The organism is Paenibacillus sp. FSL H3-0302, assembly GCF_037982245.1.
GTDB lineage: Bacteria > Bacillota > Bacilli > Paenibacillales > Paenibacillaceae > Paenibacillus_AQ > Paenibacillus_AQ odorifer.
In genome coordinates, this window is the sequence record NZ_CP150284.1 from 4,094,669 (window position 1) to 4,210,011 (window position 115,343).

A 115,343-nucleotide genomic window follows, 5' to 3' on the forward strand; every position below is an offset into this window, starting at 1 on the left:
ATCCAACAACACCCCAAAAATTCCGAATTTATAGCCAGATGACTTCCATAGATTCAAAGCCCCCGGATTACCGTCGCCAATGTCTTTCAAGTTCTTTTTACGCGCAAGACCAAGCCAATAGGAAAACATAAGAGATCCCGACAAAAATAAACCCGCGACCCACAATATGATCATTAGTCCCTAGGGCCTCCCACCTGGATCTGCCTTCCTTTCCAGCTTACATGCCTCAGAAAAACGACCTGATATATCGAATAAAGCATAATCAAGATAAAGAATAGAGTTGCCACCACGTGAAATACAGGAATAACGATGCCAAATACACCTACATATTTTATAAAATAAAAGAGCTGGAACATATAAAGGAGATAACCGATCAATAAAGGCATAAACCATGAAGTATTCGCAAAAATAAACACAGTTTCTGAGATGATGAGTCCGATCACCCAAAGCGCGATTGGAATAATTGTCCGCGGGCTTAACGTTGAGGTGCTTAAGACAGCCCCTTTACTGAAGCCTTCAATCTCACTTTTTATCCCCTTCGGATACATACGAAAAGATACTAAGCCATAACCGATAAAATTTCTAATGGGAACACCTGCAGCGATAAACTTCTCTCCTAAAGACAAATCATCCAGCACTTCAGATCTAATACTTTGATGGCCATTAACTTTTTCATAATCCTGCCTTAAAGCTAAAATACACGAACCGTATAATCCTTTTTTAGCGTTATTCTTTTCAAAAACAGAGGTGAATGTGAAGATCCCCAGCATATTCATGATTAAGGCAAGTTTCTCAAACAGCTTTTCTGTATGATGAAAAGGAACTACCGAAATGACACCTTTCGATAGCTCCCTTGCTTTTAATAATGAGGCCAGAGCGTTAGGCTTTAACCGGATATCTGCATCCAGAAAAGCAAAAATATCGCCCGAGGCTTGTAAATACCCATTCCAGACTGCCCAGCTCTTGCCCGTCCATCCCTCAGGGAGACTGCTGTTGGCAATAACCTTAACTCCATAGCTTTCGGCAATTTTCTTGGTCCGATCCTCCGAGAAATCATCCACAACAATAATTTCATAGGGGGCAATGGTTTGGAGCTGGAGTGAGTCGAGCAGAAAACGCAAATTGTATTCTTCATTTCTTGCGGGGATGATGATGGACAATTTCTCCGGTCCTTGAAAATGTTCGGGATGGGCGGCCAATATATTCTTTCTAAACAATATAAAACCGGAGAGACATCCAACACCTATAATAATTAACAACCACATTTACAGCTCCCCCCTCCTATAGCTATATATATGAAGGGTTAGTCCGTAATATATTCAATTCAAATTTAACCGACATTTACTTTTGCTGAGTATTGATTAAGCTTTTCTGTACACAAGAGCATAACGATAGCGAAAAAAACGATCATCGCAGGAAAAATACCCAGCGTGAATTTCGAAGCTAATAAGCCGATAAAAGGCGGCATCAGCGTGGTGCCGGTATAAGCTGTTGCCATCTGAAAGCCCATAATCGACTGAGCATGTTTCTTCCCGAATCGTACAGGGGTTTCATGAAGCATACACGGAAAAATGGGGGCTAACCCTAAACCTATAATCATAAATCCTACAAGTGAAACTATAGTTGGAAGCGGCAATACTAACAGCACCGTACCGATTAAAGCAATGAGCTGGCCATATCGAATTAGCTGTTTATTACTCATTTTAAAAGTAATGAAACCCGTCACCATTCTACCAAAGGTAATCCCTAGATAAAAAAATGATACCCATGTCGCTGCAGTTGATGCAGGAATGTCTTTAATGTTTACAAGAAAGCTGCTCCCCCATAAGCCCATACTCGTTTCGATGGCAGAATAAAATAAAAAGGTTAACATTGCTAGCTTTACCCCTCTTAATTTCCATGGTTTTGTGTTCTCTGCGGCATGCTCTAGCTCCGGATGGTTGAACTCAGGATCACTTTCAGCATTCGGGTGGTTATTGCTCCCAGCCACTCTATCCCATAAGGGCAGTGTAACGAATAGAATAATGACTAAGCTCAATTGTATGTAAGCAACCGTAAGATAACCTTGCCGCCATAGACCTTCTCCAGAGATAAAAGAGCCCATAATAATAGGACCCAGCGTGGCGCCCACTCCCCAGAAACAGTGTAACCAACTCATATGATGGGCTTTATAATGCGTAGCCACATAACTATTTAATCCGGCATCTACAGATCCTGCACCTAAACCAAGTGGAATTGCAGCAATAATTAACCAGACTAACGAAGGTGACCCTGCAAAACCAAGCAACGCTACAGCAGTCATGATACAGCTAATAAGAGTCACTTTCCCTGTACCAAAACGTTTAAGGATAACACCACTCATTAAACTGGACACAATTGTCCCTACTGCAATAACCATCGAAAGAATTCCAGCAGTACCTAATGAAGCATTTAAGTCCATTCTCATCACTGGCCATGCGGAGCCAAGCAATGAATCCGGCAAGCCTAAACTAATAAATGCTAAATAAATAATAATAAGAAAAAAAGTTGCCATAGTTATCTCCTTAATTGTTCTCATCTATTTGTTGTGAAACTAATAAGCCTAATCCAAGACTTTGTAATCCATTCAGATAATCACTTTTCAAGTTACTTACCGCTAACGCTGGAAGATGCTCCTTCGGAACGTATGTTGCACTCCGTTCATAGATTTGATTAAGCATGGCTGGAGCTAATTCATCCTCACAAAAAATAATATAATGCGGATTCAAAATAGAAGTCATAGTAGCCACTAATCGACTAATGGCATCCACACTATGAATCGATTGCATACTTTGTCCAACAGGATCACCAGTTAATGCCTCTATGAAATTTTTATGATCATACTGTGGCAAAAATTGAACTTCTCCTGAAAAAAACGTCTTTCCTCGCACGATTTCACCATTAACCGCGATCCCAGCCCCCGGACCATTTTTCCCTAAATACAGATACATTAGAGATATATTCTCTTTCAAATTTCGTTGCGTCATATAGCCGATTACAGCGGCATTCATATCATTTTCCACGATTGTCGGAATAGATAGTTGATCTTCTATGTGTCTTTTCAAATCTAAATTCTGATATTTCTCATAACCCGGAATCAGAAAAATCTGCCCATGATTCACCGCACCTGGAACTCCAATAGCCACAGAATGGATTTTAGGATTGGCCTTTTTTTCATCTTCAATAAGCATGACCAGTTTACTAACATCTTCCTCAAGAATACTGGGCAAACTCCCTTCTTTGATTACCTCGCCAATGCAATTATAGATGGTATAATTGGTTTCATTTTTTTCCAAAAAAACAGCCATCCCTAACCGATAATTCGGATTATAGGTGTATCTTATTGCCCTTCTTCCCCCACTTGACTCATCCAGACCGCTGACCGTTATTTCCCCTGCCTCTTCCATCTGCATTAGAAATTTACTTATCGTTGGGAAACTGTATTGCAATTTATGGCTTAACTCTGCCTTCGTTGCTTTTCCTAGTTCTAATAATGCTGTTCGAATACTTCGGATAATTTCAGATTTCATTTGCTGTGAAGGAAGTCGTTTCTCACTCGCCATGGCTCTCCCACCCTCTCACCTATAGTCATACTTACTTATTAAACGCGTTTAATAAGTAAGTATGACTATAGCAGCAATTAAACCTAACGACAAGTTAATTCTTGAATCAAGCTCCTTCAGTAGGTGCAAGAATGAAATAAGGAGGCGTATAGCCCCCCTTATTTCGTAGCATTTATCATCGTCAAAATCAAAGGCTTTGCAGAATTCGCTCCCACCTTCCAGGATGACTATCGTCTAAGTACACCGGCTGAAATCCTAATTTCAAATAAATACGGATGGCGGGCAATCTGAAATCATCGGTTTCTAAAGAGGCTGCCGCTCCACCTGATTCTCTTATTTTGTGCAAAACAGCAAGACTTACAGCATAACCGAGGCCTTTACCAGAATATTCCGGAAGCACTCCAACCATATGCAAGTACCAGCTCTTAGGGTCTCCACTGCCTAATTCCCAGGCCGTAGCTGTCGCTACAGGCTGATCCCCGCGGCAAATGAACAACAAACGATCCGAATACAAGGGTACATGATCACTGATTTTATCTACGAATTTAACTTCCCTTGTAAAAGAATGGCGGATAAGCTCTTCCCAGTTCCGTTCATCATCCGGCTCGAAATGACGAATTAGATACCCGGTAGGACAGAGAAAAGCAGGCAAGTCGGACAGTATATCTTTTTTCATTACAAGTTTGGAAAGGGTCTGATTCACCGTCAAATTTTCACCTTCGATCTAAAATCAGGAAAAGCTATAACTTTCCCACCCATCTCTACAGATTCCATAGATAATGTAAACACAGAACTCCAAGTAACGGCATCATATACGTCCACCGAAGGGGTTCGATCCTCCTGAATGGCAGAAATAAATTCTTCAAGCACCATAAAATCGCCTCCGCCATGTTTCGTCCCAGCGGCATATTCGCCCCATTTCATCCATGTCGGGTGATCATAGAGTGGTTGATAGCTGCTTAAAGGTTCCCACAATTCCTCTCCATCCTCTATATTTTTGGGCGAAAGATTCCTGAACCAGATCAAATCTTCTTCTTGCTGATGGCGGCCCGTAATATACGCCCCTTCAGTTCCTTGCAGTAAATAATGAGTTTTATTATGAGGTCGTACAGAGCTCCAATCTACACGCAGCTCAATCAGTACGCCCTTTTCCGTTTGGATGACCGCAACCGCGCTATCCCCTTGCCGCCAGAATCCCTCCCGTGCTGCTGGGTGATCTTTTCCATAATGCTCTCCAAAATAATATTGTAAGGATCTTGATTTAGAAACAAAAGTCGAGATACTTTTTAATCGATCTCCCTCAGGCTTATTGAGATTAATCCATTGGGCAACTGGACCTATAGAATGCGTCGGATAATTGATCCCGTTATACTGCTGATGTAACTGCCCCCGCCAAGTCAGAGATCCATCCGGATGATGAGTCAAATGACGCAAATCATGAATATATCCCCCTTCCAGATAAGTAATTTCACCGAACATGCCTTGATCCGCCATATGTTTAATCGTCAGATTGGAGCGCGAGAAGCAGTAATTTTCAGACATCATATATTTAAGTCCAGTTTGTTCAACCGTTTCGATAAGCTCCCAAGCTTCCTCTAAAGATTGGATCGAAATCACTTCGCTTAGGACATGCTTACCCGCTTTTAAAGCATCCATAGATTGTCTGGCATGCAAATGCATGGGGCTTAAGATAAACACTGCATCTATCGCCGAATCTTTTAACATTTCATGATAATCCCGATAGGTTCGGATGTCCGGAAATTTCTCTTTCCATTGATTAAGAACCCACTCATTCAAGTCACAAGTGGCGGTCAGATGTATCCGATCCGATAGAGAGTATAGTGCATTCATAAAACTGGCCCCGCGATTCCCGCCTACGATGGCTAATCTTACTGGCTGGCGATTCATTGCTGGTCCACCTGCTTTCTGTCCCTTTGAAGTCGATTGATGATTAGTTCCTGATCTCTCGCCTCCCCTTCAGCCTGCGGATATTTTTCATAATCAAAAATGCTGAGGGTAAATAATGAAGACCATTTACTTAATTGCTCGCTCGCCAGACTCACCATCTCTAACCGAATCTCATCTTCAAGCACAGTGAGAATTCGAGCAGCAGGAATATCCAGAATGGAGGCCGTTTGAATGAAATGCCAGTTTTCTTGTCTAACGATAGAATGCACATGATTATGCCCGTTGAAATAGAAACCCACACCTTGCCATTGCTTCAATATCGGCCAAATATCCAAGCTGGGATCCAGTGACATCATTGGCTCAGTTGATCTAGCCGTCGTATTATACAAGGGATGATGGCCAAAGACGAATAGTGGCTTATCTGTAGTCCGCTTCATTTGTGCTTCGAGCCAGGCTAACTGTTCATCATCAAGCGTTCCGCTCCAATCGTCACGATTTTCCCTTGCGGTATCCAGCAATATAATGATCGCATGGGTCTCTTCAATCACACTGTATCGCTGCTGCCGGGTGACGGAAAGGATTTCTTGCTTAGGATAAGTGTACGTATCATGATTGCCAAGAACATGTAGAAAACGCCTGGAATGCTTGCTGTCCTTAATCTTACCCATGATATAATTAAATTCGCTAAATTCTCCTGCATGCACCATATCTCCCACAGAAATATGATAATCGGCTGGGATGGACAAAAATAGATTCATAAATTGCTCGTAAAAAGCATCTCGTGCCTCTTTAATCAAAACCTTGTTGTTTAACAATTCGTCCGGATAATGTAAGTCTCCGATAATCGCCAGCCTCATAAATGCCTCCTCCTAACCTTTAATGCCAGAGCTCATAAAACTACCTATCACTTGCCGTTGGAACAATAAAAATCCAATCATTAAGGGTGCCGAGACAATCAGCGTAGCCGCGCAGACATCAGACCACTGTGCGCCTGATTCCGTGGCTTTTGCGAACATCGCCAATCCTACAGTTAACAAGCGATTTTCCTCTGAATTGGTTACAATTAACGGCCACAAGAAATCATTCCAATGAAAGCTGACCGACACGATGGCAAAGGACACATAAATCGGGCGTGACAGTGGAACATAGATTCTGGAAAGAATACGCAGCCGTGAGGCGCCTTCCACCCGGGCAGCTTCATCGAGCTCATAGGGTAATTGCTTAAAGGATTGTCTTAAGAGAAACACTCCAAAGGAGGAGGCAAAGTAAGGCAGCATAATCCCCAGCTTGGTATCCAGCAGACCCATTTCGTTCAACACCTGATAGTTGGAAAAGATAAGAACATCCGGCGGCACCATAATTTGCACCAAAAATAACAGGAACAGCAGCTCTTTTCCAAAGAAACGTACTCGTGCGAACGCATAAGCAGCCATTGTCATCGTAACGAGTTGCACAGCTAGCACAACACCGCACACCAGCAATGTATTCATTAAAAATCGTCCAAAAGGCGCTCCATTCCAGACATGAATCAAATTCTCGAACGTAAAGCCCCAAGACCAGCCCGAATCGATAGCGACGTCTTTAGGTAAAAAAGCCGTTCTGACCACCCATAGGAAGGGAATGATCCAGACCGCGGCAAAAGTAAATCCAACCACATGCCACAGTATCTGCTGGATTCGGCGCTTCGTTTTTTCTAAGTTCAACATGCGCTCCTCTTCTAAAGCTTTACGTGTATTCTGCCTTAATACTAAGTGCAGCTTTAATGGATTATCCTCCACGGATTCCACCTCCTATTCATAATGAATTTTCCGATCCCAGCCAAAAAACTGCAAAGAGGAAATCAGGAGCAGCAACACGATCATGACCACCGTCATCGATGCGGCCATTCCTTGATCGTAGAAATTAAAAGTGGACTCGTAGATATAATAAAGCAGCAGGTTGCTTGCATTGTTCGGGCCGCCTTTTGTCATAATCCAGAGATGGTCAACCAGCTTAAAGGAATTCGTTATCGCCACAACAGCCACGAACAATGTTGTTGGCATCGTGAGTGGAATTGTGATTCTACGAATGGAAGTGAACGTACTGACTCCGCTTACTGCAGCCGCTTCATATAAATCCTTAGGAATCTGCTGCATTCCTGCTAAATAAAAAATCATAAAATATCCGGCTTCTTTCCAAATCATCATGATGACTAATGCGCCCATCACCGTATCAGGTGTTCCCAGCAAATTCACAGGCTGATCTGCGATCCAAGAAGCCAGTCTGGCTAAAAGCCCAAAATGAGGGGTATACAGAAACAACCAAATGTTCGCCACCGCGATCATTGGGATCATATTCGGATAGAAAAAGGAAAGACGTGCCAGTCCCCGCCCTTTTATCGCTTTGTCGGCAAACAGTGCCATCAAGAAAGCCAAAACTATTGAGGTTGGTACTGTGCCAAGAGCGAACCATATATTGTTACTGAACACCTTCAAAAAAACATGGTCATGCAATAGATTAGCGTAATTCTCAAATCCTACGAACAAAGGCTCAGGAGTTGCTAAGTTTTTCTCATAAAAGCTGAGCCAAAGCGATTTAAACATAGGGTAATAAGTAAACAAGCAAAGAAAGAGCAGCGAAGGCAACACAAGTCCCCAGCCGAATCCGTTTCGTCTAAGCCTCTCACTCCATCCGGCATTCATACCATTCAATCCTTCCCTGTTAAAGGTTTCTAAGATTATTGAATAATGGAATGACGCCAGAACATGCTACCAAGGCTGTCCTGGCGTACCCCATACCTTAATAATTACTTATTGAAGGGAGCTAGTGCCTGATCTGCTTCTGCTTGCGCTTTTTTGAGCGCACCTGCGGCATCAATCTCTCCTGCCAATGCCGCTTGAATCTGATTCGTTATTGCCGTCGATACTTTACCATGATTATGAGTGGATAATTCCCGGAACGCATATTCCAGCTGGTTTCTTGCAACCAATGCTTGCGGGAAATCCGCCGTATATTTCTTCATTGCATCTGTATCATATGCGGATTTTCTTACGCCAACATAACCGGATGAGCTGCTGAAGAGGGCCGCCTGTTCCGAAGCCGTCATGTATTTGGCGAATTCCCAAGCTGCAGCTTGTTTTTCAGGAGAGCTGTCCTTGAAAATATACAGATTGCCGCCACCAGTGGGTGATCCAAATTGTTTTTGTGCAGGTGGGAACGCTACACCGAATTCGAATTTCGCATTATTTTTTACATTGGTTAAATTGCCACTTGTGTGCATCATCATGGCTGCTTTACCTTGAATGAAATCCGTTGGAACCGTAGCCCAATCAATAACACCTTCCGGCATCGCCTTATATTTATGGGACAAATCCAACCAGAATTGCAATGCCTCCACATTCTCCGGTGTATCAAACATCGCTTTTTTGCCATCGGAAGACATTATGTTTTGCTTCGGATCGGAAGTATTTTGCCGAGCAAGCATTTGAAACATCCAATATGAATCATCATTGCCCGGAATTTCCAGCCCAACGTGACCGTCTTTGTTCAGCTTCTCAGCATAAGTTACAAGCTCATCCCATGTAGTGGGTGGCTTCTCTGGATCAAGTCCTGCGGCTTTGAACATTTCTTTGTTGTAATACATAACAATCGTGCTTCGCTGAAAGGGCAGGCTGTACGTTTTACCTTCAGATTGAGTATCTTCCACAAAGGCGGGATAAAAGTCTTCCATTTGAATGTCCTTGTCCTTCGCAATATAATCATCCAGCGGAACAATCGCATTCATATCGAGCATACTGTACAGCTCTGTTGACATCATGACCGCTACATCCGGTGGCTGTTTGGCTTGTACACCCGCTTGGATTTTTACGGTATTATCTCCGTAATTGCCTGTGTACACGGGATTAACCTTAATTTCCGGGTGCTGTTCCATGAATGTATTAGCCATCCCATCGATTACTTTAGTAAGAGGACCCCCCACATTAACCGGATAATAAAAGGTAATCTCCACCGGCTTAGTAGCTGGAGTCTCTGTGGATTCAGGAGTTGCTGCGATTGCTGTAGGCTGAGCGTTATTAGCTTTCGCTTTGGCCTCAACTGTACTGTTATTGGCTTGACCGCAGCCCGCTACTGCCAACATCGAAATGGATAATAACGTTAGAATGGTTTTGGATTGCTTTAGCATTTCTGTTAGCCCCTTTTTTCGCTTGGATTTGAATTAGAATGCATAATGGCGAAAGTTCACACTAATACGATTTGAGCCTACATCAAGAATATGAAGCTGGGCACCATCAGCGGTGGGCAATACAGCAATTCCCTGAGCTTCAGTACCACTAGGCAGATTGCGATCAAAGGCCACAGATACGTTTCCAGTCTCCGGATCAATCTGGTAAACCGTTTGGGTTGCGTTATCCGTAGAGGCATATAGAACACCGTTGTACACTTCGGCACCTTGAATTCGATCAATGCTTTGGGAAAGTGGAACGGTTGTGATTACATGCATATCGTCGAGGCTAAGTACATTCAAGACGCTTGCATTACTCCACTGAGCTGTATAAACCTGACCGCGAGCGGCATCCACCGCTACCCATGGTACACCGCCAATATGCAAATTCAGCGGCAAAGCATACGATGTGCCTGTATATTTCAAAGTGTTCACATCATAAAGGGCGATGTAAGGATGCTGATAGTTTTTGCCGTCTTCAATAGGAGCGTATATTTTACCGTTATAGTAGGAAATATCACCAATATGGTCTCCACCTTGGGAGGCAATCTCCAGTGGAATAGCCAATTCATTCCGTGCTTTTACGGATTTTCCATCAAGTCCAGTCCGTAAGAGCCCATACGAGGAATTAAAGATCCATGAATTCCCGTCTGTAGCCACCCCTTGTCCTCTTTCAAGAGCATCTAGTACCCAAAAGGTTTGCTTGGATACTTCATGCCATCCAGCAGTGATCATTGAAGCTGAAGTTGACTCTGCGCTGGACTCTACCTCGGTGTTTACTAGGTTATCCGGTCCGACAGGTGTGGCAGATGCTACTAAAGATAAAGAACTGGTCGTAAGTACCCCCGCGCAAATCAGACTGAATAATCTTTTTAATCTCATGTTTTCTCTCCTCCTAATAAGGTTGTAGTTCGGCATTTGTACGCCTTACTTCAACCTTATTATAGGAGCTGGCTGCAGCTCTCTAATTGAACAAAACACTTCATTTCTTGAATAAAACTCTCATTTACAAGAATAAAATTAATAAACCATATGATTAGGCTTGGAGGCGCTTTGATTCGCATACAGCTTTGGGGTTAGGCCGGTTTCTCGTTTGAACAATCTAGTAAAATGTCCTTGATCAGCGAAACCCACCTGAGACGCAATTTCCTTCAACCCAATTTTCCCGGAACGAATAAGAAATTTAGAACGTTCGATTCGCAGCCGGATTAAATAGTTATGGGGGGTATACCCTGTCTGTTGTTTAAAAATCCGAATAAAATGTGATTGGCTCATATTAGCCATGGTTGCGAGATCAGTCAGTTGAATCTCATCTTCCAGCCGCTCACGCATAAATTGAATGACCTGAAATATCTCTTGGTTGGCGGGCGTTTTACTGTTTGAGTGCTGGGGGATCACAGAAGAATAGTGTTGTAACAAATGAATAATTAACATATTTGATAAAGAGTCGCTGTATATTTTCCCTTTGGCACCGCCATTCTGCAATTCCTCCAGCATCCAAAGCCCTAATTGCAGCAGCTTGGAATCCTTGACATGAAATTTGCGGTCCAATTGGATATGTCCTTCCTTCAGATAACCTGATTCACGAGCAATCTCTTCGATGACCGCTGGTGTAATTTCAATTTTCAAAAAATAGAGCGAGGTTCTGCCCCAAGGACAAAGAAGGCTCTCATTACAAGGGGTAATATGAATGGTGTAATAGTTTTCGTAGTAGGCTGTGCAGTGAATCCCAATTAAATATTTTGACTCCGAGGATGGGGTGAAAGCTTGCTGCGGGCTATACCATTGTGAAACCTGAAGCTTATCCCAACCATAAGTATCGCTTGCAAGAACAGGCTGGGTAGTGGTAAAGGACGATTCTTCCATTTCTCTCATATTTCATCCCCCTTTTCCCCTCAATATAACAAGCCTATATACGCTCCGCGTCAATGAGCTGTAAAAGCTATATTAATTTCCACTCAGCTTCGAAAGGTGTATACTTCGAAACAGCTAAAAAGAGGGGTAGCCCCCTCTTAGTATTTTTGCATATTCCGTTTCTACTTATTGAAACTATCTACTCTTATTTCTCATCCAACCACAAAATCGCTGTAACGCCACGCGGATAATATTTACTGCCCGTGATCTCACCGGAAATAATCTGATCGCTCCAGCTCCAGATGGAAAGCTCCGGATGGGTGAGCCAAGCTACGTGAGCACGATCCGCTGCCGCTCCCCGTTCCTCCCATTCCAGTCCCAGAATGCTGCGGGCGATGAATTGGGAGAGATAGATTTTACTGAGCCAGCTATTATTGCTGGTTGAAGAGATTTTCCAGCCTCCGTCTTCGAATAAGCATACTCCCGGCTGTAACACCGCATGCAGATGCTTGTCGAGTGCGCCAATATAGGCGGCGAACCGTCCATTACGATCAAGAGCTTCTTTGCAGCCTGTAAAGTAAGGGAAGACAAGGCCTTCGATAGCCGGAATGATCTTGGAGTCATTGCCTTCTCCAATGACAGCCGGAATATACCCGTCTGCTGTAACACTTGCCACCATTGTTGCGGCGCATTTTTCAGCCTGATCCCCTGCTGTTTTGGACTGTTCCGCACGCCCATGCTCTGCAAATATTTTCTCCATAGCCAAGTAAGCAGCCCAGCATTTTCCTGCCAGATAAATATTGTTACGAGCCTGACCTAAAGACACATCCAGACTGTCATACGTAGTAATTTCGGCTCCGCCCATCGTACGTGAGCTATCAAGCCCCATGACACCATTTCTTTGTTCAGGATCTGGATGATCGCGATTTACCATGCTATCCAGGCATTTCTCCATAATACTCAGATTACGTTCCATCCAGCCCCGGTCGCCTGTATGCTCTACATAAGTTGCTGCACTCAGCACCCAGTTAACCAATTGTTCATGTGTCATATGTGAGAAACAACCATCAATGCCATAGACCTCATAAGCAGAATATCCCGGACGTGAAACTACGTTGGCTACACCCATATCATGTGTGAAGCTAATTCCACCTGGATACTCTGTATCCTCACCCGGGAAACGCACCGTATCTTCGTAGCTGAATCTTTCCACGAACATATCTAGTTCATTACGTACAGTCCAAGGATTCAAACGCAGTTCATAAAATAACTGATCGACGGTAAGATCAAAGGTATTCATCATCCGGTATTCGCCTTCGTTGACGATCCAAAATGGCTTATTCTTGTAGTCCAGCAATTGCGTGGAGCCATAATAACTACGAATCGCATGCGCTAACATAAAGGTTTGATCTGCGGATAGGTCATCATGAGTAAATCTATCGTTAGCTTGCTCCGCTTCTTGCTTAAGGATATCAAATCTAGCTAATGCATATTCAGCCACTGCCTCTATATTGTTGAAATAATGATTGTAGTAATAAGAAGCATCAATTCCTGAGGTGACATAACCTGAACGGTGAAAACAAATAGCAAAGCGGTAAGTTTCTTTTACTCCGGCTGGAACATCCATGATCAAAGCGCCGACTCGTCCCAGTCCAAAGGTCCAATTCTCCTGCAGCTCCTCCGTTAGAATATCCTCCATCGTGAAATGCAGTGCGGACTTTGCAGTTCCTTTTTCCGCAGCAATCGCAATAAATCTTCCTTGGCCAACGCCTGTAATCTCCGATGATACATCATCCAGTCTTCTCATTCCGCTATACACATCTGTTCCCTGAAAACCAAAGAATGCACGGCGCGAGGTGGCGGATGAGGAGTTGTCCACTTCGAGTTCAACCAGCACTGCAGGCAGCAGCACATCCTTCATTTCTTCTATAGAGGCAGTTTCTGGATCCGGTACAGAACGAACGGGGGACAGAATCCGGAAGGTCAAATCACCCGCACTCCAGCTGTCTGTGGCTACATGAAAATCTCTGGAAATCTCATTCTCTTGAAAAGGGAACAGAATATTCTCCTTATCAGGATTAGGATCCGGATTCTCAATATCATAACGTTTGCTTTCGTCCTCACCCCCGATTTCATGAAATGGCAGTGTATCATATCCCTTCCCGTCAGCACGTTCTAATCCTATGAATATATTTTGTCTAGGTGGTTTTCCAATCTCCAGATCGAAACCTCCACTAGCTCCTTTGAATCCTAAAGTGAAACTCGCAAATGCACCAATCGGTGAATGATGGGCATTAAAAAATTGATTATGCGCCATAAATAATAACACTCCTTCCAGCATGGTCCCGGATACCTCCGGGCTATATCTCCATGTTATCGATCTTTCCGGAAGTACAACAGGGTTAAAGCCTTCTTTTATTTGGGCAAATCAAACATCGATAAAAACCTATGTTATAATGAAGCCAAACTTTACAGTAAAAGAGGATTGAAATGATCTCGAATGATCCCGCTTTTCATAATTCTATTGATGGCCAGATGTCTCCAGACATCCAAGCGGCTTTCCATATCTTCGCCGCGCATTGGAGAAAAGTAAATCCGGATTGGCAATATCCCTTACACACTCATCCTATGTTTGAGATTAACGTTGTACTGCAGGGTGAGCAACATATGACGGTCGGCAATAAATCTTTTATCCAGCAAAGCGGTGATATTTTGTTCATTCGTCCCGGTGTAGAACATAGCAGCCTCGGTTCGAATGCTAGTCGTGACATGACTTATTACTGCCTACATTTTGATATTGATGATCTGATTTTACGGCGAGCTTTGCTAACAGCAGACGCTGTTAGTCTAAGTGGGAATACCCCGGAGCTGCGAGCCATTCGTTCCGCTCTAGATGTCATCATAAATTCTTCCATCCTGTCAGAGTCAAAGGACACACACAGAAATCGCCTGATTACATTGCATGCTTCGCTGCAACTTCTAACCGCGCTCAGCGGCTGGGTACTTTCGGAGATGCCCCTCCTGGCAGATACAGAAGCTACGGAAAATACCGTCGCCTTAGCTAACGCCATCGAAGGATTGCTGCAAGGATCTGTCTCCTCCGCTGCAAGCACAGGCGAAAGAGGCGGCGGTATTGAGCACATTGCGGCAAAACTCGGATACAGTACAACTCACTGCAATCGTGTTTTCCACCAAATTTATGGCATGTCGCCAAGACAATATTTATCCCGCTTGATCATTCGTCACGCCAAACTGCTGCTAATGGATAATAGTCTATCTGTCGAATCGGTTGCCCACCGGCTAGGATACCGGGATGTGTCCCATTTCAGCAAGCAATTCAAACGCTGGACAGGTCTCCCGCCAATGGGCTACCGCCGTTTAACCGCGAATCCAAATACGCTTTAGTGATTGTTTCCCATACAAAAAAAAGGGATGTACCCCGCAGCCCACTAAGTGGTCACAGGATATATCCCTTTTTATGAATTAACCCTTCGTTGCACCAGACGCAATCCCCTTAACAAAATACTTCTGCAAGGCGATAAACACAATCAGCACAGGCACAACCGACATTGCTGTTCCTGCAAAAATCATATCCCAACGTGAGGAGAATTCTCCGATATAACGGTAAATTTCCACGACCATAGTTTTAGCCTGTCCTGAAGGCAATACCAGCATCGGCATCAGGAAATCATTCCAGATTCCAAGTCCGTTTAAGACCACCATACTGGCTGTGACGGGTCCTAGCAGCGGGAAAACAATTTTCCAAAATATCGCATAACGAGAACATCCGTCGATCTCTGCCGCTTCTTCAATCTCTCTAGGAATGCCTTTGACAAAGCTTGTATACAGCAGACATCCAAAGCCCACCGCACCGGCTACATAAATTAGAATTGGACCGGCAAGGCTGCCGTATAACCCCAGCATTCTAAGCTCTTTAAACAGAGGAATCATATACGCCTGAAAAGGGATCATCATTCCTGCTAAAAAGTAAACGAACATGAACCGGGTCCATCTGGCATTTCTGCGTTCAATTGCGTAGCCCGCCATCGGAATAATCAAGACCTGTGCCGCAATAGAAAATGCTGTCAAAATCAGACTATTCAGAATAGCCCTTGGAAACTCTGTTTCAGTTAACAGATATTTAAAGCTGTCCAGATAAAGGGTTTTCGGAAAAGCAATGGCATCCTTCATAATCTCTGCATTACTCTTGAAGGCTGACATCAAATTAAAGAAAATAGGAAAGAAAAAGATAATAGCCACTAATAATGTAACAATGAAAAGTGCGATTTGCCCAACTCTTTTGCGTGTTTGCATCGTCATCTTAGAGCTGCACCTCCCGCTTCTGGAGAACCTTCACTTGGAAGACTGTAATGATAAGTATGATTAAGAACAAGACCATCGCCAGCGCAGTACCAAAACCTTGTCTTAATTCACCAAACCCAACCTTATAAATAATATAAGTTAATGTCTCCGTCTCAAAGCCCGGACCACCATCAGTCATGACGGCAATCTGATCAAAAATCTTCAAGGCGCTGATCATCGATAATACCATACATACAGTCATTGACCCCGCAAGCAGCGGAAAGGTAATATGCCGGAACTGTTGCCAGCCCCCTGCTCCATCAATACTGGCCGCCTCATTCAATTCCTGCGGAATACCTTGCAATCCAGCGAGATAAATGATCATATAATACCCCGCGCCTTTCCAAACGGTAGACAAAATAATCGACAGCATCGCATATTTAGGATTGCCCAACCAATCCACAATCCAGGTTCCAAGCCCAACAGACTCCAGAATCTGATTAAATACACCAAAGTTGTAATTCAGGATCATCGCCCAGACGAAACCCATTACGATCCCACTAAGCAACGTAGGGAAATAAAATACACTTCTGAATAAATTCCGGAACCAGCGTACCTTATCGACCATCATAGCCATTGCAATTGCTGCAATATTCTCTAGAACAACAAGTGAAATAGTCATGATCATCGTATTTTTCAGTGCGTTATGCACCCTTGGACTATTCCAAATTTCCACAAAGTTAGCGAAGCCGATATACCTTACGTTGTCGCTAATGCCATCCCATGAGGTGAAGCTTAAATAGACACTGCCTACCGTAGGGACGATAACGAACAAGGTGTACAAAATAAATGATGGTAATATGAACAGCAGAGCGTAGGACTGCCATTTTTTCTTTTTCTTTTTGTGCTGCACAGTGCCTATCAATGACTTGTCAGCATTTACTGCGGATGTAGCCATGGCTACTCTCCCTCCCTTAAAGACCGCGCTTGTTAAAAAGAGAACCTCTGCAGCAGCAGAGGTTGCTCGATCAGGCGCTGCTCTTACATCTGATTAGCTTTCACTTGGTTGTCATACTCTGTATCCGCATCTTTCATGTACTTCGCTACATCTCCATCTTTTACCACGAGATCCTGCAACAGCTTGTAGTACCAGTTACGGAATTGTGGAGGGATTAGATTGTCTCCCCACCAGTTATTGATCGCCAACGATTTCACTACATTCGGGTCAGCAATAAGATCCAAAGCCACCTGCATTTGTTCACTTGTGTCATAGGTTACTTTCTCTTTTGTTGAAGGAATCGCATTTATCGTTGCTAAATAGTTCGAATACTGTTCTGGGGCGAAGAAGAAACGGATAAAGTCTTTGATGGCTTCTGTTTTGTCTGCATCCTTAGCGGCTTCAGCCGATAAAGACCAGCCTGCAGGTGACGGAAGACCTATGACATTGATTTTCCCTTCACGGTCAGGAAGAGCATAGAAGCCAAATTCAAAGTTCGGGTCTGCTTCAGCGATTTGTGTAAACATCCACGTACCGGAGTACAATTGTGCTGCTTTGCCAGAAACAAGAATCGAAGCGGTCTGATTGTCGCCCGTGCTGAGCCAACCTTTATCGACATAATTCTTGAACAATTCTTTGAAGTCCGTTATGCCTTGAACTACATTAGCATCAGTGAAGCTGACCGTTTTAGCGGTACGTTTGGAGTTCCAATCTGCATCTTTCGAGTAGACCTCATCAATCAGGAATTTGTTAACCCAGAAACCCATATGGAAAATATCTTTTCCGCCTACTACAATCGGAGTAATGCCCGATGTTTTCAATTTTTCTTGGATGGCGATGAATTCGTCATAGGTTTTTGGAAGCTCGGTGATCCCTGCATCCGCATAGGCTTTTTTGCTGTAGATAATCCCTTGGGGAGCGTTCACTTGCAGCGGTGCGTTCCACACCTTACCATCCACTTGTGGAGGGGCTTCGAATAAATCTAGCAGATCGGAAGGCAGCTCTACAATCTTACCCGCATCGGCAAAAACTTCTGTATCCCGCATTTCCACCAGGTCCGGGAATTCACCCACAGCATCCTTGGTTTTCAGCCAGTCAAGATAGGCAGCGGATGAAGTTTCGCTCAAATCTTTAATAGTGACATTTGGATTAGCTGCAGTAAACTTTTTGACCGTATCTGAGATAGCTTTTTTGGTGGCCGGATCTCCGGAGGCGTAACCTATCGTAAAGCTAACCTCTTTTTTGTTCTCTTGCGGTGTATTTGAAGGCGTCTCGGATGCTGGCGTATTAGTTGCCTTACTTCCTGCATTATTATTATTTCCACCGCAAGCAGTCAAAACTGTTGTTGTGGCAAGTAACAATACGGATAGTTTCATCATTGTTTTTTTGTACATATCATAATAGCCTCCCCTTTTAGTGAACCGTGGAAACTGAAGCAAGATGTGCGCATCATCTCTCGAAAGCGTTTCCGTTGCTAATAGAATAGCATTCCTTATAAATAGTTAGAATGAACTTTTTTAAGCGGGATATGCGGTGAATTTAAGAATAAGTAAAAAAAGAACGAAAGACCGCAGTCTTCCGTTCATCGTCTATCCTTTACGCATTCTCCGAATCCGAGATTTTATACGGATCCTCTACAATCGGAAGCAACAATAGAATTGATGTCCCAATATGCTCCCGGCTGCTGATAGATACCCCGTATTCTGCTCCGTACACTGTACGAATTCGTTCATGTACATTTTTAAGTCCAACATTTTTGCTAGGCGAACTAGGCTCTTCCAAGGTTTCAGCCAACTGCTGTACCTTTTCCTTGCTCATACCGATTCCATCATCATAGATCGTAACCAACAGCATTTCATCTTTCTTTTCGATCGTCAATCCAACTGTCCCTCTGCCTTGACTGCGTAAGCCATGCTGGATAGCATTTTCAACTATCGGCTGAAGTGACAATTTCAGAATGTACCAGTTCAGATCCACTTCGGGTGAGAGATCGACTACAAGCTCAAATTTATTCTCATACCGCACAGAGATAATATAGAAATAATCCCGTAGATGCTCCAGCTCCTGTCGTATGCTTACCCTGTCCTCTCCATAGTCGATTACATATTTCAACTGGTTAGAGAGCGATAAAATCATATCTGCGACCTCATCATTATCTTTATCCACCGCATTCATTCGAATGACTTCCAGGGTGTTGTATAAATAATGCGGACGAATCTGACTCTTCAGAGCATTTAACTCCGTCTGCTTCTGCTTGATCTGGGCAACGTAAGCTTCATCGATATAGGCTTGTAAACGCTCGACCATTCGGTTAAAACCATGGCTAAGTCTACCCATTTCATCATTGCTGTTCACGACCATCTGGGTATCCAAATTACCGGATTCTACGATAGCCATTTGCTTAATTAAGTTCCGAATCGGAGCAGCCAGCCGCCTAGAGAACCAGACGCCCATGATGATCATTGCAATCGCACAAATAAACATCGCTATAAACACCGTCGTACGGGCTGAAAAAAGCTGATCGAATAAATTTGCTCGATGAATTCTGGCAGTCACCGTGCCTTTAAGAAAAGGAATCTCTTCACTGAGAACGATCATCTCCTCGTCCTTTTTAGCCCGAAAAGCCTCTCCATTCGCTGACCTTGTCTCATTCGTGAAATATACATTTCCGTCGCCATCCAGCAGGAATAATTCATCCTGTCCCCCCAGATTTAATTCTCTGAAGAACTGATTAAATAACGAAACATCCACATCCATAAACAAGGTCCCTACTATCTTGGGATCTTTGGTGACACGCCCGGAAATATCAATTAAAGTACGGCCGATGGTGAACACACTGCGCTTTGAACCTGTATAATATTCTTCGGAATGGGTAGGGAAAATAGCCACTTGTGAAGGATTTGGAGCCATTTTAGTTAACCACTCTTGATAAGGCAGCAAATCAAAATTGACCCCTCTGTTTTCTTTTTCCTGATAGTAGAGCTTATCGTCTGACTCCCTATGAAAATAAACACTGGTGATGTAGGAATCACTGTAGAGAACTGTTTTTAGAAAGGTTTCAATAGGAATCGTATTGATCTGCTCCAGCTCATTTACATTATAGGTTTGATTCTGCGAATAACTCTCGATAAAACCTTCATATCGTCCCGTATACATCAGCTTAGAGACCTCATTGTACTGATTAAAGGCTGAATTCAGGTTATAGCTCATATATAGCACCATTTGCTGCAAATTGCTTGTTGTGTAACGCTCGACATATCCGGAAAACGTCTGCACAGAAATGTAGCTAAGTGCAAAAAGCGGAATTAGGCCGACTAATAAAAAGGAAGCGGAGAATTTAACAAATATACTTTTGGATCTTCGGCCCCAGATAAACATGAATGAAGGCATCCCCTTTGCTATCCATCTGACTATTGGCTTTTGAAGGATTGCTTATATTCTTGTGGCAGCTTGCCATATTTCTTCTTAAACATATCGCTAAAATGCCGGGCATTGTTGTAGCCTACACTATCAGCAATCTCATAAACCATCATATCGCTTTGCAGCAATAAACGAAGGGCATGATTCATCCTCACCTCAGTGACATAATTCTTAAAGTTCTGTCCGGTATGTTTTTTGAAAAAGCTGCTGAAATAATAGGAATTCATAAACATCATCCCTGCCATAGATTCCAGTGTAATATTTTCTGGATAATGCTCCTCAATATAAGCCTTCACCTGGGATAGCTGTTTCAGTTCCTTACTGCCCATGCGACTGCCAATTTGCCCGGACATTTTGCTCAAAAGCACACGGAAATCTTCCTCCACCTCTTGGAAGGTAGAATAATTAGCCAATCGTTCAAGAATCGGATTTGTGTCCTGAAGTGATGGACCTGCCTCCACACCGAATTGAATAAGCTCCTGTTCAAGCTGCAAGAATGTATTGTATACGGTAGAAACGGCTTGGTTTCTATTCCCGCCTGCCGTCTGCCGGATCGTCTGAAATAATCGCAGGCACTCTTGCTCAATTTGTTCTTTGTGTTGTAATTTCATGGCAATCCCAAGGGCGGACTGGATTTCATGCAGCGGAGCTTGAATCAATGTTTCACTCTCATACCTGCTCTCTTTAACAGGAATCACACGATTAGGCCCTGTAAAATATTTATAATTTAGCGCTTTCAAAGCTTGGCGATAAGATTCATCAGCATCATCCATACCGTCAACAGGATTGCCTACCCCAAGAGTCACCTTTAATTTCAGAAAACTTGTAATTTTGTCATGGAGGTCTAAGGCAATTCTCGCTGGTTCCTCAGCATATTCATGCTGGAGCAGGATACAAAAACGTTCCCCTTTACGGAACATATAGCTATTATCGCTTTGCTCCACGGTTTCTTTAATAATGTTAGACAGTGCAAAATCAATTAGCTTACGTTCGCGTTCTTCCCATCTGGAAGGCTGCCCCGACGACTCGTCCGTCTCTACCAAACAAATACTGACGTAGCGACTTAGCGCAATAATCCCCATATCAAGCAAGGTGTCTGCTGTTCCCTTATTGCCGTCCGTCAGCTTGTCGAGCAATTCTTCGATCGTTAATCTGCGGTTTCTCTGTTCATAATGGTTCAGCTTCTCTTTGTTGCGCTCACCTTCTGTTTCTTGACGAATAAGGGAAACGGCTTTGCTCACAACCTGTTCCAGCTGATTTTTGTTCACGGGCTTCACCAAATAATCCAGCGCACCATATTGCAGTGCTTGACGGGCATACGTAAACTCCTGATAAGCGCTTATAAAAATAACCTTCACCGCTCTGCCAGCTTCATGAATTTCGCGGATGATATCAATCCCTGTATATCCTGGCATGCTTATATCACTAATAATCAGATCAGGATCACAATCCTCGATCTGTTGTTTCAGCTCAATTCCATCACTGGCCTCTCCAACAATGGTGAGTCCAAGCTTCTCCCATGAAATCAGTTTTTTTAGGCCTCGCAAAATCACCGGTTCATCATCTGCGAGCAGTACCCGAATACTCTTCATTATGCAGTCCTCCTACCTTAGAGAAATCATCCCACAGCTGTCCAATCATCTTAATCTTATGATAACAGACAAACAATCTTTGGTGCAGCTTCAAGCGGATGAACTTTCTTAAGAAGAAACCGCAGTTTCTTAAGAATATTATATCTACGCTTGTTACTACTCACCTGTTATTTTTATCTAAAGTTCAATGAAACAAACTATCCTCAACTTTAATATTGTTGAAATAGAAACAAAAAATCAATATAATTTGTTAATGTAAGAGCGCTGGGAGGACAGGCCATGAACAAAGAAGATCAGGTCATGATGGGTTTCAGGGACGTATATAACAAGATGGTTTGGCTTAATAAGGATAAGATGGAAGACAGTCTTAAGGGTTATAAACCTTCTGAAGTACATTGCATCGAATACATTGAAAAAAATGCAGATTCCAACGTCACAAAACTTGCAGAGTCCTTTTATATGACTCGCGGTGCCATAAGTAAATTAACTAAGAAGCTCATCCAAAAGGGCCTCATCGAAAGCTACCAAAAATCGGATAACAAAAAAGAAATCTATTTTAAGCTTACTGAGCAAGGGAAAGTAATTTATAAAATCCATGAGGACCTGCACAAAGAGTTCCAAGAGCGGGATAAAGCCGTATTTGAGCAGGTAACTGAGGAGCAATTTGACAGTATGCTTAGCTTCGTAGAAAAGTATAGTAGGCATTTGGATGCAGAAATAAAGAAACAGGGTATAGATTTTAATCCGAATAAATTCGAATAATGAAAATGAAACTCCATGCAGCCGGGCTCTTATGAGAAAGGCTGCATTTTTATGGTCATTATTTTGTTGACACGGAAACAAAACCGTGATAAAAATGGTGATGTACCAGATTTGTTTCCAAGGAATCAAAAAATCAATTTTTGAGGAGAGAATTTAATGTTCAAATTCAGATCACATAATGAACAGAACACAGAGCAAACCGTAGATAAACACGCTCTAATCTTCGGTTTGATCTCTGTGTTTCTGTGCGGAATAGGCTTCAGTATCATCATGCCCGTTGTCCCATTTTTAGTGCAGCCTTATATAAGCAATCCGGGAGAACAGGCTATAGTTGTCACGCTGCTGACGTCTGTTTATGCAGTCTGCGTATTTTTTGCAGCCCCTGCACTTGGAGCTTTGAGTGACAAATACGGGCGTCGTCCATTACTTTTGGTATGCCTTTTGGGTTCCGCGATTGGATACTTAGTTTTTGGGATAGGAGGAGCGTTATGGGTACTTTTTGTTGGACGTATAATAGAAGGTATAACCGGCGGAAGCATAGGTACTATCTTCGCCTATTTTGCTGACATCATTCCTCCAGAACAGAGAACCAAATACTTTGGCTGGGTGAGTGCGGTTGTAGGAGTAGGCACCGTCATTGGTCCAACGCTAGGCGGTTTACTTGCCAAGTTTGGTTATTCTGTACCTATGTATTTCGGAGTAATAATAACCTTATTAAATGTTGTTTACGGATTCTTTTTTATGCCTGAGAGCCTTGACAAGAACAATAGACTAAAAGAAATTACCTCGGTAAGACTGAATCCATTTACACAGCTTGCAAGCATATTGTCCATAAAAAACTTAAAAAGGCTACTGGTCTCAGCATTCTTACTCTGGATACCCAACGGATCTTTACAGGCTGTTTTTTCACAATTCACAATGGATACTTTCAGCTGGAAGCCTGCACTAATCGGACTGATGTTTTCAATTATGGGCTTCCAAGACATCATTTCACAGGGTTTCATCATGCCTAAGCTTTTGCTGAAATTTAAGGATAAACAGATCGCAATTCTTGGAATGGTTTCGGAGATTATAGGCTACAGTCTTATTGCACTATCTGCTTTGTTCTCATACTATCCGCTTTTTATCGCTGGAATGTTTATATTTGGTTTTGGGGATTCGATCTTTGGGCCTTCATTCAATGGGATGCTTTCCAAGTCTGTCGATTCTAGTGAACAAGGGAGGATTCAAGGCGGTAGCCAATCTATTCAGGCTTTAGCAAGAATGATTGGGCCTGTCATTGGAGGTCAAATATATGTATCACTTGGCCATGCTGCACCCGCTTTTATGGGGATGATCCTGATAGCTGCGGCAATATCCGTTTTGTATAAGGAACGCATGTAAATATGTAATCTTGCAATCTCATGTTACAATACAACCTGAACTTATATTTTTAGAAGGCGGTTGATACTGTTGATTTACATCATCAAATTTGTATACAGCTTTGTGCTTCCTCCCGGCCTGTTTATCGTGCTTCTGCTAGGTTTAGTCATTTGGTTATGGAAAAAAAACCGCCGGCCAGCACTAGTTCTACTCGGGGTTACACTATTAATGTATTTCTCCATGACACCCTTAGTCAGCGATGCGCTGATCGGCAGTCTAGAACGGAAATATCCGCAGCCGGAAACTTTGCAAGGAGATGTCATCGTCGTACTCGGCGGGGGCGCCAGCTCTGGCACACCGGATATAGACGGCGAGGGCAATTTATACGGATCAGCGGCAAATCGCCTGCTTACTGCTGTTCGCCTCCATCGGCAGACAGGTCTGCCAATCTTATTTTCTGGCGGACAAGTATTCTCCGACAGTGGTAATGAAGCGGATATCGCGCAAAGACAACTACTGGGTCTGGGCATACCCGAAGAGGACATCCTGATCGAAAATCAATCCCTCAACACGGAGCAAAACGCTGTAAATACCGCAGCCATCCTGCAACAAACCGGACTTATAAAACCTATACTAGTTACTTCAGGTTTTCATATGTCCCGAGCGATGTTGCACTTTAAGAATGCAGGGCTAACAGCGCAAGCCTATCCTACGGATTATATCGCCAGCGCTGATATTGCACTGCAGCCCGCCAAGTTCAGTCCCTCCCCAGGAGCGATCTCCACAACAGGGTTAGCATTGAAAGAATATTTAGGCCAGCTTGCTGCTCGGCTATTTGATTAGTTCTGTAAATTTCGCATGTACAACCTCAGCGAGTAACTGTGGGGCTACATCCATTTGCTGGCCAATCTTCCCAGCGCTGACAGCCATTGTTTCCAGCCCTTCTGCGCTGCTCTCAATGAACGTGGGGTACAGCTTTTTCATTCCAACAGGTGAACAACCACCGCGGATATAACCTGTCCATTTCTGCAGATCCTTCACTGGCAGCATCTCAATTTTTTTCTCTCCGGCGGCTTTGGCCGCCTTTTTGAGATCCAGCTCTTCGGCAACAGGGATAACAAATACATAAAGATTTGCACCGCTATGAGCGACCAACGTTTTAAAAACCGTCTCTGCCGCCTTTCCAATCTTCTCAGCCACAGCCGTGCCATGGATTAGTCCATCTTCATTGTCATAGGCGAACACTTCATAGCCGATTTTTTTGGCATCCAGCATTCGCATCGCGTTGGTTTTGGTTACTTGCATTGTTGACCTCCCTTTCTATATCCTCTATTCCTTACCTTTATGATCAAAGAGGCCCCAAAGCTATGATAGCTTTCAGGACCTCCTGTTGCTGCCGTGCCCATTAATCTCTGGGATAATTAACCTGCATGATATCCATAAAAGGAACTTTTATGATTTCTTCATGGTTACTGAGGTGTACTTTCCCGGTTCGCGAATCCATTTCCACGATCATGCCGCGTACCTCTTCTTCTTTTCCCCATACGGTCAATAAAATCTCAGAACCTTCTTGCTTAGCTTCAACTAACTGATTACCTAACTCCTCAAGCACAAATTCATCTCTTGTGGGCCGCTTGGCCACCTTTGCTTTTGCCACACTAATCCTCCAATAAGCTATTACGGATATTAAGTATATTAAATACTAAGTATGAATGCTCTCATTTATTATACCATGTTTCAGATTAAGGCTCGAACCCCTTCTGGCTCAAGAATAGCTCCTCTTCGGAAAAAACTTGCTGAAGTCCTTCATACACTCTGCGATATGCTGCAGGATCATACCAATCTTCCAGTTGCAGCTCTTCATATAGGGAATAAATCCCTAATCTCCGTGTGCGTTTGCCGCCGCTGCCGTCGCCCATAAAATAGTCATCCACACAGACTCTATCCACCAAAGCCCTTAAGGTTGCTGGAAAAGTTGGACTGCTTGGCAGTACTGGCGCTATAGTAGCTTGAATGGGGATGCCAGCTTCACGTAAAAGCTGTAACGTCTTCAGTCTTGCAGCAATGGGAGGAGCGCTTGGTGTGAATTTTTGGCGAATATCTTCACGGTCTGTTTCTACAGTTATACTTACACGAACCTTATCCTCTAAACGTAATAATAAATCTATATCTCTGCGAACCAGCGGACTACGCGTCTGCACGAATAGGAAATCGGGCGGATCTTGAACCATAACCTCCAATAAAGATCTCGTCACCTCTTCCTTGTGCTCTACCGGTTGATAGGGATCTGTGCTTGACGACATAAAAATAGAGACGGGACCTTTGGCCTTCGCTTTGTGCAGTTCTTTTTGTAATATTGCAGCCGCTTCTTGTTTAACATCTACCCACGTCCCCCACTCCTCTTTGCGGAACAGCGAGACAGGCATCTGACGTACATAACAATAGGAACAGCCATAAGTGCAGCCCGTATATGGATTTAAGGAATGACTGTAGCCTGACAGATAACCTGTTCCTTTATTCAGCAAGGTTTTTGGGGAGGTGTAATTGGACTCTATTTTCATATATCTGCTGTATACTCTCCTCTCTCCAACTGAAGTAGCTTGGTCTTCATATCCAAACCACCCCGGTATCCTGTTAATGTCCCATTCTTACCAATAACCCGGTGGCAGGGCACCGTAATCAGAATCGGATTCGCGCCAATGGCAGTCCCTACCGCGCGCACCGCAGCTGGTCTTTGAATATGTGTGGCAATATCCGAATAGGACCAGGTTTGTCCATATGGAATTTCACATAACGCCTTCCACACCGCAAGCTGAAATGGAGTTCCCTGATAATCAAAAGGAATGCCGAAGCTCTGCCGGTTCCCTTGCAAATATTCACTAAGCTCCCTCACATAAGGCGCCATCTTCTCATCGTTCTGCACCAGTTCACTCCCCGGAAAACGACGTCTAACCCATTCGCTTAATTCCTCAAAGGGGTGCTGCTGCGAACCCACATAACTTAACCCCTTCTCAGTGGCTGCAATATAAAAACTCCAATCCTTATCGGTTAATAATGTCCAGTATAGAATAGCATTTTTTTTATTCTCCATGATTCGGTCCCTCCAAAATAAAATCAGAAGCCAACGTTACTTTCTGTTTGTTAAGCTGACGAAACTGTGTGGGTGTATACCCCGTTTTTTTCTTATATAAAGTAATAAAATATGATGTATTGGGCAGACCCACACGCAATGCAATCTCAGCAACTGCCTGCTCTGTAGTAAGCAAATACTCAGATGCCTTAGCGATTCTCTTTTGCTGTATATAATCCACGGGAGTGATTCCTGTTACTTTCTTAAAGGTTCGATGTAAATGATAAGGACTGCCATGACATACCTCAGCTAACGTTTCAAGGGTGAGGGGGGCCATATAATTATGATCAATGTACTCCGTCATCACAGCTACCCATTCCTTATCAGGAAGACGCTCACCTGTCGGTTTACATCTTTTGCAAGGACGAAATCCGGCTGCCAGCGCTTGTTCAGCATTCTGAAAAACACACGCATTCTCCCGATTGGGTGCTTTGGATTTGCAGGAGGGTCGACAAAAAATTCCTGTAGTCTTCACCGCATAAAAAAATATGTCGTTATAAGCAACATCGTTTTGCAAAATAGCCTGCCATTGCTCCTCAGTCATTTGTTCCTCATCTTCAATCCTGTTCATCGCCTTCACCTCTAATGCAATTATACCCCTGAGCAGGCTCATCTGTACTCAATTTGGAATGGAAAAGCAAGATAGTGAAATCCAAAAGGGTGAGATTGCTCGTAATTACACTTTGTTTAGCGAATACGCACTACCTTTGTCAACCGTGCAGGGAGCCGCTGCTGGACAACGAATAGTACTCATAACATGACTACGTGAACTGGAGGAATCGAAATGGATATTCTAAAAACAAAAGATGCCGCAGAGCTGCTGTCAGTTAGTCTAACCACAATTAAACGTTGGGCTGCCATGTTCCCTGATTTTTTTCCAAAAGACCGATTTGGCCATTATGTTTTCTCGGAGCAGCAAATCGACCTGCTCAATCATATTAAAGACCGTATTAATCACGGAGAGGCCTTGGAATGTATACAACTCACACTCACGAATGAGCAGCAAATTTCCACATCACAACAGGAAAATCCACTACAGCACACAGATGCTGAGCCTATGAAGGATATCTTGTCTCGCATCAACAATGTTGAACGTGCACTCGATCAAAAAGCCGATGAAGTAGTATTGATCCAACTGCTCCAGCAGCGTGAGGAGCTTGAGGACCTACGAATAATGATCAAGCAAATCGCGGCATCCATAGAACCGTTGCAAGTGTCTAACGGCAAACCGCTCACCTCTTATGAAAATTCCCAGTCCACTGCCACTACCAGACTAACGGCTCCGCCAAGAAAACGCGGCCTGTTACGTTCTTTATTTTTCTTTTAAGCCTGAAATGTAAAAAAAGAACCTACTTCAGACAATCGCGAAGTAGATTCATATAAATTAAAAACATATTTAAGCTCTCCCCCTGTCACCCTAAACGGTGGCGGGGGTTTTCTTTTTCCAAGCAAAAAGCTCACTCCTCCGGAACATCCTACTCTTTATGCAATAAAGCTGCTCCTGCAATTCCCGGGTGTGTCATTTCGTATGGATCCAGAATCAGATTAAGCTCTTCTTCGGTTAGCACATTATATTTAATGCACAATTCCCGTACAGATTCCCCAGTCAAAATCGCCTCTCTAGCGATCCGCGATACCACTTCATACCCCAGATGCGGGTTCACAGCCGTAATGATTCCGACACTCCGCTCCACGTCCCGCTCAAGCTTTTCCTTATTGGCTTCAATCCCAGCCAGACAGAAGTCTGTGAAGACTTGGAAGGAATTGTTCATGATGCTGATGGACTGAATGAGATTGAACACAAGCACTGGCTCCATAACATTCAACTCCAGTTGACCCGCTTGGGAAGCCAGACAGATCGTATGATCGTTCCCTATGACTTGAAAAGCCACCTGATTAATGACCTCTGCCATAACCGGATTAACTTTGCCCGGCATAATTGAAGATCCAGGCTGGCGTGCAGGCAATGAAATCTCATTAAACCCAGTCCGCGGACCGGAGGCCATCAACCGCAGATCATTAGCGATCTTGGACATGTTCATCATGCACACTTTTAGAGCAGCAGACACTTCTGTATAGGCATCCGTATTTTGGGTGGCATCGACGAGATGATCTGCCGTTACGAGCGGCAATTCACTGATCTCAGCTAAGTGCTCTACCACCAATTCAATATAACGAGGATCAGCATTTAATCCTGTACCCACTGCTGTTGCTCCCATATTGACTTCATACAAATGATGGCGTGTATGCTCAATACGTTTGATATCTCTTTCAAGCACTCTGCGATAAGCCTCGAATTCTTGACCCAGACGAATCGGCACTGCATCTTGAAGATGTGTCCGCCCCATTTTTATCACAGGATCGAATTCATCCGCTTTTACCGCAAACACATCATGCATTCTGTGCATCGTTACAAGTAGCTGCTCCAGCAGTGAAAGTGTGGCAATATGAATTGCCGTCGGAAACGCATCATTTGTAGACTGCGCCATATTTACATGTGAATTGGGACTTAAGTGACGATAGTCTCCCTTTTCATGGCCAAGCAGTTCTAAGGCACGGTTAGCAATAACCTCATTCGCATTCATATTTAACGAGGTACCCGCACCACCCTGAATAGGATCTACAATAAATTGCTCATGCCACTGACCCTCGATGATTTCTTCTGCTGCTTTCACTACAACTTCTCCAAGCCCTCGATAGAGACGGCCAACTTCCATATTTGCAAGCGCAGCGGCTTTTTTTACAATCCCCATCGCTTTGATTAACTCTTTGTGAACCCGATAGCCCGTAATAGGAAAGTTCTCGACTGCGCGTAGTGTCTGAATCCCATAATAAGCGTTCTTATCTACCTGTTTACTGCCTAGAAAGTCATTTTCTACACGAAATTCAGTTTCAATCACTGTTATATCCCTCGCATTCATTATGATTAGGTTTATTAGAAAATAAGTAAGCGCAATCATTTCTATCTCACTTAGATATTAACCTTTATTGTGACAAATGTCTCTCAGAAAAATAGGGTTTAATGTAATTAATTACTATTTAGTAACCTAACACCGCTATTCTAAAGGGAAATGTGCTTAGGAAGGATTGAATTACCAAATCGTTAGGTCTAGTTTATCCAGATAAATCGTCGCTCACCCCAATTATAAGTATTTTGGACAAAATCACGTTTACGGATACTTAGGTATCTATTGCGGGCTGTGCAATGGGGCATCACATCCTTTCATGTAGCTCCTTATTAAAGAAGCCGGCCAAAAAGGCCGACTCGGATTACTATTTATCACAGTAATTGTGTTTTTTATACTGAATAATGATCTAATGAGATCTGAATTCCATTAAGCTGAGCTTGCGGTAATTCTAACTCCCTACTAATACTCAAAACTAAGCTTTCACCATCCATGTTGGTATAATTCGCTGCTAATACCTCTCCCACTTCGAAATTCCTTTCTTTATGAGCCATAGCTGCGGCAAAAGCCTCTAAACCAATAATACCACATTCGGCAGCTTTCTTAATGCCCAATGCTTCAACGATCACACCGCCCGGCATCCCTGCGACGGATACCTCTATGAATCTGGACCGTTCCTGCAGCTGATAAGGGTGAGATAAATAAATAACAAAATACGTCTCACCAACTTGCCCGTACAATGTATACGGCTCTTGTTTCCATTCCCCTTGGGGAAGTACACCGATGATCGTATTCTTCTCACCCTGGGGGATTGGGAATAAAGAAATGATGACATTCTTGTGATAGAGAACCTCCATATAACGGCTTTGATGGCGGGGATCTCCCTCATTGTAGCCTTGTCCCGGATGGAAGAAATACAGCTGATTTGCGCTTCCCTCTCCACTCACAGGTAACGAAAAAGCCCAGCGAAGCTGCTCATTATCGAATTCCTCAACCCGCTCCCACATCCCGCCTGCTGCAAACTCCTCTGTAATATAAGCATAGGAATGAAGCAAAGGCTGCGGCTGTGGATCCGTTGGGACAACCTTCTGAGTAATCTTCCCTACTTCCATTGGTATCTGGCGATTCATAGCTGCGGCTAATATTTCATCGGATGCTTGATAGAATAATAAACCGGCATACTCAGTGCGCGGCATCCTCTCAGGCAGCTGGAAATCTCCAAACTGAACATAATCATGAAGTACATTAGCATCGCCGGGAACATCATGCGGCCAGCCTCTAGAATGCGCACCAACCCAAGCGCCACGCAGATAGAATTCAGCTCGTACATTCCATAAATGGTCAAGCATTTCTTTAAGGCTCGTAGTAAGCTCCGTATCCTCAGGCGGGACAAGTTCCAACGCGCAGGTGAATGCCTGCACCCAATGCCAAAACCACGGTAGACTGCCGTATTCCGGCATCCCTTTAGTACGAATATAAGCCAGCGTATCCTTCAGACTCTGCCGGCCATCCTCAAGCAATATTTCATCCGCAAACAGGGTGCCAAAAATCAGCTTAGCAGCTGTATATTTAGCTTCATGATGCCCAAAAGTAACCACCGGCTTACGGTAGAAATCACTGCGATAAATATGTCCAAACGCTGTATTCAGAACTATGCGAAGTTGAGCATTTAATGCTCCTCCGTATCTTTTGCAAAAATACGCCAGCAGGTTGCCCATAAGCTCCACTGGTAACTCATGCGGTGACGCATCTCGCGGAACCGGATTCAAACCGAGCGGCCAATGACCATATAACTCCGTGCCGGGCTGCCGGTTCTGAAGCATTAAGATCTCCAGCAGCACATCCTGTGCTTTCTGTTTCGCTTGCTCACGATCAAAAGGCAGCTCAAAAGAATCATCAACAGCCGCTGCAAAAAGATACGAAGCATAATAAAAGTTATTTCGCACATCATCATGGAACCAGAGTCCACTTTCCAATAAAGGGCGTTGCTCTGCTTCCAGTGCTATATTAAAAATAATTTCTTGCTGACGTTCCTTATAAGTACTCTGGATATTTTTCAACCCCGGCATTACTTTTCAACCTCCATCATTTCAGTTTTATATCATCTTCCGGCATTCATGAAAATCGAGCATAATAGCTCTATTGTGCACACTTTCCGTTCATTTTGCAATTGGAAAAACCAATAAATAAACATAAATAAACGAAATAAAAAAGATTAGTACTTGTAAAATGAACATAAATGGACTAAAGTGTACCTATACGAACGATAATATGTACACAAAGGAGATTGAACATTCAATGGAAAGACGTTTCGCATCCCATCCTAATGAAGTAAAACAATTTGACACTGAGCGCCTCCGTAAGGAATTCCACATTCCCGTTATTTTTGCTCCTGATGAGCTAAAGCTTGTCCTAACCCATGAAGATCGTATGATCGTTGGTGGAGCTAATCCTGTAAAAGAAGAGGTTACGCTAACTACTGACCTTAAAGAACTTGGGGTTACTTATTTCTTGGAACGCCGTGAACTGGGCATCATCAATGTCGGTGGTAAAGGCTCCGTGGTTGTAGATGGCACAGAATATGAAGTGGATTTCAAAGAATGTCTTTATGTAGGTCAAGGCTCTAAAGATGTAGTCTTCAAAAGTGCAGACGCTTCCAAGCCTGCTAAATTCTATTTGAATTCTGCTCCTGCCCATCAGTCCTACCCTACTACCAAAACCACACTGGCCGATTCTGAATCCGGTGCGATGGGTGGTCTGGAGAACTCTAACGAACGGACAATCCACCGCTTCATTCACACAAATGGTGTGCAAAGTGCCCAACTGGTTATGGGTATGACCCAACTGAAACCAGGCAGCATGTGGAACACAATGCCAGCACATACCCATCCACGCCGGATGGAAGCCTATTTCTATTTTGATCTTCCGGACGATTCCGTTGTGTTCCACCTGATGGGAGAACCAGACGAAACCCGCCATATCGTAATGCATAACGAACAAGCCGTTATTTCTCCAAGCTGGTCCATCCACAGTGGTGTCGGCACTCATAACTATACTTTTATCTGGAGTATGGCTGGCGATAATAAAAGATATGATGATATGGACCCCGTATCCATGAAAGAATTACAATAGAGATAAATCAACTACGGAAAGATGAGGCAGGCGGATGAACCCGATACGACGACACGAGATGATTATGGAAGTTATGCTGAACCAAAAAGATGTAACGGTGAATGAACTGAGCGATAAGCTTCAGGTTACTGGAAAAACAATACGCGAGGATTTAAGCAGGCTGGAGGAACAAGGGCTGATCGTACGTGTACATGGCGGAGCTGTGCTGGCACAAAGCGACCAGTTTGGTATTTTGCCCTCCAAGGACCCGCTGGATAAATACTCTGACGAGAAGACGGAGATTGCCTTGCGTGCGCTTGCTCATATTGAACCGGACGATATTATCGCTCTTGACGGCGGTAGCACTACGCTTGAAATTGCTCGGCGTCTGGACAATATGCCACTAACGGTAGTCACCAATGATGTATACATCATCAGCGAACTGGTTCCCAAAGATAACATCCGTCTGGTCGTTCCCGGTGGTTATCGTGTCCGTAATATGTTGGCTGGTCCTGAAGCCGTCTCCTATGTACAAAAGCTTAATATTCAAAAAGCATTCCTTTCATCGACTGCTATTCATATAGAGCATGGGCTCTCCATTTATACCGGAGATTTAATTGAGTTCAAGCAAGCCCTTGTATCTACAGCCCGTAAGGTATTCGCGGTTGTAGATCATCATAAATTCGGCCATACTGCACTGCGTACCTTTGCTTCCCTACAAGAAGTTGACGTGATTCTGACGGACAAAGGGCTCTCCCCCGAAACGGCAGATCAGTTCCGCAGTGCAGGCGTTACCATTGAATGCGGGTAAACCCGGAATAACAATCCATTTACAATAAAGGGGCGTAATTTATATGTCATCATTATTCAGCTTGGCAGGTAAAACAGCTATTGTAACAGGCGCAGCTCAAGGTCTTGGACAAGGAATCGCGCTTGCATTTGCAGAAGCCGGTGCAGACGTTGCATCTGTCTCCCTTAATTCGAGTGAAGAAACTGTAAATGCAGCAAAAGCTTTTGGAGTAAAAGCAGTTAGTATCGAATCTGACTTAAGTGATCACAGCAAGCTGCAAAGCACTTTTGACCAAGCGCTAGAGCTGACCGGACATGTTGACATTCTCGTAAACTGCGCAGGAATGATCCGCCGTGCACCGGCAAAAGATCATAGTGAAAAAGACTGGTTTGATGTCATCAATTTGAACCTGAACACAGTTTTCCTTCTGTCGCAAATCGCAGGCCGCCACTTCCTGGAAAGAGGATCCGGCAAAATCATTAACATCGCCTCCATGCTCTCCTATCAAGGCGGAATCAATGTCCCTGGTTACACTGCGAGTAAACACGGGGTTGCGGGTCTTACTAAAGCTTTTGCCAATGAATGGGCAGGCTCCGGTCTGAACATCAATGCAATTGCACCAGGCTATATGGCTACTGAAAATACCGCTCCAATCCGTGCCGACCAAAGTCGTTCGGACTCTATCTTAGACCGTATCCCTGCAGCACGTTGGGGAACGCCTGATGACGTTAAAGGCCCTGCTGTATTCTTGGCTTCCGCAGCATCTGACTACTTGAACGGTCACGTTCTTAATGTGGATGGCGGATGGATGGCTAGATAATCCATACAAAAATGGGTGTCCCATAGGGGCACCCATTTTTTGTGTGGATATGAAGCACTATCAGACTCAACTGAACAATCTGCACACGCAGCAGCTAAAGAACTCAACTGAACAATCTGCACATGCAGCACCTAAAGGACTCAGCTGACCGATCTGCACACGCAGCAGCTAAAGGACTCAGCTGACCTTATACACCGTTTTATCCGCTATTTGGATAGCTATCGGACCTCATAGCCGCTATTGGTGCAAAAAACACCAATTATAAGCTCTTTCATGAGCAATAGCGACGCTGGAGTCCGAAAACCTGCTCAAAAGACGATAAATTCGCAAATAGGGGCATCTGGGTCCGAAAATCTCAGTATCAGTGGTTGTGGATCGTTCTGCATCATTTAAATAAGCTTGCAATGGAATTCACATCAAAATCACTAGTCATTCTAAAGTTTCCCGAACTGTATTTGTCCTTCTTATCAAGATCTGTCACATACAGGAAGTTAGTATCCGTAAGATTCATGCCAAACCTCAAGCTGTTATTTACAATAATACTTATCCAGTAGGTCTCCGTAGATTTGTCCAAAGCACTACATCTTCTCAATTTTACATCTGAAAAAGCATACATGATCTTTTCAATTTCCTTCGGATCTTCAATCACTACCTTTTCATCCACTAAAGATTTCTCAATCTCGATTGAGGTGATTTCAGTTTCATCGATTTGATCCAACACTAAATTCTCAAATGAATTATAACTATGGTAGAGATTAATAATTACAGGGATTTCGATTAATAAAAAAATAAGTACGAGAAATACATAACGTTTCTTCATATTCATAATTATGAACACCCTATTTCTACAAACTCCTCTGGATGAGTGCGAATATATTCGCCGATAATTCTATGCGTATTTGGTGTCAGGTTCTTATATCGTTCGAATAACTCACTAATTACTTCTAACAGCTGAGGGTCTCGATCCAAATCCGTGATGGCCGCATCCGCCCACTCTTTACCCAGTCGATGATTTCTTTCCTCGAGAAATGTCTTTGTTTCCTGAAGCAAAAGAATCATGGGTGAATCGTCAAAAAATCGTATGCCTCCTATCACCCCTGTCCAATACCCTGGCAGGTCTTGCATGTAGGAAATCCAAGCATAATATTCCCCTTCGGAATTACAGCTGTGACCATATAGCACTCTGAACATGCATAAGGCTTGTTGCCCCTCTGTGAGCTTCGAGATCACTTCTGATTTGGTCGATGGCGATTTTCCGCGAATCAGCTGAAAGGTAGGCTCCATACAGGCCCATCCTAACCTTTCATCACTTAAAGTGTCCAAGTCTTCCCGCTTCATGGCTACTAAATTCATTTAACTCCTCCTTTGATTAACATCCAAAAATATACATATATTTCTTAACGATGTCAATAAAAATCACTTGGGGACATTAAGCAATTCGATCGTTTTTATGATAGGCTTTAAGCAGTAGATATTTTCACAAAGGAGCTTTTTTATGCATAATGAGATACTTACTATATTTGATGAAGCGGGTCACCGAATCGGTACAGCTCCACGGGCAGAAGTACATCGGTTAGGACATTGGCACGAGACCTTCCACTGCTGGTTTATAAGCAAAACCCAAGAAATCCCCTATATTTATTTACAGCTTCGTAGTGAGCAGAAACAAGATTATGCAGGATTGCTGGACATCACGGCCGCTGGACATTTGCTGACACACGAAACGGTAGAGGACGGGATTCGCGAGGTTCAAGAAGAACTCGGTTTGGAGCTAGCTTTTGATGAACTGATTCCCTTAGATACAATTCCTTACTGTATGATCAAAGAAAATCTTATCGATAAAGAACGAGCGCATGTTTTTGTTTATAACAATCCTTATCCTCTGGACGATTTTAAGCTGCAAGAAGAAGAGGTCGCAGGAATAGTTATCACAAAGTTTGCCGACTTCCGAAGCTTTTGGCAAGGAGAAATACATAGTCTACAAATCAATGGTTTCAAAGTGGATTCAAACGGACAAAAAATCAACATTCAACAAAGTGTGGATCGGACTCATTTTGTGCCTCATGAAGCAGCCTATTTCACTCGGATCATTGAGGGCATCGAAGCAATAATTCTAACATCACCCATCGTCACGGAGGACATATGATCATTAATCCTCAAACATTTACAGTGAATGGAATCCAATACAGCATTAGATCTGCGGCCTCTCATGATGCTAAAGTGTTATCTGAATTAAGGGTGCGGATCGATGGAGAAACCGAGAATTTAGATCGGGAACCAGGCGAAGCCTTTATTGACGAAAAAGGGTTTGAACAGCTTATTCAAGCCGATTCTGAGAAAAATAATAACCTTTTTCTAGTCGCAGTAGTTGATAATCAAATCGTTGCGTTCTCCAGATGCGAAGGTTATCCCTTAAAAAGATTTGCTCATAAAGTAGAATTTGGAGTATGTGTGCTGCAGGATTATTGGGGATATGGTATTGGAAAAAATCTTCTTGCCGAATCGATTGCCTGGGCTGACACTAATGGTATTCAAAAGATCACCCTAAATGTGCTGGAAACGAACACCAACGCTATTAAGCTATATCAAAAGCTTGGCTTTGAAATTGAAGGGATTTTAAAGAAAGATAAACTTCTATCGGACGGCAAATTGTATAACACCATTATGATGGGAAGAGTTAAGAACTGATTCTATTCAAAAAAAAGGCAGAACCTGAAACTCAGGTCCTGCCTTTTTATTATACTAATGCTTTACGCTTCAACATCGCAAGTCCATTCACCGCTAGATTCAATAGGGCCGGAGCTGAAAGACCTGTTTCCAAGTCTGTGTATTCCGCTCCATCCAGCTCTACCGTTTGCGGACTGCCGCTGAAATTTTGCACAAAAACATAATCACTTTCGCCATCTGTGCGAAGTTGTGCAGTCACACCTGCTGGAAGCTCACTATCCATCGCACGGGTAATTCCTGCCTTAGATGTGATCGCTGCGTATAGCTCAACATAGAACGAAGTGTCTTTCACACGGGTAGCAAGATGGTACGCATTTCCTTCACCAAAACGATTGACTGTAAGCGCTGGACGGCCCGCATAGAAATCGTTGCGATAATGCCCCAAAGCCTCTGCACCTTCCAAATGAATCAGCTCGGCTATCTCATGCGCATCGTAGTCACCGCTTAGCTTAAGTTTATTACCTACCTCCATTACTAACCCGTTCAGATCACGGCTGTGCAGCCCTTCTGTCTCCTCTGCCCAAATCCCCAGTGTTCTGCGCAGTGGACCAGGGAATCCTCCCAGATGACATAAATCCGTTTCGTTAACTACTCCTGACCAATAGGTTGCGAGGAAAGTGCCGCCTTGCTCCACATATTTCTCAATGCGCTTTCCATTCTCTTCACTAATCAGATATAACATAGGGGCAACAACCAGCTTGTAGGCAGACAGATCATCTCCAGAGCCTATAATATCAACTGGAATGCCCAGCTCCCAAAGTGCACGATAATGCTGTAGCACCGTCTCCTCATAACGTAATCCGGAATTACGGATGCCTTGCGCATCCTTTATCGCCCAGCGGTTGTCCCAATCGAAAATAATCGCCGTCTGCGCCGGAGTGGACGTACCCACTACTTCCGTCATTCCCGCCAGCGTCTTTCCTACTTCCGCTACATCTTGGAATACTCGAGTCTCGGAGTGGCCACTGTGGTCTACAACTGCGCCGTGGAACTTCTCACTTGATCCGCGGCTTTTGCGCCATTGGAAATACTGCACAGAATCCGAACCATGCGCTACCGCTTGCAAGGAAGACAGCTTGTGCATTCCGGGACGTTTCAGCTTACTGACCGATTGCCAGTTCGTAAGGGATGGCGTGCTTTCCATCAGCAGGAACGGTTTCTTTTTAAAAGAGCGCATTAAGTCGTAGTGCATCGCCGTCCATGCTGCCAATCTAGTATCGTCACCGTCTTCGGTATAATGCCAGTCTGGATAAGCGTCCCATGAGACCACATCCAGGATTTTGGCCAGCTCGCGGTAATCAATGCCATCGATCATATGCATATTCGTCGTGATTGGCAGCTCTGGATTATAAGGACGAACGGTATTGATCTCGTGCTGGCAGAAATCAATCGTCCGTTCACTAATAAAACGCCGCCAGTCAAGATTCAAGCCGTGTACTTGTGTCTCACCATGTGGAGCTGGGGATTCAATCTGTGACCATGAAGTGTAGGTATGGCTCCAAAAAGTAGCCCACCAAGCATGATTCACCTCATCCAAACTGTTATTATATTTCACTTTCAGCCATTCTCTAAAAGCATCCTGGCAGAGCTCGCAGTGACACTCCCCACCGAACTCATTCGAAATATGCCAACCGATAATGGCTGGATGCTGGCTGTACCGTTCCGCTAACTTTGCATTCAGAATTGCAGTTTTCTGCCGGTACACTGGTGAGGTAAAGCAATGGTTATGACGGAAGCCATGCAAATTGTGAACACGGTTACGCTCCACTCTTAAGACTTCTGGATATTTTTGCGACATCCATGCTGGGCGGGCACCACTTGGCGTTGCCAAGATAGCGTAAATCCCATTCTCTGCAAAAGAATCAAGTACACCATCCAACCATTCGAAAGTGAACACACCCTCTTCAGGTTCAAGAGATACCCACGAAAAAATGCCTACGGACATGACATTGCAGCCCGCCAGCTTCATTAATCGGATATCCTCACGCAATACTTCCGGATATTTCAGCCATTGTTCAGGATTATAATCAGCACCGTGCAGCATGACACCAGCTTTTCTGCTTATCGGGGAATGTTTTTTATTCATTGTGTACGATCATCCTCTCAATTCTGCCCATTTATAGAATGGGACTATTCTCTGATGATAGGCTAGAAGCGTAAGCTATCTTATTCAGGAATCATCATTTATACTATTTATAATATAAGAAAATTCATTTCAATCAGTAGGAATATAGTCTCGAAGTGATAGCACAAAATGAAGATGAGGTGATAAACCTGCTACCTTTTTCTCTGATTGAATTACCGCGCGACTCTGGAACGTTGCCCTTATCCCCCTACTCTGTAGGTCGCCATATCCAATTCCATCATGTGCGCCCAGCAGGATTTCCTGTGTATCAAATCTTTTTAATCCGGACCGGAACCGGGTTATTTCGTGATCTGGAAAGTGGCACAGAAATCATACTGGAACCGGGGATGGCTTTTGCCTTCCCGCCCGATCGAGGCCATGAATATTATCCTACCTCTCATGAACCGTGGCATGTTGGCTTTATCGGCTTTCAAGGCAGTCAAGCTCATGGATTGCTGGAAGCGCTTGAACTGCTCCCTTCTGTTCCTTATCGAACGGATCGTTTTGAACAATGCTGGGAAGAAATCGGCCAAATCTGGCATACGGTGAATTCTCCTGCCCCCAATCGGCAGGACGAGATGTGGATGCAAGAGTTGTCTATCACACTCTATAGACTGCTCTTGATGCTGCGCCCTGCCAAGAGTTCAGAAGTCTCCGGTAATCGTCTAGCCTTCGAGTCGGTCCGAAATGAAGCCCTAACTACAGCCGTCGGGCTGATCAACGAACATTACACAGAACCGCTTCTGATCTCCAATCTTGCAGCAGCAGTCGGGTACTCTGTGCAGCATTTCCAGCGTTTATTTGTGCAGGAATATGGGGTCACTCCGCATAAGTATTTGCAGAATCTGCGGCTGGAGCGGGCGCTGCAATTAATGACGGAGGATGTGGAGATTCCCGTTCAAGATATAGCGCTTCAGCTGGGCATGGAGACTAATTATTTTATACGTGTCTTCCGAAAAAACTACGGCTGTACACCCGGAGTAATGAAAATACGTTTGCTACAAGACGAGCAAATGAAGTAACGCTTCCAAGCCTAAAGAAGATATTGTAAAATTAAGCAGATGATAGCTTGTAAATTGGGGGCACCTTAATGAAAACATTATCTGATATTAACTTTAGAGATCCCTATATCCTATCTGTGCCTGAACTTGAACAATACTATTTATTTGGCACAGATGGCCTAACAGCTTGGAGTGGCGCACCTCACGGCTTCGATGTATATATCAGCTCAGATCTTCAGGAATGGTCCGGGCCCATTGCTGCTTTTCGTCCAGATACTGATTTTTGGGCTGATCATCATTTCTGGGCACCAGAGGTTCACCGCTACAACGGAAAATATTATATGTTCGCTTCTTTTAAAGGACATAGCGTTCCACGGGGGACACAAATATTAAGCGCGGAAACACCTGAGGGTCCTTATCTCCCTATCAGTAATCATCCGATTACCCCTGCTTCTTGGGAGTGCCTTGACGGAACGTTATATGTAGATAAAGAAGACAAACCTTGGATGATCTTTTGCCGTGAATGGATTGAAGTGACGGATGGAGAAATGTATGCCGTTCGGCTGAAGGAGGATTTAAGTGCTACTATTGGCGAACCTATGCTGCTTTTCCAGGCTTCACAAGCTCCTTGGACGGTAGGCGGCAAAGAAGGGCAATACGTAACTGACGGTCCTTTTATGCATCAGACTAGCAGTGGTGAGCTGCTTATGTTGTGGTCTAGCAGTGGAGCTAGTGGTTATGCCATGGGTTTAGCCCGATCCGTCAGCGGTGACATTAGCGGACCTTGGCAACATGATCCTGAGCCTCTTTATGCCAAAGATGGCGGACATGGAATGTTGTTTCGTGATTTGACGGGCAGACTTATGCTGGCCATTCATGCCCCAAATCTCAACCCACAAGAACGACCGCTGCTTATTGAGGTCCAGGAAAGCTCCAGAACGATTTCGATAAAATCATTGTAATGTAGAACGGAGTAGAACCCTTGGAACAAAAGATTAAGTCCTTATTTAATGACCAGATTGTAAGTGCTGCCTGCACGAAATACGGTATCCCCATAGATGAGCTAAGCTTCATTGGCGGATTTCAAAATTTCGTTTATGAATATCAACTTAGCAATCATCAATATATTCTAAGATTTACTCATAGCTCGCTGCGCAGTATAGAATTGTTAACGGCTGAACTTGAATGGATTCTATACCTGGCAGATCATGGCGTTTCCGTATCAAGACCCGTAGGTTCTCTTCTGGGTAATCTAGTTGAGCAAATAGAGATTGGTGATTCATGCTTTATGGTATCTTCCTTTGAAAAAGCACAAGGGAAACGAATAGGTTACCCAGACTGCCTGAAGGATCTAGACCTCTATGAGCAGTGTGGCATGATCACTGGACAAATGCACAGATTAGCAAAATCTTATAAACCACAGTCCAAAAGACATGCGTGGCATCAGAACTACTACCTGCAGAATGTAACCAGGTTTATTCCTCCATCCCAAAGTGGTGTTTTGGAAAGCTGTAAGGCGCTTATGGATCAGCTAAAACATCTCGACGCTGATATAAATACCTATGGTCTCATCCATGGGGATATCAATGTAGGCAACTTTTTGGTCGACAATGGCAAGCTGACCTTGTTTGATTTTGATGAAGCTCAGTACAGCTGGTTTGTAGAAGATATCGCCATTCAACTGTATTATCTAGTCTACGTTTACGGGGATGATAGTATGGAGGACAGGCAGCTTCAATGTCAGCGTTTTATGGAGCATTTTCTAAAAGGCTACGTTAAAGAGAACAGGATTTCAGAAAATGAGCTGAAGCTAATTCCTCTTTTTCTTCGATTAAGAGAGATTATTGTTTATACAGGGATGTACCGGAGTTTTGATATGTCTAACCTAGATGATTGGACCAAAGATTATTTAACGCAGAGTAAGGCGAGAATCGAGAATAGCGTATCCATCATTGAATCTTATTTCTGAACAAACATCCAAAGCGTTTCATATGAATTGTCTCTCTTACAAAACCCACAGCTATCACTGTGGGTTTTGTGTTCTTTAAACAAGTCCATTTTTGCTTTTAAGAGGTTGATATGCCGTTACTCTATCCTAACTTGGACATATCGTATTATGAGACTTTTCCCAAAAATGCATATGAGGGGTTGGTTAAATGAGTGCTGTACCTCACAACAACGCGAAGCAACAAGGTGTTTCCATTATTACCTGTACCAATCGCCATAATTATTTAAACAACCTACTCCAAAATTTCAGCAGACAAAGATATGCAAATAAAGAACTTATCATTATTATCAATAATAATAAAATTCCACTATCCCCCTACCAAACCTTAGCTAAAAAATACAAAAATATTAAGATATATCGTAAACCTGAACAGCAATCTCTCGGTTCATGCTTAAACTATGCCGTAACAAAATGCAAATATCATACCATCGCCAAATTTGATGACGACGATTATTATGCCCCTCATTATTTGACGGAAAGTATTCTGACCTTAAAAAGAACTAACGCTGATATCCTTGGAAAACGGGCTCACTATATGTATTTACTAGGTTCAAAGTCTTTGATTCTTCGTTTCGCAAATGATGAACACCGAATGGTTACCCATCTCCCTGGCGCTACGCTCGTCTTCAAACGAAAAGTATTCGATCATGTGAAATTTCCTAATAAAAACGTAGGTGAGGATGATCTCTTTTGCAGCAGAAGCAAAAAGAAAGGTTATAAGGTTTATTCTGCAAGTAAAAATAACTTCGTTGCCATACGTAGAAAAAACTCTTCAAAACATACATGGATCATCAGTGATAGTACACTAATAGCTAACCATAAGATCATCCGGAATATTAAAAACTATAGGAATTTTGTTGGACGCCGTCCAAAGATTTCGTTATGAAATTAACTGCTGAATCTACTTCATCTGCCGTGTCTATTCTAACTTGTACAAAACGAATGGATTGTATTAAAACAATATTTGATAACTATCAACGACAGAATTTCAAATCTAAAGAGCTTATCGTGATCATTAATAATGATAGCTTGAAAATAGAAGACTATATACATGCTGCAAAAAAACATAAAAATGTACGGATCTATAAACTACCTGAATATCGTTCACTGGGGTTTTGTCTGAATTTTGGTGTGCACTTAGCGAATTATAGCTGTATCGCTAAATTTGATGACGACGATTATTACTCTGCCAACTATTTAACGGATAGTATGAACACCCTCCATAAAACTAAAGCTGATATCGTTGGAAAACGAGCTCACTATATGTATTTAACTGATAAGAAGCTACTTTTGCTTCGTTATCTTCATATGGAAAATAAACAGGTAACCAATGTTCAGGGTGCGACCCTACTCGTAAAACGAAATGTCTTCCAGCAGATTTCCTTTCCAGATTGGAATAAAGGTGAATGCGTTAAGTTTTGTGCGGATTGTGCTGCACAGGGCTTTAAGATCTATGCAGGAAATAAGTATAATTTCGCTGCGATTCGTAGAAAAAACTCCAAAGATCACACTTGGGTCGTTAGCGACAAGAAACTTCTAGCTCAAAATGTTAAAGTTCTAAACGTGAAAAACTTCAAAAAATACGTAACGCGAGGCTGATTTAATCAATCTAATCCTACCAGCTATGCCTTAGTAACCCAATAAAAAGACTGGACAGCAATATAGCTAAGCGGCTATTCGCATCCAGTCTTTCATATTTTTAAAAAGTATAATCGTAAAATTTCTCTGCATTCCTTAAGCTGGACCATACATCAGAACTTTCTCCGCCTATATACCAATAAGCTACTCCAGCTAGTTTTTTAGTAACCGCTAAGTTGTATTTAGTTATTAATGAACGCCCATCCTCAATCCAGATCGTATGTTTTATAGCTTGTTTCGAGTAGCCCGCGACATATTGTCCCAGCGAAGGATTCCACACGGGTCTCGATGCATAGCTGCTGATAATCTGATTTTGCTCCGGAAGCGTAATATATTGAGAGGATAAAACCGTCCCCTTCTGGTTCAATGTCCAATCCCGATTATATAAGGGCAATGCCAATATAACTTTTTGACTAGGTGCAACTTTTAGGATTGTATTCACAGCCCTTTGATCATAAGAAAGCGAGGCATTGGACCCCGGAACTTGACTCCCGTCATAATGCTCATCATAACCCATCATCACCATATAATTCACTTGCTTGCCTAGGGCAGCATAGTCAAAAGCTTCTGTCCAATCCGTTCCAAGATCAGGAGATACATCCATCGACAGGATAACATCGAGCGAATGCATTTTCTCGGCTAATAAAGTAATAAACGAAGTCAAATACACACGATCTTCGGCCGCTACATTTTCAAAATCTATATTTAGTCCATCTAATCCATATTTACTCACTAAAGCAGCTAACTGATTAACTGCCGTATTCCTTGCGGTTGTACTCAACAGCATCTGATGCGTCGCTTCTTGATCCGATCGATTGCCAACCATCGCCCAGACTTGCTTTTTATTCTTTTTTGCCCAAGTTACCAGCGAGGCGTCTGTCGAATCCGTTACTGCCCCTGTTTTCCCAACATAATACCAACGTGGTGATAATGTGTTGACGTTCGATTGCAGAACATGATTCTCAAATTGTGCCGTCGTGAGACCATACTGCCAGCCTATAACAATACGTTTGTCCGGATTACTTTCCAGCTCTGCCGCCCAGCTTGTATGTTGCAGCACCCGATCCATCAGCACTGCCGTCTCTTGCCTTGTTATCGGGTCCGTGGGCCGAAAATTTCCGCTATTATCGCCTTTCATTAATCCGCGATCATTAACCTTAGCTACAGCAGCACTTGCCCAGCTAGCAATTTGTTGCCGATCCTTAAAATTAGTTTGTGCGGCAGTTGCAGTGTTTGTTTGCTTTAGAGCTTTGGCTATCCACACAGCCGCTTCCTGCCGAGTGACTGCTTTTGCGGGTGCAAAAGTAGTTGCCGAAGTGCCGTTCGCCAGTTCAAGCTGAACCGCAGCCTGAATCCAGCCGTAATACCAAGCGCTTTTGGCTACGTCGGTATAAGGAGATACCGGACTCAACGCTGGATCAAGCTTCAACAGTCGATCAAGTACTGTTATAAATTCAGCTCTAGTAATCGATTGAGTAGGTGAAAATTTAGTATTCGAGGTGCCAGTTAATATATTCCGGTTATATAAATCTATGATTTCTTTTTTTGCATAACTAGTGTTTATATCCTCAAAAGGAACCCCGTTATCGGCCGATATATGCTGAATAAATACTCCGGCGGCTAGCACGACAGCGAGGGTTATTATAGTTAATCTAGCAAATATATTTTTCACGGGTTAAGAGATTCCCCCTTGGTTATCAATCTTTGAATTATACCAAGGATACAATCAATAAACATCGCTAAAATATTGGTAGAGTACGATAGGATCAGCTCTTCGGATTACGCAAAAAGAGACTAAGAACCACACCACACAGCGCCAAGACCAATGAAACTAGGAACGTGTCGTGGAATCCTGCAACCATAGCCGCTGAGGGTAGTTTCTGATTCCCTTGACCCATATGTGTAGCTATATTGGAAGTCAATAAGCCCGACATTATAGCGACAGCAAAGGAACCCACAATTTGTTGCGCAGAGGCAGTAAGTGGGGTAACACGGCTGATCAGATCCTTCGGAGCGGCCTTAAGCACATGTGTACCGAGCTGCATAGTAGTTAATCCTTGGCCAAGTCCCATAATGGCAAAATAACTGATCATAACGTATACACTTGTATCATTTTGTAAACGTGACAAGAGAAAGAGTCCGGTGGACAGCAGCACAAGTCCAGAGAACACAACGGGCCGAGCTCCAAACTTATCAAATAACTTTCCTCCAATAATCATGCCAGCAAAGGATATTAATGCTTGGGGAATAACTAAAAGCCCCGATTCAAAGGAAGAAAAACCTCTGACCTGCTGCAAAAAAATTGGAATTAACAGAATCGAACCAAATAAGGCGAACTGATTAATCCAGGTCAAAATCATACCTTTACTAAATTCTAGAGATCGAAAAGAGCGAAGTTCCAATAACGGTTCTTTTTGGCGCAATTCCACGAAAATAAACAAGGCTAAAGCAATGAAGCTGAACGCAAGAGATATAATCGTTATACGATCCCCCCAGCCATCTACTCCCCCTCTATGCACCCCAAATACCAAGCTGGAGAAGGCGAGCGGTGATAAAATCACACCCCAAATATCCAATTTAGCTTTATTCCCCTTCTCTATTACCGGAAGAAATTTCACTCCAACAATCATTGCAATAATGCCAATGGGAACATTAATCAGAAAAATCCAATGCCAGCTGGCATATTCCAACAGCCATCCTGACAGTACAGGGCCAAGAACAGGCGCAATTAACATCGGTAGTCCAAGCAATCCCATGATTGAACCTCTTTTATCGGGAGGTGCGATTTTGAATGACATAGCCATACCAATTGGAGCAATCATCCCTCCGCCTAATCCCTGCAAAATACGAAAGATTATCAGCTCTGTTGTGGATTGTGCCATAGAGCATAATAAAGAACCTATGGTAAACAATACGATCGAAGCTAAAAAAACACGTTTGGCAGTAAACTTATCCGAGAACCAACCGGCCAATGGGATAATTACGGATAAAGCCAGCGTATAACCCGTAATGGCCCACTGTATTGTTTTTAGGCTGGCATCAAAGGTTTTTTCAAGCTGCGGGATCGCTACATTCATAATTGTACTGTCGAGCATAACCAGCAGCATTCCTGTTATAAGTGCCAGTATTACGGGAAGTATTGCTTTTATAGAAAATTCTTTGGTGACTGGTTGGGATTGTTCCACTTGAAGATTACTCATGGGTCTATACACATCCTTTTTAATTATTACTAATAAAATTGCTAACTGCTGCCTCCTTTTTTTTAAAAATCGCACCTTTAAACTAACAGTGTAAGATTAATATAGCACCCGTTTATTCACTTGTAAATATAAATATCTAACAGTGTAAGATAAAGCAGTAATCTAACGATGGTAGACCAGCCATTCATCTTCGCTTATGATAAAGAAAGACAGTAACAGGAGGTCGTTTCGATGAGAATCAAAAATCTGCAAATCACTGAACAAGATATAATAAAAGCTTCTTGGGTGCTGTTGGATGATATCGGCATAGAGGCATTTAGTATGCGTAAATTAGCAGAACTACTAAAAATACAAGCCGCCTCTCTGTATTGGCATTTTAAGAGTAAACAGAGCATTTTCCAGACGCTTGCTAATGAGGTCGCCAAAGAAGCCCTCGAAACTGCGAATCTCGAAGGTACTTGGCAAGAACAGTTATTTAATTTTGTGGACCGAATTCGTGGGGTTTTACATAAGTATCCTTGCTCGGCTCAGCTGATGATGAGAACCTTGCCTTCTGAACCAAATTATCTATCTTTACTGAATACTTTGCTTCAGATCGTGGATCATCTTCCTTTAAACGATAGTGATAAATTCTCCTTGATAGCATGCGTGTTAAACTATGTAATCTCATTCGAATTGGACAAATATGAGCAGGATCGAATAGACTTAGCCATGAAAAATGAACCTAATGGAGATGCTAGAGTGGTTTTTAAACAATCGCTTGAGCACTTATCCGGGGATGGACCTAATGTTATAAAACGAATGTACGAAAACAATATTTTTAATGAAATTGGCTCCGATAAGATGTTCTATACAGGTCTAAAAATAATGGTGGGCGGAATTGAACAGTTAGCTAATGAGCGACAAGAACAACAAGAACAACAAGTGCGACGGTAGAACTTAGGGATTTTTCACGAAAATAAATCTTGCACATAAAAAGGGCATCCCAGCAGCCAATTTCGGCTTTTGGAATGCCCTTTTTTTAAAGAGCCCGAAATAAAAATTCTCCTGTGGACTGGATGTATCTATACATCACTCCACACGCCACTAATATCACCACACCAATCCCTAACATAACGAGATTACCATTTAGATCAGATAAAAGAAAACTCAAACCAAATGGAATCAGCAAGCTGATAAATCCTATAATCATCGCTACAAGGACCGAAGCACTTTGTTTAATTACAGAGACTTCATTGGTCCACTCCAGTTTAGGAAGCTTCAAGTTTACGATCACACCTACCATTGCGGTAAGACAAGCGTATAGGACGGGGATTATTAGCAATAACAAGCTCTCCATCCAGCCAGTGCCCAGAGAAATCATAAGAAGCACACTACTAACAATCACAATCGGCACAGTAATGGTGAGATTCACTGCGATTTTACTTAATAATATAGTTTTTGTCGGAACGGGAGCGCTTTTTAAAATCCAAATATGGTTACCTTCAAGCGAAATCGAACTCGAGGTCGTACAGCTTAATGCTACAAAGAAGGAAACAAATAGTGGCGCCAATCTGCTTAGATAATTAGAGAGTTCTGGTATCTCAATAATCTTTCCTAATTGCTCTGAGCTAACAAACAGTAAGGTGATCGCCATGACAAGTAGCATTACCATACCAATACTTGTATTTAGCACATATATAGAAGAACTGAAATAGCGGCGCAGCTCTTTTTTATACAATGTGTAAAGCGGTGAAGAGACTGCAAGTGACCTCATTTGATACTTATTCTTTGAGTAAGAAGTCGTAAGACCTGTGTGTATTGCTTTATATTTACTGCCAAGAATAAGGGTAAACAGCATAAAAGAAAGTAATGAAATTCCTATAAATAATAGTAATGGAGCTACCTGATACGAGCAGACAGCATCTACATACATGACCGTCAAAGGATATAAGTTAAAGATTTGATCGGCAATTTGTGTGCTCATATCCGCAATTAACTGCGGGTCATTCCCATTCATTTGGCCTGAACCCAAAATAATAACAATGATTACGGCAAAAGTCAGAATGAGACTTATTAAACGACTTCCTTTAAACCGTGAGGAAATCCAACTAATCAATGCCCCAATAATCGTTGCAGCAATGATCGGCACTAATGGGATAAATAGCAGCGTTATCATGAAAAATAAATAATACACTACTGCCGGATTTACCTTTATAGCATAAACTACACCTGCTGGCACCATCACCATCAATGAGAACAGTATATTCAGCACGTAGAGCTGAACTACACGGCTTGCTACGATATGGCTCGTTTTGATAGGCAGCGACATTACGAGATCGTAATCTTTGGAGCCAAATAATACCCCACTCGCCTTATAGATCGTTGTAAAAAATCCAATCAAGCAAGTAACAGCCATCATAATCGCAAGCAGCAGCTCTGGCCGGCCTATCTGTTCAAGGGTCTCTGCTATCATGAAGCTATATCCAAACGAAACCACTGCCATCATGACTATCCCTATTAAGATACCGATGCTCAGCAAAAGCATTTTTCGTCTTTCTTTCATATCTCGTGTATGCAAAGCTTTATTTAACCCAAAGGATGAGATCAGCTGAATTTTCGTCAATCTCCAGATATTAATCATGTTTTATCAACTCCAAAAACACATCTTCAAGGCTGCTGTCACCCTTCACCTCTTCTATTTTCCCATGAGTGATCAATTCACCCGCTTTGATAATGGCGATCTTATTGCAGAGCTTCTCGGCCACGTCCAGTACATGCGTCGAAAAAAAGATTGCACTGCCCTGGCTGCAAATATCCGCCATAATTCTCTTGAGCGTGTGTGCCGCTTTTGGATCAAGTCCTACAAAGGGTTCATCCAGAACTAGCAGCTTCGGTTTATGAATAAGCGCAGAGATAATCGCGAGTTTCTGTTTCATACCATGAGAATACGCGGAGATCAAATCCCCCAGATTAGAGGTAATCTCAAATTCATCGCTATATTTCTTTATCAGTAACTCCCGATCCGCTTTCGATACGCTAAAAAGATCACCAATAAAATTCAAGTACTGAATGCCCGTCAGATGATCGTATAAATCCGGATTATCTGGAATATACGCAGTAATCGCTTTGCAGGCTAAGGGATCTTTTTTAATGGAGTACCCACCAATCTCGATATCCCCCTCCTCAAAATCTAAAACTCCGACCACTGCTCGGATAGTCGTTGTTTTCCCTGCACCGTTATGACCGATAAAGCCGTAGATATCACCTTTTTCGACCACCAAATTCAGATCATTTACCGCCTTCTTGCCACCCTTATAGCTTTTGGTAAAATGTTTGATTGTCAACATCTTGCCACTCCCCTTCCAATCTCATAACACTCTCAATATGCCATATTTACTGTAGCTTCGTCGTCTTCAATATACGTTTCTTATAATACGTTTAGCCCGTCCAGATAGTTCATTCGTTTGCAAATATTTTATTTTGAGATTTTCACCTCTAACGGGTGGGATAAAATTACGATTAAGTGCAACACGGTCCGTAAGGGCAAACAAACTACTTTGGGGACGTTGAGATAACTACTTGGGTGACAATGAGATAGCTAACTTTGGAACGCTAAGCGAACTACTTTCTAATCATTCTACTCCAGATCAGAAGCAATCTACCTTTGGTGGTGGCTGCCATTGCTACGTATCGGACCGAGGCGCCCTTATTTCGCAAAATCATGCCTTTTTCCACTCCGTTCGGACTCAGATGCAGCTATTGTGCCATATCCGCTCCTTTTTCCTGCAATTTCAGCTAGATAAGTGCTATGCAGTCCGTTACTTTGGGAAAAGGCACCAAAAACACCATTTAGCTGCAATACGGTCCGCAAGGGTAAACAAATTACTTTGGTAATGATGAGATAGCTACTTAGGAACACTAAGCAGACTGACGATGAGCTAACTAAATTGGAACGCTAAGCAAACTACTTTCTAATCATTCTACTCCGGATCAGAAGCAATCTACCTTTGGTGGTGGCTGCCATTGCTACGTATCGGACCGAGGCGCCCTTATTTCGTAAAATCACGCACTTTTCCACTCCGTTCGGACTCAGATGCAGCTATTGTGCCATATCCGCTCCTTTTTGCTGCAAATTCAGCCGAATAAGTGCTATGCAGTCCGTTACTTTGAAAAAAGGCGTCAAAAACACCATTTAGCTGCAATACGGTCCGCAAGGCTAAACAAACTACTTTGGAACGGTAAACAAATTACTTTAGTGACGATGAGCTAACTACTTTGGAACGCTAAGCGAACTACTTTCTAATCATTCTACTCCGGATCAGAAGTAATCTACCTTTGGTGGTGGCTGCCATTGCTACGTATCGGACCGAGGCAAAATCACGCACTTTTCCACTCCGTTCGGACTCAGATGCAGCTATTGTGCCATATCCACTCCTTTTTCCTGCAAATTCAGCCGAATAAGTGCTATGCAGTCCGTTACTTTGAAAAAAGGCGTCAAAAACACCATTTAGCTGCAATACGGTCCGTAACGGTAAACAAATCACTTTGGAATGATAAGCAAATTACTTTGGTGACGATGAGCCAACTACTTTGGAACACTGAGCAAACTACTTTCTAAGCATTCTACTCCGGATCAGAAGCAATCTACCTTTGGTAGTGGCTGCCATTGCTACGTATCGGACCGAGGCGCCCTTATTTCGCAAATTCATGCCTTTTTACACATCGTTCGGACTCAGATGCAGCTATTGTGCCATATCTGCTCCTTTTTGCTGCAAAATCAGGCGAATAAGTGCTATGCAGTCCGTTACTTTGAAAAAAGGCACCAAAAACACCATTTAGCTGCAATACGGTCCGTAAGGGGAAACAAACTATTTTGGAACGGTAAGCAAATTACTTTGGTGACGATGTGATAGCTACTTTGGAACGTTAAGCAAACTACTTTGGGGACGGTGAGCTAACTACATTGGAACACTGAGCAAACGACTTTGGGGACGGTGAGCTAACTACATTGGAACACTGAGCAAACGACTTTGGTGACGGCGGGCGGCTACACCCAAACCAAACAAAACTAACTCAACCAAAAAAAGCATTCACCCCCAATTTAGGGATTGAATGCTCTTTTTCTTAATGCAAAGTCTAAGCTGATGCGAACTGACTGTTATATAATCTGGCGTAATATCCACCGCTGGCTAGGAGTTGGTCATGCGTGCCACTTTCGACAATGTCTCCGTCCTTCATGAAAAGAATGAGATCCGATTCTCGAATCGTTGACAAACGGTGAGCAATTACAAAGCTGGTCCGACCAGCGATCATTTTTAGAAAAGCCTTCTGAATCCGTACCTCAGTCAGCGTATCAATACTGCTGGTGGCTTCATCCAAAATGAGCATAGGCGGATCTACGAGCATCACTCGTGCTATGGTAAGCAGCTGCTTTTGTCCTTGCGACAAATTATCTCCTGAGCCACTGATCTTTGTATCATATCCCTCAGGCAGGCGTTTAATGAAGCTATGAGCATTTGCAGCTTTAGCAGCAGCGATGACCTCTTCTTCGGTAGCCTCAGGTTTGCCGTAGGCAATGTTTTCTCTAATTGTGCCGCCAAACAGCCAGGTGTCCTGCAACACCATCCCGAAATTACGCCGCAGACTGTCACGGGTAATCGTCTTGATATCCACGCCGTCAATCTTGATGGAACCCTTATCCACATCATAAAAACGCATAAGCAGATTAACCAGTGTGGTCTTCCCCGCTCCCGTCTGCCCTACAATTGCAACCCGGGTACCTGGTTTCACTTCCAGACTGAAATCATTAATCAGAGGACGTTCAGGATTATAAGCAAAGGATACTTTTTCAAAGGTAATCGTCCCTTGGCTTGTATTCATAATTTTGGCGTCTGTTGCATCCGCTGGTTCAGGCGAGAGGTCTAGAATGGCGAAGATCCGCTGCGCTGATGCCGTTGCCGATTGAAGCTGCGTAATCACACCTGTAATTTCATTAAACGGCTTAGCGAACAAGTTGGAGAAGATCAAAAAGCTGGACAAATCCCCTACCGTCACAAGCCCGCGAATCACCATAACACTACCGATCATCGCGATAACAGAGAAGGTAATATTATTTACTAACCGTGTTGTCGGATTGGACAAGGAACCGTAAAATTGTGATTTCACACCAGTCTGGTACAAAGTCTCGTTTCGTTCTTCAAACTGAGTCAGTGCACGGTCTTCATAATGATAAGCTGTGACCACTTTTTGTCCGCCAATCATTTCCTCCACGTATCCGTTGAGACCGCCCAGAATTTTAGCCTGCTCCTTAAACATCTTCTGGGAGCGCATCGTAATGAATCTTGCCACAAAAAATGTAACGGGTGCTGACAGAAGAACAACTAGGGTCATTAAAGGACTAATGTACAACATAAGTACAATTGCCCCCACGATAGTGATGATCCCCGTGAGCAGTGTTGAGAAGCCTTGCAGCAGTCCATCAGAGACCGCATCCATGTCATTAACAAACCGGCTGATGCTGTCCCCTTGCGGGTGGTTATCGTGAAATTTTAACGGCAAAACATTTAATTTATCAAAAAGCTCCCGCCGTAAGTCATATACAGTCCGATAGGCAATTCGATTAGTCAGGTAGGTAAGAAGCCATCCGAAAAAGCTGCCGACAATATACACCCCTGCCAGAATCAAAAGCAGTCTAAGTACGGCGTCAAAATCAACCTCTCCCGGCCCGATCATAAAATCGATGGCGCTGCCGATGAGCAGCGGGCCAATTAGACTGGCAATCACACTGAGTATTGCGCAGATTACTGCACCTATAGCTATTTTTTTATAATGCCCTGTGTATACAATAAGTCTTTTCCAAATGTTATTTTTGTTCATTGGCCCGACTCCTCACTTGATAGCTGGGACAGGCAGATTTCTTTATACTCTTCACAACCACGCATCAGCTCCTCATGGGTTCCGACACCGGCGATCCGCCCTTCCTCAAATACCATTATTTTATCCGCTTGCCTTACAGTGCTTACCCTCTGCGAGACAAGGAGTACGGTCATTTCCTGGCTGCTCTCTTTGAGAGCCTTTCGAAGTGCCGCATCTGTGGAGAAATCCAGCGCACTGGAGGAGTCATCCAAAATAAGAATCGATGGCTTTCCTACTACTGCACGAGCTATGGTTAAGCGCTGCTTTTGTCCACCGGATAAATTTAATCCCCCACGAGATACTTGCGTATTCAACCCTTCGGGTAATTTACGTATAAACTCCTCCGCTTGAGCAATAGAGGCTGCCTGCATGATTTCTTCCTCAGTTGCATCTTCCTTGCCCCAACGTATATTCTCAGCGATCGTTCCTGTAAACAGCACAGCTTTCTGCGGTACAATCCCGATCTTCTCACGAAGCTGATGCAGCTTATAATCTCGGACATTCACACCATCCACTTTTACTTCACCTTGCACCGCATCATAAAAACGAGGGATCAAATTCACAAAAGTAGACTTACCTGAACCCGTACTGCCAATCAGGCCCACGGTCTCTCCGCGATTAATTACTAGAGATATATCCTCTAATGCCGATTCACCTGTCGTATTATACCCAAAGGATACGTGATCGAATTGTATAGCAGGGGCAGCATGGTCAGGTTCAGCAATCACAGCATTTCCTTCCTCAGACACGGAGACCTTAACACCCAGCACTTCATTTACACGATTAGCTGAGGATGAGGCTTTGGTAAAAATAATGACCAAGTTGGAGACCACTATCAGCGCCAGCAAGATTTGAGTGATGTAATTGATGAAGGCAATGATCTCCCCTTGAGACAATCGGCCCCCATCGATATGAATTCCGCCTACCCACAAAATAGCAATGATCGCCGCATTTACTACAAGTGTAGTCATCGGCCCAAGCAAAGCAGATATCCGTGAAACCCGGATCGCTGTAGTAGTCAAATCATCGGATGAAGCATCAAAACGTTCTTTTTCTGTACGTCTTTTGGCAAAAGCACGAATCACTCGAATCCCCGATAAATTCTCACTCAGTACGAGCGCAAGGGCATCCAGCTTCTGCTGGTATTTTCGGTACAAAGGAGCACTACGGGTGATAATAAAATATAAAATAATGCCAAAAATCGGTGTTGCCGCAATTAGAATCAGCGATAATCTAAAATCCAAAATCATGGACATTAGGATAGCCCCGATACAGATAAACGGTGCACGAATAACTAGACGAATTAGCATAGCCACAGCAATTTGCAGCTGGTTTACGTCATTGGTAATCCGATTAATCAGTGTAGGTGTACCTAAGGTATCCAGCTCAGCATACGACAAAGAGGTGATATGTCTAAACATCTTATTGCGTAGTGTCGTACCGAATCCCTGTGAAGCCCGGGCTGCATAGTATTGGCATACCATGGAGCAGCCGAAGCCAAGCAGTGACATCAGCACCATTAGACCACCCATGCGGTAAACATAGGCGCTGTCATGATTGCCAACCCCGTTGTTGATGATCAATGCGACAATGGTAGGCAAAATCAGCTCCAGAATCGCTTCCATCAGTTTGAAGATCGGTCCAATGATCGCTTCTTTTTTGTACGGCTTTAAATATAATGCAATTTTGAACAAATTCATCCACACCCAACATAAGAAGTATTTAACCACTTGAAATATGTATAAGAACAGTTATGATTATGGCATATCTACTCACATATTAATAATATTGGATTCGTATCGCTCCCATACGATTAGCATATCTCAAGTTCGGAGGATTTTTATATGGATATTAGACAACTTAAATATTTTATGGCGATAGCTGAGGAAGGACAGATTACATCTGCAGCCAAAAAACTGCAAATGGCCCAGCCTCCGCTGAGCCAGCAGCTAAAGCTCCTAGAGGAAGAACTCGGTGTAAAGCTAGTGGAACGAGGTCCACGCAGCGTGCAGCTCACTGAAGCTGGAGCCATATTGCGGGACCGTGCCCAACAAATCCTGGAGCTGGCAGATTCCACTGCCCGTGAGCTCACTGATTTTGTCAAAGGTTTAAAAGGAACCCTAGCCATTGGTACAGTTTCCTCCTCTGGAGCTACGTTGCTTCAAGATCGGCTATGTGAGTTCCACAAAACGTATAAAGGTGTGAAGTTTGAGATTCATGAAGGAAATACCTTTAGAATCATTGACCTCCTGAATAAAGGTATTGTCGAAGTCGGGATTGTTAGGACACCCTTTAATGGTACAAATTTAGAATGTCTTTACACACAAGCTGAACCTATGATTGCCGTAATGACACCTGAGTATGACTGGAAAACGGATGAAACCTTTATTGAGATCGGTGAGCTAAAGGATAAGCCGCTTATTATCTACCGCCGTTTTGAGCAGCTTATCCGGGAAACATGTCTTGAGAACGGCTTTGATCCGCTGATTTTCTGTATGAATGATGATGCTAGAACAACACTGCTCTGGGCAAACGCTGGTCTTGGCATTGGAATCATCCCCAAATCCGCTTTCGAATTAACGAGTAACCGTAATTTGGTCTATAAAGAAATCAGTAGTGAATCACTACGCACGCGGGTCGCCGCCGTCTGGATTAAGGATAAATACTTATCATCATTGGCTTCCAAGTTTATTGAAAGCTTCAGGAATGGATAAATACCAGCTCTATTTATTCACTTGCTGTTGATCTAGCCTATCCTCTTCTTCTTTAATACGGCTAATATCAATTCGTTCAAACAATAATTGTAAATCAGTAACCTGTTGGTAAGGGGGCACCGAGCAAGGCTGCCAATTCGGTAGTTCTAACGACAGGAACCCCCTGATCTTGTCACAAGAGAACGGTAGAAACGGATGCAACAAATTCGCTAAGTTCGCAATAATCTGCACACATGTGTATATTGCAGAATCACAAGAAACCTGATCCTCTTTTATCTGTATCCATGGTTTTTGCAGATCGAAATACTGGTTTGCCTTGCGCACATAAGAAAAAATAAACTCCAGCGCATCTTTTAGATTCCCAGCCTCAATAAGCCGTCCTGATTCCAGATACAAGAGGTCAATATTGTCCTTCCACCCCTTATCTAATTGCCCATTTGGCACTTTCCCTTCATAAAACTTATCTATAAAAGCCAATGAACGGTTCACAAAGTTACCAAATGCTCCAAGCAGCTCTCCATTATGGCTATAAATAAACTCTCTCCAGGAAAAATCCGTGTCCCGCTTCTCAGGTCCATTGGCAATTAAGAAATAACGAATAGAATCTGGCTGATACCGCTCTAAAATATCAGGTACCCAGACCGCCCAATTTCGGCTAGTGGAGAATTTCTGCCCTTCAAGGGTTAAATATTCGCTAGATATAATCCTGTCCGGTAAATGCAGACCTCCTGCTCCTAATAACACAGCCGGCCATATTAAAGTGTGAAATGGAATATTGTCTTTACCATGCACATAATAAGCGGTAATCGCCCCTTTTTCCTCTAACCAAAAATCCTCCCAGTTTCCTCCGGACTGTGCAGCCCACTGCTTACTGGCTGATAAATAACCACTTACCGCCTCAATCCAAACATAAATTTTTTTATCTTCAAATCCAGCCACAGGAACATCTACACCCCAAGACAAGTCTCTTGTTACCGCGCGGTCCTGCAGCTCTTCTTGTAAATAACGTTTGGTCAGTTTTATAGCGTTTTCTCTCCAAAATTGTGCTTCCTCTACATATTCCGTTAATTCAGACTGAAAATTAGATAAGCTAAGATAATAATGTTCTGTCGGCCTTTCTGTTGGTGTATTCCCACATAATTTGCAGACTCTGTCTAACAAATCGGCAGGATCTAGAATCGTAGAACAATAATCACATTGATCCCCTCGCGCCCGCTCACCACATACCGGACAAGTCCCTTCCACATATCTGTCTGGCAAAAAGCGCTGATCCACCTCGCAGTAACATTGAGCAATGGTTTTTTTATATAAATGACCATTCTCTAGCAGCTTTGTAAACAACGCTTGCACAACCTTATGATGCTGCTGTTGATCCGTTCGAGTATATAGATCATAACTAAATCCCAGCTGTTCAAAACACTTCAGAAACTCTTCATGATATCTGCTTGCAAAAGCTCCCGGCGTAATCCCTTCATTCGCAGCCTGAACTGCTACGGGTGTGCCATGGCAATCACTGCCTGATACATATAATACGTTATCCCCTTTGGAGCGAAAATATCGTGCCAGCACATCCCCAGGCAACACACTTGATAATCTCCCCAGATGTAAAGATCCATTCGCATACGGCCAAGCGCCACCTATAAACACATTACTCATTAACCTTCTCCTCCTTTTTTTAGACAACAAAAAACTCCCATCCACAAAGGACGAGAGTTCTACTCACGTGTTACCACCTAATTTTATAAATGCCTCATGACATTTACCTCTTCAGGTACGACGTTAATTAACGTTTATACCCTAGCACTGTAACGGATGCAGGTTCCGGCGCAGCCTACAACCCATAAGGTTTCGATGCGCAGCTCTGAGACCATATTCCCAAGGGTTTTCTTTACTCCTTTTCAGCGACCGGAGCTCTCTGTTGAAAGAATTGCCGTGGTACTCTTTCTCTTCTTTGCTTTTACATATTCAAGTTAGAGAAAATAATACTCAATTTGTTGTTTATTGTCAATGTGAAACATCAAGCTCTCTGTAACTTTTCCAGTTAATCTCCGTCTTTTATATAAATACGTTACAAGGAGGTCCCTCAGTGAAAAAAGTAAATTTGCTTACACTCTCTGTTCTTTTACTAGCAGGAGTATGGGGTTGTTCCGATAATAAAGTTAATTCTGTTCCCAAAAGTGAACCCTATACTTCCAAAGAAGCCATCAGTAGAGGGGATATTGTTTCTTTTGAAAAAGTGTACAACCTCGATAAATTCGAGAAATTTATAACTAATCTCTCCAGCAAAAAAGCAGACAATATACGCGTTACAAGTTACACAGATGAAGGCGATCCCATATTTAAGGATTTAAAATTTGACGGTAACGTGATTAATTACAGCTATGATACTTCTAATGATGCATTTGGTGGAAGCAACACAGGAGTCAGAACCGATACCTGCTCCGAAGTGACGAGTAAAAAAAGCACACAAGGTGAAATTATCTATTCGATCAGCGGTTGCACAAATAATGACTCTGAAATTGATTACTACCTTTTTCGCACAACAAAATGAAATACTGAAATAAAAAAGACCACCCAATCATAATACAATTGGATGGTCTCTGTACTTCATATTATTTCATGATTTTGCAAATATCATTGGTGAACTGAACAGGATCACTAACCTGTAGACCTTCGATCAACAGGGCTTGGTTGTACAGCAGGTTCGTGTATAAACCGAGCTTTTCTTTGTCGTTCTCTGCTGCCGCCTTCAAGGACTGGAACACTTCGTGATGGATGTTGATTTCGAGTACCTTATCCGCTTGCACCTCTTGGCCATTCGGCATCGATTTCAGGATTTTTTCCATCTCGATTGTCAGTTCACCTTCAGCAGAGAGACATACCGGATGAGTCTTTAAACGTTTGGAAGCTTTGACATTTTTCACTTTGCCGGACAGGATGTCCTTCATCGCTTCAAAAAGCTCCTTGTTTTCGTTCTCTTCCGCTTCCGTTGGCTTGTCCGCTTCGTCGGCTTCGATCCCCAGATCTCCGCTGGATACGGATTTAAATTCTTTTTCCTTATAAGACTGAATCATCTTGATCGCAAATTCATCAATATCATCAGTGAAGTAGAGAATTTCATACCCTTTATCCGATACAAGCTCGGTTTGCGGGAGCTTCTCGATTCTGTCGATCGACTCTCCGGAAGCATAGTAGATATATTTCTGATCTTCTGGCATTCTTGAGACGTATTCGTCCAGCGTAACCAGCTTCTTCTCCTTAGAGGAGTAGAACATCAACAAATCTTGAAGGGTGTCTTTGTGCATCCCATAATCGTTATAGACACCAAACTTAAGCTGTCTGCCAAAAGCATTATAGAACTGCTCATATTTCTCTCTTTCATCCTTCAGCAGGCTTTGCAGTTGGCTTTTCACTTTATTCTTAATGTTCTTAGCGATCAGAGTCAGCTGACGGTCATGCTGGAGCATCTCTCTGGAAATGTTCAAGGAAAGATCCTCTGAGTCCACCATACCTTTTACAAAGCTGAAGTAATCAGGCAGCAGATCCGCACATTTGTTCATGATCAGCACACCGTTGGAATAGAGCTCAAGACCTTTTTCATATTCCTTTGTGTAATAGTCAAACGGCGTATTTTCTGGAATGAACAGGATTGCATTGTACACTACAGCACCATCAGCACTGATATGAATATGTTTAAGCGGCTTATCGAAGCCGTAACGTTTCTCTGCATAGAAGTTATCATAGTCTTCTGTAGTCAGCTCGCTTTTGTTCTTGCGCCAGATAGGCACCATGCTGTTTACGGTTTGTTCTTGAATAACTTCTTCGAACTCGTTCTCCGTGCCTTCTTTTGGCTTTTGCTCCTTCACGTCCATTTTAATTGGGAAACGAATGAAGTCGGAGTATTTTTTAATGATGGATTTCAGGCGGTATTCTTCCAAATATTCATCATATTGATCTTCTTCCGTATTCTCTTTAATCTTCAAAATCACATCAGTGCCGACAGAATCCTTCTCGACAGTCTCGATGGTATAGCCGTCAGCGCCCTTAGACTCCCATTTAAAGGCCTCGTCACTGCCTAATGCCTTACTGATCACTATAACGTCATCAGCCACCATAAACGCAGCGTAGAAGCCCACCCCAAACTGTCCGATGATGTTGTGGCCATCTTTAGCTTCGTTCTCTTTCTTAAAAGCAAGAGATCCACTCTTCGCGATTGTACCTAAGTTATTCTCCAGCTCCTCTTGTGTCATCCCGATACCTGTATCGGAAATCGTCAAGGTTCTGTTCGCCTTATCGGCGGTCACTTTAATATAATAATCCTCTTTATTGAAGACCAGGCCTTCATCAGCTAATGCTTTGTAATAGATCTTATCAATCGCATCACTTGCATTGGAAATCAGCTCACGCAGGAATATTTCCCGTTGTGTATAAATGGAGTTAATCATCATTTCCAGCAATCTTTTCGATTCGGCTTTAAACTCTTTTTTGGCCATGAATAAATAAATCTCCTTTCAAAATAACCTTCTTATCCAGCACATCGTGATTAGCACTCTTCTTAGATGAGTGCTAATTCTTCTTTTTATATAACATAAACTCATTTTCAATGTCAATATTTACAGCGACTTTCATTAAATAAAGCTGTATTTTGCATACAAATTTAGGATTTGATCGATAAATAACATTCAACTTGCACATAGGATGATTCTATGTTTTAAATAGATTAGATACAATAAATTACAAATAAAGGTCTAGCATCTTCTCTGGAGGGATTCAAATGCATGAACAAGTACAGTCCATTGTAAATTCTTCAGCAACAAGTCCCATTAAGAATTTGATTGGCAGTGTATTTATCCCCGTACACGATATTGAAAAAGCCCGTAACTGGTATTGCCAAGTCCTAGGACTCCAAGAAGCAGATCATTCGATTATAAACGGTCATTTATGTCCGTTAACTATGCAAGGAAGCACTGGGATCATTCTGGACACCATGCCCATGTGGGGAGGTTTAGAGCCTGAAGGGGCTCCTCCAATTACAACACCTGCTCTTATGCTTATAACCGATGATCTGCAAGCCTCTTTCAACTATATAAAGGAGCTCGGTGTAGATATAGTAACCGAAATTCAAGATCAAAAATGGTTTGTAGTAAAAGACCCTGATGGGAATAAACTAATGATTTGCAAACAGCATTTGGATTAAAAATTGCAGTGGTTGTGATTTCCACTTCTTAGGATGCATCAGAAGCTGCAGATCAAAGTGAATTTCGGGATGAACAAAGGACAGCTCAGCCAAGCTTCCCCGTTCAATTTCTTCCTCTGCCACGATTTTGGGTAACAAAGCAATTCCAAGACCATTCATTACACAACGTTTAATGGCCTCCAGATTCGAAAGCTCAAAACCTATGCGGAATATGATCCCGTGCTCTTTTAACAAATTCTCGAACAAGCTCCGGTAAATACAGCTTTCCTCCGAGACTATTAGCTCACAGTTATTCAGATCCTGTAGGGTTACCGTATCCATCTGGGCAAGCGGATGATGAATGGGAGCTATCAAAACAAGCGGCTCATCTCTGACGATCGTACGCTCAAGGATGGAATCCGCAGTGGTGCGATCCAACATTAAGCCTAGATCTACTTCGCCATCTTTTATTTTGGCAAGAAGATTAGCTTCCTGCATCGTTTGCAGATGAATATCCAGCTTCGGAAATTTAGTCCTTAGCTGCTGCAGGTAAGGAGGTAAATAAAAGGCCGCTAAAGAATCTATCGTCCCAATAGTTAGCGTACCTCCGATTTGCTGGGCGATGGTTTCTTTTGAACGATCATATAAATCCAAAATCTCCACGAACAGCTTCAATAACTCTTCTCCTGGCGGGGTAAGCCGCAGCTGACGGCCATGCCTCTCTATTAGAGGTACTCCATATTCCTTTTCTATCTTCTGTATCTGCATCGTCACACTTGATTGTGCATATCCCAATTCTTCAGCAGCTCGCGTAAAGCTCTGACGTTTAGCCACCTCGCGGAAGGTTCGTAAATAGGTTAAATCCATTACCTCACCCTAACATCAATATTTTTGATGATCCATATCATTTATTATAGCTAACGACGATGCTACTTTCCATGGTAAAGTGTATGTAGAGGAATTAAAATATTTTGGAGGCCGATAATTTATGCTTACAGAACAACAGATTTATGGAGTTTATGTCCCCGTGGTCACCCCGTTCAATGCTGCTGGTGAAGTTGATTTGGATTCGTATCAGCGTTATGTAAAGAACATTATTAACAACAGCATACAAGGTCTGGTCGTTAATGGAACCACCGGAGAATCGCCCACTGTAACCGTAAATGAAATGCAGCTTCTAGTAAACACTTCCCGTGAGCTTCTACAATCCACATCAATCCCCTTAGTAGTTGGTACAGGTACCAATGATACAGCCTCTACGGTTGCACGCACGGAAATTGCTGCAAACCTTGGTGCTGATTGTGCACTAGTAGTCGTACCTTATTATAGTCGTCCTTCACAAGAGGGTATCATTGCCCATTTCCGCAAAGCAGCAGAAGTAGGCATACCAATCATGGCTTATGATATTCCAAGTCGTACAGGTACGGCCATGACGGTAGATACTGCACGTACAATCCTAGAAATGAATAATGTTGTCGGTTTAAAAGACTGCTCAGGCAGTACAAAAATGGTTACAGAGTTAGTCCGTACAGGTGCTAAACCTGTGCTTGGCGGCGATGATTCCCTCTTTTATGAAATGCTTAGCTGCGGAGCAGCTGGGGGGATGCTCGCTACTGCCAACGTTTTCCCGGCAGAATGCCTTCGTATCTTTGAAGCCTTTACATCTGGTCAAGTGGACTTTGCTAAAGAAAGCTTTGAACAACTACTGCCGATCATCCGCCTATTATTCAAGGAATCGAATCCCGCTCCAATTAAATGGATGCTTAGCCAAAACGGCCTACTGTCCTCGGATACGCTTCGCCTCCCTATGACTTCCATCAGCGCAGGACTTCAGCAAGAACTGAGCCCCTATGTTCAGGAGAATACAATTGAAGCAACCGCATAAATGAAATAACAACAGCCGTTGTACAGTGAGGAACTGTTTAGCGGCTGTTTTTTGTTGTAAATTATCAGGAAATAAAACATAAAAAACCATCAGATTTACTCTGACGGTTTTTTTATTTTGCTATAGAAACGATACGCATTCAAACTAACTTATCTGCTGCTCGTTTTTTGTCTTCCTTTTGTGAACCACTCGGACTTTGGCTTCAATGGAGGGTTAGACTTAGGTTTTGCTTTAGCTGGTTTAGATGCCGCTGATTTTGTTGCTGCCGGTTTTGTTGCCGCAGGTTTAGCAGTTGCTGGTTTGGAATTCGACGGTCTGGAAGACGATGGTCTCGAAGCTGCTGCTTTCGAACCTGACGGTTTCGCCGAACGATCTGTCTTCATTTGCGTTTTACGAGACATCGGATACGGATGGTCCTTAACTTCTGGAATCGATTTTCCAATCAATTTTTCAATATCTTTAAGGAAAGGAAGCTCTTCAGCTTCGCAAAAAGAAATTGCCGTTCCGCTCAATCCCGCTCTGCCTGTACGACCGATCCGGTGCACATAGGTTTCCGGAATGTTCGGTAAGTTGAAGTTGATTACGTGAGACAGCTCATCAATATCAATTCCCCGGGCAGCTATATCCGTAGCTACGAGAACACGAGTCGCACCGCTTTTAAAATTTCGCAAAGCGTTCTGGCGATCATTTTGAGATTTATTGCCGTGTATGGCTTGAGCAGCAATGTTCACTTTAGCCAGATCGCGGGTAACACGGTCTGCACCACGTTTGGTACGAGTAAACACCAATGCTGAGACGATGGATTTATCCTGTAACAGCAGGTTCAATTGGTTTTGCTTATTTCCGTTCTCTAATAAATAGATCGATTGATTGATTCTATCCGCAGTAGATGACACGGGTGTGATTTCTACCTTCACTGGATTCACAAGCAATGTTTTGATCAATTTAGAAATCTCAGTTGGCATCGTTGCCGAGAAAAACAGAGTTTGCTTCTTCGTAGGCATTTTGGCGATGATTCGTTTCACATCATGAATAAAGCCCATATCCAGCATCCGGTCAGCTTCATCCAGAACTAAAATTTGTACATATTGCAGATCTACACGTTTCTGATTGATCAGGTCGATAAGTCTACCAGGGGTAGCAATAAGAATATCGGCACCTTGATTCAGTGCGCGCTCTTGCACTTTCTGTGACACACCGCCAACAATGGCAGCAGAGCGGATATCTGTATATTGGCTATACGCTTTTATGTTATCAGCAATTTGAATCGCTAGTTCTCTTGTCGGTGTTAAAATCAACGAGCGAATGCGTCGCACATTATTGGATTTGTTTGGGCTCGATTGTTCGCTTAGCAATTGAATAATAGGCACGGAAAATGCAGCTGTTTTTCCTGTTCCCGTTTGCGCGCATCCAAGTAAATCTCTACCCGCTAATACAGCTGGAATCGACTGCTCCTGTATTGGTGTAGGTGATGTATAGTTTTCTTTGCTTAAAGCCTTCAAAATTGCAGGCACAATATTCAGTTCATTAAATGTCATTGGGTCTCCTTAATTTCTAATACATATATTCTTAACAATAAATCCTTTTGTCACGTCATAAACCATAATTATAACACAATAAGTTACATAATAATAGATTTTCTTTATCATCACACCAATTTTCATTAAAAATCCATTTCAGGATACTATCCGTTCTGCTCTTACAGAAATCCTGCGGCGTATCTTTTGTTGATCCTGCTGAGACTGCTGATCCTGCTGATCCTGTTGAGACTGCTGAGACTGCTGAGCCTGTTGAGACTGTTGAGACTGTTGAGACTGTTGAGACTGCTGAGTCTGCTGAGCCATCGGACTCAGACGCCCTTATTTTGAAAATTCGTGGATTTTGGACATGCTATCGGACTCAGATGCAGTTATTCACACCTTCGAAGCCCAATTCAGTACAAATATAAGGCAATAAGAGCTATGCAGTCCGAAACCTTGGCAAAATAGATCAAGATGCTGAAATAGCTGCAATACAGTCCGATAAGTACAAGCCGTCGGGTAAACCACGCAATCCTTACAGCACGTAGATCAGACACGCAATCCTTACAGCACGCAGATCAGACACACAATCCTTACAGCACGCCGATCAGACACACAATCCTTACAGCACGCCGAGCAGACACGCAATCCTTATAGCACGCCGATCAGACACGCATTCCTTAAAGCACACAGATCAGCCACACAATCCTTACAGCACGCCGATCAGACACACAATCCTTACAGCACGCCGAGCAGACACGCAATCCTTACAGCACGCAGATCAGACACGCAATCCTTACAGCATGCAGATCAGACACGCAATCCTTACAGCACGCAGATCAGACACGCAAAAAAAGCGGAGGATTTCTCCCCCGCTTCTTATCTTTGCTATAACTATGATGACTATTCTACGATTTCAGCAGTATCGCCGTTGTTGGCACCTGCAGCGTTAGCTTCGTCAGTGTCAATATGCATATCCAGTTTAAAGCTGTCTGATACGCGTGCAATTACGTTCTCCAATACGAGACCACGGTCGCCTCCGAGGCGAACTTTAAGCAATTGCTTATCAGCAATGCCCCAAGCTTCAGCTTCAGAAGTATGGAAGTGAATGTGACGAGCGGCGATGATAACGCCTTGTTCCAATTCTACTTCGCCAGCAGGTCCTTTAAGCGTAATGCCAGGTGTTCCATCAATATTTCCAGATTCGCGAACTGGAGCTTTCACGCCAAGTGCGAAGGAGTCAGTACGGGAAATTTCTAATTGGGAAGCCGGACGAGCAGGTCCCAAAATTCTTACTTTGTCAAATTTACCTTTGCTGCCGATAACTGCTACTTGCTCATTTGCTGCAAACTGTCCTGGTTGAGAGAGGGGTTTGAACTCCGTTAGTTGATATCCTGGGCCAAACAAAGCCTCCACATGCTCTTGCGTAAGGTGAATATGTCTAGCCGACACACCTACGGGTACAGTCTTACTCATAGTAAAGTCACTCCTTGTATTTTCTCTAGTATCTGTACAAGCCATTAACCATTATACATCTTCTTAACCAAAAATAAAAAGCCCCACATCATAACGAGGGCCTTTTTTTCGACAATTCATACTTTTAGAGCAGGATTGTCATGATTTAGACACCTGAGAAGGTAAGTTTGTGCGCAGGTAGGAGACCGCATTCTCATATAACCAACCTTTTACGGAAGCTTCTGGATAGTAACGAAGCAGGTGCTCCGCGAGCTCAGGGTATTTTCCCGGATGCTCCATGTTCTCTACCCAAGTGTCAATGCCGTCAAAATCCGAACCAAACATCATATGCTTCTCGCCACCTAGACTACATACATGATCAATATGCTTTAATAAATCATCCATACGAGCTTTTCCATCATCACATACAAACCACGGATAAAAGGTCAGGCCCATTCTTCCGTCCATTGCAATCAAAGCTTTAATCTGTTCATCATTTAAATTTCTAACATGCCCACAGATTGCTGCGGCGTTCGAATGGGAAGCTATAAACGGACGTGTGCTTAAGTCGGCTAGCTCCCAAAAACCTGCCTGAGACAAATGCGACACATCAAGCAGCATTCCACTGTCGTTGCACCATTCGATCAGCATTCGCCCTTTTTCCGTAAATCCGCCGTTGCGCTGCTCCAGAACACCGTCCGCTGCCCAATTGGCATAATTCCAAGTGATTCCCAAAAACCGCACGCCAAGCTCAAAGCAGAGCTGTGCATAAAACAAGTTCCCTTCTAGACCGTCTACACCCTCCAGAGAGAGCATTCCCCATGGGGATGCTCCAGCTGTTCGTTTTCCTACCTCCTCCTTCCAACGCAGCCACTGAAGGCTCTCTGCGCCTATTATTTTTTGCCGGAACAAATCAATTTGTCCTAAAACATTCTCAAAGCTAGGTCTTCCTCTACTTGCCGAAAGGTATATTGCAAAAATCTGCAATTCCACACCGCCCGCTACCAGCCGCTCTCCGGTAACATCCAGCCGAGGATCATTCTTAAAATCCATATCTGGTGATGCTTGCATTTTACTCAGCACATCACAATGAAAATCCGCAACCTGTAGCTTATCGGTTCTCATCCCAAGCCCTCGCTTTCATGCAGCCCTATTCCAGATTCTATGCTTAAAAACGCCAGACTATATACGAAAAGCAAAAAACCTGTTTACATAAGTAAACAGGTTCATCCGTTCTATGCTTCTATTATCTGGGTTCTACAATCAATTTAATCGCGGTTCGATCCTCTCCATCAATCACAATGTCTGTAAATGCCGGAATGCAGATCAAATCTACTCCGCTTGGTGCAACAAATCCCCGGGCAATGGCAACTGCTTTGACTGCTTGATTCAGTGCTCCAGCTCCAATAGCTTGTAATTCGGCCGATCCACGTTCACGAAGAACACCTGCTAAAGCGCCGGCGACGGAATTTGGATTGGATTTAGCTGATACTTTTAATACATCCATAGTAAGTACCTCCCCTGGGAAAATAATGGTGTTCTTCCACTACTTTAGATGTTATTCGCGAGAGAAGAAATAATTCCTTCTTTTTGCGGACTACTCTGGAGAAAATGGTACAATAGATACTCTTTTTCGATATAATAAATATCACACTTTACCCTTATTCGGCGAAATTACCCGGAAAATCACTTATCTTATCCTACTACTAGCTCATTACCCATTCATCTTCACGTAGCCGTATTTTCTCCAGACGGGTAGCCGCGCCAGTATTCTCATCTAACTCTGCAAATAAACCGTGAAGCTGCCATTTGCCTTCATCAACAACAAATCGTGCTGGAAGCTGTGTAGTGAACTTATAAAGTACTGCATCTCTTTCCATACCCAGAATCCCTTCGCTTGAACCAACCATGCCCGCATCGGTCAAGTAAGCCGTTCCACCCGGCAAAATCACATCATCATTCGTCTGAACGTGAGTATGGGTCCCTACTACAATTGATGCGCGACCATCCATGAAATAGCCCATGGCGATTTTCTCAGAGGTAACCTCTGCATGGAAATCAACGAGAATGCATTTATGATCTCTACGTAGCTCTTCCACAATTTCTTCACCCACACGGAAAGGACAATCAATCGCAGGCAAAAATGTACGGCCTTGCAGGTTAACTATAGCTAGCTCTTTGCCGTTACCTTTAACAACTGTATATCCTCTTCCCGGTGTTCCTGGAGGAAAATTAGCAGGACGGATAATCCGGGCCTCGTCGTCGATAAACTCGAAGATATCCTTGTTGTCCCATGTGTGATTGCCCATGGTGATTCCGTGAACGCCCCAGTTAAAAAATTCATTTGCGATCGCTTTAGTAATACCTCTACCGGCAGCAGAATTTTCACCGTTAACTATGATTATATGTGGTTGATATTTGCTTTTTAATGAGGGCAACATCTCCCGAAGTGCCTTCCTGCCTACACTACCTACGATATCTCCAATGAATAGTACTTTAATGTTTCTCTCCTCCTAATCTTAACCTCTTCATCTAGCGGATAAGTCTTCATATTTAAAAGAAAAAAGGCCCCGCTTAGGGGCCAATTTTCATCAAATATAAGAAAGTATAAGTTATATCTTATCCTTTAACCTTATATTCCTAGCAGAAACATATACCAGGTAACGATCATAAATATCGTTATTTCCAAAGCGTATGTTATCTACTTATTGCCTATTTAGCGTATTCAACAGCCCGTGTCTCACGAATAACGGTAACCTTGATATGTCCTGGATAATCCAGTTCACTTTCAATCATCTTCGTAATATCGCGAGCAAGACGGAATGCCTCTGCATCGTCAATCTTCTCTGGCTGTACCATCACGCGCACCTCACGGCCCGCTTGAATAGCAAATGATTTCTCAACGCCTTCGAACGACTCTGAGATTTCTTCCAGTTTCTCTAGACGTTTAATATACGTTTCCAGTGTTTCACGGCGAGCACCAGGTCTAGCAGCCGACAATGCGTCAGCGGCACCAACCAACATAGCAATAACCGAGGTAGCTTCGCAGTCTCCATGATGAGATGCGATACTGTTGATAACAACCGGATGTTCTTTATATTTCTTCGCTAGTTCAACGCCGATCTCAACATGCGAACCTTCCACTTCATGATCCAGCGCTTTGCCGATATCATGGAGTAATCCTGCACGTTTTGCAAGCACGATGTCTTCCCCAAGCTCACCGGCCATCAGTCCTGTTAAATAAGCAACCTCCATGGAGTGCTTCAATACATTTTGACCATAGCTTGTACGGAATTTCAGACGCCCCAGAATCTTGATCAAATCTGGATGCAAACCGTGAACGCCCACTTCGAAAGTAGCTTGTTCACCATATTCCCGAATCCGTTCGTCCACTTCTTTGCGGGATTTCTCCACCATCTCTTCAATACGAGCGGGGTGAATACGTCCATCAGCCACCAATTTCTCAAGTGCCGTACGGGCCACTTCACGGCGGATTGGATCAAATCCTGACAAAATAACTGCTTCCGGCGTATCATCAATAATGAGGTCGATACCTGTAAGAGTTTCCAAAGCACGAATATTACGGCCTTCACGACCGATAATCCGACCTTTCATCTCTTCATTCGGCAACGTAACAACTGAAACCGTTGTTTCCGCTACGTGATCAGCTGCACAGCGTTGGATAGCGAGTGTGATGATTTCACGGGATTTCTTATCCGCTTCTTCTTTCGCCTGCTGTTCAATTTCTTTGATCATTTGTGCCGTTTCATGGCGAACTTCTTGCTCAACATTGCTAAGAATGATACTTCTTGCATCTTCGATGCTTAAATTGGAGATACGTTCCAATTCAGTGACTTGGTTTTTGTAAATAACATCAATTTGCTGTTGGGTTTCATCAATTCGTTTCTCTTTGTTAGCTACTTGTTCTTCTTTTCTTTCAAGCGATTCCATTTTTTTATCCAGAGATTCTTCCTTTTGCAGCAAACGTCTCTCTTGCCGTTGGATTTCATTCCGACGTTCACGAGTTTCTTTCTCAGCTTCAGTACGGATTCTATGGACTTCGTCCTTAGCTTCCAATACTGTTTCTTTCTTCAGCGCCTCAGCGTCCTTCTTCGCATTCTCAACGATGACAACGGCTTCTCTTTCTGCGCTTTGGATTTTAGCTTCTGCAAGGGATTTACGAATAAAATAACCGAACCCAAAGAATATTGCAGCTACAACGAGAACGATAATGACCCAGATCCATGATTCCAGCATCTGTTCACCTCCTCGTTGGTTCCTCTCCAAGGTATATCCCTGGGAATTGTGCAGTTGTTTAACTATCCGTTCATCACCATACAAAAAACCGGTAAACAACCGATTGCCATACTGCACATGCTGCACATGCACACTGCCCGCCTTATCCGGCGATTACATTTCATATGAGTTGTACGTGAACCGTTTAAAACAGTCTCCTTTTTGGGAAGGAAAAAGGATTCTAATTTTATGCCGATTCATGTTATATTTTATTATTTATAAAAAGACATTGTCAAGAGAGTCGATATACGCATTAATGTCAAGAGAATCAGTGATTCTAGTAAAACTCCTCATCTTCACCTTCATAATTGTCTTCCGCAAGTAAAGTATTGATCACTTGGCGAACCATATCGCCCGAAAATCCACGGCGCATAAGGAAGGCTCCAGTCTTTCTTCGCTTATCTGAAGCTTCTCCACGGATGAGATTCCATTTCTTGCGCCCAGTTTCGAGTGCGCTCTCCAGCTCTTGTTCAGGAGTAATATTCTCCAAAGCTTCCGATATAAGGGTTTTGTCAATCCCTTTCTCACGTAGCTCTTGTCGAATCCACATCTTCCCTTTCCGCTGGTTCGCTATTCGTTGCTCTGCCCATTGCTTAGCATATAAAGGGTCATCAAGAAGTCTTTCCTCCTGCAGCCGCTGCACCACTTCCGCAATAATAGTCTCTCCTATTTCCTTCTGGCGTAAACGGCGAGTCATTTCCATAGCGGTGCGTGGTTTACGTTCTAGATAACGGAGGCCTTCTACATAAGCTCGTTGACGCTCATCAGCTACAACAATTTCAACCAAATCAGCCTTCATAAAAGAATTACCAGTAATCATTCGATATTTAATCATGACGTCCTCGTGCACAGTCATGTTATATGCTCCGAAATGTATGATATAACGGTGGTCAGATTTCTTTTGACGTTCTACTTTAGTGATCTCTAAGAGTTCTCCTTCAGGAAAATCCGATAACACCTGCTCATCTTGTTCTTCTGCTTCAAAATCCAGTTGTATTACCATAGTTGTTTGTCACCTCGTAGCAATAGATCGGTTATCGTCTTACTTTCATTACTTGTTAAGAAAAGACACCCTGCAACAATCAATCACAGGGCGTCCTATTGCTTAATATACTATTCGATTTCGAGAAGCAATTTCTCTTCTTCTTCTTGCTCTGCAATAATATCTTCATTCTTCGGCGCAGCAACAATAGTGGATAAATTACTTGCTTCACGGATCTTATTCTCAATAATAAGGGCAATATCCTGATGTTCCTTCAAAAACTGTTTAGCATTCTCACGGCCTTGACCGAGACGCTCGCCTTCGTAGGAATACCATGCACCACTCTTATTCACGATATCCATTTCAGTACCGATATCTACAAGACTTCCCTCTTTAGAAATCCCTTCACCGTACATGATATCAACATCAGCCTGTTTAAATGGAGGAGCTACTTTATTCTTCACAATCTTGATCTTAGTACGGTTACCAACCACATCGTTCCCCATCTTGATGCTCTCTACGCGACGTACATCTAAACGTACAGAAGAGTAGAATTTCAATGCACGACCACCCGGAGTTGTCTCAGGGTTACCGAACATAACACCGATCTTCTCACGAAGCTGGTTGATAAAGATAGCGATCGTATTGGATTTGCTAATGGCACCAGAAAGCTTACGAAGCGCTTGAGACATCAAGCGAGCCTGCAATCCGACGTGGGAATCACCCATATCGCCTTCAATTTCAGCCTTAGGTACCAAAGCAGCAACGGAGTCAACGACAATAATATCAACGGCTCCACTACGAACAAGTGCTTCGGCGATTTCCAGCGCTTGTTCACCCGTGTCTGGCTGAGAAAGCAGCAATTCATCGATATTTACGCCCAAGTTACGTGCATATTTCGGATCAAGCGCATGCTCGGCATCGATAAATGCAGCTTGTCCGCCTTGTCTTTGCACTTCTGCAATAGCATGAAGAGCAACTGTTGTTTTACCTGAAGATTCCGGTCCATATACTTCAATAATACGTCCCTTTGGAAGTCCGCCTATACCTAACGCAATATCAAGTGCCAAAGATCCGCTAGGTACAACTTCCACTTGCATATGCGTGGATTCTCCCAGTTTCATTACCGAACCTTTACCAAATTGTTTTTCTATTTGACGAAGCGCCATATCAAGCGCTGCACGACGATCTGACAATCAGACCACTTCCTTCACTGTTTATAGTAATATAATAACGTGTTTTTAAGGTCTTGCCAAGCTTTTTTTCGAACATACATTCGTTTTTTTTGTCTTGGGCGTTATTTATCCCTTTTATTGTAAGCCTCCCTCCGGAGATAGAAGTTAATTAAATTCCCCACTTCACCGGACATCAACGACTTATGATCATGAGTAGCCATCGTGATCAAAATCTCTGCAAATATACAAAAAACCGCAGCAAAGAAATCTCAGTGCCACGGTTCTTCCGTATGTGTTTATTATAACTGGGCTAATCTCCCATTACAAGTCTGAACCCTCAAGAGGTGTCTCCACCTTGCGTTCCTCAAGTCTCCGCCACAGACGATACAGCAGAGCCTTTACAGTACGCAACCGGATATTTTCCCGTGTACCTTTAAGATTAAGCTCATAGACCTCTGTCTTACGTCCCCGTTCAGCCAAGCCGATAAATACAAGTCCAACAGGCTTGCGTTCAGAATAACCCGGTCCGGCTACACCTGTAACAGATAAGCCGAAATCACTGTCTGCAATCATTCTCACTTGGTCAGCCAACACCTCGGCAACTTCTCGACTTACGGCTCCAGGAGCATTGGGTCCCTCCAAATAAGCACTTGGCACATTCAGTAGCTTTTTCTTTAGGTCATTCGAATAGCAGACGATTCCGCCGGCAAACATCGATGCACTGCCTGGAATATTTGTTATGCTCTCCATCAGCAAACCTCCGGTGCAGCTCTCTGCCGCACTTAAGGTCAGGCCGGCATCCGCCATCCAATCCACAATCAATTGCTCCAGCGGCACATCAATGTTCGCATACAAATGTTCCGGCAAAATCTCCTTGATTTGTTGTTCCAGTATCTCCAGCTTTTTTGTAGCTTCATGCTCAGAAGGGGCCTTTGTCGAAATACGAACAGTTACCTCTCCCTCTTTGGCATACGGAGCAATCGTTGGATCAGTCTGACTGCGAATCAGTTCGATGAGCTTGTCCTCCAGCAGTGATTCTCCGATGCCGGCAAATTTGAGCATTTTTGAATAAAGCGGTGTTTCGTTCGTCAAGGCGTGCTGCTGTAGCCACGGTACTGCTTTATCTACGAACATCGGTTTCATCTCACGAGGTGGACCTGGAAGCACAATATAATATTTCTTCTCATGCTCAAAAGCAATCCCAACCGCAAGACCGATTTCATTCGGCAACGGTGTAGTTCCTTCAATTATAAGTGCCTGTTTGCGGTTATTTTCGGTCATAACGATCTTACGATCATCAAAGAAGCGTTGTACATGATCCATCGCCAAACGATCAATATGGAGCGTTCTACCTAGCGATGCAGCCAGTGCGTCTTTAGTCAGATCATCCTCAGTGGGGCCAATTCCGCCCGTAAAGATAATAACGTCGGCCCGACTCTGAGCGATCTCGATGGCTTGCTGCAGGCGGCTGCTGTTATCACCGACAACGGTTTGAAAGTATACATCGATCCCGATGGCAGCTAGCTCTATAGACAAAAACTGGGCATTACTATTCACGATTTGACCGAGCAAAAGCTCTGTCCCTACTGCAATAATCTCCGCTTTCATACCTGGCTTTCGCCTCCTCGTTATAATGTAGGTACACTGCTTTTGGATTTCAAAAAAGGTAATAGGTGCTTCACCTATTACCTTTCCTTGTATATCCAGCTTACATGCTTACGCATTATGCAGCTGTAGCAGATCCTTATTCTTCACAAAATAATCAATTCCAGAATAAATAGTGATCAGCGCTGCGGCCCAAATAGCAATATCGTCTACAGGAATACTGACAAATTGAAATGGGAAATTATTCAACAACAGCAGTGAGATCGCAACAATTTGTACAACCGTCTTTATCTTGCCCCATTTGCTGGCGGCAACCACTTTTCCCTCTAGCAATGCAATCTGGCGAAGTCCGGTGACTGCAAACTCACGACTGATGATTACAATAGCAATCCATGAATCGCATCTGCCCAGCTCCACAAGTGAAATCAGAACTGCAGATACCAGCAGTTTGTCCGCAAGTGGATCAAGGAGTTTACCGAGATTGGTGACCATATTATATTTCCTAGCAATGTAGCCGTCTATTCCATCCGTGCTGGCCGCAAGCAAAAAGATTACAGCTGCTACCAAATGATTAACAGATAGCTGAAACGAGCCCCAATGTATCGGTTCTGGATAAAAACTGAAATCCACCAGTAAAAAAAACATCATAATCGGGATCAGGCAAATACGAGCTAGCGTGATGCGGTTGGGCAAATTCACTGAAGTTTTCCTCCCCTAAATCGTTCATACAAATTGCCTAAATCAGGCTAATCCATTTCTACTTAAGCAAGTATATTATAGCAATAAATAGGTGTCAAAAAAACAGAAAGCACCCCGCGTTGTTAGTGCTAATAAGCACTGCGGGGCACAAAATTCTATTTCATGTTCATGAATTGTAGATCCAGCGGCAAATCAGCTTTACGCAAGATCTGAATAATCTGCTGCAAATCGTCGCGGCTCTTACCGGTCACACGAATTTGATCCCCTTGGATTTGGCTCTTCACCTTTAATTTTGAATCACGGATCAGAATATTAATTTTTTTCGCATTCTCCTGATCAATGCCTTGCTTAAGCCCTAAACGTTGACGTACAGATCCCAGGGAAGCCGGTTCTACTTTACCGAAATCCAGATTTTTTAGGGTAATGCCTCTTTTCACCATCTTTGATTGTAAAATATCAATAACAGCGTTGAGCTTATATTCGTCTTCAGAGGCGATTATAAGTGCGTCTTTCTCCAGCTTCAGACTGCTTTTGCTGTTCTTAAAATCAAAGCGGTTGTCGATCTCTTTCTCTGTTTGGTGAATAGCATTCGTTAACTCCTGCATATCCATTTTGGATACAATATCAAATGAACATTCTGAACTCATTAAACTCCACGTCCTTTATACAATTAGTCTGCTACTATTATAAGAGAATGGTACTATTAAGTCTAATTTTGGATAAATCATTATGTAGCTCACCCGACATAGAAAACAGCCCCACTAAGTGGAGCTTTTCCTTCGAGTGAGTTTGGTTCAAAGGGTAGAAACACGTCTCCACCGGAAGTACGCCGTTGGAGACGTTCATTTCTACAGCTTCTATCTGCTTCGGACCGGATTACGAAACATATCCAGAATTCCTAGCACAATATGTGCAATACCGAATCCGAGAATTCCGTATCCCCAAGCACCTGGTGTCAAATAGTATCCGATGAGACTGACAACAACCCCAAGGCCAGCTACAATCCAGCTAACTGTCATAAGATGTACACCTCACTTTGGCTAAAACTGAAAACAGTCTTATGTTCTCCCTAAAGCCAAAGTCTATACATCCTATTTGTTATTCGCCTGTCCCGTCACTTTGGGTACCTTCACTTCCAGAACCGTCGTCAAGATTAAGCAGGAGACGTGAGGACGTCTTCTCATCCGTGATTACTTGACCATTTACGGTAATTTCAGTTGCTGGGGAATACCCAGACTTAATATACATGCCCTCACTACCAAGAACGAAGCTCATAGTTTCTCCTGCTGCAGTATTTCCGAAGGAGAGTTTTTCACCTTTAGAGTTTTCGCCTTTGTAAACTTCAAGCCAGCTTACTCCGGATGCAACAATCTCAACCTTAACTTCGCTTCCGGCAGGAGCTGTAACCTTAAATTTCGTTGTTTTGCCTGACTTCCCATCTGGTGTAACTGTGATCGATTGAGGAGACGGCGTTGGTGTCGGTGTTGGCGTAGGCTCCGTAGTTGGCTCAGTAGTTGCTTCTGCCGAGGAAGTAGGCGCTACTACACCGCCTCCTGATGCGGGTGGAGATGTTTGTGCTGTATTAGGATCCTGCACATTATTGGTGATATTTGTTTGATCAACTTGATCAGGGTCTGCTTTGTTTAAACTAGAAGCATAAATGTAAATCACCACAATAATCAATATAGGGAATGTCCACATCAGCACCGTTGGCAGCCATTTTGCATTCCGTTCGGTTTCGGGTCTACGGCTGCGCTTTTGAATCACCGTCTCCATGGTCGTGTCTGCGGGTGGTGCAGGTACGTTCCCATGCTCCTCGAGCAGTTCGTCAGGACTCATGCCTACTGCTTCTGCATACGTTTTGATAAACGCCCTCACATAAAAACTTCCTGGAAGCACCTTGTAGTCTCCAGACTCGATGGCTTCCAAATACTTTTTGCGAATTTTTGTTACTTCCTGGACATCGTCAAGACTCATCCCTTTTTGCAGACGTGCCTCTTTCAATTGCCGGCCCAGTTCCGACATACCATCACCTCCTGTAAGTTCTATGAATGTAAACTTCCTTAACCAGCTTTATAAAAAAACATGCTCGGAAGTGTATTCTTCATCGTTTGTGTTCTATAAATCATCACTGTAGCTCGTCGTAAATGACTCGTACAAGATTTCTTCCGTTGGATTATTCCGCAGCTCAATAATAATATCAAAGTCATCATAACTATACTCAGATTCGCGTACGAAAATATCTGGATGCTCAATAACCTTTGTGCTTGGCATGCTCATAACATTTTGCAATAAATTATAATGTTTCTCATTAGAGCGGATCGTACTAACTATACCATCAATTATAAATACATTATGTGGGTTCATCTCATCTTCAGCCAATTGACTGCGCACCGTCTGCCGCAATAATGTGGAGGAGACAAATGTCCAGCGTTTCATAGCACAGACACTGCCAGCTATAATGGATTCCGTCTTTCCTACACGGGGCATACCACGAAGTCCTATAACCTGATTCCCATCTTTTTTAAACAGTTCACCGAGAAAATCAACCAATAGACCTAGCTCATCGCGGGTGAAACGAAACGTCTTCCGATCATCCGAATCCCGTTCAATATATCGCCCATGGCGCACAGCCAGCTTGTCCACGAGCCTTGGAGACCGCAGAGCTGAAACTGTAATATTATCAACTTTTTTGAGCATTTCGCCCATCAGCATAATTTTCTCATCATCATTGGTCTCCAGCAACATTCCGCGAGTTTTTCCTTCAACTCCATTAATCGTCAGAATGTTAACTTCCAGCATCCCTAACATTGAAGCGATATCACCAAGCAGACCGGGTCTGTTCTTGTGAATCTTGTATTCCATATACCACTGTTTATATTCCACTTGTACACCTCATAGATTCCTTTTCCCTACCCTTTGCCAATACAGCAAAAAAAGCTGCCCCGGCAAAGCGGTCTTTTACACGGGTCATGTTAATGATATATAAAATAAAAATGAAAGGCAAGGTCAGTCCTGTAATAATTGCAGAAAAGCTCCCACAGGGGGAGCTTTTCCGCAAGCTTAGGCGTTGTCTTTCGCCAACTTGACCATGAGTTTAGCAATCGTTTGCTTTTCTTCATCGTTGCCGACATCCCATAGCTCTTTGATCGCACGGTTTTGAGTGTTTGCTGGATCCACTTTTTCATCAAGGAATTCCCCGATTTCAAAAGCCAGCTTTGAGATTGTGTCTTGACTCATCCCAAGTTTCTCCGCCTGTACAACCCGTTTACCTAGGAATTTCTTCCAGGTGTCAAAATTTTTGATTACGCTATCGTCTTGTGTCATCTTAAATCCTCCTTCATGTTTACGGTCAAACACCTGCATACAGGCTGTAAGCCGCCTTACGAGAGATTAAAAAACAACACTTATAATATGTCTCAGACGATAGATTCTTATGCTGGAGCTTTTCTCCAAGTTAAGCATTACGTAATCCAGCCACCGTTAGGACTAATGATCTGCCCAGTAATATACCCGGATTCAGGCAATGCTAAAAAGTAAATCAGTGAGGAGATCTCGTTCGGTGTAGCCAAACGTCCCGCCGGAATCTCATCCTCCAGCATCCGGACCTCATCCTCCTGTAGGTTAGACAACATATTCGTATTAACCGCTCCTGGAGCTACCGCGTTCACAGTTACGCCAGAAGGTGCTAGTTCCTTGGCTAACGCCTTAGTAAAAGCATTTACTCCGCCTTTACTGGCTGAATAAGCGACCTCACAAGAGGCTCCCGATATTCCCCACACGGAAGAAACGTTGATGATTCGACCATAACGCTGGGATACCATGTACGGCATAAAAATCTGGCTGCACATAAAGGTCCCTTTCAAGTTAATGGCCATAATATCGTCCCATTCCTCTTCACTCACATCAGCCAGCATCCCATAATGAGATTTACCGGCATTGTTGACAAGAATATCCGGCTGCATTCCATTACTTTCAAGCTTCTCCGCCATTCGTACAATCTGACTGCGATCCTTCATATCCGCATTTACAGTCATTACCTTTGCTCCAAGGGCCATACAACGCCGAGCGACATCATTAGCAGCTTCATGTGAGTGCTTGTAGTGAATAACAATATTCATGCCTACAGAGGCAAACCGTTCTGCAATGGCGCCACCGATTCCCCCGCTGCCCCCTGTCACCAGAACTGTCATTTCTCCTAATGGTTTGTTGCTCTCTCCCAAAAGCGCCATTTAAGGACTCACCACTAGTGAAACAGCGAGCTGCTCCCAATTTACATGGGCATGTAAACGCTCATTCACTTCAGCTAAAGTAATCGATTCGTAAATAGGCAGAACTTCAAACAGGTCACCACCACGGAATTGGTAACGTGTAAATTCATGTGCGATACTTTCAGGGGAGTTCAGCATGCGCAAATATCCGCCTATTTTCTTTTTCCGTGCCCGCTCGAAGTCCTTCTCAGCAAAGCCAGACTTTAAGATCTGATCCACTTCTTCTTTAATTCGTTTTAGCAGCAAATCCGGGTCCTTGGTATCTCCACCCATAGCTGAAAAAGCATATTGTTCTGAACTATTAAATTCATGGCCAAAGCTGTCTGAGATCAGTTCTTCATCATAGAGTTTTTGGTACAACGCTGTGCTGCTGCCAACCAGCAAATCAAGCATAAGCTTAGTGGCGAGATCACGCTTAAGCGCAGCTTCACCTGTAAGACCATCAACTTTTTCCTTAAATCCAAACATAATCTTAGGCATCGAAACAGCGAGTTTGCTTTCTAATCGCTTCGTAGCGACTTGTTCCGGCTCCTCTTCAAAAATACGCTTAATCTCACCTTGTTTACCATAAGATTTCCCCTGCTGATTGCTGCGAATCAACGAGAATACCTTCTCCGGATCCACACCACCCACTACGAACAACAGCATATTGCTGGGATGATAAAAAGAGTTGTAACAAGTGTACAGTGTTTCTTTCGTAATCGTACTAATCGACTCTATTGTTCCGGCAATATCAATCCGAACCGGATGTTTCGAATACATGGCCTCAATAAGGCCAAAGTACACGCGCCAGTCTGGATTATCTGCATACATATTGATTTCTTGACCAATGATCCCTTTTTCCTTTTCTACATTCTCATCCGTAAAATAAGGTCGTTGCACAAAATCAACGAGTGTACTAAGGTTGGTCTCTATGTTCTCTGTTGCCGAGAAAAGATAAACCGTCTGATCAAAACTTGTAAAGGCGTTAGCTGAAGCTCCATTTGAGGCAAAAGTGGCAAATATATCGCCTTCTGGCTCTTCAAACATTTTGTGCTCCAAAAAGTGAGCTATACCATCAGGAACAGTGGTCTCTTCTCCACCTGCGACATGAAAATGGTTATCTACAGAACCATATTTAGTTGCAAATGTGGCGTAAGTTTTTTTGAATGTTGGTTTTGGCAATACATAAACCTGAAGCCCATTATCCATCACCTCATGATAAAGGGTCTCTTGAAGTCTGTCGTATTGAATCTGTTCCATCTCTATTCCTCCTTCCCTGTCAAGAAATAAATCGTATCCAGCTGAAAGGTCTCCGCTGCAGCTTTTACTTCCCCTGCACCGATTTGTTCCACCTCTTCTAGCAGCTGATCCGCTGTCCGTTCTTTTCCTGACAACTGGCGGTTGAAGTCGTAAGAGATCATCTCAAAAGCAGAATCGGGAATCTCGGAAAGCTGATTGCGGATCATGGCTTTGGTCTGGCTTAACTCCAGATCACTGATATTGCCAGCTTTCATCTCTTCCAGTTGTTTCTCTATAATTTCAACAGCTTTGTTGTAATTTTGCGTTTCAATACCTGATTGTATCGTTCCAATCCCCTTGTGACCGTCATAGCGTGAAGAAGCATAGTATGCAAGACTGGCCTTTTCCCGTACATTGACGAAGAGTTTGGAGTGTGGATACCCTCCTAATATTCCGTTGTACATAAGTGCGGACGCATATGTATCGTCCTTATACGTAATTGATGTGCGCAGACCCATGTTCAACTTGCCCTGACTGACATCCAGCTTCTCCTCTACCGTCCGTACCTCGCTGACGGATACTGGGACAAACTTGGAGCTATATAAGCCCACCTCCGACTGAATGCGTCCGAAGTGATGCTGCACAAGCTTTTCAACTTCCTCAGTAGTCGTATCTCCCACAACATAGAGATCCAAAATAGCTCCATCCAGCCATGAGTTATAAGATTCGTACAAACTTTTTGGAGTAATCCGATCCAAATCCGCTCTTTGACCCAGTGGATGAAGGCGATAGGGCTCGTTACGGCACATTTCTTCGATACAGCGTTCCGCAGCATAACGAATCTTATCATTTACGATAGATTCCAGCTTCTTGCGCACTGTTTCACGCTCTGTTGCAACATAGGAAGGACGGAAGCTTCCATCCTCCACCAACGGACGGGTCAGGACTTCTCCTAGGAAAGCAAAGGATTGTTCAAGCAAGCTCTCCTGACTCTGCACGAAGGAGTCATTAATGGTGTCCATGCGAAACTGAACAATCTGATAATCGCCTCTTTTATAAATATCAAAACCAAATCCAGCGCCATACAGCTCCTCCAAACGCTCACGGAATTGAGTAGTCTCTGGATAAGAAGCGGTACCTCTGCGGAGCACAAATGGAGCAAGTGCTGTAGGGGTGACCGTATCCTCATTAAGTGGGACGCCGGCATAAAGTGAGATGGCGTAGGTCTTGAACGCCTTGGTAGGCATCACGTGAATACGCATACCTGCAACGTTGCCATGCTGAAATACATTATTAGTCAAGTCCAAAACTCCTTTACCGCGTGGATAGTTGCTCATTAACATGTTTATGAATTAATAACCATTCTAAACCATTCCAAAGTAAGGAAGCAACCGGATGCCTCTTCCCGGTTGCTCTCTGGATTTACTTCTTTACTTATCTACATACAGAAAATATGCTGGCCTATAGTCTTGACCTGTGGACGAGTCCAAATCCATTTGGAGGTCGCCGTTTTAGGGTTGAAATAATACAAACACCCACCCGAAGGATCCCAGCCATTCAGCGCTTGCTGCACTGCTTTTCGTGCCTGCTCATTTGGCTCCAAATAAATCTGCCCGTCAGCTACAGCTGTAAAAGCTCCCGGCTGAAAAATAACGCCAGACGGCGTATTTGGAAAGCTCGGAGATTTTACCCGGTTCAAGATTACTGCAGCAACAGCAACTTGTCCTTCGAAAGGTTCACCTCTTGACTCACCATAGACGGCATTAGCCATAATTTTGAGATCATTTTCTGATAATCCCATCGTATTCCCTGAAGACAGAGACGCTGAATCCGAATTATTGGTTGTATTTGTTTTGTTACCGGTGTTGTTGTTTGCTGTATTATTTCCGGTTGCTGAAGCCGACTCTGTTGGCTTCCAGTTCTTAGTTGCGTTATACAATTTCAGCTTAGTCTTAGCGCCTACGATGCCATCAGACTTCATTCCAAACTTCCATTGAAACCACGTTACTGAATTTTTCGTTTTCGGACCAAACTGACTGTCTATTTTCCCTTCATAAAAGCCCAGATGTTTTAAACGTCCTTGCAACTCATAAACATCCTGACCAGAAGAACCGAGTTTAATCGGAGTCGTGCTGAAGGCAGGCAAGGCCTCTTCTTCAGGATGATTTAGTTCATGGACAAATGACGCAGCAGCACTTTGCTTGGTCTGTACTATGCCATTACCCTGGAGCAGCATTCCTGCAAACGGCGCGGCAGCAAGTGCAAGGGTTAAAGAAGCAAAGATCCACAACTTATGTTTCTTCATAGGGGTTCGCTCTACCTTTCTTTTGTGAGTTCTGCATGGATGGCTAAAGTTATTATGACGACTGTCAGGACATCCTATGCATTACTAAAAAAGAAGTAATAGCATTTCATTGTAATTGAGAATAATTATCAACTATAATCCAAATAAGAAAACGTTGGAGTTGATATTAATCATGAATTTAAAGGACCACATTTTATTGTGGAACCACGCATTAATAGAAATTATTGATATACGCCATACTTTTCAACGATCAAGTGATCTGAATTCACATTATCAGCTGCCCTCAAGCGCATTCTTGTTGATCATAAACGGCAAGGCCGAAATACTGATTGACGAGGTCCCGCACGAGATCGGCAACTTTCATATCCTTCATGGTGGAAAAGGAATGAACATTCAATTTTTACGCACGGAGGAACTACTGGAGTATTACTTAATTTTATATAAAGCAAACCTTTCACTCGCCTCACGCAACAATCTAAAAGCAATTATGGAACACAATAATCCCTTCAATCTCCAACAGCGGTGACTATATCTTCCGCTCCTCTTATGATGGTATGGCTGATCTGACCCAAAACCCAATTTGGAACAATATCCCTGCCGTGAAAGAAGGCCGTTTGATGGAAATTGATTTTGGATTAGGTTATTACAGTGATATCTATTCTCTAAATGTGCAACTGGATTATATTGTTGAAGCTTTGCTTGCTGCACCAAGAGTCAAATAAGTACTCAGGATACAAAAAAGAGATGGTCCACTTCATAAAGTGGCCATCTCTTTTACTGTCTATTGAAGGTTTCGACGGGCTTGTCCAGCTTAGGAGCTGATCTTGTTATGCTGATATTGCTCAAGTGACACCAGCACCTCACGCGGCTTGCTGCCCTCGTAAGGACCGATGACTCCACGAGCCTCCATAGAGTCAATCAACCGGGCTGCACGGGTATAACCGACACGCATACGACGCTGTAGCAGCGACACTGAAGCCTGCTTAGCCTCCAGCACAATTTGTACGGCCTGCTCGTATAATTCATCCTGTGGCTCCTGATCCTCAGTGATTGTATCATCCACTTCAGGAACGATGGACTCATCGTATTCGGCTTCACCTTGACTGCTGACATATTGAACAATAGTCTCTACTTCTTGGTCGCTCATAAAAGCTCCCTGTACACGAATAGGTTTAGATGCGCCCATTGGCAAGAACAACATATCACCTCGGCCTAACAGCTTCTCTGCACCGGGCATATCCAAAATGGTACGTGAATCCACATTGGACGATACGCCAAAAGCGATCCGGGATGGAATATTAGCTTTAATTAAACCTGTGATTACATCTACTGAAGGGCGTTGTGTAGCGATAATTAAATGAATTCCAGCCGCCCGCGCCATTTGTGCAAGTCGGCAAATTGCATCCTCGACATCATTGGCTGCAACCATCATCAAATCCGCAAGCTCGTCCACAATAACAACGATATACGGGAGAATTGCCGCTGGATTCTCAGCCATTAGCTTATTATAACCTTCCATATTCCGTGTTCCCGATTTGGAGAATAGCTCATAACGCTTCTCCATTTCCACAACAATCTTCTTCAAAGCTAGGCTAGCCCGCTTTGGATCTGTGACAACCGGAGCCAAAAGATGGGGAATTCCATTGTACACATTCAGCTCTACCATCTTAGGATCGACCATGAGGAATTTAACTTCATCAGGTTTAGCTTTGTATAAGATGCTTGTTATAATCCCGTTGATGCAGACAGATTTACCGGAGCCAGTTGCACCGGCCACCAATAAATGGGGCATCTTAGCCAGATTGCCAATAATGGTCTGGCCGGAAATATCACGGCCAAAAGCAATCGATAATCTGGATTCAGCCTCCTGAAAAATCTGTGTTTCCATAACTTCGCGCATGGTAACAATAGACACCTCAGAGTTCGGAACTTCTATTCCTATTGCAGATTTACCCGGAATCGGCGCTTCCATCCGAATGTCTTTGGCTGCAAGTGCAAGGGCAATGTCATCCGTCAGATTTACAATACGGCTAACCTTAACCCCAATATCCGGTTGTATCTCATACCTCGTAACCGCTGGGCCTCTTACTACCTCCAGCACCTTAGCCCGTACCCCAAAGCTTTCAAGTGTTGCTTCTAACTTACGGGCAGTCTGCATATAATCATTCTGATCTCCAGCTTTGCCACCATTGTTAGGTTTGGCTAGAAGACGGAACGATGGCAGCTTATATGGCTTCGGTGGCGGTGGTGCTGGAGGAGCAGGAATAATCTCTCCATCTGGAGAAGCACCTAGCAGGCCTTCCAAGTCTATGCTTACATTCTCCTCAGACTCATCCGTAGGCTGCTGCTTAACGGCATTAGGTCCGGCTACAGCAGGTTTAGCTGCTTCACCACGAGCTGCGGGTGAGAATTCACTCCACTCTTCCCGGTCTTCTTCGTTTAACCCTTCTGAACGGATATGTTCAAAAAAGTCACGAATAATAGGCGTCACAGGTTCAATATCCAGATCCGCATCATCAAAATCATGATCGATATCGTCTAATGGAATTACATGACTATCTGGAGTTAATCCCGAAATAATCGGACCGGTTGAAGCACTTGCCACAATTGGACCCTGATCGTCATCCTCAGAATCTGCTTCCACCTGTGAACGCGTGGAGCCTGAGAACCAGCCAGATATTTTTTTCAAAAGGACAGGTTGTTTGCGATTAGGCAAATACCGATCGTCTTCGTCTTCTTCCTCCTCGTCATCATAGACAGGCTGCTTCACCTGCCGAGCTTTAGCTGGAGCAGCGGCTCTAGAAGGTCTGGCCGCTACGGGAACCGCCTTCGGACGGTTTGCAGCATGGAGACGAATCCCCTCCACAAACTTAACCAAGCGCACTCGCAAAAGCGTAAAAATCTCCACATAGGACAAGTTGGTAATTAGCATAAAGCTGATCGCCAGCATGACGATCATAAGCAGCTTAGCGCCCAGACTACCAAAAAGCCATAACAGCGCTGCATACTCCAACCCGCCAATGTACCCTCCGCTTATATCCTTACCCAGCATATAGACATTGCTTTCGTTCGAGCCAGGTGAAAGTGATCCCGAAAGATCATTATGTATTTGTGTCATTACATTGCCAGGATGTAACAAAGACAACGGGCCAAGCTTCTGCTCCATTGCAGATATTGTGCTCATAAGGCACATAGACAATAGAAGCAGAAGCACGCCAGTATGCCTGCTGTTCCACGAGGAAGGCCATCTTCGATGGATCATCACCATAAGTCCATAAAAAATGCCGATAAGCGGCAACACAAAATAAAATCTCCCTAATAAGTAACCCGCCATACTTGAAAGTGAGCGCCCTACGGCTGCTTCACCAGACAGTGCAATGACGGAAATAGTTATTAATAAAATTCCATATATTTCATATTTTAAAACGCTGCCGAGCAGCGCTTTTTTCTTCTTCTTTTTTCGTTTAGCCACGCCAGCCACCCCCGGAACAACATTATACCATATAATGGCGTGGCGTACCTATGTTCTCTTTTGTCAGAAAATGAATCTTTATGTTAATGTAATTATCGAACCTGGAGAGAACGCCGGATCTAGATAACGGTTCAGCGGACAATCCAATAATCTCACAATCCGCGCACGTCCTTCCTCCATCGGTTCAACCTGCATCAGCATTCCCTGCACACTAACTTCTCGGGTTGCGGCATAATTGTTAAATGCCCCCTCCCACACCTGTTCCATTGCAACTACTGTGTACAGTGTCATTGCGTAATCCCTCCTGGAGTCGATGCTGAGAAATCCCCGCCGATCATTCGGTTAAGATGCGCAAGTGCCGCTCCGATCCCGCCGACCTCATCCATCAGACCATATTTAACGGCATCCAAGCCCCCCACAGCCGTCCCGATATCACGATTGAGCTCACCTGTCTTAAACATGAGATCACGGAACTGTTCTTCAGAAATACGCGAATGGGAAGTCACAAATTTAACGACACGTTCCTGCATTTTCTCCATATACTCGAAAGTTTGCGGTACTCCGATCACTAAACCATTCATTCGAATCGGATGAATCGTCATCGTTGCACTTTCAGCAATAATCGAATAAGTGGAGGAAACTGCAATCGGCACCCCGATGCTGTGCCCACCTCCAATGACTACGGTTACCGTTGGCTTGGAGAGGGATGCAATCATTTCCGCAATTGCTAATCCCGCTTCTACATCTCCACCTACTGTATTTAAAATGATAAGCAGGCCTTTGATGTTTTTATTCTGCTCAGCTGCCACCAGCTGCGGAATGATATGCTCATACTTTGTTGTTTTGTTCTGTGGAGGCATAACAATATGTCCTTCAATCTGACCAATAATCGTTAAGCAAAAAATATCAGGCTCTCCACTTGGGACTACTGTTTGTCCAAGCTCCTTTATCGCTCCCATTGTAGTGGGCGGCATATTTTCATTAGGATTCGGATTAGTTTCTCCTGGGACAACTTCCTCATTTTTTGCTCCATTTGATCCTTCGATGTAGTTCATCTTCGCAGCTCTCCCTTGTTATATGCAGCTCTAGTCTGCTGTTGCCTTACTAACAATCCTTAGTATGACGTTTCAGGGTGCTGCATTATGCAATTTTCAGCTTATGAACATACAAAAACCCCTTCTCCCGTGGAAACCGTCCAATATTTCCGGGGAAAAGGGGCTCAGCCCTAGCTATATATTCATTGAAGGAGAAACTCTCCTTACACTTCCATGATAATTGGCAAAATCATCGGTCTGCGGCGCGTTTGTTCATATAAGAAACGGCCCAGCGAATCTTTTACGCTTGTTTTAAGGGAAGCCCACTCATTTACTTTTTCACTCATCAGGCGTTGCAATGTACTGGATACAATTCGGTTAGCTTCGTCGAGCAGCCCTTCGGACTCCCGAACATAAACAAAACCACGTGAAATGATGTCAGGTCCAGAAACAATTGCACCATTCTGCTTGCTAAGTGTAACCACGACAACCAAGATACCATCTTGAGACAGCAACTTACGGTCACGCAATACAATGTTGCCAACATCGCCTACACCTAGTCCGTCAATCAATACGTTACCAGCTGTTACTTTGCCAGCCTTACGAGCGGCACCGCCTTGGATTTCAACAATTTCACCGATTTCAGTGATGAAAATGTTCTGTGGCTCTACGCCAACCGATTCTGCCAGTAAAGCATGTTTGCGCTGCATGCGGTATTCACCGTGGATCGGAATGAAGAATTTCGGTTTCATCAGGTTAAGCATAAGCTTAAGTTCTTCTTGACTACCGTGACCGGATACGTGAACGCCGGAGTTGGAACCGCTGTAAATCACATTAGCACCAAGACGGAACAATTCATCGATAGTACGGCCTACATACTTCTCATTACCTGGCACAGGTGTTGCCGCAATAATAACGGTATCGCCTGGCAGGATATCTACTTTACGATGACTAGAACGTGCCATACGTGTCAATGCAGACATTGGCTCGCCTTGGCTGCCTGTGCAAAGAACAACTACACGATTTGCTGCCATTCTATTCATTTCTTCCGGTTCGATCAGCATTCCGTCAGGTACGTTCAAATATCCAAGCTCTGAAGCGATGGATACAACGTTGACCATACTACGGCCAATTACTGTAATCTTACGACCCGTAGATTCTGCTGCATTAACCACTTGTTGAATACGGTGCACATTGGAAGCAAAAGTTGCTACAACGACACGTTGCTCAGCCTTGCGGAAAATATCTTCCAGCACAATACCGACATTCTTCTCAGATGGGGTAAAGCCTGGTTTCTCAGCATTCGTACTATCCGACAAAAGAGCAAGTACGCCCTTTTGGCCAATCTCTGCCATCCGATGCAGATTTGCAAATTGACCGTTGACTGGGGTGTGGTCAAATTTGAAATCGCCCGTATGAACAACATTTCCTTCCGGAGTCTCAATGCATACACCCACGGAATCAGGAATACTGTGGTTGGTTCTAAAGAAAGTTACCTTAAGTGAGTTACCCAATTGAATTTCTGAATCTTCGTTGATCAGAATCCGTTTGGTGTCCCCCAGCAGGTTCGCTTCCTTCAATTTGTTCTCTACAAGACCTAAAGTCAATCTTGTTCCATAGACTGGAACATTCAAATTCTTCAGGACATAAGGTAGACCACCGATGTGATCCTCGTGTCCGTGAGTAAGCACAATACCTCTTACCTTGTCACGGTTCTCTGTCAAATACGAGATATCAGGAATTACGATGTCAATACCGAGCATATCCTCTTCCGGAAACTTGAGTCCCGAATCCACGACTACAATGTCAGCTCCGTATTGAATAACATACATGTTTTTCCCGATTTCTCCGACTCCGCCCAATGCGAAAATCGTCAATTTATCGTTGTTGTTTTTTTTGGACAAATGAATCTAACCCTCCTATGATGTTGGACGTCATACTTTTATTGGTAAATATCGAACTTCGATTATTTCAGCGGCGCTGAACACATTTCTTTCAAACAGCCAATAACTTCCAATCGACGAGGAAATTCCTGAAATCTGTAAAATGCGCAATGCGAAAGCTCCCGATTCCGGGCAGTAAAGTTCATATTGAAGCGGACAAACGCCGTCAAAATTCACCGTCGCGCCCCTCGCGCGAAGACATGTCATTTATTTAAACAGACTCATCTTGGGACCTATCCTGTCTCACAATGTATTACATTGACGGAAGATTACCGCATATTTAATTTTAACCGCACCCAGTCACTTAAGATCATTATACATGATTTTTTTGGCAAAAGACAAGTCATCCGCCTCGTATCCAAATTCTTTCCTTAAATTCGCCTCAATATTTCAGAAAAAAAATATAAATGAAAAAACCGGCTCCCTCAATAGAGTAGCCGGTTTAGAACGTACATCAGCAATGATTAATTCTTAGTGAAATAGTGCTTCAATAAAAGCCGCTTCCGCTTCCGTTGGCGAAATAAGCGGCAATCTAACTCCGCCCACAGGGATCCCCTTGAGTCCTAAAGCATATTTTACAGCTGAAGGATTGGGCAGCGGTTGTGGGCATTCAAACATTCCTTTAAAAATCGGGAACAGCTGGCGATGAATCTCTCCAGCAAGCTGAACATTGCCGGAGGTATAAGCGTAAATCATTTCTGACATCTGCGCACCAACCACATGGCTAGATACACTTATAATTCCGTATCCACCGACAGCCAGACTGGCAAGACCTGAGGCATCATCACCCGTATATACACGGAAATCATCTGAACAATCAGAGGCAATAAGTGTTACCTGATCTACAGATGCGCATTCTTTCGTAGCAACGATGTTCGGAATCTCAGCAAGTCGCAGGGTAGTGGCCACGCTCATACTTACACCTGTTCGACCTGGAACATTATATAGAATCACTGGTAATGAAGTCTCTGAAGCAATCGTGGAAAAATGCTGATAAAGACCTTCCTGATTCGGTTTATTATAATAAGGAACGACCAAAAGCACTCCATCTACGCCTATTTTCTCCGCTTCCTTCGTCAGCTGAATGGAATGTTTCGTGTTATTGCTGCCAGTTCCAGCAATAACTTTACAACGTCCATTCGCCTTTTCCAGCACAAAAGAAAACAGCTGCAGCTTTTCCTCATCGCTTAATGTAGGCGATTCCCCTGTCGTTCCGCAGACAACCAAAGCTTCTGATTTCTGTACCTCAATTAAATAATCGACAAGCTGTGAAGTTACATCCCAGTTGATTTCTCCATCCCCATCAAAAGGGGTTACCATGGCTGTTATTAATCTTCCGAAATCCACTTTGAATTCCTCCTTGTCAGCGGTGCAATTCAAACATAGCATGCAGCGAACGCAGGGACTGCACCATATCTTCTTTTTTCACAAGCACCCATATCGTTGTATTCGAATCCGCGGATTGTAGAATTTGAATGTTTTGCGAGCTAAGCGCCTCAACAATGCGCGCCATAATACCGGGCACACCATTAATTCCGCCCCCGATAACAGAAACTTTGGCACAACCCGACAAACTCTTAGGTCGCAAACCCAGCTGCTGTAGAGCAGAAATAGCCTTCTCTGATTTGTCATCAAAAACCGTATAAAGAGCTTCCGTAGGTGTTACATTAATAAAATCAACGCTTATCCCGTTATCTGCCATACTCTTAAAGATTTGCAGTTGCACTCCGGTTCCGTTACCGTCCGGGCATTCCACAGAAATCTGTGTAACATTGCTGACATAAGCAATCCCTGTAACGAATCGATCCACAATTCCCCCTGCTTGGATATCGTTAAATCCTTCTGGATTCGTAACCAACGTACCTTCAGCTTCTGAAAAGGTTGAACGAACACGAACTGGGATCTGTGCCTGCATAGCAATCTCAACCGCACGTGGATGAATGACTTTTGCTCCCTGATGAGCCATATTGCAAATTTCAGTATAACTAACGTAAGTTAATGGCTTAGCATCTTCAACGATCCGTGGATCTGCTGTAAGAATTCCGTTAACATCCGTATAAATATCCACCATATCAGCATGAAGTGCAGCACCCAGTGCTGTAGCAGAGGTATCACTGCCGCCACGGCCTAAAGTTGTCAAATCACCCGCTTCAGTCTGGCCCTGGAACCCGGTAACAATAACTACCTTATCCTCACGCAGCTCACGGAGAATGCGTTCCGGACGTACATCCAGAATTCTGGCATTACCGTAGTTGCTGTCTGTCAGAAATCCTGCCTGAGCTCCCGTTAATACTGTAGAAGCGATGCCTTCATTCTCCAGCAGCCCACATAGAGTAGTAGCTGAAATAATTTCACCACAGCACATCAAGAGATCTTTTTCCCGGTCTGGAAGTGCATCTCCGTTCTGCACGGCCCAATCCAGCAAAGTGTCAGTTGCGTAAGGCTCTCCACGACGGCCCATAGCCGATACAACAATTACAAGGCTATAGCCACTAGCCAGCTCCCTTTTGACATTGCGGATTACGTGTTCTCTAGCTTGCGGTGTGGATAGCGATGTTCCTCCGAATTTTTGTACCAGAATACCCATGTATAATTCCCCCATTATTATCAAAGCAAACACACTAATCATTCGTGAAAAGATTACGGTACGTGAGCTTATTCGTTAAGTAAGTTGTTAAATGGCTGTACCGCCCTCGAACCTGAGGACGGTAGCAATACTGCTTATATTTTTTTGATAGCAATGAACTTAGCTGGTTCCACTACGTTATCTTGGCACTTCTCATTGCTCATTTGGTGCATCTCCCCTTTTATTGTCCACAACAAAATCAGCCGAGCTCTGTCAATTTTCTATGCTGAATGAAACCGTTCGATGATCATCGGCTGTAGTTGTTTACCTTGCAAAGCGGCATAGCAAGCTTCCGGGATAAGATCCATGCGTGCCACGAGCGAGTTAGGTTTACCCTCAGGGTTATCTTGACCGAATGGTACAAAATAAATATGTTTAGCCACCAGAAGCTTAGCAATATTCGCGGCATTTAGGCCCAATCCATCATTTGTAGATATCGCTAGAACTAGTGGACGTCCGTTGCGCATCTGCGATTTAGCTGCCATTAGCACGGGACTATCCGTCATGGCATTAGCCAGTTTACTCGTTGTATTTCCTGTGCAAGGTGCTATTGTCAGCACATCCAGCAGCTTGGAAGGACCCAGCGGCTCCGCTTCAACAATTGTAGAAATGATATCATTCCCTGTTATATCTTTCAACTGTTTTAACCAATTTTGCGATGTCCCAAAGCGGGTGTCTGTTCCTAGTACAGAGGCAGAAACTATAGGTACTACGTTTGCTCCCCCGTCTACGAAGCGCTGAATTTGTGGCATTACCTCAGCAAAAGTGCAATGAGATCCAGTGATCGCATACCCTACTGTTTTTCCGTGCCAATCCATTTTATTCGTCCCCCTTGATTAAAGCCTCGTCCGAAATCGACTGTACCAGCGCATTTGCCATAATAATCCCAGCGCTTTTTGGAGCTACAATGCCAGGGAGTCCTGGAGCCAGCATCGCCTTAATCCCACGTTTCTCAGCATAACGAAAGTCACAGCCGCCTGGTGCAGATGCCAGATCAATAATTACGCAATGCGGCGCAAGCCGCGAGAGCACCTGCGCGGTGATGATCATACTTGGTATCGTGTTAAATATAAGATCCACATCTGGTACGTGAAGCAGCAACTCATTGGTCATAAAAGGCTTCCAGCCCATTTCCTCAGCACGTGCATAATGTTCTTGTTTTCTGACACCAACCTTTACACTGGCCCCCAGTCCCTGTAGACTTCGAGCCATTGTAAATCCAGTTCTACCTAAACCCAGCACCATTGACTTCGAGCTGTGAATTGTAAAATCCGTGTTCTGAATGGCCATTACCAGCGCTCCCTCCGCTGTCGGGATAGAGTTGTAAATAGCCACATCATCACGATTAAGCAGTTCGATTAACTTCAGTGAGTGCTGGGTACACATCCCGCGCAAGTAACTTTTAGCCATACCGGTATACACTAAACAATCGGATGGCAGCGCAGTGAAATGCTCCTCCAGAATCGTTAAACGCTCAGAAGAAAATAGAGCACTAATATTTCCTTCATCATCACAGCCTACCGTAGGCAACACTAATACATCTGCATTACTCAGCAGCTCTACCGTCAATTGTTCCAGGCTCACCCCTGGGCTAGGGGTCTCCCACTTATCGAACCCGGCAGCGCTTACCGTCGCATCCAATTCCACACATTTCCGAATCACTTCAAGCTGTCTCGCGTCCCCGCCCAGGAACACGATCCTGACGCCAGTAAGCATAGGGATGACGCTCCTTTCAACATACACTATCGACTATAAAGCATCTTATGCTGGGCATAGTTAATGGGTGAAGAGCGGAAATGAAATCCCCGGCACGCATGGCTGATGATGAACTAATGGGTTACGGGTTACGGCTGATGAGTTAAGGACCGAGATGCAACTATTTGTGTATTTTTTGCCTTTTAGGAGGAGTTTCGGACTGGAGAGCTCTTATTCGATGTAAACAGGCTCGATATCAGGTGTTTTTGATCAAATAGTGACACTGGGGTCCGAAAACAGCCGAATTAAGCAGAATTGTTATAAATAAGAGCACTGGGGTCCGATAGGGGCTTCGTCTTTACTTTGACGGTAGGGTTAGAGTAGTGGCAGAGCGCCAATGAAAATGCTGAGTTTATTCGATGGGGGAATCGGAGTTAGTTGCACAACAATCGAAGAAATTAAAGTTTTGTTGGATAATTAACTCTGCATAATAAAAAAAGCTCACGAATCATGCCTTGGGCATGAATTCGTAAGCTTTTTAAATGAATTGTAACAACAATCTTACTTGCCAGTATGGCCAAAGCCTCCGGCTCCGCGTTGGGTTTCGGACAACTCTTCCACTTCCACCAAATTAACCACTGGAACGGCTTGAAATACCATTTGGGCAATCCGCTCATTGCGAGCGATAGCAAAAGGCTCCTGCCCCAGATTGATCAAGAGCACTTTGATCTCTCCGCGGTAATCGGCGTCTATAGTTCCAGGTGTATTCAAGCAGGTAATCCCGTGCTTCAAGGCCAGTCCACTACGCGGACGGATCTGCGCTTCAAGCCCCTCTGGCATAGCCAGTGAAATCCCTGTTGGAATTAATGCCCGCTCTCCTGGTGCAAGTACAATTTCACCCGCAACGGCAGCATAAAGATCATAACCGGAAGCTTGCTCCGACATTTTACAAGGAAGATTTACATCCTCGTTTCCAGCAAGTTTATTGATTTGTACGTAATAAGACAAGATCATCTCTCCTAACATTTGCAATAGCTTTATCTGATGAGCCTACCATCGCTAAAGAAAGCGGCTCCGCGAACATATGGTCCAGCACACTGTTGATATTGTCCATCGTCACTAGCTGAATTTTGGCGATCATATCGTCCAATGTATTATGTCTTCCGAGCATAAGTTCATTTTTTCCGATACGGTTCATTCGGCTGCTAGTGCTTTCGAGACTAAGGATGAGGCTGCCTTTAAGCTGCTCCTTACCTTTTCTCAGCTCATCTTCACTGAGGCCGTTGGTAGCAAGTTCGTACATCATTTCCTTGATTAACTCCATGACATCCTTTGTTTGCTTGGGCGCTGTTCCAGCATAGACCGTAAACAGACCAGAATCTGCCTGGGAGCTGTGATAGGAATACACCGAATAAGCTAATCCGCGCTTTTCACGAATTTCCTGGAACATGCGGGAGCTCATCCCTCCGCCTACGGCATTATTAATCAGCACCATAGCATACTGCAGGGGATCGCCAGAACGGACACCTGGTAAGGAAAGACAGATGTGATTCTGCTCTGTTTTCTTGCGGTGAAATAAGAGCTCTCCATAGTAATCTGGTGGAGTCAGCGGCGCACTTGTACCATGATTATCAAAAGAACCAAAATGCTGTTCCAGCAGTTCAATCAATCCATCACTGATGTTGCCGGCAACGCTTATAACCGTATTCTCAATCGTGTATTGTTCCTTCATATACGCCCGAAGATCATCCGGCTTCATCTCCATTAGCCGTTCCTTCAAGCCGAGGATGGAATACGCAAGCGGATGGTCCTTGTAGGCAGCAGCACACATCAAATCATGCACAAGATCATCCGGCGTGTCCTCGCACATGGAAATTTCCTCAAGGATGACATTCTTTTCTTTCTCCAGCTCTTCAGCGTCCATCCGTGAACGGAAGAACATATCCGCTAACACATCTACAGCGATAGGCAGATGCTCATCCAATACTTTAGCATAATAACATGTATATTCCTTTGAGGTAAACGCATTTACATTGCCGCCGATGGCGTCAAACTGCTCAGCAATATCCTTGGCGCTGTACCGATCCGTACCTTTAAAAAGCATATGTTCTACAAAATGGGATATCCCGTTGTTTCCAGGATGTTCATTCCGAGAGCCTGTCTTTACCCAGATTCCGAAAGAAACGGACCGGCCGGTCGGGATTTTCTCCATTACCACTCGTAAACCATTGGATAACACTATTTTTTCCACTTCAAGTCCTCCTGGCTAATAGCCATGTTCTATCTAATTTAATTACACGTGCCTATAATCCTACCAGAAATACATCTCTCACTCAACATTAGAGGGGATTAGCCGCTCTGCTGAGAGCGTTTGACTTACTGTGCCTAGCTGTAACCCTTTTGCTTTGATTCCACGTATCATGGCCTTCAGAGCTTTGGAGGATGCGGCTGTGGGATGCATTAGGACTAGAGTGCCGGGTTCCGCTTTGCTTGTGATTTTGGCAACCACAGATTCAGGAGACGGATTTCGCCAATCTACGGTATCCACGGTCCAAAGTACGGTTTTGAGCCCTAAACTGCCTGCAATTTCTACGGTCTCCTGATCGAAATCACCAGAAGGGGGGGCGAACCATTTATTAGTGACTCCAAGCGATTCCTTTAACAGCTTTTGTGTCTTCTCAATTTCTACAGTAGCTCGCACACGACTTAAAGTACTCATATTAGGGTGGGTATAAGCGTGATTCTCCATCTCATGACCGCGTTTTAGCATTTCTTTAGCCAGTTTTGGGTTTTTACTCAGCCAGCTCCCATCCAGAAAAAACGTAACTTTAACGTTCTCTTCATCCAAAACATCCAACATTGGCACAATGTACTCATTTCCCCACGCCACATTAATCATCAGCGATACCATCGGCTTAGCCGGATTCCCACGATATATGGGTTCAGCTCCCAGTTGATTCAGGGATATCTGTGGTTCGATCTGCCGATACACAAATTTTATAGGTTCTTTTGGTGCCAAAAGAGCATTCCGATATGTACTCTCCACATCAATTTCAAGCCCGTTATAACCCGGAATCGCCTTCCATACCCGATCAACCACAGCATTCACTGGAGGGGCATTAAGCTTGGCTGCGGCGGTCTCAATCCGTGTCCGAAGATCATTGTTCTCCGCCTTAGAAATATCCTTCCACACAGCTAGGTCCTCCTGCGGCTTCAATTGCGCAAGCATGTCCTTTACCGGTCCCTGAGTGCTGCCAATTCCTATCACGATCGCAATACAAGCAACCACTAAAGCCACTTTTTCCGTCTTCATGACGACTTCCTCCCCGGTAGAAACGACTTGTAGTCCGTTCCACACGAATACAAAGACACTTTGTCCCAATCTATGAGACAAGAGAGGAATTTATGTCATAAGAACAGAGGACAGAGGCGTGATAGTGATGCACATTACTTTATTTCATATAAAAAAAGAGCCAGAACGCAATCGCTTCTGTCTCCTTTTATTATGCTATTAGGTACTTTAGAAAAGGTACCTCTACAATCGAAACTTAAGCTTTAGCTCCAGTTTCCGAAGTCAATACCGCTTTACGCGACAGGTTAACCCGGCCTTGTTGGTCGATTTCGGTAACTTTAACGGTAATTGTATCCCCGACAGCTACAACATCTTCAACCTTAGCTACGCGCTCAGTAGACAATTGGGAAATGTGTACCAATCCGTCTTTACCCGGAATTAGTTCAACAAATGCTCCAAATTTCTCAATACGTCTAACTGTACCCACATAGATTTCTCCAACTTGTACTTCACGCACAAGTCCCTCGATAATCGAACGCGCCTTTTGAATCATTTCTTCATCTGAAGAACCGATAAAGACACGGCCATCTTGTTCGATGTCGATTTTCACGCCGGTTTCTTCAATAATTTTATTGATAATCTTACCACCAGCACCGATAACATCACGGATTTTGTCCGGATTGATGTTGATAATAATGATTTTTGGAGCATATTTGGACAGATTAGGTCTTGGCGCAGAGATCGCTTCATTCATTTTGTCCAAGATGAACAGACGGCCTTCTTTAGCCTGCTGAAGTGCATCCTGAAGAATTTTGCGGTCGATACCGGCAATCTTAATGTCCATTTGAATAGCTGTAACACCTTCTGCTGTACCAGCTACCTTGAAGTCCATATCTCCGAGATGATCTTCCATACCTTGAATATCCGTCAGGATGGAGACATGCTCTCCGTCTTTGATCAGACCCATTGCTACTCCGGCTACAGGTGCTTTGATTGGCACACCAGCGTCCATCATAGCCAGAATGCTGGCACAGATACTTGCCTGGGAAGTAGAACCGTTAGATTCAATCGCTTCTGATACTAGACGAATCGTGTATGGGAATTCAGTTTCACTAGGAATAACCTTGGATAATGCACGTTCTCCAAGTGCTCCATGACCGATTTCACGGCGTCCTGGTGCTCTAAGCGGACGAGCTTCCCCTACGCTGAACGGCGGGAAGTTGTAATGGTGCATGAAACGTTTCGTTTCAGTAGGATCGATTCCGTCAAGAATTTGCACATCACCTAGTGCTCCAAGAGTACAAACGCTAAGGATTTGTGTTTGTCCACGTGTAAACAGACCGGAACCGTGTGTACGCGGTAACAGACTTGTATCACATTCAATCGGACGGATTTCATCAAGTTTACGTCCATCTGGACGAACCTTATCATGTGTGATTAGACGTCTTACTTCATCCTTCACGATATCATGTAGGACTTCTTTAACATCTTTCAGAAGCTCCGGTGCTTCTATGTACTTCTCTACGAAATACGCAACCGCTTCATCATTAACGACATCAATCGCTTCCTGACGCGCATGTTTTTCAGCTATTTTAACGGCTTCCACCAGACGAGCCTCAGCAAATGCACGGACCTCAGTATTCACGTCAGCATTCACTGTATGCAGCTTCACAGCCATTTTTTCTTTACCAGCCACTTTAACCAGTTCTTCAATGGTTGCAACGATCTTGCGGATTTCATCATGACCGAACATAATCGCTTCGAGCATCACATCTTCCGTCACTTCGTTCGCTTCTGCTTCAACCATCATGATTGCATCCTTCGTTCCAGCAACCACCACATAAACATCACTGATTGCTTGCTGAGACATATCCGGATTGATCACAAACTCTCCATTAATCCGACCTACAGCAACGCCGCCGATGGGTCCATCAAAAGGCACATCGGAAATACTAAGTGCAGCTGAAGTACCGATCATAGCAGCAATATCTGGTGCGCAGTCCTGATCCACACTCATTACCATATTCAATACCTGAACATCGTTACGGAATCCTTCAGGGAATAGTGGTCTGATTGGACGGTCTGTCAAACGGCTTGACAGAATCGCTTTCTCACTCGGTCTACCTTCCCGTTTAATAAATCCGCCAGGAATTTTACCTACCGCATATAATCTTTCCTCATAGTTAACTGTAAGCGGGAAAAAATCCAGATCCTTAGGCTCTTTTGAAGCCGTAACGGTACATAATACCGAAGTATCCCCGTAACGCACCATAACGGCTGCGTTTGCTTGTTTAGCCAGGCGGCCCGTTTCCAGCACAAGGCGTCTTCCACCCAGCTGCATTTCTACACGTTTTTCCATAAATACCTCCTTGAATAGTAGTAGACCCGCAGTCTAAAATAGCAGGTTCACATATCGATCTAAATGAATTGGAAAGGCTTGTCCCAAAGGAGGCTGCCTATTCTGTATGCATATAAGAAGAAACGGCTGGGCCTTACTGAAAAGTAAAGTCGCCGTTTTTGCGAATAATCTCATCGATCCTAATATTAAGTTTTCCCTAAATTTTCAAAAAGCAACCCAGCTGTCCCGCTGTCGCTCCGAGAAGGACATACGGTATACAACCAGGCTGCTTTAAGAGTAATCTTATGGAAAATTAACGACGCAATCCCAGTCTTTCGATCAGGGCGCTGTAACGTCTGATGTCTTTGTTTTTCAAATACGCCAGAAGTTTACGACGTTGTCCAACCATTTTCAACAATCCACGACGGGAGTGATGATCTTTCTTGTGCGTACGCAAGTGGTCAGTCAAATTAACGATGTTCTCCGTTAGGATAGCAACTTGCACCTCAGGGGATCCAGTATCGGATTCGTGAGTTTTGTGCTCGTCGATCAATTGATGTTTACGTTCTTGAGTTAATGCCATCCTGTTCACCTCCTTCAATATAATCGCCACTAGCCTCGTCACCGTCGGTGAGAACGTGCAACCAAGCTAAGGTTATGATGCTGTAAGCCAGCAACGTTACTTAGTATAGCATCTCCATTAACAAAAGTAAACGGCTTGTCCGGGATGACTATAAATTATACTCCAGAATCTTCTTCGCGGTTTCTGCATCCTCGCCAATCTGAGTAATCAATGCTCCAATGGAGTCAAACTTCCGTTCTGGACGAATGTAAGCTACCAATTCTACCTTAAGCTCTTGATCATACAGGTCACCCTCGAAGTCAAAAAGATGAACCTCAAAGCTTGGAGTTAACACACCCTCATGAAAGGTTGGTTTAACACCCACATTCATAACCCCGTACAGAACTTTATCCTTATAAAAGACTCGGACCGCATATACACCTTTGGTCGGAATGACAAAATGATCACTGAGCTTCAAATTGGCAGTTGGAAAACCAATTGTGCGGCCTCTCTTCTCACCATGCCCCACTTCACCACGCAGATGATAGCAACGTCCGAACCAGGAGTTTGCCAGCCCCAGATCTCCATTTTGGAGACTTTTACGAATGCCGGAGCTGCTAACCTTTTCACCTTCAAGCAGAAAAGGAGGAGCAACTTCCACATTCATAACACCTTCACCCAGTTTGCGAAGCATCTCAACATCGCCTTCACCTTGGTAGCCAAAGCGAAAGTCAAAGCCAACAACTGCTGTTACAATATGTAGCGGTAAAAGCATAACAGAGACAAAATTCTGTGGACTAACCCGGGAAAGCTGCTCATTAAATTCAACAACATACAGGATATCGACACCCATGCTGGCAAGAATCTCTTGCTTTTCAAAGGGTGGCGTCAAGTACCCTTCATAATCTCCCTTACCCATAACATCTTTGGGATGAGGATGAAATGTAAGGACTGCAGCCGGCACACCTTGTTTACGGGCTAAGGCTACAGCGGATGTAATGACGCTGGCATGTCCACGATGCAGGCCGTCAAACTGCCCTAGAGCAGCCACTTGAGGTTGTGCCCATTCGGCAGCAGTCTCCGGCGACATCGGATAGGTTAACGTTACGGTTCTCACGCTGTTTCTCACCTACAATTCACTTGGTAAAATTGATTTAAGCTTGTGCAAACACCTTTACTGGGGCAATAGCACCTGTCTCTTCCAGCTCATAAATGCCAAGAAACAATCCCTGAAGATCGTATAGCCGAATTTGACCTGTTGTCTTCACTTCTGGAGCAATGAACCGCGAAGACAAACGTTGACCCTGCAGTGCTGCCTTCTTCTTCTCATCCATAACGGTATGCTTAGGCAAATGCGAAATTGCCTCATCAGCAGCGATTAAATGATCTTCCAATGTTCCGGCTTCCTTGTGCGCGGCAATATCCTCAAGGGATAAGCAATGGCTGGCAGAAATTCCTGCCGACATTGTTCTCTCCAGCTTCACCATTACACCCGGCAGTCCAAGCGCACGACCGATATCTACACAAAGTGTACGAATATACGTGCCTTTGGAGCATAATACCCGGAAAGTGATGTCGGGATGATTACCTTCCCAAGTCATATCCGTCATTTCGATTTCATAAATCTCTACTTCGCGACTTTTCCGTTCAACGGTTTTGCCTTCTCTAGCCAATTCATAAAGACGTTTGCCGTCGACTTTCACCGCAGAGTACATGGGAGGAACCTGAGAAATTACGCCTTTGAAAGAGGCAAGCACTGCAAGAATCTCTTCCTCAGTTACATGAACCTCATCAACAGTTTCCGTAATGGTTCCAGTTAAGTCTTCAGTATCACTGGACATCCCCAGTCTCAGTGTTGCCACATATTCTTTGGGCAGCTCCTGAATATACTCCACAACGCGAGTCGCACGTCCCAGACAAAGCGGCAATACACCAGTCACTTGGGGATCTAGTGTCCCCGTATGACCAATTCGTTTCATGCCGAGAATCCGACGTGCCTTGGCTACAACATCATGTGAAGTGAAGCCTGCCGGTTTATAAACCGCCAGAACACCTTCTAATTCACTCATAAATGACGTCTTACCTCCTCAAGCACCTGAGCTATTGCCTCTTCAAGCGTAGCTTCTATACGCGCACCTGCAGCACGGGTATGACCGCCGCCTCCAAACGTTTGCGCCAATGCAGCCACGTCAACTTTACCGGCAGAACGCAGGCTAACCTTGACCGCATGTTCGTGAATAACTTTAAAAAGAATGCCTACTTCCACGCCCCGAATATTACGAGGGTAGTTTACGATTCCTTCCAAATCTTCATTAGCAGCAGCACATTCGATCATATGCTCGGGTGTAACATATAGCCAGGCAATATCTCCTTCAGGAGATAATTCCAGCGTATTTAAGGCTTTATTTAATATTTTAACCTGTGGCAGCGTCATTTCTTCAAGCAATGTCTCAGCGAGTTCAGGACCGTTAACCCCAAGGGATAATAGCTCAGATACAGCTGCCATTACTTTTGGTGATGTGTTGGTATAACGAAAACCACCGGTATCTGTTAACAGACCCGTATATATAGCTGTGGCGATATCAATATCCCATTCGATCTCGAATGTCTTCAGCAGGTCGAACAAAATTTCCGCTGTCGCAGCTGCATCCGGTTTGATTAAATTAACGAATCCATAACCGTTATTTGTTGGATGGTGATCAATGTTCAGGATAAAAGCCTCATTCGCAAAATAGCGATTTGTCAGCCCTACTCGCTGAAAATCCGCACAATCCACACAGATGACGTTGCTGTATTGACGGGGCGGTTCACTAGAGGCCATATTGATGATTTCATCCGAATGCCATAGGTATTCCATTCGCTTCGGGATCGGTCCTTCATTCAGCATAGTATATTTTTTGCCCAGACATGAGAGAAGCCAGCCCACCGCAAGGGTGGAGCTGACTGCATCTCCGTCCGGCTGAACATGCGACACTACAAGGTAATCGTCGTGTTCCAGCAGAAACTCACGGGTCTGCTGGAGACTTTGTTCATAGCTCTGCATTCGCCGTCTCCTTTTTAAAGGTTGTTCAAAATAGCATAACGCTATTTTGAACCCCACTTTAATCACTTATTTCTAATCGTTCTTATGAAGCTCTCCAAGAAGCTTCTCAATATGACTGCCATAAGCGACAGATTCGTCGAACTTGAAGATCAGCTCCGGTGTATGCCGAAGGCGAATGGCCTTGCCAAGCTCTGAGCGAAGAAAACCATTGGCTTTCTCAATCGCTTTAAGCGAGTCTGACTTCTGCTCTTCATCCCCGAACACGCTTAGGTATACCTTGGCTTGCGATAGATCGTTAGTCACGTCTACGCCAGTTACAGTTACAAAACCGATTCGAGGGTCTTTCAGACCGCTTTGGATAAGTTGACTAAGCTCTTTCTTGATCTGCTCGCCCACTCGTCCTGCTCTAATTTTAGACATCTATATTCACCTCTTCGCTTAGCGCTCTACAGTTTCCATAAGAAACGCTTCGATAATGTCGCCCTCTTGGACGTCATTATAGCGTTCCAAAGTTATGCCACATTCATAACCTTGCGCCACTTCTTTGGCATCATCTTTGAAACGTTTCAAAGTATCAACCTTACCTGTGAACACTACGATTCCGCTACGGATCAAGCGCATTTCAGCATTACGGGTAATTTTACCGGAAGTAACCATACATCCTGCAATGGTTCCCACTTTGCTGATTTTGAACACGCTGCGAACTTCGGCGTGACCGATAACATTCTCTTTATAGATAGGATCGAGCATACCTTTCATGGCACTTTCGATTTCTTCAATTACGTTGTAGATAATGTTGTGCAGACGAACATCTACTTTTTCTTGCTCAGCAGCTGCTTTGGTCTGTGCGTCTGGACGAACGTTAAAGCCGATAACGATAGCATTCGATGCTGCTGCAAGCGTAATATCGGATTCAGTAATCGCACCAGCACCGCTGTGAATGATCTTCACGCGCACGCCTTCCACTTCGATCTTAGCCAAGGATCCTTTAAGCGCCTCGACTGAACCTTGTACGTCAGCTTTGATAATCACGTTAAGGTCTTTGATCTCGCCATCTTTAATGTGCTGGAACAGATCATCCAAAGTTACACGGGTGTTCGTATTCAGCTCAGATTGACGTTGGGAAGTAGAACGTCTATCAGCAATCGCACGCGCTTTACGCTCGTCTTCAAAAGCCATAAACGGATCGCCAGCTTGTGGCACCTCAGTCAAACCAGTAATTTCTACTGGAGTAGATGGTCCAGCTTCTTTGATCTTACGACCTTTATCATTGACCATCGCACGTACACGTCCGAAGCAGTTACCTGCTACAAAGGCATCGCCGACTTTCAACGTACCGTTCTGAACGAGTATACGAGCAACTGGCCCACGGGATTTATCAAGCTCAGCTTCTATAACAGTACCGCGTGCCCGTTTGTCAGGGTTCGCTTTGTACTCATTAACTTCAGCTACGAGCAGGATCATTTCCAGCAGTTCTTCCAAGTTAATACGTTGTTTCGCAGAGAGGTTAACGAAGATGGTATCTCCACCCCACTCTTCAGGAACAAGTTCATAACTTGTAAGCTCTTGCTTCACCTTATCAGGATCTGCACCCGGTTTGTCGATTTTATTAACAGCGACAATAATCGGAAGTCCAGCAGCCTTAGCGTGTGCAATAGCTTCAACGGTCTGAGGCATAACACCGTCATCAGCAGCTACTACGATAATTGTCATATCCGTAACCTGTGCACCACGAGCACGCATAGCAGTAAATGCTTCGTGACCAGGTGTATCAAGGAACGTGATTTTCTTTTGGTTGATTTCGACTTGATAAGCACCGATGTGCTGAGTGATTCCGCCGGCTTCGCCTAGCGTCACATTGGTCGAACGAATAGCATCAAGTAGTGTAGTTTTACCATGGTCAACGTGACCCATAATAGTAACTACTGGAGGACGAGTCTGAAGATCCTCTTCATTGTCATTCTCTTCCACTGTTTCGAAGCTGTCCTCGTCAACAGGAATCTTCACTTCTACTTCTACGCCAAATTCAGCAGCGAGTAGCAAAATGGTGTCGATATCAAGTTCTTGGTTGATGGTAGCCATAACACCCATCGAAATCAGCTTTTTGATTACTTCAGAAGCATCCTTGTGAAGCAATTTCGCTGTTTCACCAACGGTCATGCTGCCACGAACGATGATTTTCTTAGGTGTGTTATCGATCTTCTCGCGGTGTACCATTGGCTGGTTCTTGCCACGGCCATTCTTACCACCACGACCGCGGTAGTTACCACCTTTACCATCATCGAAACGTCTTTGATTATTATTCGGTCTGCCACCAGTTGTGTTCTTTTTAGGACCTCTGTCATCACCGCGTGTGAAACCTCCGCCTGTGCCAGATTGACCTTGTGGACGGCTGTCAGTGCGTGGTGCACTGCTTTGTCCTTGCGGACGGCTGCCACTTGTGTTGCTGCCTTGTGGACGGCTTCCACCAGTGTTGCTGCCTTGTGGGCGGCTACCACCAGTATTGCTGCCTTGCGGACGGCTGCCACCGGTATTGCTACCTTGTGGACGGTTGCCGCCAGTATTACTGCTTTGCGGACGGCTGCCACCGGTATTGCTACCTTGTGGGCGATTGCCGCCAGTAGTGCTGCCTTGCGGGCGGCTGCTGCTAGTACTGCTAGTACTGTTAGTACGTGGAGCACCGCTTTGTTGCGGACGTGCATTCTGCGTTGAACCTGTTTGTGTTCTGCGGGAATCTTGTCCGCTTTGGGGCCTTGGGGACGTCGTCGATTGGTTGTTGTTTTGGTTACTGTTCATACCTACCTGCTTTTCCTGTTGATTTTTGTTGGCATTCTGAGCACTTTGAGGTTCGGCTGTTACCGCACCGGTTGTTACCGGCCGGCTGCTGGTGCCGGTATCCCGCTTGGCTGCAGCGTTTGATTTGATATCCTTAAAGAACTGTTCAACTTTGTTCACGGATCCATTCTCCATGACACTCATATGATTATTCACAGGGACATTCAAACGCTTCAGAATAGTAATAATTTCTTTACTGCTCATGTTTAGTGACTTGGCGTATTCGTACACGCGCAATTTATCTTTGTTCTCTTCTTTAGTCAATAAATCCACCTCCGACAGTATCTCCGAGTTGCTTGGAGATCATTTCCGCGAATCCTTTATCCGTAATGGCCAGTACTACACGCTGGTCTTTACCAATACTTGCACCGAGTTCATCCCGGTGAAATGCGATTACTAGTGGAATATCGTAAGTTCCGCATTTATCACGGAACTTTTTTTGGGTATTATCTGAAGCGTCACCTGCCAGAACGACCAGCTTCGCCTCTGAAGACCGTACAGCTTTGAGTACAGCCTCGTCACCGGTGACTATCTTGCCTGCTCTCATGGCAAGCCCTAAATAAGAAAGCGCCTTACTCATTATCCTCACTATCCTTTGCTGCTAGAAACTGCTCTTCCACGGAAGTAAACTCCCGGGCTAGCTGGGCGTAGATTTCAGGACTCACTTGACATTTCAATGCACGGTCAAGTGCTTTGTTCTTTTGTGCCAGCTGAAAGCATTCAAGCTTGCCGCATATGTAAGCACCACGGCCTGACTTCTTGCCCGTCAGATCAATCAGCACTTCACCTTCAGGCGTTCTTACCACACGAATCAGCTCTTTTTTAGGCATCATCTCTTGGGTAGCAACGCATTTACGCAGCGGCACCTTTTTTTGTTTCATAACAAACGCCTCCCGTCAAGCAGGTTAATTAATCTATGGAGACGGAATCCTGATGCATTTCATCAATAGAAGATTTCGGTCTGCCGTATTCCTGCTCCGCTTGAGTTTCACTCTTGATATCAATCTTCCAGCCGGTAAGTTTAGCGGCAAGACGTGCATTTTGCCCTTTAATACCGATAGCCAGTGACAATTGATAATCAGGAACGATAACTCTCGCCATCTTCTCCGCTTCAAAGACTTGAACTTCAAGAACCTTTGAAGGGCTAAGTGCATTCGCAACATATTCCTGCACCAGATCAGAATAACGGACGATATCGATCTTCTCACCGCGAAGCTCAGTAACGATGGTCTGAACGCGTGTGCCTCTTGGACCTACGCAAGAACCAACGGGATCTACTTCTGGATTGCGGGAATACACAGCAATCTTCGAGCGGAAGCCAGCTTCACGGGCTACAGAACGAATCTCAACTACACCATCAAATATTTCAGGAACTTCAAGCTCGAACAGACGTTTCAGTAATCCAGGATGACTGCGGGAGAGCATAATCTGCGGACCTTTTGTTGTATTCTCAACTTTTGTGATATAAGCCTTGATGCGTTCGCTTTGTTTGAACTTTTCACCTGGCATCAATTCGCTAAGCGGAAGAACCGCTTCGATTTTACCAAGATCAATGTAAATGTTCCGCATATCTTGACGTTGAACTAGTCCAGTAACGATATCATCTTCTTTGTCGATAAAAGCATTATAGATAAGTCCACGCTCTGCCTCGCGAATTCGTTGAGTTACAACCTGCTTAGCAGTCTGTGCGGCAATACGTCCAAAATCACGCGGTGTCACTTCAAGCTCAGCGATATCTTCCAGCTGGAAATGCGGGTTAATTTCTCTGGCTGCCGGCAATGAGATTTCAGTCCTTGTATCCAGGACCTCCTCAACAATTAACTTGCGGGCAAACACTTTAATGACACCTGTATTGCGATTCATGTCAACACGCACGTTCTGTGCTGCATTGAAATTACGTTTATAACTAGAGATCAGCGCCGCTTCAATCGCTTCAAACAGCACATCTTTACTGATGCCTCTCTCCCTCTCCAGCTCATTCATTGCTTCAATAAACTCCATACTCATGAATTTCCGGCCCCCCTTTCAAGACGTTAAAAAATAATGGCCAATCTCGCACTTGCGACCTTGGCGTACGGTACTACATGTTCTTTTTTGCCCGCGGAGATGAGCAGTTCCTCGTTCTCGAACGAGAGCAAACGACCTTCAAATTCTTTGAGTCCTTGAATCGGCTCATAAACAGTCACATACACGTCCTTACCTACCGCTTTAGCTACATCCGCAGCTTTTTTGAGAGGACGCTCTGCTCCCGGCGAGGAAACCTCAAGGAAATATGCCTCAGGAATAGGATCATTCTCATCTAACTTCTGACTGAAATATTCGCTAATGATCCCGCAGTCATCAATATCAATGCCGCCTTCTTTATCTACGAATATACGCAGAAACCAATTGGAGCCTTCCTTCACGTATTCAACGTCCACCAGTTCGAAACCATTGTCGTCGAGATAGGGCCCGAGCATCTGCTCTACCGTTTGTTTAATTTTAGATTTGGGTGTGCTCAAAAGAAAATTACCTCCACGAACTTGTCTTTTGCTATATACCAAAGATAAAGAGTGGGTTTCCCCACTCTTTACACAACGGACTTATCTCATTATTACCAAAGAAATTATACCATAGGGAAACTGGACTGACAAGTGCTAGCCCTTGACTCCCCCTTTGGAGCACTCTTTTCTAGCCATGAAATAAGTGTTGTTAAAGCCTTTAAAATAGGGAAAGTTGATTGCTTTCCGGTAAGCCGCGGAAGCAGCCCATGCCGGTCAGCAGCTCAATAACCGTCTTACTTGCCTTTGATTTCTGCTGGAAATCTTCAATAGACAGGAACTCGCCAGCATCTTTCGCAGCAGCTATGTTGATAGCAGCATTCTCACCAATTCCCGCTAAAGCAGAAAACGGAGGAATCAAACTCTTGTCATCAACAATAAACTTATTCGCTTCTGAGCGGTAAAGATCAATGTTTTTGAATGTAAACCCACGTGCCGTCATCTCCAAAGCCATCTCAAGGACAGGCAACATAGCCTTTTCCTTAGGCAAAGCTTGAAATCCTTTTTGCTCAATCTCTACGATCTGACGGCTGATGGCTTCATACCCCTTACAGCACAATTCAATATCAAAATCTGCTGCACGTACAGAGAAATAAGTCGCATAATATTCAATAGGATGATACAGCTTGAAGTAGGCGGTACGTACTGCAGAAATTACGTATGCAGCAGCATGCGCCTTCGGGAACATGTATTGAATCTTTAGACAAGAATCAATATACCATTGTGGGACCTTGCACTTTTTCATTTCCTCGATCCATTCGTCAGACAAACCTTTACCTTTACGAACACTCTCGGTAATTTTAAAGGCCAAGCTCGCATCCATTCCCGCTTTATAAATTAAGAAGAGCATGATGTCATCACGGCAACCGATAACGGTCTTAATGTTACAAGTGTTATTCTTTATAAGCTCTTGAGCGTTACCAAGCCAAACTCCAGTACCATGAGACAAACCTGATATTTGCAGTAAGTCAGCAAAGCTGGACGGCTTCGACTCAATAAGCATTTGACGTACGAACTTGGTACCCATTTCGGGCACACCATAGGTCGCAACCGGTGATCTGATTTCGTCAGGTCTTACTCCAAGTGCATCTGTAGAGTTAAACATGCTCATTACTTTCGGATCATTCATCGGGATAGAAGTTGGATCAACACCTGTCAAATCCTGAAGCATCCGCATCATCGTCGGATCATCATGACCCAGAATATCAAGCTTCAGCAAATTCGCGTCAAAAGCGTGATAATCAAAGTGTGTGGTCTTCCATTCAGCATTGACATCATCCGCCGGGAATTGTACTGGCGTAATATCTTCTACCTCCATATAGTCTGGAACAACGACTATACCACCCGGATGCTGTCCCGTACTACGTTTAACGCCTGTACAGCCAGCCGCCAGACGGCCAACTTCAGCTCCACGCCAACGTTTCTGGTGAAGTTCTTCGTATTTTTTTGCAAATCCGAAGGCTGTCTTCTCAGCTACGGTACCAATCGTTCCGGCACGGAATACATTTTTCTCACCAAACATTTCTTTGGTAAAGTTATGTGCATTCGGCTGATATTCCCCTGAGAAGTTCAAGTCGATATCGGGGACTTTATCCCCTTTAAATCCAAGGAAGGTCTCGAACGGAATATCCTGGCCTTCACCTTTGAGCTTCTGACCGCAATCCGGGCAGACTTTATCTGGTAAATCGAATCCGCTCCGCACACTACCGTCCAGGAACCATTCATTATGGCGACACTCGGGGTTTAGGCAAATATAATGCGCAGGCAAAGGATTAACTTCTGAAATTCCTAGAAATGTAGCTACTACAGAAGAACCTACGGAACCCCGCGAGCCTACGAGATACCCATCCTGATTTGACTTTTTAACGAGACGTTCAGAAATCAAATAGTTGGCAGAGAACCCGTATTTAATAATCGGTGCAAGCTCTTTCTCCAAACGGGCAATAACTACCTCAGGCAGCTCTTCACCGTAAATGGATTTGGCAGTATTGTAGCAGGTCTCGCGAATTTCTTCGTCCGCCCCGTCAATAATTGGTGTAAATAGCTTATCTGGAAATAGCTCCAGTTCTTCAAAACGCTCCGCCAGCTCAACTGTATTTGTGACAACGACTTCCATCGCTTTTTCAGCACCAAGAAATTCGAATTCAGACAGCATTTCATCTGTTGTGCGGAAGTGTGCATCCGGTTTGCGTTGGTCTTTAAGCGGACTAAAGCCCGTGATCCCATTAATCGTAATATCACGATACAGCTTGTCCCGGGGTTCAAGATAATGTACATTCCCCGTTGCGATAACAGGTTTATTCAACTGTTCCCCTATTTCGCAAACCTTCCGGACTACATCGCGAAGCTCATCAGGGCCTGCTACAAAGCCCTTGTCCACCAAGTGCATGTACATGGTCAATGGCTGAATCTCCAGCACATCATAAAAATGAGCAACCTCCATGGCTTCCTCAGTCGTTTTGTTGAGTACTGCTTCAAAAAACTCTCCACGTTCACAACCGGAAATCACTAGCAGTCCATCTCTATGCTCTTCCAGCTTGGATTTTGGAATACAAGGTACACGTTTGAAATATTCCGTATGTGACATGGAAATGAGCTTATAGAGATTCTTTTTCCCTATTTGATTTAGTGCATAAATATTACAGTGGAACGGTCGTGTGTTCGAAAGATCATTACCCACATAATCGTTTAGTCGATCAAGGCGGGTCATGCCCTTCATCTTTTCAGCATCTGCGAGCAATCCTGTTAATATACCGCCAAGTGCTATGGTATCATCAATCGCACGGTGATGGCTTTCCAGAAGAACTTTATATTTATCGGCTAATGTGTTCAGCCTGTGATTCTTCATGCTTGGATATAGTAACCGAGCGAGCTCAAGCGTATCAAGAGATGGATTCGGAAGCACAGGTTCACCTATTTTACGTAACGAGGCCTGAATAAAACCCATATCAAATCTGGCGTTATGAGCTACAAGGATACTGTCACCCACAAATTCAACAAACTTACGCAGCACTGGTTCAAGATCAGGAGCATCCTTAACCATTTCATCCGTAATATTGGTCAATTGCTGAATATGATAAGGGATTTTCTCATGCGGATTAACAAAAGTAGAATAACGGTCTACTTCTTTGCCTTCGCACATTTTAATGGCCGCCAGCTCCGTAATATTATTGCGGGTAATCGATAAACCCGTGGTTTCTATATCAAACACTACATAGGTAGCTGTCTTCAAGTCCAAAGGCTGAGCGTTCTCGACAATATTCACAGAGTCATTCACAACATTAGCTTCCACACCATAAATCATTTTTATCTTATGCTTATGAGCTGCATGGTTTGCATCAGGAAAAGCCTGAACGCCGCCATGATCAGAAATAGCAATCGCAGGATGACCCCACTGGGCAGCTGTTTTGACATAGGTAGTGATCGGAGTGACCGCATCCATCGTACTCATCGTAGTGTGAAGGTGGAATTCCACCCGTTTCTTAGGAGCTGTATCTTTACGCGCAGGCGGTGCCTTAACTTCCGTTAAATCTGAAGGGATCATCACGAGCTCAGGAATCTGCATAAAACGGTCATATTCAACTTTCCCGCGTGCTCTTACCCATTTGCCATTAGCTAGCTGACTCATAACCTTCAGATCATCTTTAGTCTTCGCGAACATCTTCATTTGTAGAGAATCCGTAAAATCGGTCAGACTGAAAGTGAACAAGGTACTGCCATTGCGAAGCTCCTTACGATCCAGACCAAAAATGGTACCCTGAATTGTAATTTTCTTCTCTTCATCTTGAATTTCAAGAATCGGCACGGCCTGTTCCTTAATTTCATACCCCACTTGAAGCTTAATTACTTCATTAGGATCACTATCATCAGCAGGAGCTTCTGTTTCCACAGCAGTCATCATCTGCTCAACGATCTCGCGTTGTTCTTGCTGAAGCTTTTGCTGAAATTCTTCGAATGCTTCAACATTATTATTTTCGTTCTCCGCCATTAGTAATTTAACTTTTAAGGAGAGACCGAAATACTTATCATAAAATTTAATAATTGCTCCATCGATGCTTTTTTTGCGAGCTAACTCCATCGAAGTGGAATCACTCATCGTTAACATTAAAGTATCCTCTTTAAGCTCCTGTGAGGAGCGGGTCAGCCAGCCGTTTACCGATGGAATCTCCCGATGTACCCACTCCAGAAACAGTCCCCAATATTCCTGGACAAGCTCCGCTCTGCTAACCTTCTCATCATAGATGAACAAAAAGCTTACTTTAGCTATATGCTGTAGCTTCTCACGCATTCTAAGGCAAAATGTCCGATATACCTGTGCTGGAACCAGACTATCTTTCGCTATAACGATTTGCCAGTCCCGGTTGCCACGACTGATCTCAACACGTTCTATATACCCATCCAAAAAGTAGGGGTCCATGATTGCAGGTGGAATTTCACCCTGCTTCATCAAGAGCTCGAACCTTTTTCTTCTCTCCTGGTTTTGTTCCATGCTTTCCTCCCACCTTTAATAACCCAGTTAAAACTATCCATGATATACAGTGAAAGTACAATATGATAAGAAGAAACGATGTAGTCGACTTTTAAAGACGACAACTGTTTCTCGTAAAAATATAAGAATTTATAGCGAAAACCTATAAATTCTTATATTTTAAAAAGCTTCTGGTTTCAAAAAGCATTGGGTTCTTACGGCCCGCCGACTCCTCTCGCCAGAAGCTAAATTAAAATACTACAAGACTGTTGATCGGTGCCTAATGATTAATACGCCTTTGCAAAAACCACAGTATGCTTGGCTGGTTGGCCACAGCAAATGCAGACTTGCTTAGTCTCCGCTGGATCAAAAGGAATATTGCGGCTACCCGCACCTGTCTCTTCCTTAACTTTGGACTCGCATTCTTCGGAACCACACCATCCAGCTAGAGCAAATCCACGTTTTTCGTCCATCGAAGCTTTCATTTCCTCCAAGGAATCCACAGAATAGAAATGGTCCTCACGGAATTTCAGCGCACGTTCGAACATTTCATTGTGAACCTGTTCAAGCATTGTTTGAACCTCTTCTACGAGGTTTTCCTGTTGAATAACCTTCTTCTCACCGGTGACACGTGAGACGAGAACGCAGACGCCATTCTCCATATCGCGTGGTCCAAGCTCCAAACGTACTGGCACTCCACGCATTTCATATTCATTAAACTTCCAGCCTGGGGTAACATCTGAACGATCATCTACACGTACACGAACGCCAGCATTCTTCAATTCCTTAAACAGCTCGTCCGTCCGCCCAATCACAGCTTCGCGGGTCTTAGGAGGTCCGATAGGAATCATAATAACTTGCGTTGGAGCTACCTTAGGCGGCAGAACAAGACCGCGGTCATCTCCATGTACCATAATCAAGGAGCCAATCAAGCGAGTGGTTGAGCCCCATGAAGTAGTGTGTACATACTCCAAATTATTGTCACGGCTTAAATATTGAATCTCAAAAGCTGTGGCAAACTTGGTGCCAAGGTAATGTGAAGTAGCAGCCTGAACAGCGCGTCCATCCTTCATCATCGCTTCAATAGAATACGTATCTACCGCACCGGCAAAACGCTCGGAAGGTGTCTTTTGTCCGGTAATAACCGGAATGGCAAGATAGGTCTCGACAAAATCACGGTAGTTATCCAGCATCCGCATAGTTTCTTCACGAGCTTCCGCTTCATTCTCATGCGCGGTATGCCCTTCTTGCCAAAGAAACTCAGTAGTGCGGATAAATGGCAATGTACGTTTCTCCCAACGAACCACGTTCGCCCATTGATTGATAAGTACAGGAAGGTCACGATAAGATTGAATCCATTTGGAGTACATGTGGCCGAACATGGTCTCTGAAGTAGGACGAACTGCGAGACGTTCCTCAAGTACGTCACCACCCGCTTCTGTTACCCATGGCAGCTCTGGATTAAAGCCTTCAATGTGATCCTTTTCCTTCTGAAAGAAACTCTCTGGAATGAACACTGGAAAATAAGCGTTTCGATGCCCAGTTTCCTTGAGTCGACGGTTCATTTCCTCCTGAATATGCTCCCATATTTCATAGCCTTCTGGCTTAAATACAATACAGCCACGAACAGGAGAGTAATCCATCAAGTCTCCTTTTTTAATAACATCAATATACCAGCGTGAGAAATCCTCGCTTTGCGGCGTGATTTCCGTAACGAATTGTTTATCTTTTGCCATGTAATGGAATGCCTCCCGAAGAAAATTAGCCGCTGATCAAACGTAAAATATCATTATACGTAACAGCAATCATTAATAAAAATAGCAGTGCAAAACCTACAAAGTGAACCATGCCTTCATGAC

Annotated in this window: 106 protein-coding genes and 1 other annotated feature (2 of these 107 running past the window's edge); of the genes, 23 read left to right on the forward strand and 83 right to left on the reverse strand. The window is 43.8% G+C overall.

Annotated elements, in window-relative coordinates:
• The 13 genes from MHH50_RS18040 to MHH50_RS18100 all read right to left on the reverse strand — a co-directional run.
• On the reverse strand, positions 1 to 174 hold the 5' end (the start) of the coding sequence (locus tag MHH50_RS18040) for a glycerol-3-phosphate acyltransferase (RefSeq protein ID WP_340033235.1). The gene continues 444 nt to the left of window position 1, outside the view; 174 of the gene's 618 nt are visible here — the first part of the coding sequence; its start codon is at positions 172 to 174; its stop codon lies off the left edge, out of view.
• Positions 174 to 1,265 carry a glycosyltransferase family 2 protein gene (locus tag MHH50_RS18045; RefSeq protein WP_340033236.1) on the reverse strand — a complete coding sequence of 364 codons (1,092 nt, stop codon included), beginning with the start codon at positions 1,263 to 1,265 and terminating at the stop codon, positions 174 to 176. The genes MHH50_RS18040 and MHH50_RS18045 overlap by 1 nt, the downstream gene beginning before the upstream one ends.
• A gap of 65 nt (positions 1,266 to 1,330) precedes the next feature.
• Entirely contained in the window at positions 1,331 to 2,533 is a 1,203-nt protein-coding gene (locus tag MHH50_RS18050) for an MFS transporter (protein ID WP_076129845.1), read from the reverse strand.
• 10 nt (positions 2,534 to 2,543) lie between these two features.
• A complete protein-coding gene (locus tag MHH50_RS18055; protein WP_076309735.1) occupies positions 2,544 to 3,581 on the reverse strand; it encodes an ROK family protein in 1,038 nt (345 codons plus the stop codon).
• A 187-nt stretch (positions 3,582 to 3,768) separates the two neighbouring features.
• The gene (locus tag MHH50_RS18060; RefSeq protein WP_340033237.1) at positions 3,769 to 4,257 is read right to left on the reverse strand and encodes a GNAT family N-acetyltransferase; all 489 of its coding nucleotides are present in this window, start codon (positions 4,255 to 4,257) and stop codon (positions 3,769 to 3,771) included.
• A gap of 29 nt (positions 4,258 to 4,286) precedes the next feature.
• The gene (locus MHH50_RS18065) at positions 4,287 to 5,489 is read right to left on the reverse strand and encodes a Gfo/Idh/MocA family oxidoreductase (RefSeq protein ID WP_340033238.1); all 1,203 of its coding nucleotides are present in this window, start codon (positions 5,487 to 5,489) and stop codon (positions 4,287 to 4,289) included.
• Positions 5,486 to 6,346 carry a metallophosphoesterase gene (locus MHH50_RS18070; RefSeq protein ID WP_339187493.1) on the reverse strand — a complete coding sequence of 287 codons (861 nt, stop codon included), beginning with the start codon at positions 6,344 to 6,346 and terminating at the stop codon, positions 5,486 to 5,488. Before MHH50_RS18070 ends, MHH50_RS18065 begins: the two co-directional genes overlap by 4 nt.
• 12 nt (positions 6,347 to 6,358) lie before the next feature.
• Entirely contained in the window at positions 6,359 to 7,267 is a 909-nt protein-coding gene (locus tag MHH50_RS18075) for a carbohydrate ABC transporter permease (protein ID WP_254847678.1), read from the reverse strand.
• A 12-nt stretch (positions 7,268 to 7,279) separates the two neighbouring features.
• The gene (locus MHH50_RS18080; RefSeq protein ID WP_340033239.1) at positions 7,280 to 8,170 is read right to left on the reverse strand and encodes a sugar ABC transporter permease; all 891 of its coding nucleotides are present in this window, start codon (positions 8,168 to 8,170) and stop codon (positions 7,280 to 7,282) included.
• Positions 8,171 to 8,274: 104 nt separating this feature from the next.
• Positions 8,275 to 9,651 (reverse strand): ABC transporter substrate-binding protein, encoded by a 1,377-nt coding sequence (locus MHH50_RS18085; protein ID WP_340033240.1) that lies wholly within the window; start codon positions 9,649 to 9,651, stop codon positions 8,275 to 8,277.
• Between the two features lie 33 nt (positions 9,652 to 9,684).
• Positions 9,685 to 10,572, reverse strand: a complete 888-nt coding sequence (locus MHH50_RS18090) for a hypothetical protein (protein WP_340033241.1) — start codon at positions 10,570 to 10,572, stop codon at positions 9,685 to 9,687.
• Positions 10,573 to 10,710: 138 nt separating this feature from the next.
• Positions 10,711 to 11,565, reverse strand: coding sequence for an AraC family transcriptional regulator (locus tag MHH50_RS18095; protein WP_076190973.1), 855 nt, complete (start codon positions 11,563 to 11,565; stop codon positions 10,711 to 10,713).
• A gap of 184 nt (positions 11,566 to 11,749) precedes the next feature.
• The gene (locus MHH50_RS18100) at positions 11,750 to 13,861 is read right to left on the reverse strand and encodes a glycoside hydrolase family 52 protein (RefSeq protein WP_340033242.1); all 2,112 of its coding nucleotides are present in this window, start codon (positions 13,859 to 13,861) and stop codon (positions 11,750 to 11,752) included.
• 173 nt (positions 13,862 to 14,034) lie between these two features.
• Here MHH50_RS18100 and MHH50_RS18105 point away from each other — a divergent pair, with 173 nt between their 5' ends.
• Positions 14,035 to 14,949 (forward strand): helix-turn-helix transcriptional regulator, encoded by a 915-nt coding sequence (locus MHH50_RS18105; RefSeq protein ID WP_340033243.1) that lies wholly within the window; start codon positions 14,035 to 14,037, stop codon positions 14,947 to 14,949.
• Between the two features lie 78 nt (positions 14,950 to 15,027).
• Here MHH50_RS18105 and MHH50_RS18110 read toward each other — a convergent pair whose 3' ends face one another.
• The 5 genes from MHH50_RS18110 to MHH50_RS18130 all read right to left on the reverse strand — a co-directional run bounded on the left by MHH50_RS18110 (position 15,028) and on the right by MHH50_RS18130 (position 21,855).
• Entirely contained in the window at positions 15,028 to 15,864 is an 837-nt protein-coding gene (locus MHH50_RS18110; protein WP_175619013.1) for a carbohydrate ABC transporter permease, read from the reverse strand.
• Position 15,865: 1 nt separating this feature from the next.
• On the reverse strand, positions 15,866 to 16,804 hold the full coding sequence (locus MHH50_RS18115) for a sugar ABC transporter permease (RefSeq protein ID WP_076129834.1): 939 nt from the start codon (positions 16,802 to 16,804) through the stop codon (positions 15,866 to 15,868).
• An 83-nt stretch (positions 16,805 to 16,887) separates the two neighbouring features.
• On the reverse strand, positions 16,888 to 18,237 hold the full coding sequence (locus tag MHH50_RS18120; RefSeq protein ID WP_076129833.1) for an extracellular solute-binding protein: 1,350 nt from the start codon (positions 18,235 to 18,237) through the stop codon (positions 16,888 to 16,890).
• A gap of 202 nt (positions 18,238 to 18,439) precedes the next feature.
• On the reverse strand, positions 18,440 to 20,221 hold the full coding sequence (locus tag MHH50_RS18125; protein ID WP_076182507.1) for a sensor histidine kinase: 1,782 nt from the start codon (positions 20,219 to 20,221) through the stop codon (positions 18,440 to 18,442).
• Between the two features lie 32 nt (positions 20,222 to 20,253).
• Positions 20,254 to 21,855: a response regulator gene (locus MHH50_RS18130; protein WP_340033244.1), complete on the reverse strand. Its 1,602-nt coding sequence runs from the start codon at positions 21,853 to 21,855 to the stop codon at positions 20,254 to 20,256.
• A 279-nt stretch (positions 21,856 to 22,134) separates the two neighbouring features.
• Here MHH50_RS18130 and MHH50_RS18135 point away from each other — a divergent pair, with 279 nt between their 5' ends.
• From MHH50_RS18135 to MHH50_RS18145, 3 genes are all read left to right on the forward strand, one after another.
• Positions 22,135 to 22,617, forward strand: a complete 483-nt coding sequence (locus MHH50_RS18135) for a MarR family transcriptional regulator (RefSeq protein ID WP_076304451.1) — start codon at positions 22,135 to 22,137, stop codon at positions 22,615 to 22,617.
• A gap of 156 nt (positions 22,618 to 22,773) precedes the next feature.
• Positions 22,774 to 24,000: an MFS transporter gene (locus MHH50_RS18140; RefSeq protein ID WP_340033245.1), complete on the forward strand. Its 1,227-nt coding sequence runs from the start codon at positions 22,774 to 22,776 to the stop codon at positions 23,998 to 24,000.
• Between the two features lie 69 nt (positions 24,001 to 24,069).
• Positions 24,070 to 24,822, forward strand: coding sequence for a YdcF family protein (locus MHH50_RS18145; protein ID WP_076129828.1), 753 nt, complete (start codon positions 24,070 to 24,072; stop codon positions 24,820 to 24,822).
• Here the strand turns inward: MHH50_RS18145 and ybaK are convergent.
• From ybaK to MHH50_RS18170, 5 genes are all read right to left on the reverse strand, one after another.
• Positions 24,811 to 25,284 carry a Cys-tRNA(Pro) deacylase gene (gene ybaK / locus MHH50_RS18150; RefSeq protein ID WP_076129827.1) on the reverse strand — a complete coding sequence of 158 codons (474 nt, stop codon included), beginning with the start codon at positions 25,282 to 25,284 and terminating at the stop codon, positions 24,811 to 24,813. The two genes, MHH50_RS18145 and ybaK, sit on opposite strands and share 12 nt — an antisense overlap.
• Before the next feature lie 100 nt (positions 25,285 to 25,384).
• Positions 25,385 to 25,636 (reverse strand): YolD-like family protein, encoded by a 252-nt coding sequence (locus MHH50_RS18155; protein ID WP_036688306.1) that lies wholly within the window; start codon positions 25,634 to 25,636, stop codon positions 25,385 to 25,387.
• 85 nt (positions 25,637 to 25,721) lie between these two features.
• On the reverse strand, positions 25,722 to 26,540 hold the full coding sequence (locus tag MHH50_RS18160; RefSeq protein ID WP_076301595.1) for a radical SAM protein: 819 nt from the start codon (positions 26,538 to 26,540) through the stop codon (positions 25,722 to 25,724).
• A complete protein-coding gene (locus MHH50_RS18165) occupies positions 26,537 to 27,070 on the reverse strand; it encodes a methylated-DNA--[protein]-cysteine S-methyltransferase (protein ID WP_340033246.1) in 534 nt (177 codons plus the stop codon). The genes MHH50_RS18160 and MHH50_RS18165 overlap by 4 nt, the downstream gene beginning before the upstream one ends.
• The gene (locus MHH50_RS18170; RefSeq protein ID WP_076129824.1) at positions 27,060 to 27,680 is read right to left on the reverse strand and encodes a bifunctional transcriptional activator/DNA repair enzyme AdaA; all 621 of its coding nucleotides are present in this window, start codon (positions 27,678 to 27,680) and stop codon (positions 27,060 to 27,062) included. Before MHH50_RS18170 ends, MHH50_RS18165 begins: the two co-directional genes overlap by 11 nt.
• 58 nt (positions 27,681 to 27,738) lie before the next feature.
• On the opposite strand from MHH50_RS18170, the gene MHH50_RS18175 reads away from it, so the two are divergent.
• Positions 27,739 to 27,870: a hypothetical protein gene (locus tag MHH50_RS18175; RefSeq protein WP_340033247.1), complete on the forward strand. Its 132-nt coding sequence runs from the start codon at positions 27,739 to 27,741 to the stop codon at positions 27,868 to 27,870.
• A gap of 23 nt (positions 27,871 to 27,893) precedes the next feature.
• The gene (locus MHH50_RS18180; protein ID WP_076182537.1) at positions 27,894 to 28,436 is read left to right on the forward strand and encodes a MerR family transcriptional regulator; all 543 of its coding nucleotides are present in this window, start codon (positions 27,894 to 27,896) and stop codon (positions 28,434 to 28,436) included.
• A 148-nt stretch (positions 28,437 to 28,584) separates the two neighbouring features.
• Here the strand turns inward: MHH50_RS18180 and aspA are convergent, their stop codons facing one another.
• Together aspA and MHH50_RS18190 are read right to left on the reverse strand one after the other, a co-directional pair.
• Positions 28,585 to 30,015 carry an aspartate ammonia-lyase gene (aspA, locus tag MHH50_RS18185; protein WP_094903409.1) on the reverse strand — a complete coding sequence of 477 codons (1,431 nt, stop codon included), beginning with the start codon at positions 30,013 to 30,015 and terminating at the stop codon, positions 28,585 to 28,587.
• Between the two features lie 392 nt (positions 30,016 to 30,407).
• Positions 30,408 to 32,084, reverse strand: coding sequence for a hypothetical protein (locus MHH50_RS18190; protein WP_312149808.1), 1,677 nt, complete (start codon positions 32,082 to 32,084; stop codon positions 30,408 to 30,410).
• Positions 32,085 to 32,313: 229 nt separating this feature from the next.
• Here MHH50_RS18190 and kduI point away from each other — a divergent pair, with 229 nt between their 5' ends.
• The 3 genes from kduI to kduD are packed head-to-tail and all read left to right on the forward strand — an operon-like array spanning position 32,314 to position 34,736.
• Positions 32,314 to 33,147: a 5-dehydro-4-deoxy-D-glucuronate isomerase gene (kduI, locus tag MHH50_RS18195; RefSeq protein WP_076301598.1), complete on the forward strand. Its 834-nt coding sequence runs from the start codon at positions 32,314 to 32,316 to the stop codon at positions 33,145 to 33,147.
• 34 nt (positions 33,148 to 33,181) lie between these two features.
• Positions 33,182 to 33,937 (forward strand): DeoR/GlpR family DNA-binding transcription regulator, encoded by a 756-nt coding sequence (locus MHH50_RS18200; RefSeq protein WP_076129821.1) that lies wholly within the window; start codon positions 33,182 to 33,184, stop codon positions 33,935 to 33,937.
• A 43-nt stretch (positions 33,938 to 33,980) separates the two neighbouring features.
• Positions 33,981 to 34,736, forward strand: a complete 756-nt coding sequence (gene kduD / locus MHH50_RS18205; protein WP_036688326.1) for a 2-dehydro-3-deoxy-D-gluconate 5-dehydrogenase KduD — start codon at positions 33,981 to 33,983, stop codon at positions 34,734 to 34,736.
• A gap of 385 nt (positions 34,737 to 35,121) precedes the next feature.
• Here the strand turns inward: kduD and MHH50_RS18210 are convergent, their stop codons facing one another.
• Both MHH50_RS18210 and MHH50_RS18215 read right to left on the reverse strand, forming a co-directional pair.
• On the reverse strand, positions 35,122 to 35,562 hold the full coding sequence (locus MHH50_RS18210) for a hypothetical protein (protein ID WP_340033248.1): 441 nt from the start codon (positions 35,560 to 35,562) through the stop codon (positions 35,122 to 35,124).
• Positions 35,563 to 35,564: 2 nt separating this feature from the next.
• Positions 35,565 to 36,089 carry a hypothetical protein gene (locus MHH50_RS18215; RefSeq protein WP_280753090.1) on the reverse strand — a complete coding sequence of 175 codons (525 nt, stop codon included), beginning with the start codon at positions 36,087 to 36,089 and terminating at the stop codon, positions 35,565 to 35,567.
• Positions 36,090 to 36,231: 142 nt separating this feature from the next.
• Here MHH50_RS18215 and MHH50_RS18220 point away from each other — a divergent pair, with 142 nt between their 5' ends.
• Entirely contained in the window at positions 36,232 to 36,882 is a 651-nt protein-coding gene (locus MHH50_RS18220) for an NUDIX domain-containing protein (protein WP_076307244.1), read from the forward strand.
• On the forward strand, positions 36,879 to 37,424 hold the full coding sequence (locus MHH50_RS18225; protein ID WP_076129818.1) for a GNAT family N-acetyltransferase: 546 nt from the start codon (positions 36,879 to 36,881) through the stop codon (positions 37,422 to 37,424). The genes MHH50_RS18220 and MHH50_RS18225 overlap by 4 nt, the downstream gene beginning before the upstream one ends.
• A 49-nt stretch (positions 37,425 to 37,473) precedes the next feature.
• On the opposite strand, the gene MHH50_RS18230 is transcribed toward MHH50_RS18225, so the two are convergent.
• A complete protein-coding gene (locus tag MHH50_RS18230) occupies positions 37,474 to 39,549 on the reverse strand; it encodes a beta-galactosidase (protein WP_340033249.1) in 2,076 nt (691 codons plus the stop codon).
• Positions 39,550 to 39,704: 155 nt separating this feature from the next.
• Between MHH50_RS18230 and MHH50_RS18235 the strand changes: the two genes are divergently transcribed.
• From MHH50_RS18235 to MHH50_RS18255, 5 genes are all read left to right on the forward strand, one after another.
• The gene (locus tag MHH50_RS18235; RefSeq protein WP_254847677.1) at positions 39,705 to 40,610 is read left to right on the forward strand and encodes an AraC family transcriptional regulator; all 906 of its coding nucleotides are present in this window, start codon (positions 39,705 to 39,707) and stop codon (positions 40,608 to 40,610) included.
• Between the two features lie 68 nt (positions 40,611 to 40,678).
• Positions 40,679 to 41,551: a glycoside hydrolase family 43 protein gene (locus MHH50_RS18240; RefSeq protein ID WP_076129816.1), complete on the forward strand. Its 873-nt coding sequence runs from the start codon at positions 40,679 to 40,681 to the stop codon at positions 41,549 to 41,551.
• Between the two features lie 20 nt (positions 41,552 to 41,571).
• Positions 41,572 to 42,558 (forward strand): phosphotransferase, encoded by a 987-nt coding sequence (locus tag MHH50_RS18245; RefSeq protein WP_340033250.1) that lies wholly within the window; start codon positions 41,572 to 41,574, stop codon positions 42,556 to 42,558.
• A 187-nt stretch (positions 42,559 to 42,745) separates the two neighbouring features.
• Positions 42,746 to 43,483 (forward strand): glycosyltransferase, encoded by a 738-nt coding sequence (locus MHH50_RS18250; protein WP_340033251.1) that lies wholly within the window; start codon positions 42,746 to 42,748, stop codon positions 43,481 to 43,483.
• Positions 43,480 to 44,196, forward strand: a complete 717-nt coding sequence (locus tag MHH50_RS18255; RefSeq protein WP_076129813.1) for a glycosyltransferase family A protein — start codon at positions 43,480 to 43,482, stop codon at positions 44,194 to 44,196. Before MHH50_RS18250 ends, MHH50_RS18255 begins: the two co-directional genes overlap by 4 nt.
• 100 nt (positions 44,197 to 44,296) lie before the next feature.
• Here MHH50_RS18255 and MHH50_RS18260 read toward each other — a convergent pair whose 3' ends face one another.
• Together MHH50_RS18260 and MHH50_RS18265 are read right to left on the reverse strand one after the other, a co-directional pair.
• Entirely contained in the window at positions 44,297 to 45,907 is a 1,611-nt protein-coding gene (locus tag MHH50_RS18260; protein WP_340033252.1) for an S-layer homology domain-containing protein, read from the reverse strand.
• Positions 45,908 to 46,001: 94 nt separating this feature from the next.
• Positions 46,002 to 47,435: an MDR family MFS transporter gene (locus MHH50_RS18265; RefSeq protein WP_340033253.1), complete on the reverse strand. Its 1,434-nt coding sequence runs from the start codon at positions 47,433 to 47,435 to the stop codon at positions 46,002 to 46,004.
• 231 nt (positions 47,436 to 47,666) lie between these two features.
• Between MHH50_RS18265 and MHH50_RS18270 the strand changes: the two genes are divergently transcribed.
• Positions 47,667 to 48,371 (forward strand): TetR/AcrR family transcriptional regulator C-terminal domain-containing protein, encoded by a 705-nt coding sequence (locus MHH50_RS18270; protein WP_340033254.1) that lies wholly within the window; start codon positions 47,667 to 47,669, stop codon positions 48,369 to 48,371.
• 85 nt (positions 48,372 to 48,456) lie between these two features.
• Here MHH50_RS18270 and MHH50_RS18275 read toward each other — a convergent pair whose 3' ends face one another.
• The 5 genes from MHH50_RS18275 to MHH50_RS18295 all read right to left on the reverse strand — a co-directional run bounded on the left by MHH50_RS18275 (position 48,457) and on the right by MHH50_RS18295 (position 56,026).
• Positions 48,457 to 50,058, reverse strand: coding sequence for a hypothetical protein (locus MHH50_RS18275; protein WP_340033255.1), 1,602 nt, complete (start codon positions 50,056 to 50,058; stop codon positions 48,457 to 48,459).
• The gene (locus tag MHH50_RS18280; protein WP_076280089.1) at positions 50,051 to 50,764 is read right to left on the reverse strand and encodes an ABC transporter ATP-binding protein; all 714 of its coding nucleotides are present in this window, start codon (positions 50,762 to 50,764) and stop codon (positions 50,051 to 50,053) included. Before MHH50_RS18280 ends, MHH50_RS18275 begins: the two co-directional genes overlap by 8 nt.
• A 702-nt stretch (positions 50,765 to 51,466) precedes the next feature.
• Positions 51,467 to 51,631, reverse strand: coding sequence for a hypothetical protein (locus tag MHH50_RS18285; RefSeq protein WP_340033256.1), 165 nt, complete (start codon positions 51,629 to 51,631; stop codon positions 51,467 to 51,469).
• Between the two features lie 922 nt (positions 51,632 to 52,553).
• Positions 52,554 to 54,293 (reverse strand): ABC transporter ATP-binding protein, encoded by a 1,740-nt coding sequence (locus tag MHH50_RS18290; RefSeq protein WP_076218623.1) that lies wholly within the window; start codon positions 54,291 to 54,293, stop codon positions 52,554 to 52,556.
• Positions 54,290 to 56,026: an ABC transporter ATP-binding protein gene (locus MHH50_RS18295; protein ID WP_340033257.1), complete on the reverse strand. Its 1,737-nt coding sequence runs from the start codon at positions 56,024 to 56,026 to the stop codon at positions 54,290 to 54,292. Before MHH50_RS18295 ends, MHH50_RS18290 begins: the two co-directional genes overlap by 4 nt.
• Before the next feature lie 150 nt (positions 56,027 to 56,176).
• On the opposite strand from MHH50_RS18295, the gene MHH50_RS18300 reads away from it, so the two are divergent.
• Positions 56,177 to 57,046, forward strand: coding sequence for a LysR family transcriptional regulator (locus MHH50_RS18300; RefSeq protein ID WP_076179895.1), 870 nt, complete (start codon positions 56,177 to 56,179; stop codon positions 57,044 to 57,046).
• A gap of 9 nt (positions 57,047 to 57,055) precedes the next feature.
• Here MHH50_RS18300 and metG read toward each other — a convergent pair whose 3' ends face one another.
• The gene (gene metG, locus MHH50_RS18305; RefSeq protein ID WP_076304466.1) at positions 57,056 to 58,702 is read right to left on the reverse strand and encodes a methionine--tRNA ligase; all 1,647 of its coding nucleotides are present in this window, start codon (positions 58,700 to 58,702) and stop codon (positions 57,056 to 57,058) included.
• Between the two features lie 43 nt (positions 58,703 to 58,745).
• Positions 58,746 to 59,007 (reverse strand) — a binding site (T-box leader).
• A gap of 125 nt (positions 59,008 to 59,132) precedes the next feature.
• Between metG and MHH50_RS18310 the strand changes: the two genes are divergently transcribed.
• Positions 59,133 to 59,597 (forward strand): DUF4362 domain-containing protein, encoded by a 465-nt coding sequence (locus MHH50_RS18310; protein ID WP_076301612.1) that lies wholly within the window; start codon positions 59,133 to 59,135, stop codon positions 59,595 to 59,597.
• Positions 59,598 to 59,658: 61 nt separating this feature from the next.
• On the opposite strand, the gene htpG is transcribed toward MHH50_RS18310, so the two are convergent.
• Positions 59,659 to 61,539 (reverse strand): molecular chaperone HtpG, encoded by a 1,881-nt coding sequence (gene htpG / locus MHH50_RS18315; RefSeq protein WP_076127889.1) that lies wholly within the window; start codon positions 61,537 to 61,539, stop codon positions 59,659 to 59,661.
• Positions 61,540 to 61,820: 281 nt separating this feature from the next.
• Between htpG and MHH50_RS18320 the strand changes: the two genes are divergently transcribed.
• Entirely contained in the window at positions 61,821 to 62,243 is a 423-nt protein-coding gene (locus MHH50_RS18320) for a VOC family protein (protein ID WP_076279622.1), read from the forward strand.
• On the opposite strand, the gene MHH50_RS18325 is transcribed toward MHH50_RS18320, so the two are convergent.
• Positions 62,214 to 63,089, reverse strand: coding sequence for a LysR family transcriptional regulator (locus MHH50_RS18325; protein WP_076127886.1), 876 nt, complete (start codon positions 63,087 to 63,089; stop codon positions 62,214 to 62,216). The two genes, MHH50_RS18320 and MHH50_RS18325, sit on opposite strands and share 30 nt — an antisense overlap.
• A gap of 121 nt (positions 63,090 to 63,210) precedes the next feature.
• Here MHH50_RS18325 and dapA (MHH50_RS18330) point away from each other — a divergent pair, with 121 nt between their 5' ends.
• Positions 63,211 to 64,107 (forward strand): 4-hydroxy-tetrahydrodipicolinate synthase, encoded by an 897-nt coding sequence (gene dapA, locus MHH50_RS18330; RefSeq protein WP_076127884.1) that lies wholly within the window; start codon positions 63,211 to 63,213, stop codon positions 64,105 to 64,107.
• Positions 64,108 to 64,256: 149 nt separating this feature from the next.
• Here the strand turns inward: dapA (MHH50_RS18330) and MHH50_RS18335 are convergent, their stop codons facing one another.
• From MHH50_RS18335 to sleB, 20 genes are all read right to left on the reverse strand, one after another.
• Positions 64,257 to 65,645, reverse strand: a complete 1,389-nt coding sequence (locus MHH50_RS18335; RefSeq protein ID WP_081383205.1) for a DEAD/DEAH box helicase — start codon at positions 65,643 to 65,645, stop codon at positions 64,257 to 64,259.
• A gap of 138 nt (positions 65,646 to 65,783) precedes the next feature.
• The gene (locus tag MHH50_RS18340) at positions 65,784 to 65,951 is read right to left on the reverse strand and encodes a hypothetical protein (protein WP_340033258.1); all 168 of its coding nucleotides are present in this window, start codon (positions 65,949 to 65,951) and stop codon (positions 65,784 to 65,786) included.
• A gap of 579 nt (positions 65,952 to 66,530) precedes the next feature.
• Entirely contained in the window at positions 66,531 to 67,103 is a 573-nt protein-coding gene (locus MHH50_RS18345; RefSeq protein WP_036688383.1) for a phosphate propanoyltransferase, read from the reverse strand.
• A gap of 138 nt (positions 67,104 to 67,241) precedes the next feature.
• On the reverse strand, positions 67,242 to 68,207 hold the full coding sequence (locus MHH50_RS18350; RefSeq protein ID WP_076182593.1) for a membrane dipeptidase: 966 nt from the start codon (positions 68,205 to 68,207) through the stop codon (positions 67,242 to 67,244).
• A gap of 121 nt (positions 68,208 to 68,328) precedes the next feature.
• Complete coding sequence (locus tag MHH50_RS18355; protein ID WP_019910496.1) at positions 68,329 to 68,589, reverse strand: stage V sporulation protein S; 261 nt, start codon at positions 68,587 to 68,589, stop codon at positions 68,329 to 68,331.
• Positions 68,590 to 68,788: 199 nt separating this feature from the next.
• The gene (locus tag MHH50_RS18360; protein WP_076100408.1) at positions 68,789 to 69,583 is read right to left on the reverse strand and encodes a TIGR00282 family metallophosphoesterase; all 795 of its coding nucleotides are present in this window, start codon (positions 69,581 to 69,583) and stop codon (positions 68,789 to 68,791) included.
• Between the two features lie 211 nt (positions 69,584 to 69,794).
• Positions 69,795 to 71,336: a ribonuclease Y gene (gene rny / locus MHH50_RS18365; protein ID WP_036689085.1), complete on the reverse strand. Its 1,542-nt coding sequence runs from the start codon at positions 71,334 to 71,336 to the stop codon at positions 69,795 to 69,797.
• 319 nt (positions 71,337 to 71,655) lie between these two features.
• Positions 71,656 to 72,381: a RecX family transcriptional regulator gene (locus tag MHH50_RS18370; RefSeq protein WP_076127881.1), complete on the reverse strand. Its 726-nt coding sequence runs from the start codon at positions 72,379 to 72,381 to the stop codon at positions 71,656 to 71,658.
• 110 nt (positions 72,382 to 72,491) lie between these two features.
• Entirely contained in the window at positions 72,492 to 73,556 is a 1,065-nt protein-coding gene (gene recA, locus MHH50_RS18375; protein ID WP_076127879.1) for a recombinase RecA, read from the reverse strand.
• Between the two features lie 300 nt (positions 73,557 to 73,856).
• Positions 73,857 to 75,143: a competence/damage-inducible protein A gene (locus MHH50_RS18380; RefSeq protein ID WP_036688393.1), complete on the reverse strand. Its 1,287-nt coding sequence runs from the start codon at positions 75,141 to 75,143 to the stop codon at positions 73,857 to 73,859.
• A gap of 108 nt (positions 75,144 to 75,251) precedes the next feature.
• On the reverse strand, positions 75,252 to 75,839 hold the full coding sequence (gene pgsA / locus MHH50_RS18385) for a CDP-diacylglycerol--glycerol-3-phosphate 3-phosphatidyltransferase (protein WP_036688397.1): 588 nt from the start codon (positions 75,837 to 75,839) through the stop codon (positions 75,252 to 75,254).
• Positions 75,840 to 75,994: 155 nt separating this feature from the next.
• Positions 75,995 to 76,486, reverse strand: coding sequence for a YajQ family cyclic di-GMP-binding protein (locus MHH50_RS18390; RefSeq protein ID WP_076127877.1), 492 nt, complete (start codon positions 76,484 to 76,486; stop codon positions 75,995 to 75,997).
• A gap of 210 nt (positions 76,487 to 76,696) precedes the next feature.
• Positions 76,697 to 76,858 (reverse strand): hypothetical protein, encoded by a 162-nt coding sequence (locus tag MHH50_RS18395; RefSeq protein WP_169744781.1) that lies wholly within the window; start codon positions 76,856 to 76,858, stop codon positions 76,697 to 76,699.
• A gap of 79 nt (positions 76,859 to 76,937) precedes the next feature.
• Complete coding sequence (locus tag MHH50_RS18400; protein ID WP_076127875.1) at positions 76,938 to 77,864, reverse strand: RodZ domain-containing protein; 927 nt, start codon at positions 77,862 to 77,864, stop codon at positions 76,938 to 76,940.
• Positions 77,865 to 77,957: 93 nt separating this feature from the next.
• The gene (locus tag MHH50_RS18405; protein ID WP_036688406.1) at positions 77,958 to 78,725 is read right to left on the reverse strand and encodes a DUF3388 domain-containing protein; all 768 of its coding nucleotides are present in this window, start codon (positions 78,723 to 78,725) and stop codon (positions 77,958 to 77,960) included.
• Positions 78,726 to 78,902: 177 nt separating this feature from the next.
• On the reverse strand, positions 78,903 to 79,166 hold the full coding sequence (locus tag MHH50_RS18410; RefSeq protein WP_036688409.1) for a DUF3243 domain-containing protein: 264 nt from the start codon (positions 79,164 to 79,166) through the stop codon (positions 78,903 to 78,905).
• A gap of 137 nt (positions 79,167 to 79,303) precedes the next feature.
• Positions 79,304 to 80,071, reverse strand: coding sequence for a 3-oxoacyl-ACP reductase FabG (gene fabG / locus MHH50_RS18415; protein ID WP_036688412.1), 768 nt, complete (start codon positions 80,069 to 80,071; stop codon positions 79,304 to 79,306).
• Positions 80,072 to 81,352: a pitrilysin family protein gene (locus tag MHH50_RS18420; RefSeq protein WP_038571902.1), complete on the reverse strand. Its 1,281-nt coding sequence runs from the start codon at positions 81,350 to 81,352 to the stop codon at positions 80,072 to 80,074.
• Between the two features lie 2 nt (positions 81,353 to 81,354).
• Complete coding sequence (locus MHH50_RS18425) at positions 81,355 to 82,593, reverse strand: pitrilysin family protein (protein WP_256717312.1); 1,239 nt, start codon at positions 82,591 to 82,593, stop codon at positions 81,355 to 81,357.
• Between the two features lie 176 nt (positions 82,594 to 82,769).
• Positions 82,770 to 83,636, reverse strand: a complete 867-nt coding sequence (gene sleB / locus MHH50_RS18430) for a spore cortex-lytic enzyme (protein ID WP_036688421.1) — start codon at positions 83,634 to 83,636, stop codon at positions 82,770 to 82,772.
• 172 nt (positions 83,637 to 83,808) lie between these two features.
• Between sleB and MHH50_RS18435 the strand changes: the two genes are divergently transcribed.
• Together MHH50_RS18435 and MHH50_RS18440 are read left to right on the forward strand one after the other, a co-directional pair.
• Positions 83,809 to 84,162, forward strand: coding sequence for a hypothetical protein (locus tag MHH50_RS18435; protein WP_340033259.1), 354 nt, complete (start codon positions 83,809 to 83,811; stop codon positions 84,160 to 84,162).
• Positions 84,163 to 84,190: 28 nt separating this feature from the next.
• On the forward strand, positions 84,191 to 84,358 hold the full coding sequence (locus MHH50_RS18440; protein ID WP_340033260.1) for a hypothetical protein: 168 nt from the start codon (positions 84,191 to 84,193) through the stop codon (positions 84,356 to 84,358).
• Between the two features lie 89 nt (positions 84,359 to 84,447).
• Here the strand turns inward: MHH50_RS18440 and MHH50_RS18445 are convergent, their stop codons facing one another.
• The 25 genes from MHH50_RS18445 to rseP form a co-directional block, all read right to left on the reverse strand.
• Positions 84,448 to 87,108 carry a DNA translocase FtsK gene (locus tag MHH50_RS18445; RefSeq protein ID WP_076179908.1) on the reverse strand — a complete coding sequence of 887 codons (2,661 nt, stop codon included), beginning with the start codon at positions 87,106 to 87,108 and terminating at the stop codon, positions 84,448 to 84,450.
• Positions 87,109 to 87,186: 78 nt separating this feature from the next.
• Positions 87,187 to 87,399 carry a YlzJ-like family protein gene (locus tag MHH50_RS18450; RefSeq protein WP_076127863.1) on the reverse strand — a complete coding sequence of 71 codons (213 nt, stop codon included), beginning with the start codon at positions 87,397 to 87,399 and terminating at the stop codon, positions 87,187 to 87,189.
• Complete coding sequence (locus MHH50_RS18455; protein WP_076136428.1) at positions 87,396 to 88,163, reverse strand: ATP-dependent Clp protease proteolytic subunit; 768 nt, start codon at positions 88,161 to 88,163, stop codon at positions 87,396 to 87,398. Before MHH50_RS18455 ends, MHH50_RS18450 begins: the two co-directional genes overlap by 4 nt.
• A gap of 203 nt (positions 88,164 to 88,366) precedes the next feature.
• On the reverse strand, positions 88,367 to 90,046 hold the full coding sequence (locus tag MHH50_RS18460; protein ID WP_076127859.1) for a ribonuclease J: 1,680 nt from the start codon (positions 90,044 to 90,046) through the stop codon (positions 88,367 to 88,369).
• A 510-nt stretch (positions 90,047 to 90,556) separates the two neighbouring features.
• Positions 90,557 to 91,432, reverse strand: coding sequence for a 4-hydroxy-tetrahydrodipicolinate synthase (dapA, locus tag MHH50_RS18465; protein WP_340010494.1), 876 nt, complete (start codon positions 91,430 to 91,432; stop codon positions 90,557 to 90,559).
• 16 nt (positions 91,433 to 91,448) lie between these two features.
• Positions 91,449 to 92,672, reverse strand: a complete 1,224-nt coding sequence (dapG, locus tag MHH50_RS18470) for an aspartate kinase (protein ID WP_036688442.1) — start codon at positions 92,670 to 92,672, stop codon at positions 91,449 to 91,451.
• A 260-nt stretch (positions 92,673 to 92,932) separates the two neighbouring features.
• Positions 92,933 to 93,529 carry a dipicolinate synthase subunit B gene (locus MHH50_RS18475; protein ID WP_036688443.1) on the reverse strand — a complete coding sequence of 199 codons (597 nt, stop codon included), beginning with the start codon at positions 93,527 to 93,529 and terminating at the stop codon, positions 92,933 to 92,935.
• Between the two features lies 1 nt (position 93,530).
• Positions 93,531 to 94,427 carry a dipicolinate synthase subunit DpsA gene (dpsA, locus tag MHH50_RS18480; RefSeq protein ID WP_076179911.1) on the reverse strand — a complete coding sequence of 299 codons (897 nt, stop codon included), beginning with the start codon at positions 94,425 to 94,427 and terminating at the stop codon, positions 93,531 to 93,533.
• A 540-nt stretch (positions 94,428 to 94,967) separates the two neighbouring features.
• The gene (gene dut, locus MHH50_RS18485) at positions 94,968 to 95,414 is read right to left on the reverse strand and encodes a dUTP diphosphatase (protein ID WP_172628834.1); all 447 of its coding nucleotides are present in this window, start codon (positions 95,412 to 95,414) and stop codon (positions 94,968 to 94,970) included.
• A complete protein-coding gene (locus MHH50_RS18490) occupies positions 95,389 to 96,657 on the reverse strand; it encodes a pitrilysin family protein (protein WP_036688449.1) in 1,269 nt (422 codons plus the stop codon). The genes dut and MHH50_RS18490 overlap by 26 nt, the downstream gene beginning before the upstream one ends.
• 78 nt (positions 96,658 to 96,735) lie before the next feature.
• Positions 96,736 to 97,719, reverse strand: a complete 984-nt coding sequence (locus tag MHH50_RS18495; RefSeq protein ID WP_340033261.1) for a polysaccharide deacetylase family protein — start codon at positions 97,717 to 97,719, stop codon at positions 96,736 to 96,738.
• Positions 97,720 to 97,954: 235 nt separating this feature from the next.
• A complete protein-coding gene (gene pnp, locus MHH50_RS18500; RefSeq protein WP_076127850.1) occupies positions 97,955 to 100,057 on the reverse strand; it encodes a polyribonucleotide nucleotidyltransferase in 2,103 nt (700 codons plus the stop codon).
• 292 nt (positions 100,058 to 100,349) lie between these two features.
• Positions 100,350 to 100,619 carry a 30S ribosomal protein S15 gene (rpsO, locus tag MHH50_RS18505; protein ID WP_036656390.1) on the reverse strand — a complete coding sequence of 90 codons (270 nt, stop codon included), beginning with the start codon at positions 100,617 to 100,619 and terminating at the stop codon, positions 100,350 to 100,352.
• A 148-nt stretch (positions 100,620 to 100,767) separates the two neighbouring features.
• Positions 100,768 to 101,715 carry a bifunctional riboflavin kinase/FAD synthetase gene (locus MHH50_RS18510; protein WP_076127848.1) on the reverse strand — a complete coding sequence of 316 codons (948 nt, stop codon included), beginning with the start codon at positions 101,713 to 101,715 and terminating at the stop codon, positions 100,768 to 100,770.
• A 37-nt stretch (positions 101,716 to 101,752) separates the two neighbouring features.
• The gene (gene truB / locus MHH50_RS18515) at positions 101,753 to 102,667 is read right to left on the reverse strand and encodes a tRNA pseudouridine(55) synthase TruB (RefSeq protein WP_076127847.1); all 915 of its coding nucleotides are present in this window, start codon (positions 102,665 to 102,667) and stop codon (positions 101,753 to 101,755) included.
• Positions 102,664 to 103,641, reverse strand: a complete 978-nt coding sequence (locus tag MHH50_RS18520) for a bifunctional oligoribonuclease/PAP phosphatase NrnA (protein WP_340010502.1) — start codon at positions 103,639 to 103,641, stop codon at positions 102,664 to 102,666. The genes truB and MHH50_RS18520 overlap by 4 nt, the downstream gene beginning before the upstream one ends.
• Positions 103,642 to 103,713: 72 nt before the next feature.
• Entirely contained in the window at positions 103,714 to 104,061 is a 348-nt protein-coding gene (rbfA, locus tag MHH50_RS18525; protein ID WP_076127845.1) for a 30S ribosome-binding factor RbfA, read from the reverse strand.
• Positions 104,062 to 104,079: 18 nt separating this feature from the next.
• Entirely contained in the window at positions 104,080 to 106,740 is a 2,661-nt protein-coding gene (infB, locus tag MHH50_RS18530; protein ID WP_076127844.1) for a translation initiation factor IF-2, read from the reverse strand.
• Positions 106,733 to 107,056 (reverse strand): YlxQ family RNA-binding protein, encoded by a 324-nt coding sequence (locus MHH50_RS18535; RefSeq protein ID WP_036688466.1) that lies wholly within the window; start codon positions 107,054 to 107,056, stop codon positions 106,733 to 106,735. The genes infB and MHH50_RS18535 overlap by 8 nt, the downstream gene beginning before the upstream one ends.
• Positions 107,049 to 107,357 (reverse strand): YlxR family protein, encoded by a 309-nt coding sequence (locus MHH50_RS18540; RefSeq protein WP_036688467.1) that lies wholly within the window; start codon positions 107,355 to 107,357, stop codon positions 107,049 to 107,051. Before MHH50_RS18540 ends, MHH50_RS18535 begins: the two co-directional genes overlap by 8 nt.
• Before the next feature lie 28 nt (positions 107,358 to 107,385).
• On the reverse strand, positions 107,386 to 108,483 hold the full coding sequence (gene nusA, locus MHH50_RS18545) for a transcription termination factor NusA (protein ID WP_036688470.1): 1,098 nt from the start codon (positions 108,481 to 108,483) through the stop codon (positions 107,386 to 107,388).
• Between the two features lie 26 nt (positions 108,484 to 108,509).
• The gene (gene rimP / locus MHH50_RS18550) at positions 108,510 to 108,977 is read right to left on the reverse strand and encodes a ribosome maturation factor RimP (RefSeq protein ID WP_076127842.1); all 468 of its coding nucleotides are present in this window, start codon (positions 108,975 to 108,977) and stop codon (positions 108,510 to 108,512) included.
• Between the two features lie 199 nt (positions 108,978 to 109,176).
• On the reverse strand, positions 109,177 to 113,505 hold the full coding sequence (locus MHH50_RS18555; protein ID WP_076301622.1) for a PolC-type DNA polymerase III: 4,329 nt from the start codon (positions 113,503 to 113,505) through the stop codon (positions 109,177 to 109,179).
• 266 nt (positions 113,506 to 113,771) lie between these two features.
• Positions 113,772 to 115,220 (reverse strand): proline--tRNA ligase, encoded by a 1,449-nt coding sequence (proS, locus tag MHH50_RS18560; RefSeq protein WP_036688477.1) that lies wholly within the window; start codon positions 115,218 to 115,220, stop codon positions 113,772 to 113,774.
• A 25-nt stretch (positions 115,221 to 115,245) separates the two neighbouring features.
• A protein-coding gene (rseP, locus tag MHH50_RS18565; RefSeq protein ID WP_076127839.1) for an RIP metalloprotease RseP crosses the window boundary here: on the reverse strand, positions 115,246 to 115,343 show its 3' end. Its footprint extends 1,177 nt past the window's final position; only the last 98 of its 1,275 coding nucleotides appear in the window; its start codon lies off the right edge, out of view; the stop codon is at positions 115,246 to 115,248.

Bases quoted from the DNA above. Each gene is read 5' to 3' on its own strand.
- MHH50_RS18045 (WP_340033236.1), bottom strand. From the start codon at position 1,265: ATGTGGTTGTTAATTATTATAGGTGTTGGATGTCTCTCCGGTTTTATA.
- MHH50_RS18050 (WP_076129845.1), bottom strand. From the start codon at position 2,533: ATGGCAACTTTTTTTCTTATTATTATTTATTTAGCATTTATTAGTTTA.
- MHH50_RS18055 (WP_076309735.1), bottom strand. From the start codon at position 3,581: ATGGCGAGTGAGAAACGACTTCCTTCACAGCAAATGAAATCTGAAATT.
- MHH50_RS18060 (WP_340033237.1), bottom strand. From the start codon at position 4,257: ATGAAAAAAGATATACTGTCCGACTTGCCTGCTTTTCTCTGTCCTACC.
- MHH50_RS18065 (WP_340033238.1), bottom strand. From the start codon at position 5,489: ATGAATCGCCAGCCAGTAAGATTAGCCATCGTAGGCGGGAATCGCGGG.
- MHH50_RS18070 (WP_339187493.1), bottom strand. From the start codon at position 6,346: ATGAGGCTGGCGATTATCGGAGACTTACATTATCCGGACGAATTGTTA.
- MHH50_RS18080 (WP_340033239.1), bottom strand. From the start codon at position 8,170: ATGAATGCCGGATGGAGTGAGAGGCTTAGACGAAACGGATTCGGCTGG.
- MHH50_RS18085 (WP_340033240.1), bottom strand. From the start codon at position 9,651: ATGCTAAAGCAATCCAAAACCATTCTAACGTTATTATCCATTTCGATG.
- MHH50_RS18090 (WP_340033241.1), bottom strand. From the start codon at position 10,572: ATGAGATTAAAAAGATTATTCAGTCTGATTTGCGCGGGGGTACTTACG.
- MHH50_RS18095 (WP_076190973.1), bottom strand. From the start codon at position 11,565: ATGAGAGAAATGGAAGAATCGTCCTTTACCACTACCCAGCCTGTTCTT.
- MHH50_RS18100 (WP_340033242.1), bottom strand. From the start codon at position 13,861: ATGGCGCATAATCAATTTTTTAATGCCCATCATTCACCGATTGGTGCA.
- MHH50_RS18105 (WP_340033243.1), top strand. From the start codon at position 14,035: ATGATCTCGAATGATCCCGCTTTTCATAATTCTATTGATGGCCAGATG.
- MHH50_RS18110 (WP_175619013.1), bottom strand. From the start codon at position 15,864: ATGACGATGCAAACACGCAAAAGAGTTGGGCAAATCGCACTTTTCATT.
- MHH50_RS18115 (WP_076129834.1), bottom strand. From the start codon at position 16,804: ATGGCTACATCCGCAGTAAATGCTGACAAGTCATTGATAGGCACTGTG.
- MHH50_RS18120 (WP_076129833.1), bottom strand. From the start codon at position 18,237: ATGTACAAAAAAACAATGATGAAACTATCCGTATTGTTACTTGCCACA.
- MHH50_RS18125 (WP_076182507.1), bottom strand. From the start codon at position 20,221: ATGTTTATCTGGGGCCGAAGATCCAAAAGTATATTTGTTAAATTCTCC.
- MHH50_RS18130 (WP_340033244.1), bottom strand. From the start codon at position 21,855: ATGAAGAGTATTCGGGTACTGCTCGCAGATGATGAACCGGTGATTTTG.
- MHH50_RS18135 (WP_076304451.1), top strand. From the start codon at position 22,135: ATGAACAAAGAAGATCAGGTCATGATGGGTTTCAGGGACGTATATAAC.
- MHH50_RS18140 (WP_340033245.1), top strand. From the start codon at position 22,774: ATGTTCAAATTCAGATCACATAATGAACAGAACACAGAGCAAACCGTA.
- ybaK (WP_076129827.1), bottom strand. From the start codon at position 25,284: ATGCAAGTAACCAAAACCAACGCGATGCGAATGCTGGATGCCAAAAAA.
- MHH50_RS18160 (WP_076301595.1), bottom strand. From the start codon at position 26,540: ATGAAAATAGAGTCCAATTACACCTCCCCAAAAACCTTGCTGAATAAA.
- MHH50_RS18165 (WP_340033246.1), bottom strand. From the start codon at position 27,070: ATGGAGAATAAAAAAAATGCTATTCTATACTGGACATTATTAACCGAT.
- MHH50_RS18170 (WP_076129824.1), bottom strand. From the start codon at position 27,680: ATGAACAGGATTGAAGATGAGGAACAAATGACTGAGGAGCAATGGCAG.
- MHH50_RS18175 (WP_340033247.1), top strand. From the start codon at position 27,739: ATGGAAAAGCAAGATAGTGAAATCCAAAAGGGTGAGATTGCTCGTAAT.
- MHH50_RS18180 (WP_076182537.1), top strand. From the start codon at position 27,894: ATGGATATTCTAAAAACAAAAGATGCCGCAGAGCTGCTGTCAGTTAGT.
- MHH50_RS18190 (WP_312149808.1), bottom strand. From the start codon at position 32,084: ATGCCGGGGTTGAAAAATATCCAGAGTACTTATAAGGAACGTCAGCAA.
- kduI (WP_076301598.1), top strand. From the start codon at position 32,314: ATGGAAAGACGTTTCGCATCCCATCCTAATGAAGTAAAACAATTTGAC.
- MHH50_RS18200 (WP_076129821.1), top strand. From the start codon at position 33,182: ATGAACCCGATACGACGACACGAGATGATTATGGAAGTTATGCTGAAC.
- kduD (WP_036688326.1), top strand. From the start codon at position 33,981: ATGTCATCATTATTCAGCTTGGCAGGTAAAACAGCTATTGTAACAGGC.
- MHH50_RS18210 (WP_340033248.1), bottom strand. From the start codon at position 35,562: ATGAATATGAAGAAACGTTATGTATTTCTCGTACTTATTTTTTTATTA.
- MHH50_RS18215 (WP_280753090.1), bottom strand. From the start codon at position 36,089: ATGAATTTAGTAGCCATGAAGCGGGAAGACTTGGACACTTTAAGTGAT.
- MHH50_RS18220 (WP_076307244.1), top strand. From the start codon at position 36,232: ATGCATAATGAGATACTTACTATATTTGATGAAGCGGGTCACCGAATC.
- MHH50_RS18225 (WP_076129818.1), top strand. From the start codon at position 36,879: ATGATCATTAATCCTCAAACATTTACAGTGAATGGAATCCAATACAGC.
- MHH50_RS18230 (WP_340033249.1), bottom strand. From the start codon at position 39,549: ATGAATAAAAAACATTCCCCGATAAGCAGAAAAGCTGGTGTCATGCTG.
- MHH50_RS18240 (WP_076129816.1), top strand. From the start codon at position 40,679: ATGAAAACATTATCTGATATTAACTTTAGAGATCCCTATATCCTATCT.
- MHH50_RS18250 (WP_340033251.1), top strand. From the start codon at position 42,746: ATGAGTGCTGTACCTCACAACAACGCGAAGCAACAAGGTGTTTCCATT.
- MHH50_RS18255 (WP_076129813.1), top strand. From the start codon at position 43,480: ATGAAATTAACTGCTGAATCTACTTCATCTGCCGTGTCTATTCTAACT.
- MHH50_RS18265 (WP_340033253.1), bottom strand. From the start codon at position 47,435: ATGAGTAATCTTCAAGTGGAACAATCCCAACCAGTCACCAAAGAATTT.
- MHH50_RS18270 (WP_340033254.1), top strand. From the start codon at position 47,667: ATGAGAATCAAAAATCTGCAAATCACTGAACAAGATATAATAAAAGCT.
- MHH50_RS18275 (WP_340033255.1), bottom strand. From the start codon at position 50,058: ATGATTAATATCTGGAGATTGACGAAAATTCAGCTGATCTCATCCTTT.
- MHH50_RS18280 (WP_076280089.1), bottom strand. From the start codon at position 50,764: ATGTTGACAATCAAACATTTTACCAAAAGCTATAAGGGTGGCAAGAAG.
- MHH50_RS18290 (WP_076218623.1), bottom strand. From the start codon at position 54,293: ATGAACAAAAATAACATTTGGAAAAGACTTATTGTATACACAGGGCAT.
- MHH50_RS18300 (WP_076179895.1), top strand. From the start codon at position 56,177: ATGGATATTAGACAACTTAAATATTTTATGGCGATAGCTGAGGAAGGA.
- metG (WP_076304466.1), bottom strand. From the start codon at position 58,702: ATGAGTAATGTGTTTATAGGTGGCGCTTGGCCGTATGCGAATGGATCT.
- htpG (WP_076127889.1), bottom strand. From the start codon at position 61,539: ATGGCCAAAAAAGAGTTTAAAGCCGAATCGAAAAGATTGCTGGAAATG.
- MHH50_RS18320 (WP_076279622.1), top strand. From the start codon at position 61,821: ATGCATGAACAAGTACAGTCCATTGTAAATTCTTCAGCAACAAGTCCC.
- MHH50_RS18325 (WP_076127886.1), bottom strand. From the start codon at position 63,089: ATGGATTTAACCTATTTACGAACCTTCCGCGAGGTGGCTAAACGTCAG.
- dapA (WP_076127884.1), top strand. From the start codon at position 63,211: ATGCTTACAGAACAACAGATTTATGGAGTTTATGTCCCCGTGGTCACC.
- MHH50_RS18335 (WP_081383205.1), bottom strand. From the start codon at position 65,645: ATGACATTTAATGAACTGAATATTGTGCCTGCAATTTTGAAGGCTTTA.
- MHH50_RS18340 (WP_340033258.1), bottom strand. From the start codon at position 65,951: ATGGCTCAGCAGACTCAGCAGTCTCAACAGTCTCAACAGTCTCAACAG.
- MHH50_RS18345 (WP_036688383.1), bottom strand. From the start codon at position 67,103: ATGAGTAAGACTGTACCCGTAGGTGTGTCGGCTAGACATATTCACCTT.
- MHH50_RS18350 (WP_076182593.1), bottom strand. From the start codon at position 68,207: ATGAGAACCGATAAGCTACAGGTTGCGGATTTTCATTGTGATGTGCTG.
- MHH50_RS18355 (WP_019910496.1), bottom strand. From the start codon at position 68,589: ATGGATGTATTAAAAGTATCAGCTAAATCCAATCCAAATTCCGTCGCC.
- MHH50_RS18370 (WP_076127881.1), bottom strand. From the start codon at position 72,381: ATGGTAATACAACTGGATTTTGAAGCAGAAGAACAAGATGAGCAGGTG.
- MHH50_RS18380 (WP_036688393.1), bottom strand. From the start codon at position 75,143: ATGAAAGCGGAGATTATTGCAGTAGGGACAGAGCTTTTGCTCGGTCAA.
- MHH50_RS18390 (WP_076127877.1), bottom strand. From the start codon at position 76,486: ATGAGTTCAGAATGTTCATTTGATATTGTATCCAAAATGGATATGCAG.
- MHH50_RS18395 (WP_169744781.1), bottom strand. From the start codon at position 76,858: ATGACAGTTAGCTGGATTGTAGCTGGCCTTGGGGTTGTTGTCAGTCTC.
- MHH50_RS18400 (WP_076127875.1), bottom strand. From the start codon at position 77,864: ATGTCGGAACTGGGCCGGCAATTGAAAGAGGCACGTCTGCAAAAAGGG.
- MHH50_RS18410 (WP_036688409.1), bottom strand. From the start codon at position 79,166: ATGACACAAGACGATAGCGTAATCAAAAATTTTGACACCTGGAAGAAA.
- fabG (WP_036688412.1), bottom strand. From the start codon at position 80,071: ATGGCGCTTTTGGGAGAGAGCAACAAACCATTAGGAGAAATGACAGTT.
- MHH50_RS18420 (WP_038571902.1), bottom strand. From the start codon at position 81,352: ATGGAACAGATTCAATACGACAGACTTCAAGAGACCCTTTATCATGAG.
- MHH50_RS18425 (WP_256717312.1), bottom strand. From the start codon at position 82,593: ATGCGTATTCACGTGATGCCTACCAAGGCGTTCAAGACCTACGCCATC.
- sleB (WP_036688421.1), bottom strand. From the start codon at position 83,636: ATGAAGAAACATAAGTTGTGGATCTTTGCTTCTTTAACCCTTGCACTT.
- MHH50_RS18435 (WP_340033259.1), top strand. From the start codon at position 83,809: ATGAATTTAAAGGACCACATTTTATTGTGGAACCACGCATTAATAGAA.
- MHH50_RS18440 (WP_340033260.1), top strand. From the start codon at position 84,191: ATGGCTGATCTGACCCAAAACCCAATTTGGAACAATATCCCTGCCGTG.
- MHH50_RS18450 (WP_076127863.1), bottom strand. From the start codon at position 87,399: ATGACACTGTACACAGTAGTTGCAATGGAACAGGTGTGGGAGGGGGCA.
- MHH50_RS18455 (WP_076136428.1), bottom strand. From the start codon at position 88,163: ATGAACTACATCGAAGGATCAAATGGAGCAAAAAATGAGGAAGTTGTC.
- dapG (WP_036688442.1), bottom strand. From the start codon at position 92,672: ATGGGTATTCTGGTACAAAAATTCGGAGGAACATCGCTATCCACACCG.
- MHH50_RS18475 (WP_036688443.1), bottom strand. From the start codon at position 93,529: ATGGATTGGCACGGAAAAACAGTAGGGTATGCGATCACTGGATCTCAT.
- dpsA (WP_076179911.1), bottom strand. From the start codon at position 94,427: ATGCTTACTGGCGTCAGGATCGTGTTCCTGGGCGGGGACGCGAGACAG.
- MHH50_RS18495 (WP_340033261.1), bottom strand. From the start codon at position 97,719: ATGAAGACGGAAAAAGTGGCTTTAGTGGTTGCTTGTATTGCGATCGTG.
- pnp (WP_076127850.1), bottom strand. From the start codon at position 100,057: ATGGAAAAACGTGTAGAAATGCAGCTGGGTGGAAGACGCCTTGTGCTG.
- rpsO (WP_036656390.1), bottom strand. From the start codon at position 100,619: ATGGCATTAACTCAAGAACGTAAACATCAATTGATCGACGAGCACAAA.
- truB (WP_076127847.1), bottom strand. From the start codon at position 102,667: ATGAGTGAATTAGAAGGTGTTCTGGCGGTTTATAAACCGGCAGGCTTC.
- MHH50_RS18520 (WP_340010502.1), bottom strand. From the start codon at position 103,641: ATGCAGAGCTATGAACAAAGTCTCCAGCAGACCCGTGAGTTTCTGCTG.
- rbfA (WP_076127845.1), bottom strand. From the start codon at position 104,061: ATGTCTAAAATTAGAGCAGGACGAGTGGGCGAGCAGATCAAGAAAGAG.
- MHH50_RS18535 (WP_036688466.1), bottom strand. From the start codon at position 107,056: ATGAGTAAGGCGCTTTCTTATTTAGGGCTTGCCATGAGAGCAGGCAAG.
- MHH50_RS18540 (WP_036688467.1), bottom strand. From the start codon at position 107,357: ATGAAACAAAAAAAGGTGCCGCTGCGTAAATGCGTTGCTACCCAAGAG.
- nusA (WP_036688470.1), bottom strand. From the start codon at position 108,483: ATGAGTATGGAGTTTATTGAAGCAATGAATGAGCTGGAGAGGGAGAGA.
- MHH50_RS18555 (WP_076301622.1), bottom strand. From the start codon at position 113,505: ATGGAACAAAACCAGGAGAGAAGAAAAAGGTTCGAGCTCTTGATGAAG.
- proS (WP_036688477.1), bottom strand. From the start codon at position 115,220: ATGGCAAAAGATAAACAATTCGTTACGGAAATCACGCCGCAAAGCGAG.